We start from the raw sequence: 115,343 nt of genomic DNA on the forward strand, positions 1-115,343 counted from the left end.
CGCACCCTGACCGAGGCCGTCCGGGGGGTGCCCGGCGTCACCGGGGTCTACTCGGCACGTCCGCTCGTGGCCGCCGCCGGGGCGGTCGCGGAGGCCGTCGCACCGGCGCTGACGCTCCCGGAACCGGACGTCCTGGTCGACGTCGACCGCGGTGGCGGACGCGTGCACGTCAGAGCCGGCATCGCCGTCTCCGGCGAGCTCCCGGCCTGCGACACGCTCCGCGTGGTGGGCGAGCGTCTGCGCGACGCGCTGGACGCGGCGGTCCGGCCGTCGGCGGACCTGGTCAGCGTCACCGTCCGGCTCGTCGAGGACCCGGTGCGACCGGCGTCCTGACCGGTCGTCGCACCGGGGAGAGCGGTGACCCGGTGGCGGACGGGAGGCGCGGTGCGGGCCCGCGCCGTGCCTCCCGTCCGGCGGGTGGGGACGCGGTCGTCGTCGGCTTCCTGACCGTCAGCGACGGCACCGGGCCAGGATGGCGTCGTGACGGACTCCGGTACCCCCTCCCCCGACCGCACGGTTCCCCACGACCGTCGTCTCGGTCGGCGCGACCTGACCGAGTGGCGGTCCCGTGCCGGGCAGCGGCTGGCCGCCCGACACCGCGGGCTCGCCCAGCGGGTCGGAGCCCACCGCGCGCTCGTGGTCACGCTCGCGGTCGGCGGTGGGATCGCCCTGGCGGCGACGGCGGGTGCGGCGTGGATCTACGACGGCGTGACCGGGCGCGACGGCATCGCGAGCCTGGACCGTCCGGTGCTCGAGCAGGCGAAGCGGCTCCGCTCCCCCGCCGTCGACGGTACCGCCGCCGTCATCGCGCGCGTGTTCGGTCCGGTCTCGATGCCGGTGCTGGCCGTCGCTTCGGCGGTGGCGTTCGCCGTCCGGGAGCGCCGCGCGAGCCCGGTGACGCTGCTCGTCGCCGCGGGCGCGGGCTCGCTCGCGATGACCCTGCTCGGCAAGGACCGCATCAAGCGGAACCGGCCCCGCCGCCGCGACGCCGTCCCGCCCTACGAGCGCTCCCCGTCCTTCCCGTCCGGCCACACGCTGAACACCACGACGATCGTCGGTGTCATCGCCTACCTGCTGGCGCTTCGGCAGGAACGCACCGGGCCCCAGGTCGCACTGGCCGGGGCCGCCGCCGGGACCGCCGTGACGGTCGGGCTGTCACGGGTCCTGCTCGGGGCGCACTGGTTCACGGACGTCGCCGTCGGTTGGGTCACCGGCAGCGGGTGGTTGTCGCTGCTGATCACGAGCCACCGGCTCTTCCTGAGTGCGCAGGACGACGACACGGTCGGGGACTGACCGGAGACGGGTCCAGCGATCAGTGGACGGCCTCCAGGGCCACCTGGTCGTGCCGCTCGGCTGCGGAGCGGTGCCCCGGGTAGCGGAGGCCGGCGAAGTACGTGTTCGTGTGTGCCACGACCTGCTCGCCGGAGATGACGACACCGTCGTGCGCTGTGTCGGTCGTGGTGTGCGCGTCCGACACGAGGGTGACGTCGTACCCCCCGGACCGCCGCAGACTGGGTGGTGGTCCGGATGCAGTGGTCGCTCTGTGCTCCGGCCACCACGAGACGCTGGACGCCGAGGGCCTGCAGGACCTCCGCGAGGTCGGTCGCCGCGAAGGCGTCGCGGTACTCCTTCCGGACGAGCGGCTCGTCCGCCCGACGAGGTGTGCGGTCCGTCGGAGGACTCCGTCCACGTCGAAGCACCCCCGGACGATTCCGGCCTGCAGATCGATGACGAGGACCGCGCTGATTGCCGACACGGGGACATCCTCGCAGCCGGCCGCATCGTCCGCGCGGGCGTTCGGTCGCTCGGTCGCTCGGTCGCTCGGTCCCGAGGGGTGTGGTGCCGGCTGTCCCGGCACGACCGGAGCGGTCGCGCCGGTCGGGTGCGACACCGGCACCACAGAACCGTCCTACCGGACGACGGACCGGTGCCTCGCCGGTCTACCCGACGACTGGGGTAGACCGGCGCGTTCCTGTGGCGAGCGCCCGCCGTGCCTCGAGCAGCGGGCAGCAGGGTATCCGGCGATGCCATGAGAGGGGTCCTGGCACCCCCTGGATCAGCAGGGCGCTCCCGGAGACAGCGTCCCTCCGGCACGATCGGTGCTGACCCCGACCGCCCGGAGAGAGCAGACCACCATGGACACCACCGCCCGCACCGTCCTCGTCGTCGGAGGGACCTCGGGCATCGGCCTGGGGCTCGCACGCCGCTTCGCCGACGCCGGCTCGACCGTCGTCGTCGGCGGGCGCGACACCACCCGCGTCCTCGACCTCGAGACCGTCGTCGTCGACGTGACCGATCCCGCTTCGGTCGACCGGGCTCGCGACGAGGTCCTCGCGGCGCACCCCGATCTCGACCTCGTCGTGACGATGTCCGGCGTGATGCTGCTCGAGGACCTCCGCGACCCCGCCCACGTCGACGCGGCGGAGGCGACGATCGCGGTGAACGTCCTCGGGACGATCCGCGTCCTCGACGCCTTCACCCCGCACCTCGTCGGCAGGGGGCGCGGCGACTTCATCACCGTCACCTCGGGGATCGCGTTCATGCCGTTCCCCCTGATGGCCACCTACGGCGCGTCGAAGGCCGCGGTCCACTCGTACTCCGTCTCGCTCCGCGCCCAGCTGGCCGGGACCGGCGTCCGTGTCACCGAGCTCGTGCCCCCGGCCGTGGCCACCGCAGGGCAGGAGCAGCTCAACCCGGCGGCGCTGCCGCTCGAGGCGTACCTCGACGAGGTGATGGGCATCCTCGCCGAGGACCCGTCACCGGACGAGGTCGTCGTCGAGCGGGCGCAGGCACTGCGCTGGGCAGAGCGCGACGGCACCTGGGACGAGCTCCTCGAGCAGCGGTCGCAGGCGCTGCGCACCCTGCCCGGCCGCTGACCGTCGGCAGCGGTCACGCGACGGACCAGCCGCCGCTCGCAGCTAGTGGGTCCGCCGCTCGCCGCGGTCCGGACCGGACCCGCGTGACCAGCGGCTGGCCTGCCAGACGGTGTTCCCACCGACGAGCGCGAGCATGACGACCAGGACCAGCACGAACACCGCCGGATGCCACTCGTGGTGCTCGACGAGTTCCCACGTCTCCTTGACCGCGATGAACGTCCCGCCGATCGCGACGACGAACCATCCGGTCGCCTTGCGGATGAACCGCTCGCGGTGCTCTCGCTGCTGCGGCGACAGCACCGCGAGCACCGTGCGGTGGTACGCGATGCTCCGGCGTCGCCGGAGGACGAGCATGACCGGGGGCAGGAACCACCACCACGGCGACGGCGGTGGTGGCGGTGCGACCGGCGAACCGGGGTCGGCGCCGGCCTGGTCGGCGTCCTCCTCGCGCAGTTCGAGCACGCCCTGGTACAGCGGACCGGCGACCAGGAGCCAGGCTCCGAGGAAGCCGCTCCAGGCGATGAACGTCTCCATCAGGACCCCGTCCCCCGGTCCGTGTCCTCACCGGTCGCCGCGCCGCGACGGAGCGCGCCGAGCCCGGTGAGGATGATCTCGATCCCCGCCTCGAACTGCTGCCGGTCGTCGTGATCGACCAGCTGCTGCTCGATCCGGACGAGGAACGGGTACCGTCCGCCGTCGGGCCGGACCAGCGGCGACGCCGAGGACGCGATGACCCCCGACCGACCCCCTCCGGCCGGGTCGAGGCCCTGACCGGCGTCGTACTGGCTCGCGACGCCGAGGACGTGGTGCACGAGCGCGGACGCGGCGTCGAACTGCGCCGGCTCCGGCACGCCGAGCGCCGTGACATCAGAGCCGAGGCGGTCGAAGAGCTGCAGCACGGCCGGCTGCCACGGCGCCGCGACCAACTGCGACCCCAGCCACGGACGGGCGGTGATCGCATCGAAGACGCCGACGGTGACCGAGCGGATGCTCGCGGCGGGATCGGCGCTCCCGGCCGCTGCGAGGACCTCGGTCATCGCCGCTGACGCCGCTGTCGACAGCAGCACGCCCTTGTTCGCGACGTGGTGGTACAGCGCACCGGCACCCGTCGCCAGGTGTGCCGCGAGGGCGCGGAACGTCAGGGCGCCAGCGCCGCCGTCGTCGAGGATCTCGATCGCCGCGTCGACGATCCCGGCCTCGGTCAGCGCATCAGACCTGCGCTGCGGTCGCTGTCCCACGTTCGTCACTGCACCATCTTGACACATCTTGGAACGTCGTTCCATACTTCTGGAACACCGTTCCAACCAACATCGGAGGACCACCGTGGCATTCGCAGATCAGCCCTCGTACATCATCAAGATGCGTGCCAAACCCGGCATGGCGGACCGTCTGTTCCACCTCGCGACGGTCGGGAAGGAGAAGTCCGGATCCTCCGACCGGTTCATCATGCTGCGCGAGGACGACGACCCGGACGTGCTCTGGAACATCGAGGTCTTCCGTTCGGTCGAGGCGAAGGACGGCTACGAGAACAGCCCGATGGCCGACGAGCTCCGCGACGAGATCATCGACCTCCTCGCCGAACCGCCGGTGCGCATCGCGGCACACCCGTACTCGGCGATCCCGTCACTGCCGGGCGACGCCGAGTAGCCCTCGACCACGCGGCAGGACAACTGCAACGTCACGCAGGGCCAGGCCTTGCTCCGGTGGGCCCTGCCGGGATCGAACCGACGACATCCACGGTGTAAACGTGGCGCTCTACCAGCTGAGCTAAAGGCCCCTGCCCTCGATCCTAGAGGGTCCCCCGACCCGCGGCCCCCGGCCTTCCACACCTCACCGGTCCTGTCCTGGGCCGCGTCCGCGATCTGGCTGCGAGCGACCGCGGGCGCCGAGGGCGGCGCGGACTTCGGACCGATGTGGCTCGTCCTGGCCGCCCTGTCCACCGGTGTCCCGGGACTCGCGTTCCTCGCCGTCGCCGCAGCCGCGAGCAGTCGTGACCGCCAACGCGACCGCGGCAGCGACCGCAACCGCGGTAGCGCCCGCGACCGCGCGCACCGGTCACCCGACGGTGCCGGTCGCTGACCCGACCCCTCAGCCGAACCGCTCGACGAGCTCCCGCTTGAGCACCTTCCCGCTCGGCCCCAGCGGCAGCACGTCCACGACGTGCACGATGCGCGGGTACTTGTACACCGCGATCTCGTCCGCGACGAAGCGGACGAGCTCCTCCGGGGTCACGGTGGCGTCGGGACGGAGCACGACCGCTGCGGCGACCTCCTGGCCGTGCACCTCGTGCGGGACACCGAACACGGCCGCCATGGTGACGTCCGGGTGCGTGGCGAGGACCTCCTCGACCTGCCGCGGGTACACGTTGTAGCCGTTGCGGATGATCATGTCCTTCGTGCGGTCGACGATCGTCAGGTAGCCGTCGTCGTCCTTCGTCCCGAGGTCCCCGGTCCGGAACCAGCCGTCCACGATCGCGGCGGCGGTGGCGTCCGGCCGGTTGAGGTAGCCGTTCATCAGGTTGTGCCCCCGGATGACGAGCTCGCCGATCTCCCCGCGCGGCAGCAGCACCACGTGGTCGGCGTCCTCCGGGTCGGCGATCTCGATGTCGACGCCCCAGATCGGGGTGCCGATGGTGCCGGGTCGGGGCGCGGAGCCCACGTGGTTGAACGACGCGACCGGTGAGGTCTCGGTGAGCCCGTACCCCTCGTGTACCGGGGCGTCGAAGACCTCCTGGAAGCGTTCGAGGACGGCGAGGGGCAGCGACGCGCCGCCGGAGATGGCGTAGCGCAGCCGCGGGCGGGCCTCGGTGCGGGTCGCTGCGTCGAGGAGCGCGATGTACATGGTCGGCACGCCCATGAAGATCGCCGTGTCGTGCTCGACCATCGCCGCCAGGGCGGCGTCGCCGTCGAACTTCGGCAGCATGACGATCGTGGCCCCGGCGCGGAAGCCGGTGTTCATCGTGCAGGTCTGCCCGAACGTGTGGAAGAGCGGCAGCGCTCCGAGCAGGACGTCGCCCCGGCGCATGTCGAAGGTGGTGAGCAGGCTCGTGTTCACCTGCTCGAGCAGCGCGAAGTGCGAGCCCTCGGCGCCCTTCGGCTGTCCCGTCGTGCCGCTCGTGTACAGGATCGTCGCGGTGTCGAACGGGTGCCGCGGGACGTAGGTGGTCAGGGGCTCGCTGGTCGCGGCGAGGGCCTCCAGGCGGTCCGGACCGTCGGCGGTGTCGGCCGGCGCGAGCACGCTGAGGAGGTCGACGCCCGCGAGCTCGGCACCGGCACCGCCCTCGCCGAGGAGCGGGGCGGCGCACACCATGAGCGCGGCGCCGCTGTCCCGCAGCACGAACTCGATCTCACGGCGCTTGAGCAGCGCGTGCACCGGCACGACGACGGCTCCGAGCGCGAGCACGGCGTAGTAGACCCGGGCGAAGTCGGTCACGTTCGGCACGAGCATCGCGACGCGGTCGCCCTCGCCGATGCCACGGGCACGCAGCGCCCCGGCGTACGCGAGGGTCTCGCGCCACAGCTCGGCGTAGGTCGTCCGACGGTCGCCGACCACGACGGCGACGTCGTCGGGGAACCGCGCGGCGGACTCGGCGAGGATCGCGGCGACCGAGGCCGTGGCCTGCGTCGTCCGTGTGCCGTCGTCGGCTCCGGTGGCGGGGTGGCTGCTGGTGGTGGTGCTGGTCATGCCGGCCTTCCGTCTCCCGTGACGAGTACTCCTCAGTGAGCCTACGACCCGCGACGGCGAGCGGTCCGGGACGCGCCGGAGCGCCCCTGCGACGGGGGTGGCGGCCCGCCGGACCACACCCGGTCCGGTGCGTCCTGCGGCTGAAGGGGCGCGATGTCGGCGGCATCGTGTTCAATCGGGGTGTCGCGGTACGGGTCAGGTGCCACGGCGCCGGCGGTCGGTCTGTGTTCGGGTCACGGATCGGCCGCCGCCCCGTTCGACGCCTCCGGTGAGCGCGCGTCGCCCACGGGACGGGAGGCACGGGGCGGGGCCCGCCACGCGCCTCCCGTCCGCCGCCCGCGCACCCCCGCGGCCGCGTTCGAGCAATCGTCTGTACCCCGACGCGTGGTCCCCATCGCGAGGCACGCTCGGTACGGTCCGACCCAGACGGGACGAGGACCCGACGGGACGAGGAGGTGTGCGATGACCGAGGACGGCACGCACGGGACGTCGGGGTACTGGTACCCCGACCGGCAGGAGCAGGCCGGGGTCGGACTGCTCTCGCTCATGCGGCGGTACCGCGCGGCCGAGGTGTCCATGCGCGAACGCAAGCGGCGCTCGATGCGGATGAACGCGACCGACATGGAGGCCGTGCGCTTCCTGCTGCGCGCCGGCGAGCAAGGGCGACCGGTGCGGCCCGGCGACCTCACGGCCCACCTCGGCATCACGTCGGCGTCCACGACCGCGGTCGTGAAGCGGCTCGTGGCCTCCGGGCACGCCGAACGCCGTGCCGACCCCGCCGACGGCCGCGGTGCGCTGCTCGTCGCCACGGTCCGCAGCGACGACGAGGTCCGCTCCGAGCTGACCGACGTGCACGCCCGGATGATCGCCGCGGCGGACCGGCTGTCACCGCAGACCGTCGCCGAGATGAGCGCCTTCCTGACCGAGATGATCACCGTCATGGAGGCCGACGCCCCCTCGGTCGAGGCCGACGGCGCCGACCGACCCCGCCCGATGTCCGAGATGCGTACGCATCCACATCAGTAGTTAGACAAACTAGAGAAACCGGAGCAAGCTGGTGCCAGTCGCCGAACGGTGACGACCGACGTCACGGGAAAGGGCCGGCCATGAGCACCATCGACGCAACACACTCGCAGTTCTCCGAGGTCCGGGAGACAGCGCGTGGCCGCCTGCTCGCCGTCGTGGCGACCAGCCTCGGGATCGTCGCCGTCACCGTGGCCACCGCCGCCGTGACCGTCGTGACGCTGGGGGCCTGAGCGCGATGAGCATCCGCGACCTCCACGAGCTCCAGCGCAACCCGCACGAGTGGCACCGCCGCGGTCTGCGGCACCCCGACGAGATCGACGCCCTCGTGCACCACCGCACGCACGGCGACGTCCCGCCCGAGCCGACCTACGGCGACTTCTTCCGCGCCGCCTGAGGCGCCACCGACGCCTGACGGACGACCGCCGGCCGTTCAGCCGCTTCCGGAGCCCGCCCACCGTTCAGTCGGTGTGCGGGCTCCGCTGCGTCGCCCGACGGCCGACGGCGCGGAGCTCGGGGAACTGCTCGTCCCGCCACTCCCCCTCGACCCGGGTGCCGGCGGTCGCCGCCTGCTCCTCGCGCTCGCGGAGCTCGACCCGCCGGATCTTGCCGGAGATCGTCTTGGGCAGGGGGCCGAACTCGACGCGGCGGACGCGGGCGTACGCCGGCAGCGCGGTGCGCGCGTGCTCGAGCACCGCGCGGGCGGTGTCCGCGGTCGGCTCCCACCCGGCCGCGAGCGTCACGTACGCCTTGACGACGTTGAGCCGCGCCTCGTCCGGAGCGGGCACCACGGCGCTCTCCGCCACGGCGTCGTGCCGAAGCAGTGCGCTCTCCACCTCGAACGGCGAGACCTTGTAGTCCGACGACTTGAAGACGTCGTCCGTGCGGCCGATGAACGTGAGCTGGCCGTCGGCGTCCCGGCTCGCGACGTCGCCGGTGCGGAAGAAGCCCTCGCGCATCGCGTCGGCGGTGCGCTCGGGGTCGCCGAGGTAGCCGGCCATCAGGTTCGTCGGCCGCTCGGTGAGGTCGAGGCACACCTCGCCCTCCTCGCCGGCACGTCCGGTCACCGGGTCGAGCAGCGTGACGGTGACGCCGGGGAGCGGCCGACCCATCGCGCCGGGGGTCACCGGAGCGCCGGGCACGTTGCCGACGATCGCGGTCGTCTCCGTCTGCCCGTAGCCGTCGCGGATCGTCAGTCCCCACGCCGCCTGCACGCGTGCGATCACCTCGGGGTTGAGCGGCTCCCCCGCTGACACGACCTCGCGCAGGGCCCGCGGCTTCGGCCCGAGGTCGGCCTGCAGCATCATGCGCCACGCGGTCGGCGGCGCGCAGAACGTGTCCACGCCGGCCTCCTCGAGCTGCGCGAGCAGCCCGGCGGGGTCGAACCGTGGGGTGTCGTACACGAAGACGGTCGCCTCGGCGATCCACGGAGCGAAGAAGCAGCTCCAGGCGTGCTTGCCCCAGCCGGGCGAGCTGATCGCGAGGTGGACGTCGCCGGGCCGGAGGCCGAGCCAGTGCATCGTGCTGAGGTGCCCGACGGGGTAGGAGACCTGGGAGTGGACGACCATCTTCGGCTTCGAGGTCGTGCCGGAGGTGAAGTAGACCAGGCACGGGTCGCCGGTGGAGGTGGTGACCACCGGTCGGGCCTCGCCTTCCGGTGCCGGGTCGCCGAGGTCGTCGGGGTAGGTCGTCCAGCCGTCCGCGGCGCCCCCGACCACGATGCGGGACGGCGCCCCCGTGACACCGTCGAACTTCGGCGTCTCGCCGTGGTTCGTGACGACGTGGGCCACGCCGCCGCGGTCGATCCGGTCCTGCAGGTCGGCGGTGTCGAGCATGGTCGAGGTCGGCAGGATCACGGCGCCGAGCTTCATGACCGCGAGCATCGTCTCCCAGAGCTCGAGCTGGTTGCCGAGCATGAGCAGCACGTGGTCGCCCTTCCGCACCCCGAGCCGGTCGAGGTGCACGGCGAGGCGGTCGGACCGCGCCGCCATCTGGGCGTAGGTCGTCCGGGAGCCGCCGTCCTCGTCGACGATCCACAGCGCCACGCGGTCGTTCCCGCGCGCGATCACGTCGAACCAGTCCGTCGCCCAGTTGAACGTGTCGCCGAGGTCGGGCCACCGGAAGGCGCGGCGGGCCTCCTCGGCGCGGACCGGGTCGCGCTCGTCGAGGACGGCGAGCAGCTCGTCGCGGGCGGCGCGGTAGACCTGGGTCGGGTTCGAGGAGGGCACCGGTCGATCATGCCGGATCGACGGCGGACGTGCAGCGTGCGGTCGTCGGGAGCGCGTAGCGTCGCTCCTCGTGGACAGGGTCGGTGTGGTGGACGAGGCGGGTCGCCTGCGCCTGCTCGGCAGCGCGGTCGCGGGCGCGGCCTTCGGGGTCGTGCTCGCCGTGCTCGTCGCTTCGTCGTGGGCCACGACGACCACGGGCCTCGTCGTCGGGGTCGGCGTCCCCGCGGCCGTGCTCGGCGGCGCCGTGGGCGTCTGGACACAGCTGCGCTCCTGGCGCGCGGCGGGTGGCTACGAGCACGCCGTCGCCGTGCAGCGCTGGGTCGCCGAGGGGCGGGTCCCGCTCGGCGTCCCCGCCGAGGAGTGGGTCCCGGCCCTGCAGGCCCAGGCGGACCGCGAGGGCGCGGGGTGGGGCAAGGTCGTGCTCTGCGTCCTCTGGACCGCGATGACGCTGTCGATGGCCGACCAACACGGACCGGTCCTGACGACGCTGCTCGCCGCGCTCTGGATCGGCATGGGGACCTGGTCGGTCGCGTGGGTCATCCCCCGCGCCCGAGCGGCACGGGCGCTCCTCCAGCGCGCGGGCGCCGCCCTGCCCGGCCCCGTCGAACCCGGGACGGTCGAGCCCGGCTCCGTCGACCGCTGACGGCGGCGGACGGACAGGCCGGGGAAGCGCACCACCCCGGTGACTACGCTCGGTCCCATGCAGAGTCGCACCCTCGGCCGTACCGGCCGCACCGTGTCCGTCGTCGGCCTCGGCACCTGGCAGTTCGGCGGTGACTGGGGCCCCGTCAGCGAGCAGGACGCGAACGCCGTGATGGACGCCGCCGTCGAGGCCGGCACCACGCTCTTCGACACCGCCGACGTGTACGGCGACGGCCGGAGCGAGCAGCTCATCGGGGCGTGGCGGCAGGCGAACCCGGACGTCCCGCTCACGGTCACGACGAAGATGGGCCGCCGAGCCGACCAGGTCCCGTCGAACTACGTCGCCGCGAACTTCCGCGAGTGGGTGGACCGGTCCCGGCGGAACCTGCAGCAGGACACGCTCGACCTCGTCCAGCTGCACTGCCCGCCGACGCCGGTCTTCGAGGACGACGCCGTGTACGACGCGCTCGACGCGCTCGTCGCCGACGGATCGGTCGCCGCCTACGGCGTCTCCGTCGAGACCGCCGACCAGGCGCTCACCGCGATCGCCCGCCCGCACGTCGCGAGCGTGCAGGTCATCCTCAACGCCTTCCGCCTCAAGCCGCTGGACCGCGTGCTGCCGGCCGCACGGGAGGCGGGGGTCGGCATCCTCGCGCGCGTCCCGCTGGCATCGGGGCTGCTCTCCGGCAAGTACACGACCGACACCACGTTCAGCGAGGGCGACCACCGCAACTACAACCGGCACGGCGAGGCCTTCGACCAGGGCGAGACCTTCAGCGGCGTCGACTTCGAGGACGGCGTGCAGGCGGCACAGGCCTTCGCGGCTGCGCTCCCCGAGGGGGTCTCGGTGCCGCAGGCAGCCCTCGCGTGGATCGTCGCGCAGGACGGCGTGACCGCGGCGATCCCGGGCGCCCGCAACCCGGAGCAGGCCCGATCGAACGCCGGGGCCGCCGACCTCGTCGACGGCGGTGCGCTCGACGGCAGCCCACTCGACCTCGGCGCGCTCGACGCCACCGTGCACGAGCTCTACGACCGGTGGTTCCGGGCCACGGTGCACGACAAGTGGTGAGCGCCCGACCGCCGCGCAGCGCGCGCACGACGGCACCACGCGGTGTCGTCGTGACGCTCGTCGCGGCGGTGGCGGTCGTCCTGCTCGCCCTCTGCACGGCGCCCGCGACGGGGACGACCCGCACCGCGCCTCCCTGGCCGGCGCCCACCGACCTCGAGACGCGGGCCGAGGCGGCGGGGCTGCGGAACGTCTGGGGCGAGCCGCTGGCGGAGCACGTGCACACCCACCTGACGGTGCTCGACGGTGCGACCCCGGTCACGGTCCCCGGTGACGTCGGCCACTCGGCACGCGAGCACTTCGCCGCCGAGCTGCACACGCACGACACCTCGGGCATCCTGCACGTCGAGTCGCCCACTCGGCAGACGTTCACCCTCGGGCAGTTCTTCGACGAGTGGGACGTCTCGCTCGGCGCCGGCCACGTCGGTGGGCTGCGAGGCGAGCTGACCGTGTGGGTGGACGGCCACCGGTACCTCGGCAACCCGCGGTCGATCGAGCTGACGGACCGCCGGCAGGTCGTGCTCGCGGTGACGACGGTCGGCGAGGTCGCGCACCGGCCGGCCCCGTTCGACTGGCCGCCGCAGTACCGCTGACGGACTCAGTACCGCTGAACGGCGTCCCCGCCTCCCCGTACGCTGCCTGCATGACGACGATCCGGACCGGCACGGACCTCGCGGCGGTCGACGACGTCGTCGCGGCCGTCGCCGCCCACGGCGAGCGGTACCTGTCCCGCGTGTTCACCCCGCGGGAGCGCGCCGACGTCGGGGACGACCCCGAGCGGCTCGCCGCGCGCTTCGCCGGCAAGGAGGCCGTGCTCAAGCTCCTGCGTCCAGGGCGCGACCAGGCGGTGCCGCTGACCGACGTCGCGGTCGTGCTCGACGTGTCCGGCGCTCCGCTCGTCGAGCTGTCCGGACGGGCCGCCGAGCTGGCCGCGGCGATCGGTTGCGGTCCCGTCGCGGTGTCGTTGTCCCACGAACGGGGGCTGGCGATCGCCACCGCCGTGGCCATGTCCGAGCGCTGAACGCCGCCGCGACGGTTCTTGCGGCCCGCGTGCGGGTTCGCGCACCCGCACGGCGGTTTTCCGGGCCGCCGCGCTCCTTATGGTTGCCCACATGCACCACGAACCGACCTCCGCAGCGACCGCCGTCGCACTCGCCGCCCCGATCGCCGAGCAGGCGGTCCGCCGTGCCCTCGCCGCCCACGGACGCCTCAGCGTCGACGCGTCCACCGTGGCAGCCATCGCCGACCTCTACGCCCTCGGCCTGACCTCGCACGCGTCCGTCACCGTGATGCTCGCGGTCGAGGACGAGCTCGACGTCGAGTTCCCCGAGTCCGCGCTGCACCGCTCGACCTTCGCCACGATCGAGTCCATCACGGCTGCCGCCGAGGCCGCCGCGTGACCGCCCCGGTCACCACCGACGAGGCGGACGCCCGACCCCTCCCCCGAGCCGGAGCCGGAGCCGGAGCCGCACACGCGACCGGATCCGGACACGGCCCCGCCACCGTCGCCGACACCACGGCGAGCGCCGACCGCTTCGCCGCGCCCGCCGCCCTGGTCGCCGAGGTCGCCGCCCGGTTCGCCGAGGAGGTCGACCGCGACGCTCGTCCCCCGCGCGAGGCCATCGCCGCGATGCGGGAGCACGGCCTCCTCGCCGCAGCGGTGCCGGTGGCCCTCGGCGGTGCCGGTGCCTCGCTCGCCGAGCTCTCCGCGATCGCCACCACCCTCGGTCGCGCCTGCGCCGCCACCGGCATGGTGTTCGCGATGCACCACGGCCAGGCCATGGCGCTCTGGCGGCACGGCGGGGTCGGGCTCGGTGTCTCCGAGATGACCGAGGCCGTCCGCGGCGGTGCCCTCGTGGCGTCCTCCACCACGGAGAAGGGCATCGGCGGCGACGCCCGCCGCAGCACCTGCGCGGTCGAGGTGTCGTCCTCGGGTCGGATCCACCTGCGCAAGGACGCGCCGGTGATCTCGTACGCGACCGAGGCGGACGCCGTGTTCGTCACCGCCCGGCGCGACCCCGACGCGGCCCCCTCCGACCAGCGGCTCGTGATCTGCCTGCCCGCCGAGACCACGCTGACGCAGACGTCCACGTGGGACACGCTCGGGCTCCGCGGCACGTGCAGCAACGGCTGGGTGCTCGAGGCCGACACCCACGAGGACCGTGTGCTCCGCGACGACTACGCCACCATCTCGGCGCAGACCGTCCTGCCGGTCTCGCACGTGCTGTGGGCGTCGGTGTGGCTCGGCATCGCCGCCGACGCCGCCGACCGCGCGCGCAGGACGGTTCGCCGGCAGGCACGCGCCGCGGTGGGGACGACCCCGCCCGGCGCACTCCGGCTCGCCGAGCTCCTCGTCGAGCTGCAGACGTTCGGCGATGCCGTCCGGCACGCCGCCGAGCGGTTCGACGCGGTCGCGGACGACCCGTCGGTGCTCGAGTCCACGTCGTACGCCCTGGCGGCGAACGCGCTGAAGATCAACGCGTCCGAGCAGGTCGTCGACATCGTGACCACGGCGATGCGGATCATCGGGATCGCGGGCTTCGCGGCCAGCGGCCCGGCGAGCGTCGCCCGTCACCTCCGGGACGCCCACGGTGCCGCCGTCATGGTGAGCAACGACCGTCTCCTCCAGAACGACGCAGTACTGGCCCTCACGAGCGGAGCGATCCTGTGACCATCACCGACCCCACCACCACGACCACCGAGGGCGACAGCGCCGCCGCCCTCGCCGCCGCGCGCGCCGACCTCCGCGGTCGCCTGCTCGCCGACGGCGTGCTCATCGACCTCGGGTCCCCCGGCCTCTACGGCCGCACCGGCGTCTTCGAGCGCGTGTACGCGGCGGTCGACGCCGCGGCCGTCCGGAGCCAGGCCGACCTCGACGCCGAGGTCCTGCGCTTCCCGCCCGTCGAGCCCCTGGCCGCGTTCGAGCGGACCGACTACATCGCGTCCTTCCCGGACCTCGCCGCGTCGATCTCCGGGTTCACCGGTGACGACCGCACCCACCGCGCCCTGCTCGCGGCCCGGGAGCGCGGCGAGCGCTGGGAGACCTTCCTGCAGCCCGCCGACCTCATGCTCACGCCGGCGGTCTGCCACCCCGTGTACGGCCTGGTCGGCGACACCGTCCCCGAGGGGGGTCGCACCTTCGACATCGTCGGCGACTCCTTCCGCCGCGAGCCCTCCCTCGACCCGATGCGGCTGCAGGCGTTCCACATGCACGAGTTCGTGCACATCGGCACCCCGGCGTCGGCGAAGACGCACCGCGACGGCCGGATCCCGGGCATGCGCGCCCTGCTCGAGTCGTTCGGGCTCGCGATCGAGGTCGTGCCCGCGAACGACCCCTTCTTCGGTCGCGTCGGCCAGATGCTCGCGCGCAACCAGGTCGAGCAGGCGCTCAAGTTCGAGTTCGTCACCCCCGTGTACGGCCCGGACCACGACGCGACGGCGATCTCGTCGGCGAACCTGCACGAGGACCACTTCGGCACCTCCTTCGGACTGCGCACCGCGGACGGCGGGGTCGCCCACAGCGCCTGCATCGCCTTCGGCCTCGAGCGGATCACGATCGCACTCTTCGCGGCGCACGGCACCGACCCCGACCGCTGGACGTCCGACGTCCGTGCGGCGCTGGCGCTGTGAGCACCCACCACGGCTGGTCCGGCGCACCGGCGCTGCGCGTCGCCGTCCAGCTCCCGCGGTCGGCGCGCGCCGGCGTCGTGCTCTGCCCGCCGCTCGGGCAGGAGGGCGTGATCGCCTACCGCACGCTGCGCCTGCTGGCGGACCGCCTGGAGGCCCGTGGCGTGGCCTCGGTGCGCTACGACCCGTCCGGACGTGGGGACGCCGCCGACGACGACGCGCCCGACGCGCAGGTCCGGTCGGCACGGCACGCCGCGGCGCTCCTGCGTCGCTCCGGCGTCGACCGCGTGGCGTTCGTCGGGCTCGCGTCGGCCGCGCTCGTCGCCGCGGCGGCGGCCGACGACGAGGACGCCCTCGTCGTCTGGGACGCCCCGGCGTCGGGCCGCGCGTGGCTGCGCGGCCAGCGGGCGCTCGCCGCGATCACCATCGGCGCGGACCGCGTGGTCGACGGCGTCGAGTCCCTGGTCGGCATCGACCTCCCACCGGCCGAGCTCGCCGTCCTCGGCGCGCTCGGATTCGCGCCGCGGTCGGGTCCCACGGTCGCCGTCGTCCGACCCGGTGCCGCGGCCCCGCGGGCGCTCGGCGCCGCCGAGGTGCTCGAGGTGCCCGGGACCGCCGAGCTCCTCGACGGCACGAGCATCGACGCCCGGATCCCGGAGGCCGCGGTCGACCGGATCGCCGCCCGCCTGGACGAGTGGGCGCCCGTGTCCGCCGCCCCGACGGTGCCGCCGGCGCTCGTCGAGGTCCTCGACGTCGACGAGCGCGTCTCCGAGCGGATGGTCCGCATCGGCCCGAACGGGCTCTTCGCCATCGAGACCGTCTCGTCGGCGCAGGACGAGGACGCGCCCGTGGTGCTGCTGCACAACGGTGCCGCCGAGCACCGCACCGGCGCCGTGGACTACCAGGTCGCCCTCGCGCGCATCCTGGCCCGCGACGGTGCCCGCGTGGTGCGCGTCGACCGTCGGGGCACGGGCGAGAGCTCAGCGGTCCGGGCGGACGAGGACACCTTCCTGTTCGCGCAGGAGTGGGTCGACGACCAGCACACGGTCGTCGCCGAGCTGCGGATCCCGTCCGAACGGCTCGCGATCGTCGGCATGTGCGCCGGGGCGTGGATCGCCGGACGTGCGGTCGACGACAACCCGCGGCTCGTCGTGGAGATCAGCCCGAACGACTACCGCCGCACGCCCGCCGCGCCCGGCTCGTACGCGGAGTCCGCGCAGGCGGTGGCGGACGCCTCCCCGCTGCGCCGGGCGCTCCGCGGTCCGTACAACCGTCTCGTGCCCGCCCGGGTCCGTGATGCGATCGCCCGTCGGGGCTCGCTCGGCGGTGTCGTCGGACACCTGGCCCCGATCGTCGAGCACGGCACCGACGTGGTCGTCGTCGCCGCCCCCGAGGACATCGAGCGGTTCGAGCGCTACGGCGGTCGCCGCGCCGTCCGACGCTGGGGCGTGCGGGTCTCCGTCGTCGAGGTGCCGGACGGTGACCACGCGCTGTTCTCCCCCGCGATGCGCCGTGCCGTCGTGTCCGAGGTGCGCTCGCGGGTGGCCGCGACCTTCCCCACACGGGTGCCGGTGGGCTGAGCGTCGCGGGTGCCCTGGGCGTTGGCTCCAGGCGCAGCGTCGCCGGCGCTCAGTCGGCCGTCGCCGTGAGGAACGCGGCGACGGCCACGGGTCGCTCGACGTGGGCGAAGTGCCCGCAGTCGTCGAGCACCGCGCTGCGCACGCCGGGCAGCAGCCGTCGCAGGTCGTCGAGGTCGGACGTCCGGGCGAACACGTCGTCGCGCCCCAGGACGGCCGCGACGGGACACCGGACGCTCCGCCAGCGGTCGACGTCGTAGCCGGCGGCGGCCCGGGCGGCGGCGGTGAACAGCGCGGGGCGGAACTCGTCGACGAAGGCGGCGAGCACGCTCCGGTCGAGTCGCCGCACGTGCGCGAACACCGGCGCCGCCACGAGCGGCAGCAGGCCGGTGCGTGCGATGCCCCGGAGCAGGCCGTGTGCCGCGCTGCCGGTCACGAGCAGCCCGGCGCGCAGCAGCGTGAACGCCGGGAGCGTCCGGAGCGCGCGCCACGGGTGCCGCGACGCACGGGCGGTCGCGGTGGTGGTGCCCGAGACGAGCCCCAGGGACCGGACGCGCCGCGGGGCGACGACGGCCAGGTGCAGGCCGACGAAGGCACCCATCGAGTGGCCGACGACGTCGACGCTCGGGAGCCCGAGCGCGTCGAGCACGGCGACCAGCACACGTGCGCCGTCGTCGACGGTGAACGGCGTGCCGGGCGCCGGGGACGAGCCCCAGCCCGGCAGGTCGACGAGCACGAGCCCGCGGGCGCCGAGGCCGTCGGTGGCGGCGAGGAACGGCGTCCACGTGGTCCACGAGCCGGCGACGCCGTGCAGCAGGAGGACGGGGTCCGGCCCGGCGCGGTGGTGCACGACGACCCGGCCGACGGCCGTCGCGACCGTGGTCACGGTCAGCGACCACCTGCCGGCATCGTCCGTCACCGGCCAGGGTGCGTACGCACGGGTGGCGACGGTCTGCCGGACGGGTGCGGTGTCGGTACCGTCCACCGGGCCTCCCGTCCGTGCTCGCGGGCGCGGCTGCGCCCACCGCTCCTTCGGAGCCGGCGGCGGCGTGGAGGGGCCCGTCAGCCGACCGGGACGGGCGCGGTGCACGCCGCGAGGCGGTCGAGCGCCTCGCGGTACTCGGCCACGTCGCGCTGCAGGCCGGGCTCGGTGATGATCGAGGCCTTGATGCGGCCCTGCACGTCGATCACGAAGGTCGCGCGGGTGGCGAAGCCCTTCTTGTCGAGGAACACGCCGTACTCCTTCGACACCGCGCCGTGCGGCCAGAAGTCGGCGAGCAGCTCGAAGTCGTACCCGTGGGTGTCGGCGAAGGACCGCAGCGTCGCCTTGGAGTCGACCGAGATGCCGATGAGCTCCACGCGCTGGTCCTGGAACATCGCGATGTTGTCCTGCAGGGTGCAGAGCTCGTTCGTGCACCCCGACGAGAACGCGAGCGGGAAGAAGACGAGGGCGACCGGGCGGACGCCGCGGAAGTCGCTGAGGCGGACGTGCTCACCGAACTGGTTCGGGAGTTCGAAGTCCGGCGCGAGGGAGCCGATCTCCAGTGCCATCGGTGCGTTGCTTCTTCCTCGGGCGTGGGAGGTGCCCGTGTCACGTGCACACCCGCGGGTCACGCGTGCACGATCGGCCATCGTACGCCGCTGCCACCCGAACGCAAGTACCACCGGCGCACGGCACCATCAGCCAGCGGGTCGGTCGTGGGGCCTAAGGTGGTGTGGGCCCCAACCGGTCGTGACCCGACCACCGGTGGCCCCCATGTCCACCACCACGAGAACGAACGAGGTCAAGGGTGACGGTGAACGACCAGGACCCGCGCAGCACCGCAGGGACCGACCAGGACCCGGAGGAGACCGCAGAGTGGCGTGAGTCGCTCGACGGACTCGTCGCGACGCACGGCCACCAGCGGGCGCGCGAGATCATGCAGAGCCTGCTGAAGCGCTCGAACGAGCTGCACCTCGGCGTGCCGATGGTCCCGACGACCGACTACGTCAACACGATCGCGCCCGAGGACGAGCCGGAGTTCCCCGGTGACGAGGAACTCGAGCGCCGCTACCGCCGGTGGATCCGCTGGAACGCCGCGATCACGGTGCACCGCGCCCAGCGCCCCGGTGTCTCGGTCGGCGGCCACATCTCGACCTACGCGTCGAGCGCCGCGATGTACGAGGTCGGCTACAACCACTTCTTCCGCGCGCAGGACCACCCGTCCGGTGGCGACCAGGTGTTCTTCCAGGGCCACGCCTCCCCCGGCATGTACGCCCGCGCCTACATGGAGGGACGCCTCAGCGAGGACCAGCTCGACGGCTTCCGCCAGGAGCAGTCGCATGCCGGCGGCGGGCTGTCGTCGTACCCGCACCCGCGCCTGATGCCGCACTTCTGGCAGTTCCCGACCGTGTCGATGGGCATCGGCCCGATCAACGCGATCTACCAGGCGCAGCAGGCCAAGTACCTGACGAACCGCGGGATCAAGGACGCCGGCGACCAGCAGGTCTGGGCGTTCCTCGGCGACGGCGAGATGGACGAGGTCGAGTCGCGCGGGCAGCTGCAGGTCGCGGCGAACGACGGGCTCGACAACCTGAACTTCGTCATCAACTGCAACCTCCAGCGCCTCGACGGCCCGGTCCGCGGCAACGGCAAGATCATCCAGGAGCTCGAGGCGTTCTTCCGCGGCGCGGGCTGGAACGTCATCAAGGTCGTCTGGGGCCGCGAGTGGGACGACCTGCTCGCCCGCGACACCGACGGCGCGCTCCTCAACCTGATGAACGCCACGCCGGACGGCGACTACCAGACGTACAAGGCCGAGAACGGCGCCTACGTCCGCGAGAACTTCTTCGGGCGCGACCCGAAGGCGCTCCAGCTCGTCGAGGGCTACTCGGACGACCAGATCTGGAACCTCAAGCGCGGTGGCCACGACTACCGCAAGGTCTACGCCGCGTTCAAGGCCGCGACCGAGCACAAGGGCCAGCCGACCGTCATCCTCGCGAAGACGGTCAAGGGCTACGGCCTCGGTCCGAGCTTCGAGGGCCGCAACGCGACCCACCAGATGAAGAAGCTCACGCTCGACAACCTCAAGCAGTTCCGCGACGAGATGCGCATCCCGGTCTCCGACGCCCAGCTCGACGAGAACCCCTACACGCCGCCGTACTACCACCCGGGCAACGACGACGAGGCGATCCAGTACATGCACGAGCGCCGCCGCGCGCTCGGCGGGTACGTGCCGGAACGCCGGACGAAGTACACGCAGTTCACGCTGCCGGACGAGTCCAAGTACCAGGTCGTCAAGAAGGGCTCTGGCAAGCAGGAGGTCGCCACGACGATGGCGTTCGCCCGCCTGCTGAAGGACCTGCTCCGCTCGCCGGACTTCGGCGACCGCGTGGTGCCGATCATCCCGGACGAGGCGCGCACGTTCGGCATGGACGCGTACTTCCCGACCGCGAAGATCTACAACCCGAACGGCCAGCACTACACGTCGGTCGACCGCGAGCTCCTCCTGGCGTACAAGGAGAGCCCGCAGGGCCAGATCGTCCACGTCGGCATCAACGAGGCGGGCGCCCTCGCGGCGTTCACCGCCATCGGCACCTCGTACTCGACGCAGGGCGAGCCGCTCATCCCGGTCTACGTCTTCTACTCGATGTTCGGCTTCCAGCGCACCGGCGACGCCATCTGGGCGGCGGGCGACCAGATGGCCCGTGGCTTCATGATCGGCGCCACGGCCGGCCGCACCACGCTGACCGGCGAGGGCCTGCAGCACGCCGACGGCCACTCGCCGCTCCTCGCGGCGACGAACCCGGCGGTCGTGGCGTACGACCCGGCCTTCGGCTACGAGATCGGGCACATCGTCAAGTCCGGCCTCGACCGCATGTACGGCACGAACGAGGACGGCTCGCCGGCGCACAGCGACCCGAACGTCATGTACTACCTCACGGTCTACAACGAGCCGCTCGTGCAGCCGGCCGAGCCCGAGGGCGTGGACGTCGAGGGCATCGTCAAGGGCATGTACCTGCTCCAGCCGAGCGAGCACGACGGCCCGAAGGCCCAGCTGCTCGCGTCCGGCGTCGCGGTGCCGTGGATCCTCGAGGCGCAGCAGCTCCTCGCCGAGGACTGGGGCGTGTCCGCCGACGTCTGGAGCGTCACGAGCTGGGGTGAGCTGTACCGCGACGGTCTCGACGCGGAGCAGCAGGCGTTCCTCGAGCCCAACGAGCAGCCGCGCACCCCGTACGTCACCGAGCGCCTGCTCGGGACCGAGGGCCCGGTCGTGGCGGTGAGCGACTTCATGCACGCCGTGCAGGAGCAGATCCGCCCGTTCGTGCCGACCGACTACGCCACGCTCGGCGCCGACGGCTTCGGCTTCTCGGACACCCGCCCGGCGGCCCGCCGCTTCTTCCACATCGACGGCCCCTCGGTCGTCGTGCGGACGCTGCAGCAGCTCGCAAAGCAGGGCAAGGTCGACCACGCCGTGGTCCAGCAGGCGATCGACAAGTACCGCCTGCACGACGTCAACGCCGGCACCACCGGCAGCGCGGGCGGCGAGAGCTGATCTGCGCGTGAGCACACCCCGCACCGACCCTGCCGTGGGCCGGGAGAACGACCGCGAACGCGCGCTCTCCTGGCTCCGGCAGGTGTCGGGCGAACTCTCGACCGCCACCATCAAGCGGCTCGAGGACACCCTGCCCTGGTACAGCGAGATGCCGCCGGGGCGCCGCTCCGCCGTCGGGCTCGTCGCCCAGGCGGGCATCACCTCGTTCATCTCGTGGCTCGAGGGCAGCGCCTCCACCCCGTGGATCGCGGCCGCCGACGTCTTCGGCTCGGCGCCCCGTGAACTCCTGCGCTCGGTGAGCCTGCAGCAGACGCTGCAGCTCATCCGGGTCGTCGTGACCGTGGTGGAGGAACGCGCCAAGGACGACGAGATGCTGCAGGAGGCGATCCTCAAGTACTCGCGGGACATCGCCTTCGCCGCGGCCGACGTGTACGCCCGCGCCGCCGAGGCACGCGGGCTGTGGGACGCGCGGCTCGAGGCGCTCGTGGTCGACTCGATCCTCTCGGGCGAGTACGACGACGAGCTGCCCTCCCGCATCGCCGCGCTCGGCTGGCACGGCCACGGCGAGGTCGCGGTGCTCGTGGGGAACGCCCCGCGGCAGCTCGAGGTCGACCAGATCCGCCGGACCGCACGGCACATGGACGCCGACGTGCTCGTCGGCGTGCAGGGCTCCCGACTCGTGGTCGTCATCGGGCGCGCGACGCCGCGTGACGACGTGCCCGAGGGCGAGGAACCCGTCTCGTTCACCGCGATCGCGCAGGCCCTCGAACCGTCCTTCGGCGAGGGCCACCTGGTGCTCGGCAACGAGGTCCCCGGGGTCGTCGACGCCTCCACCAGCGCGAAGGGCGCCCTCGCCGGGTTCGCCGTGGCGCGGGCCTGGCGCGGTGCCCCCCGTCCGGCGCTGGCCGACGACCTGCTGCCGGAACGCGCACTGGCCGGCGACCCGCTCGCCCGGTCGGCCCTCGTGCAGCGCATCTACGTGCCGCTCAAGGACCAGTCGACGGAGCTCCTCCAGACGCTCTGGTGCTACCTCGACACCGGGCGGTCCCTCGAGGCGACCGCACGGGAGCTCTTCGTGCACCCGAACACGGTCCGCTACCGCCTGCGCCGGGTCGCCGACGTGATCGGGTGGGACGCCACGCACGCACGGGACGCCCTGATCGTGCAGTCGGCGCTCATCCTCGGCGCGATGTCGGAGTCGAGCGCCGGACGCCGGCGCCTGCCCAACCGCCGCTGATCGCGCCGTCCGCGCCGCCCCCGCCGATCCGCGCCGGTGGGGATCGCACAACGACTCCGCCGCATCTGTGTGGGATGTCCACACGGGTGCGGAGCGTGTCGACGGGAAGGATTGACCGGTGATCGTCGTCGTCGCGCCCGGACAGGGCTCCCAGACCCCCGGCTTCCTCGCCCCCTGGCTCGAGGACTCCGCCGTCCGTGACCGCGTCGGAGCGTGGTCCGAGGCGATCGGCGTCGACCTCGCGCACCACGGCACCGAGTCGGACGCCGACACCATCAAGGACACGGCGCTCGCACAGCCGCTCATCGTCGCCGCCGGCCTCGTGACCGCGGACGCCCTGCTCGCCGACGGTCGCCGCGACCTCGTCGGCGGTGTCGCCGGCCACTCGGTCGGCGAGTTCACGGCCGCTGGCGTCGCCGGCGTCCTCGAGCCCACCGACGCCGTGTCGCTCGTCGCCGCCCGCGGCCGCGCGATGGCCGACGCCGCGGCGCTCGAGCCGACCTCGATGGCCGCCGTCCTCGGTGGGGACCCCGACGCGGTCGCCGAGGCCCTCGCGCAGCACGGCCTCGTGCCGGCGAACCACAACGGCGGCGGGCAGACCGTCGTCGCCGGCCCCGCCGACGGCATCGCCGCCCTCGCCGCCGAGCCACCCGCGAAGGCGCGGGTGATCCCGCTCGCGGTCGCCGGCGCCTTCCACACGCGCTTCATGGCGCCCGCGGTCGACCGGGTCGCCCCCGTCGCCGCCGCCACCGCCGCGCAGGACCCCACGCTGCCGATCTGGACCAACGCCGACGGCTCTCGCGTGGACGACGGCCGCCGCTTCGTCGACCTCATGGTCCGTCAGATCGCCAACCCCGTGCACTGGGACGCCGTGATGAAGTCGTTCGCGGCCGCCGGCGTCACCGGCATCATCGAGCTCGCGCCGGCCGGCGCCCTCGTCGGCCTCGCCAAGCGCGGCCTGCGCGGGACGCCCTCCGTCGCCATCAAGACCCCCGACGACCTGCCCGCAGCGATCGAGCTGCTGCAGCGCGACGGCGAGACCGCAGGCCAGGAAGCAGACGCACCCGCATGACCGACAGCACCACCCCGACCACCGCAGCCGACGGGGCGGCGACGAGCCGCGCCTCCCGGCCGATGCTCCAGCAGCGTCGCGGCCACGAGTTCACCCGCATCCTGGCGTTCGGCGCCGCCCGCGGCGAGAACGTCGTGCCGAACGACGACCTCGTCGGGCCGATCGACTCGTCCGACGAGTGGATCCGGCAGCGGACCGGCATCGTCACGCGCAAGCGCGCCGGTGCCGACGTCGAAGCCGTCGACCTCGCCGAGGCCGCCGCGCTCGAGGCGATCGAGAAGGCCGGCATCACGCCCGACCAGATCGGCGTCGTCCTCGTCAGCACCGTGACCCACACCGTCGCGACCCCGTCGATGGCCTCGCTCCTGGCCGAGCGGATCGGCGCGACGCCTGCCGCCGCGTACGACGTCAGCGCCGCGTGCGCCGGCTACGCCTACGGCATCGCCCAGGCCGACTCGTTCATCAAGTCCGGGCTCGCCGACCACGTGCTGGTCGTCGGCGCCGAGAAGCTGAGCGACGTCGTCGACCCGACCGACCGGTCGATCTCGTTCCTGCTCGGCGACGGTGCGGGTGCCGCGGTGGTCGGCCCGAGCGACTTCCCGGGCATCGCCCCGACGATCTGGGGCTCGGACGGCTCGAAGTGGGACGCGATCGGCATGACCGCGACCTACAACGAGTGGGCGGCCGGCGCCCCGCGCCCCACCATGCGTCAGGCCGGGCAGACGGTCTTCCGCTGGGCAGTGTGGGAGATGGTGAAGGTCGCCCGGGAGGCCCTGGAGACCGCGGGCGTCCGTCCGGAGGACCTCGCCGCCTTCGTGCCGCACCAGGCGAACATCCGCATCATCGACGAGTTCGCCAAGCAACTCGGCCTCCCCGACACGGTGACGATCGCCCGCGACATCACCACGACGGGCAACACGTCCGCCGCGAGCATCCCGCTCGCCACGCACCGGCTGCTCGAGGAGCACCCGGAGCTGTCCGGCGGCCTCGCGCTGCAGATCGGCTTCGGCGCCGGTCTCGTGTTCGGCGCGCAGGTCGTCGTCCTCCCCTAGTCCCCCGCGCCTTCCGGGCGCGGGCGGTGCCCGTGCCCTAGGCTGGTCCACGGTCAAACGACACCCCCCTCAAGGAGAACACCCATGGCCCTGTCCAACGAAGAAGTCCTCGCCGGCCTGGCCGAGCTGATCAACGACGAGACCGGCATCGCGACCGACACCGTCGCCGCCGACAAGTCGTTCACCGACGACCTCGACATCGACTCCATCTCGATGATGACCATCGTCGTGAACGCCGAGGAGAAGTTCGACGTGAAGATCCCGGACGAAGAGGTCAAGAACCTCAAGACCGTGGGCGACGCCGTCGACTACATCACCAAGGCCCAGGCCTGACGCGAGCTTCCTGAGCGCCGCGGCCGCGGACACCCCGCGGTCCGCGGCGCTCGTCTCGTTCACCCCAGCGGTCGCGCGCCGACCCGCGCTCGACCGAACGGACGGGCGTCCACCGGCGCCCGGCCAGTCCACACGAAAGAACACGTCGTTCCATGACCAACAAGACCGTCGTCGTCACCGGGATCGGTGCGATCACACCCCTCGCCGCGACCGCCCCGGAGACGTGGGAGGCGCTGCTCGCCGGGAAGTCCGGCATCACCCGCATCGGGGACGAGCGCTACGCCGACCTCGAGATCCCCGTCGAGTTCGCCGGCCAGGCGCGCCGCTTCCTCACCGACCAGCTGACGCGCCCCGAGTCGAAGCGCCTCGACCCCTCGTCGCAGCTCTCGCTCGTGGCCGCGCGTGAGGCATGGGCCGACGCGGGCATCGACCCCGAGACCGTCGTCCCCGAGCGCCTCATCGTCGACTGGGCGACCGGCATCGGCGGCGTCAACACACTGCTCGACGCCTGGGACACCCTCCGCGAGAAGGGCCCGCGCCGCGTCCTGCCGATGACGGTCCCGATGCTCATGGCGAACGGCCCCGCCGCCGCCATCGAGATGGAGTTCGGCGCCCGTGGCGGTGCCCGCACGTACCTCTCCGCCTGCGCCTCGTCCACCGAGTCGCTGGCCGAGGCCTACCGCCACGTCGCGAACGGCGAGGCGGACATCGTCATCGCCGGTGGTGCGGAGGCCGCGCTGCACCCGCTGCCCCTCGCCGCGTTCGCGTCCATGCAGGCGCTCTCGCGTCGCAACGACTCCCCCGAGACCGCCTCGCGCCCGTACGACGTGACGCGTGACGGCTTCGTCCTCGGAGACGGCGCCGCGGCGCTCATCCTCGAGTCGAAGGAGCACGCCGAGGCGCGCGGCGCGAAGATCTACGCCGAGGTCGCCGGGTCCGGCATCACCTCGGACGCGTTCCACATCACCGCGCCGGACCCGGAGGGCAGCGCCGCCGCCCGTGCGGTCATCACGGCCCTCGAGCACGCCGGTGCCGCCCGCGAGGACGTCATCCACGTCAACGCGCACGCCACGTCGACCCCGGTCGGTGACGTCGCGGAGTACCACGCGATGCGCCGGGTCTTCGGCGATCACCTCGACGACATCGTCGTGTCCGCCACGAAGGCGTCGACCGGGCACCTGCTCGGTGGCGCCGGCGCGATCGAGGCCGTGTTCACCGTCCTCGCCCTGCACGAGCGCGTCGCCCCGCCGACGATCAACCTCACCCAGCAGGACCCGGAGATCGTCATGGACGTCGCGACCGCGCCGCGCGAGCTGCCCGCGGGCGACCTGCTCGCCGTGAGCAACTCGTTCGGCTTCGGCGGACACAACGCCGTGGTGGCGTTCCGCACGGCCTGATCACGTCCGCGGTCCGTCCGCGACGGCCGGGAGGCCCGTCCTGCGTCCGCAGGGCGGGCCTCGGTCGTCGCGTGGCCGGCTCGGGCGCTGGAGGGGACGCCCGAGTCTCGCCGTGTGCGACACCGCTCGTGCTGCTGCGCCCGAGGAGTGTCGCGCAGACCGAGTCTCGCGGCGGCACCGCGGACCGCGGTCGGCAGACGGCGCGTCAGCCGACGCGGTGGAGCCAGACGACGGGGTTGCCCTCGGCCGCGTGACGGAACGGCTCGAGCTCGTCGTCCCACGCCTGGCCGAGCGCCAGCCGGAGTTCACGGTGCAGCTCGAGGGCGTTGCTGCCCGCGACCTCCATCGCGTAGCGGACCCGGTCCTCGGGCACGACCATGTTGCCGGACACGTCCGTCTGCGCGAAGAACACGCCGAGGTCCGGCGTGTGCATCCAGCGACCACCGTCGGATCCCTCGGTGGGTTCCTCGGTCACCTCGTACCGGAGGTGCTCCCACCCGCGCAGGGCAGAGGCGATCGCCGCACCGGTGCCGACCTGCCCCGTCCAGGTGAACTCGGTCCGACGGGAACCGTCGAGCGCGGGCTGGTCGAGCCACGAGAAGTTCACGGCACGGCTCATCGCGCGACCGGCCGCCCATTCGACGTGCGGGCAGAGCGCGCGTGGTGAGGAGTGCACGTAGAGCACTCCTGTCGTCGTTCCGTTCACGATTCCTCCGCTTCGTCAGGTGCGACTTCCCCATCGACCTGTGGTGCGGAGTCCCGGTACGGAACTTCGGTATCTGATTGTGATGTCCTCGCGGACACGCCCATTATGCAGCGTCCGGGCTGGGAGCGCCACACCCGGGCGACGAGCGGGATCCGGCTCAGTGCGGGACCGGTCAGTGCAGGACGGACCCCGACGCGTCGACGGGGTGCCGCTCCCCCGCGGTGAGTGCCACCGGCAGGCGGTTCTCCTCGGGCGGGACGGGGCAGGCGTACTGGTACGAGAAGGCGCAGGGCGGCAGGACCAGGCGCTCCCAGTCGAGCGTCACGTCGTACCGACCGGAGTCGGCGGACCGGTCGGGCTGCTCGGGCCGGTCGGGCTGCGCAGACCGATCGTGCTGCGCAGACCGATCGGGCTGCTCGGGGTCGTCGAGGTACAGGAAGCGTCCCATCGAGTACGAGCTCCCGGCGTCGTCCTCGGGCAGCGTGCTCGTCGTGTCCTGCACGATGAGCTGCAGCCGGCGTCGGCCGTGGAACGGCGCAGACCGGACCGCCGTCATGCGCACCGTCGTCCCGTCGATGGTGGTCTCGATCGTGCCCGCGACCGGCAGCGGGTCGCCGGCGGCGTCGGTGAGGTGACCGGGTGCCTCCCGGCCGGACCAGGGTTCGTACCGCCCGCGCGTGACCCAGCCGCCCGGCCGGGCCGCGAAGCGGTCGATGCGGGCGAAGCGGGCGACCGCGTCGGAGGCTGGGTCCCAGACCCGCAGGGTGGTGCCGTGCACCGTCCCGGCGAGGCCGTCGCGGAACACGACCGTCGACGGCACCACCGCGGTGTCACCGGCGACGAGGACCGTCCCGTCCACCGGGTCCCCGTCGACGACGACGCCGTCGCCGATCGCGGCCGTCACGGCGAGGCCACCGACCGCCGGGGCCCACGTCCCGGCGACCGGCCACACCGGCTGCGGTCGGTCGACCGCCTGCGCGTTGACGAGCGCGAGGGGTCCGCGAGCGCTGCGGGCCCAGGCGTCCCGGGCGGCGACGTGCTCGCCGAGGGTCTCGGTCACGCCTGCTCCTGTCGGGGGTAGATGACCTTCTGCACGATGATGATCGCCGAGGCGGCTGCCGGCACCGCGACGAGGGCGCCGAGCACGCCGCCGATCGTCCCGCCCGCGACGGCCGCGATCACCACGAGGGCTCCGGGCACCTGCACGGCGCGCGACATGATGCGCGGGGAGATGACGTACGCCTCGACCTGCATGTACACGAGGTAGTAGATCGCTGCGGCCAGGGCCGTCGCCGGCGAGGCGAACAGGCAGAGCAGCGAGATCACGGCCGCTGCGGCCACCGTGCCGACGAGCGGGATGAGCGAGCCGAGGAACGCGAAGGTCGCCAGCAGCACCGGCAACGGCGCGCCGATGACGAGCAGGAAGACCAGGCTGAGGATGCCGTTGATGAGCGCCTGGCTGATCTGCCCGACGACGTAGCGGCCCACGGCCTGGGTGATCTGCTCGCTGACGTCGACGAAGTTCTGCCGGCGCGACGCCGGGACGAAGCGGTAGGTCATCGACTTCAGGCCTCGCATCGACGCCAGGAAGTACAGCATCAGGATGATGACGATGACGGCGCCGGTCAGGCCGGACAGGATGCCGCTGCCCACCGCCAGGATGCCGCCACCGAGGCTGAGCAGGTTGCCCGGGTCCTCGACGAAGGACTGCAGCGACTCCAGGGAGTGGTTGATGTCGAACGACCCGGCGAACTGTCGCGACAGGTCCTGCACCCAGTCCTGCCGCGAGATGTCCTGCACGATCTCGGGGAAGTTCTGGATCAGGTTCGTCGCCTGCTGGATGAGGATCGGCACCACCGCGAACACCACGCCCACGAACGCCGCCAGGACGCCGACGACGACGATCGTGATCGCCGACCAGCGTGGGATGAAGCGCTCGAGGAACGAGACGAGCGGGTCGATGCCGAGCGACAGGAACAGTGCGACGCCGATGTAGACCAGCACCGTGCTGAGCTGGTGCACGATCGAGCCCGCGACCAGGGCGATGAGCACGCCGAGGGCGCCCATGAAGCCGATCCGGAAGGCGTTGACGCGCACGCCGGTGCCCGCGGACGTCGTCTCGAACACCACGTTCGGTGTCGGGCTGTGGTCGTCCGGGGCCGGGCCTTGCGCGGCCGGGGCGTTCCGTTTCCTGGGCAGGTGCACGTAGGGCGGGCGGGACTTGAACCCGCGATCGTTCGGTTATGAGCCGAGTGCCTTGACCAGCTTGGCTACCGCCCCTCGCCGGCGACCCTCAGGCCACCGGCTCCCCACGATACAGCGCCTCGAACGTCGCGAGCGTGCGGTTGATGTCGTGCGCCTCGATCATCGTCAGGCTGCGCGCGCGCATCGCCTCGTACTCCTCGTCCGGAGCGGTCAGCACCTGCGTCAGCTTCGCGGCGAGGTCGTGCACGTCGCCCGGACGGAACAGGTACCCGTTGCCGTCGATCAGGTGCGGCAGCGCCATCGAGTCCGCGGCGACGACGGGGAGCCCCGACGCCATCGCCTCGAGCGACGAGATGCTCTGCAGCTCGGCCGTCGACGGCATCGCGAAGACGGTGCCGTTCGTCAGGGCCCGACGCTTCTCCTCGTCGGAGACGAACCCGGCGAACCGCACGCGGTCCTCCAGCCCGAGCTCGCGCACCAGGGCGGTCAGCTTCGGGATCATCTCGCCGCCGCCGACGATCGTCACCGTCGCGTGCAGCTCGGCCGGCAGCAACGGCAGCGCCCGGATCAGCACGTCGAGGTTCTTCTCCGGGGCCACCCGGCCGACGAAGACGATGTCGTTGCCCGCAGGACGCCCGCTCCGCGCGGTGTACCGGGAGGCGTCGATGCCGCACGAGATCGCGAGGACCTGCTGCCCGGCGATCGCGTCGCGGAGGTAGTCGGCCGCGAGCACCGTCGGCGCGGTGACCGCGTCGGCGAGCCGGTAGGTCTTCGCGGCGTCCCGCCAGGCGAGCTTCAGGGCGACGGGCAGCGTGCGCGGCCCGAACGGCATGTAGTCGAGCAGGTTCTCCGGCATGAAGTGGTTCGTGCCGATGATCCGGATGCCCCGGGCGTGCGCCTCCTGCACGATGCCGCGACCGACGAGGAGGTGCGACTGGATGTGGACGACGTCGGGCCGCACCGCGTCCAGGATCGGTGCGGTCCGGGGGCGGATCGTCCACGGCCACACGAAGCGGAACCAGGCGTGCCACGGCCACTTGTGCGACTTCAGCCGGTGCACGGTGAGCGTGACGCCGCGGTGCTCCTCGTCGAAGCTGCCGTGGTGCGCGGTCGGCGCCGGGGCGACGACGTGCACCTCGTGCCCGCGTTCGGCGAGACCGACGGCCAGCTGCTCGGCGAAGGTCGCCGCGCCGTTCACGTCGGGCGGGAAGGTGTCCGCCGCGATGAGGACGCGGAGCGGTCGGGTTCCGCCGGTCGCACCCGTCGCGTGGGCGGTGGCGGTGGTGGCGTCCTCTGACACGGCTGGCATCGTCCTCTCGTGGGCGGTTGCTGGTCGGTCCTCGACGGTACCGCACGGTCCCGGCAGGCCGCGTCCGCCCCGCGGCGGGTCCCGCGGCCGCTCAGCTCCGGGTCTGCGGGTGGTGCTTGGCGAGCAGGAAGACGCCCGTGATGGCGATCACCGCGGCGACGAGGAACCCGAGGACGGCGATCCACGGCGCCCCTGCGGCCTCGCCGAGCACGATCACGCCGATGCCGACCGCGACGATCGGGTCGATCACCGTCAGCCCCGCGATGACCAGGTCCGCGGAGCCGCTCGAGTACGCGTTCTGCACGAAGTACCCGCCGAGTGCCGCGGCACCGATCACCCCGACGACCGCGATCGCGGTCAGCCAGTCGAAGGTCCCGCTGAGGAAGCGGTTGAGCACGACCTTGGCGAGCGTGGCGACGAAGCCGTAGAGCACACCGGCGCCGACGATGTAGTACAGCGCGCTGGCACGCTTCGCCGCGAAGCGGAAGGAGACCAGGACGACGACGAGGACCACCGCCAGGACCACCAGGATCGTGACGAGCTGCTGGCGGCTGATCGCGCTCTCGCGGCCGACGACCGCGGCGATGGCGACGAAGATGCCGACACCGACGATGCAGGTCCACACCGCGCGACGAGCCTGCTGCCCGAGGGGGACGCCCGTCGACCGCGACGAGAACCACGTCGTGATGACGAGCGCGACCGCGCCGAGGGGCTGCACGACGATGAGCGGCGCGTTCGTGATGCTGATGAGCTGCAGGACGACCGCGAGGCCGAGCATGAGCGTGCCGAGCACCCACCAGCCGCTCGTCAGCAGCCCGACGACGTGCCGGACCGAGAGCCCCTTCGACTGGCGACCGAGCCGCGCCTCGACCCGCTGCACCCCGCGGCTCTGGTACTGCGCACCGAGGGAGAGGAAGACGGCGCCGACGAGCGCGACCGGGATCATCAGGGCCTGGAACGGGGTCAGGTTGACCGCTTCCGGGATCGGCAGGTCCGTCGTCACGCGACGAGGCTACCGGTGCTGCCCGGATAACCTGGGTGAATGCCCGTCCTCCCCATCCGCATCACCGGTGAACCCGTCCTCCACGAGCGTGCCGCCGAGGTCACCGAGTTCGACGACGACCTGCGCTCGCTGGTCGACGACATGTTCGCGACCATGGACCTCGCGCCCGGCGTGGGACTGGCCGGGCCGCAGGTCGGCGTGGGCAAGCGGCTCTTCGTGTACTCGTGGACCGACGACGACGAGGTCCTGCACCGCGGCGTCGCGGTGAACCCGGTCCTCTGGACCAGCCCCCTCGTGCCCGAGTCGGTCGAGGAGCTCGACGAGGACGACGAGTCCGAGGGCTGCCTCTCGATCCCCGGGGAGCGCTTCCCGCTCCGCCGCGCCGAGGGCGTCCTCCTCCGCGCGGTCGACGCCGAGGGCACCCCGTTCGAGGTCGAGGCGCACGGGTGGCTCGCGCGCATCTTCCAGCACGAGTACGACCACCTCGACGGTGTCCTCTACGCCGACCGCCTGGTGCACCCGTACGCCAAGCAGGCGGTCAAGGCGGTCCGGAAGAGCAGCTGGGGCACGCCCGGCAAGTCCTGGCTCCCCGGGCGCGACCACCCCGAGGGCTGACGGCGCGCAGCCGCCGGACGGGAGGCGCGGCTCAGCCCCGGTAGGTCGCCAGCGCCCGGCGCAGGTGGTCGTGTTCCGGGTGTCCGGGGCAGTACTCGAGGAGCCCGGCCGCCAGGTGTGCCTGCTCGTCCGTGGTGACCGCCGTGTCCCACGGCGCGACACCGCGCTCCGCGCAGGTCGCCGCGAGCTCCCGCAGGTCGACGTGGTCGTCGGTGGCCCGGACGGCAGCCTGCTGCTGCGCCGACATCGAGGACCCCGTGATGGGCTTGGCGGTGCAGTCGGCCCGCTCCGCCTCCCACGCCGCGGCGTACGTCGTGAAGGTCTCCGTCACCTCACCGGCATCGGTCGAGCAGACGAACGCGAAGACGATCGGTGCGCTGCCGGAGGCCGAGACCTCGGCCTGGGTCGTGCCGTCGAGCGACTCCTCGGGCTCGGTCTGCCCCGTCGTGCACGCGCTCAGGCCCAGGGCGCCGAGGACGACGAGTCCCGCTGCGAGGGCTCGACGGGCGGTGATCACCTGTGAACGCTAACAGCTTCCGGCCGCGTCGCACCTGCGAAGGCCGGAAGCCGAGCCTCGGCTCCGCGGACGCCGCCGCAACGACCGAGGCCCCCACCGTGATCGGTGAGGGCCTCGTCTCCTGCTCCCCGAGTTGGACTCGAACCAACAACCTGCCGGTTAACAGCCGGCTGCTCTGCCAATTGAGCTATCGAGGATCACTGTCCGCTGGCGAATGTCGTGCGAACAACGGGTAACAGCATAGCAGCACCCCGAGCCCGGTCCGTGCATCCACCACGCATCCCGGGCGCGCCGTGTCCACCGCGGCCCGCACGGGGTCCGTCAGTAGCCGGCGCCCGGGTCCACGACCCCGACGAAGCCGTCGCCCGTCCCGGACAGGAACGCCCCGGTGTTCGTCCGCACCCGCTCGGCGAGGAGCGGCGCCACCATGTCCGGCGTGTCCGCCTGGTGCGGCGTGATGATCGCTCCGGGCTCGCTCCAGAGCGGGTGCCCGTCCGGCAGCGGCTCGGGGTCGGTCACGTCGAGTCCCGCTGCGGCGATCTGCCCCTCGCGGAGCGCGGTCACGAGCGCGTCGGTGTCGACCAGGCCGCCGCGCGCGATGTTCACGAGCCGTGCGGAGGACTTCATGATGCGGAACTGCTCCGCCCCGAACAGCTTCGACGTCCCCGCGGTCATCGCCGCGGCGACCACGACGACGTCGGCGTCCGGCAGCACGTCGTCGAGCGCGTCGGTCGTCACCGTGCGGTCGGCGCCCGGCACCGGGTCCGACGACCGGCGCACCACCGTCACGGACACCTCGAACGGCGCCACCAGTCGGATGTACTCGAGCGCGATGCCGCCCGCGCCGACCACGACGACGTTCCGCCCGTAGAGCGAGACCCCCTCGGGCTCGGTGGCCCACGACGTCGCCCGGGCCCGCTGCTGCAGCACCCGGAGGGTCCCGAGCGTCAGCGCGAGCGCGTGCTCGGCGACGGGTTCCGCGTAGGCGCCCTTCGCCGAGGTGAACAGCACCCGGTCACCGTGCTCCGCGATGAGGTGCGCGAAGGCGTCGACGCCGGCGAAGGGCAGCTGCACCCAGCCGACCCCGGGAGCGCGGGACAGTGCTGCCGCGAGCCCGTCGGGGTCGCGCGCGTCGAGCCACACGATGCCGCGTGTGTCGTCTCCGAGCTCCCCCACCGTGCCGCCCGCCGACCGGACCGCCTCGACGTGCAGGTCGGCCGACCGCGGCAGGATCGCCACCGGCCCGGCCGTCGGCGGGTCGACCGGCAGCGGTGCCCCGGCGTCGGTGACGACCGCACGGTGGCCGCGGGTGCCGGACGGGGCGGTGGGGCTCATGCGTTCTCCTGACGGTCGGAGCGGGGACCGGTGCCCGCGGCGACCGGTCGACGTGGAGCGGACGAGCGGCGCGGTGCAGCCGGCGCGGCGGGCCGACGCTTCACCGGTCGCGCGGCGGTCGCGGCGAGGGTCTTGACGTAGGGGTCGACGGGGTTGTCGAGGACCTCGTCGAAGGTGCCGAGACCGACCAGGCGACTCTCGGCCATGATGCCGACGCGGTCGGCGAGGGCACGGGCCTCGCGGAGGTCGCTCGACACCACCACCGCCGAGAACTGTCGCCCGACCTGCAGGTTCGCGAGCGCCTCGAGCACGGACTGGCGGACGAGGACGTCGACGCCGCGCGCCGGTTCGTCGGCGACGAGGAGCTGGGGCTCGAGGACGAGCGCACGGGCCAGGGCGACGCGCTGCCGCTGTCCGCTCGAGAGCTCCCAGGTGTTGAGGCGCATGACACCGAGCGGCAGGTGCACGGCGTCGACCAGGCGCGCCACCATGAGGCCGGCCTGCTTGCGATCGAAGCGGCGGTCCCGCACGTAGATGGGCTCCGCGATGGCCTCGCCGACGGTCAGGTCGGGGCTGAGCCGGTCGGCGGCGTCCTGCGGCAGGTACCCGATGCGGCCGGTCAGGCGCTGCGCCTTGCGTGACGCCGGCCGGAGCCCGCGGACCTTCTGCCCGAGGACGGTGAGCTCACCGCCGACGACCTGGCGACGGTGTGCACCCTCGCCCTCGCCGGTGGCACCGAGCTGCCCCGCGACGGCGGCCGCGAACGTGGACTTCCCGGACCCGGACTCCCCGAGGAGCGCCAGGATCTCGCCCTGCCGGACGGTGAGGCTGACGCCGTCCACCGCCCGGATCGGTGCCGAGCCGCGCACGCCCCGGTACTCGATCGACACGTCGTCTGCGACGACCGCCGGGCCGTTCACCGCGATCATGGGTCCCCTTCCGCGCCGCCCCTGGCGACGGTGTGCGACGGACCGGGATCAGCGGACACGTCCTGTGTGGTGCGGTGGAGGCGACGGACGGGAGGCGCGACGCGCGTCGACGACGCGGGTCGCGCCTCCCGTCCGGTCACGTCGGGTCAGGACCCGGCGTTCTCCAGTTCGACCAGCGTACGCCGTCGCTCCGCCTGTTCCGCCGGGTCCGGCACGGGCAGCGACGCCAGGAGCCGCTGCGTGTAGGGGTGCTGCGGGGCGCCGAGGACCTCGGCCGTCGTGCCGGTCTCGACCAGGTCGCCGCGGTAGAGCACCGCGATCCGGTCGGACAGGGCGCCGACGACGGCGAGGTCGTGGCTGATGAACAGCGATGCGAACCCGAGGTCCTGCTGGAGCTCCAGGAAGAGCTCGAGCACCCGCGCCTGCACCGACACGTCGAGCGCGCTCGTCGGCTCGTCCGCCACGAGCAGCTTCGGCCGGAGGGCGATCGACCGCGCGAGCGAAGCGCGCTGCCGCTGTCCGCCGGACAGCTCGTGCGGGTACCGGTCGCCGTAGGACGCCGGCAGCTGCACCATCTCGAGCAGTTCCCCGACCCGCTTGCGGGCGGCACGCGGGTTCCGCACCTCGCCGTGCACGACGAGCGGTTCGGCGACGCACTCGGCGATGGTGAGGAGCGGGTTGAACGAGGTCGCCGGGTCCTGGAAGACGAACCCGATGTCCTTGCGGTGCCGCTTGAAGTCCCGCTCGCGGTACCCGAGCATCTCCGTGCCGAGGACGTCGAGCGACCCGCCGGTGATCCGGGTCAGGCCCGCGATGGCCCGGCCGATCGTGGTCTTGCCGGAACCGGACTCCCCCACCAGGCCGAGCACCTCGCCGGGCCGGATGTCGAGGTCGACGCCCTTCACGGCCCGGAAGGCCGGCGCACCCAGGCGGCCCGGGTAGTCGATCTCGAGGCCCTTCGCGCTGACGAGCGGCGCGACCTCGGACGCGATCGCGGCACGGCGGGCGGTGCCCGTCGACGCCTCGAGCCGGGGCACGGCGGCGAGCAGGCGCTTCGTGTAGTCCGCCTGCGGCGACGCGAACAGCTGCGCGACGGGCGCCTCCTCGACGACCTCGCCCTGGTACATGACCGCGACACGGTCGGCGAGGTCGGCGACGACGCCCATGTTGTGCGTGATGATCACGATCGCCGCGCCGAACTCGTCGCGGCAGCGCCGGAGCAGGTCGAGGATCTCGGCCTGCACGGTGACGTCGAGTGCCGTGGTCGGCTCGTCGGCGATGATGACGCTCGGCTCGAGGGCGAGCGCACTCGCGATCACGACGCGCTGCTTCTGCCCGCCCGAGAACTGGTGCGGGTAGTGGTCGACCCGCTTCTCCGGGTCCGGGATGCCGACGCGGCGCAGGTAGTCGATCGCCTTCGCGCGCGCCTCCTTCTTCCCGACGCCGCCGTGGGCGCGGAGCCCCTCGGCGATCTGCCACCCGACCGTGAACACCGGGTTGAGGGCGGTCGACGGCTCCTGGAAGACCATCGCGCCGGCGGTCCCGCGGAGCTCGCGGAGCTTCGCGGCCCCGACCGACACGACATCGGTGCCGTCGAGGTACACCGCACCGCCGAGCGTCGCGGTCTCGGGCATGAGCCGCAGCATGCTGCGGGCCGTGACCGACTTGCCGGACCCCGACTCGCCGACGAGGGCGAGGACCTCGCCCGGGCGGACGTCGAGGCTGACGCCCTTCACCGCGTCGACGGCACCGTTGTCGGTCGCGAAGGTGACGGTCAGGTCGTCGACGACGGCGACGGGACCGCCCTGCTGGTCGTGCGTCGCGTCGGTCATGCCGCCGCTCCTTCCGTGCCGGTGCCCCGCTGCTTCGTCGACACCAGCTGCTTCAGGCGACGACGTGCGCGGAGGCGCGGGTCCGAGATGTCGTTGAGGCTCTCGCCGATGAAGGTCACGCCGAGCACGAGCACGACGATCGCGACGCCCGGGAAGACACCAGTCCACCAGACACCCGACGCCACGTCGGACAGGGCGCGGCTGAGGTCGTAGCCCCACTCCGCGCCGGCGGTCGGTCCGATGCCGAAGCCCAGGAAGCCGAGGCCCGCCAGGGTCAGGATCGCGTCGCTCGCGTTGAGCGTGAGGATGAGCGGCAGCGACCGCGTGGAGTTCCGGAGCACGTGCCGGGTCATGATGCGCCACGGGTTCGTGCCGATCACCCGCGCCGACTCGACGAACGCCTCGTTCTTCAGGCGCACCGCCTCGGCCCGGACGACCCGGAAGTACTGCGGCACGTAGACGACGGTGATCGAGATCGCCGCCGCGACGATGCCGCCGGTGTAGCTCGAGTTGCCGCCGGAGATGACGATCGAGACGACGATCGCGAGCAGCAGCGACGGGAACGCGTAGATGGCGTCCGCCACGACCACGAGGACGCGGTCGAGCCAGCCGCCGATGTAGCCGGAGACCATGCCGAGGACCACGCCGACGCTGATCGAGACGACCACCGCGACGATGACGACGAGGACCGCGGTCCGCGCGCCGAACACGACACGGCTGAACACGTCGAACCCGCCGACCGTGGTGCCCCAGAGGTGCTCGGCGCTCGGGGCGCCGGTGCGGGGGAAGCTCTGGCCGTCGGCGCCCTGCAGCTGGCCGAAGCCGTACGGGGCGATGAGCGGCGCGGCGATCGCGATGACGAGGTACAGGGCGCAGATCACCACACCGGTGACGAGCATGCCGCGCTGCCAGCCGGTGCTCCTGCGGAGCTGGACCACCACGGGGAGACGCTTCCAGAGCGGCTCGTGGCGGTCGACGAGCGAGGTGTCGGCCATCGCTAGAACCTCACTCTCGGGTCGATGAGCGCCGCGACGACGTCGACGACGAAGTTCGTCACCGCGACGATCACCGCGAGCATCGCGACGATGCCCTGCACGGCGACGAAGTCGCGGGCCGACAGGTACTGGTTCAGCTCGAAGCCGAGCCCCCGCCAGCCGAAGGTCGTCTCGGTGAGGACCGAGCCGCCGAGCAGCATGGCGATCTGCAGCCCCATCACGGTGATGATCGGGACCAGCGCCGGACGGAAGGCGTGCGTGCGGACGAGCCGCGCCTCCCGGACGCCGCGCGAACGAGCCGCGTCGACGTACTCGGACCCGAGCGAGCCGATCATGTTGGCGCGCACGAGCCGGAGGAAGATCCCGGCGGTGAGCAGACCGAGGGTCAGTGCCGGCAGGACGGCGTGCGACAGCACGTCGCCGATCACCTGCGCGTTGCCGGTTCGGAGCGCGTCGATGATGTAGATGCCGGTCGCGCCCGGGATGTTGTCGAGGATCAGCGACACCCGCGTCGAGGCGCGGTCGCCCAGCGGCAGCCAGCCGAGCCACACCGAGAAGACGAGCTTGAGCAGCAGGCCACCGAAGAACACCGGGGTCGCGTAGGTGAGGATCGCGAGGGCGCGGAAGAGCACGTCCGGCCACTTGTCGCGGACGTACGCCGCGAGCATCCCGAGCGGGATGCCGAGCACGAGGGCCACGATGAGCGCCCAGAACACGAGCTCGGCGGTCGCCCCGCCGTACGTGACGATGATCTCGGTGATCGGCCGGTTGTCGGTGGACGTCGTGCCGAAGTCACCGCGGACGATGTTGCCGAGGTACTCGAGGTACTGCACGAACACCGGGCGGTCGTACCCGGCGGCATGCAGGCGTTCCTGCAGCTGCGACGGGGTGAGCCGACCACCGACCGAGGCCGTGATCGGGTTGCCGATGACGCGCATCAGGAAGAAGACGAGTGTCACCAGGATGAACACCGTCGGGAAGATGAGGAGGAAGCGGACCAGGATGTACCGGCCGAGTCCGCCGCCCTGCCCACGGGCACGTCGCTGTGCCTGGGGCTTGGTGGGGTCGGTGGCCAGCTCCGGTGTCGCCTCGGGGGTGCTGAGGGTCACGGGGACGGGTGCCTTTCGGTGCCGTTCGGGACGCGGCCACGGGGGCGTTCCTCGTGGGAACGCCCCCGTGGGCCGACGCCGGTGTTACTTGGAGAGGGTTGCGTAGCGGAACTTGTAGGACGAGTCGAGGGTCAGGCCCTTGACGTCCTTCGCGGCCACCGCGACGGACTTGCCCTGCAGGAGCGGCAGCGTCGAGATCTGCGTGGCCTCACGCTGCTGTGCCTGCTCGATGAGGTCGGCGCGCTTCGACGCGTCCGACTCCTGCTGCTCCTCGGAGATGAGCTTCTGGATCTCCGCGTCGTCGTAGTGGTTCTGGACGAAGTTGTCCTTCGAGAAGAACGGCGACAGGTAGTTGTCGGCGTCGGAGAAGTCCGGGAACCACCCGAGCTGGTACACCGGGTAGGCGTCCTTCACGCGCTCCTGGGAGTACGTCGTCCAGACGGTGGACTGCAGGTTGACGGTGAAGAGGCCGGAGTTCTCGAGCTGCGTCTTGATCGCCGCGTACTCGTCGTCCGAGGTCGAACCGTAGTGGTCCGGCGAGTACTGCAGGTCGATCTGGACCTTGCCGGTGACGCCCGCCTTCGACAGGGTCTCCTTCGCCTTGTCGACGTCCGCGCCGCCGTTGCCGTCGCCGTAGAGCTCCTCGAACGGCTTGGCCGCACCCGTCAGGCCGTCCGGCACCATCGAGTAGAGGGGCGAGTAGGTGTCGTTGTAGACCTCCTTGGCGATCGACGCACGGTCGACCACGTCGGCGACGGCCTGGCGCACCGCGAGGGCCTTGGCCTCGTCGGCGTCGGACTGCTTCGCGCCGAACGGCTGCGTGTCGAGGTTGAAGACCATGTAGCGGATCTCGCCGCCGGGGCCGTCGGTGACCGTCAGCTTGTCGTCCTTGCGGAGGTCGGCGATGTCGGTCGGCGTCAGGGAGCGGTACGCCACGTCGACGTCGCCCTTCTGCACGGCGAGCTTGAGGTCGGTCTCCTTGGTGTAGTAGCTGGCGGTGACCTGGTCGGACTTCGCCTTGCCGAGGAGCCCGTCGTAGTTCGGGTTCGCCTTGTACTGGATGGTGTCGTTCTCCTTGTACGAGGTGATCTCGTACTGCCCGGCGAACGCCTTGCCCTTGACGATGTCCGCCGCCGGCGTCAGCTCGTCAGCGGAGAAGACCTGCTCGTCCACGATCGGACCGGCGGGGCTCGAGAGCACCTGCGGCCAGGTCTGGTCGGCGTGGTCGAGGGTGAACACCACGGTCGTGTCGTCCGGGGTGTCGATGCTCTTGAGGTTGGCGAGCAGGGACTGCGGGCCGTTCTCGTTGTTGATCTTGAGCTCACGGTCGAACGAGAACTTCACGTCGCTCGACGTGAGCTCGTTGCCGTTGGCGAACTTCAGCCCGCTCTTGAGCTTCACCGTGTAGGTCGTGGGGTTCGTGAACTCGGCGCTCTGGGCGATGTCCGGCTCGACGTCGGGGCTGCCGACGGGGGTGTTCATCAGGAACGGGAACACCTGGTTCTGCACGGCGAAGGAGCCGTTGTCGTACGAGCCGGCCGGGTCGAGGGACGTGATCTTGTCCGTCGTGCCGATGCTCATGCCGTTCAGTTCGGTGTCGGAGACGCTGCTGCTCGCGCAGCCGGTCAGCACCAGCGCCGTCGCTGCTGCACCGGCGCCGAGCGCGATGCCGCGCTTGCCCCACTTGGTCACGGATGCCATGTCCGCTCTCTCTCTCGGTGATGGTTCGCAAGGGGTCCTCGGCGGGCGGTGGTTCGACTGTGAGGCCCGACGAGAACGCTCATTGCTACCACCCTGACACGGAATGCCACGATTCGAGGGACATTTGTTTACACCCTTGTAATGCGCGGAGCCGCTCCTTGACGCATGATGCGCGCGCCGCACCCCGGCGTGTCGCGCAGCATTGTTGCGTGCTGCAACGGCGGCGTCCGGTGGGTGTCGGCTCGGCGGACGGGCCAGATCCGTCACGCTCGACGCCGTCACCCGACGACTCCCGCCCGACCGGCGCCTCGCACGCGGCATGTCCTGCTCGCTCGGCGCCGCGGTCCGCCCCGTCCGGCGGACCCGCCGCACCTCCCGGCCGGGAGGCGCGCCCCACCTCCGCCCCGCCCAGCCCACCCAGCCCGCCCGACCGGCACACCCAGCGGGCACCCTCCGTCACCCTCGGTGTCGTCGGCCGACGACTTCCGCCCGCCCGGCGTCACGCACGCGGCGTGTCCTGCTCGCTCGGCGAGCAGGACGCCGGCTCCGCCGTCGCCGTCGCCGTCGGTTCCGCCGCCGACCCGGCGAGGACGGGTCAGCCCTGCGCTGCCGCCTCCGCGTCGGCGCGGAGCCGCATGCGCTGCGCGTCGATGTCGACGAGCTGGCGCTGGATCTCGGCGCGTCGGTCGGCCTGCTCGTGCGGGTCCGCACGCTGCAACTGCCCGAGCAGCGAAGCCTTGCGGGCGAGCAGGTCCCGCTCCACGAGTGCGACGACGATGCTCCGGGCGTAGAGCGCGAGGTCCTCGTCGGTCCGGGCGGGGATCGGTGCGAGCGCGAGCTCCTGCACGAGCCCGCGGAACGGCGCCGGCACGTCCTGCAGGAGCCGGTCGAGCCAGTCCCCCGCGCCGATCGACTGGACGTTCGCCACGACGGCGTCGCGCACGACGGCGAGCATCGGTGCCGAGAAGGTCGCGCCGGCGGCGAGCCAGATGAGCGGCTCGCTGACGTAGGTCGGCTGCTGCACCATCGCCATCACCGCGTCGCGTTCCATGCGGGTGATCGGGTCGTTCGGCAGCAGGCGCAGCCCGGCCACGGGCTCCTCGGGCGGGGCGACCAGCTCGCCGCCGGGACCGGCCTGACCGACCGGCACCGAGCCTCCCGTCCGGTCCTGGCGCGCAGCGCCCGCTCGCTGCCGTGCCGCGTCGACGGCACGGCGGACGTCGGGCATGTCCATGCCGAGCCACCCGGCGAGCTCCCGCACGTACCCCTGCGTGAGGGAGCGGTCGCGGATGCCCGCGAGCACCGGTGCGGCGGCGCGCAGGGCGTTCACCCGGCCCTCCACGGTCTCGAGGTCGTGCCCGTCGAGGTTCCGGCGGATCATGAACTCGAACATCGGGCGCTTGGCGGTCACGAGGCGGCGGATGGCGTCGTCGCCCCTGGCCAGCCGGAGGTCGCACGGGTCGAGTCCGCCGGGCGCGACCGCGACGTACGTCTGCGCCGCGAAGCGCTGCTCCTCCGCGAAGGCCCGCGAGGCCGCACGCTGCCCGGCCTCGTCCGGGTCGAAGGTGAACACGACCTCGCCGTTGGCGTTCGGGTCCGCCCCGCTGACGTCGCCGAGCATCGGTCGCAGCACCTTGATGTGGTCGACCCCGAACGAGGTGCCGCACGTCGCGACCGCGGTGGTCACGCCGGCGAGGTGGCACGCCATCACGTCGGTGTAGCCCTCGACGATGACGACCTGCTTCTGCTTCGAGATGTCCCGCCGTGCGAGGTCGAGCCCGTAGAGCACCTGGCTCTTGTGGTAGATCGGTGTCTCGGGGGTGTTGAGGTACTTCGGCCCCTTGTCGTCCTCGAGCAGCCGGCGCGCGCCGAACCCGATCGTCGCGCCGGTGACGTCGCGGATCGGCCACGTCAGTCGTCCCCGGAAGCGGTCGTACGGCGAGCGGTCGCCCTGACCGGCCAGCCCCGCGGCCAGGATCTCGTCCATCGAGAAGCCCCGGCTGCGCAGGTGCTCCCGCGTCGCGTCGTACGACTGCGGCGCGAAGCCGACGCCGAAGTGCTGCGCGGCCGCCGGGTCGAACCCGCGCTCCCCGAGGAACCGACGGGCGGGCTCGGCAGCGGCGGTGGTGAGCTGCGACTGGTAGAACTCCAGCGCCGCCTCGTTCGCCGCGATCAGCCGGGCGCGCTGGTTGTAGTCGGTGCGGGGTCCGTCGCCCTCCTCGTAGTGGAGGGTGAACCCGATCTTCGCCGCCATCCGCTCGACGGCTTCCTGGAAGGTCGTGTGGTCCATCTTGATGATGAACTCGAAGACGTCGCCGTCCTCGCCGCAGCCGAAGCAGTGGTACCGCCCGACCTGGGGCCGGACGTGGAAGGACGGGGAGCGCTCGTCGTGGAACGGGCAGAGTCCCTTGAGGGAGCCGACGCCCGCCGACTTCAGCGTGACGTGGTCGCCGACGACGTCGGCGATGTTGACACGCGAGCGGACCTCGTCGATGTCGTTCCGCGCGATCCTGCCAGCCACCCCATGATCCTAGTTCGTGCGAGTGGCACCGACGGACGGATCGCGTCCGCCCGTGGAGAGCACGCCGGACGGGAGGCGCGGTGCCGGACCGGCACGTCGGCGCGCCTCCCCGACGGGGCGCGGGTCAGACGGGGACGTGCACCGGCTCGCGGTCCCCCACCACGAGCCGCTTGTGCCACGCCAGGGCCCCCTGGTCGGTCAGGCTCGCGACCTGGTCGACCACGGCCCGCAGCCGCCCGGCGTCGTCGGACGCCGCGCGCCAGTCGGCCGCGAACCCCGGCTCGAGGTCCGCGCTCCCGGTGGCGGCCAGGGCGTCGAGCAGCTCGGTGAGGATCCGACGCTGGTCCTCGTACACCGGCTGCCGGTTGCCCTGCGTCATCACGAACGCCGCGACGATGCCCTTGAGCACGGCGATCTCCCCGATGATCTCCGGCGGGGTGACGACCGATGCCGCGAACCGCACGAGGGACCCGGACGCGTAGGACTCGCGCGTCGCCGCCGTCGCCGTCCGCGCGAACCGCCCGATGAGCTGCGAGGTGAGGTTCTTGAGCCGCGCCATGTCCCGCCGCGACCCGTCGTACGACGTCATCCACAGCGGCAGCGACCGCAGCCGGTCGAAGGCCTCGAGCAGTTCGTCGCGGCTGAGGTCGGACCCGACCCAGGCGTGCATCGCCGTCACGATGTCGTTCTCGCCGACCCGGTCGCCGAGTGCGGCGACGTCGATGAACCCCGCGACGACGGCGTCCTCGAAGTCGTGCACCGAGTACGCGATGTCGTCGGACAGGTCCATCACCTGCGCCTCGATGCACCGCTGCCGGCGGGGAGCGCCGGCCCGGAGCCACGCGAAGGCGTCGTGGTCGTCGTCGTAGAACCCGAACTTGGTGCGTCCGGACGAGGCCTCGGCCACGCCCTGCGCCGCCGGCCACGGGTACTTGCAGCTCGCGTCGAGCGACGCACGCGTCAGGTTGAGCCCGTAGGGGCGGTCGTCGTCGGGGCCGTCCCCGTACACCTTCGGCTCGAGCCGGGTGAGCAGCCGGAGTGTCTGCGCGTTCCCCTCGAACCCGCCGATGCCCGCGGCCCAGGCGTTCACGGCGGTCTCGCCGTTGTGCCCGAACGGCGGGTGGCCGATGTCGTGCGCCAGACACGCGGTGTCCACCACGTCGGGGTCGAGCCCGAGCGAGTCGGCGAGCTCCCGGCCGACCTGCGCGACCTCGAGCGAGTGCGTCAGGCGGTTCCGGGCGAAGTCGAGCCCGGTGGTCGGGCTGAGCACCTGCGTCTTCGCGGCGAGCCGGCGGAGGGCACTCGAGTGCAGCAGCCGCGCGCGGTCACGGGCGAAGTCCGACCGACGGTTGCCGTGGGTCTCGGGCAGCCAGCGCTCGGCGTCGGCGGGCCCGTACGAGGCGGTGGCGCTCATCCGCCGCTGTGGTGCAGCTCGGCGGCGGCGAGCACCTTGCGGAACTCGGCGTCGACGTCGCGCGACTCGAGCCAGCGGTCCGGCAGCGCCGTGCGCTTGGGGTGTCCGGCACGGCCGCGCGGGCCCTCGACGTCGGCGCCCGGGTACGGTGCCGACCAGTCGATCTGCCCGAGCAGGTCGTCGATCTCCTGCAGGCTCGACGCCATCGAGAGGGCCGACCGGACGTCGCCGCCGATCGGGTACCCCTTGAAGTACCACGAGACGTGCTTCCGGGCGTCGCGGCAGCCGTGCTCCTCGGACCCGAAGAACTCGACGAGCAGTTCGGTGTGCCGGCGGAAGGCGGTGGCGACGTCGCCGAGGGACGGCATCGCACGGACGTCCTCGCCACGGAACGCCGCCGCCAGGTCGCCGAACAGCCAGGGCCGGCCGAGGCACCCGCGCCCGACGACGACGCCGTCGCAGCCGGTCTCGTCGACCATGCGCAGGGCGTCGGCGGCGGACCAGATGTCGCCGTTGCCGAGCACGGGGATGTCGGTGATGGCTTCCTTCAGCGTCGCGATCGCCGACCAGTCCGCGTGGCCGGAGTAGTGCTCGTTCGCCGTGCGGGCGTGCAGCGAGACCGCGGCGACACCGGCGTCACGGGCGATGCGCGCCGCGTCGAGGTAGGTCAGGTGGTCGGCGTCGATGCCCTTGCGCATCTTCACCGTCACGGGGACGTCGCCGGCGGCCTTGACGGTCTTCTCGACGAGGTCCTTGAAGAGGTCGGTCTTCCACGGCAGCGCAGCTCCGCCGCCCTTCCGCGTGACCTTGGGCACCGGGCACCCGAAGTTCAGGTCGATGTGGTCGGCGCGGTCCTCGGCCACGAGGATCGTCGCCGCCTCGGCCACGGTGTTCGGCTCGACGCCGTAGAGCTGGATCGACCGCGGGGTCTCCGACTCGTGGTGCTGGATGAGCTGCATCGACACCGGGGTGCGCTCGACCAACGCGCGCGAGGTGATCATCTCGCAGACGTAGAGACCGGCGCCGTACTCACGGCAGAGCCGGCGGTAGGCCATGTTCGTGATGCCCGCCATCGGGGCGAGCACGACCGGCGCCTCGACCTCGATGGGGCCGATGCGCAGTGGCTTCGGGAGTGTCTGCGTGATCGTCATACCGGTTCCATCCTCCCACGTCGACGCGCGACGGTAGCGTTCTCCACATGTCCGACACCGCGATCGCCCGCTTCGACGCCGACGCCGCCGCCCGCGGCCTGCAGGTCGAGGTGGTCGAACGCCCCACGGCGGGCTCGCTCGACGAGGCCGCGGCGCTCCTCGGCATCGGACCCGGCGACGTCGTCAAGACCCTCGTCGTCAAGCGGCACGACGGCGGCTTCCTCCTCGCACTGGTCCCCGGGGGCCGCAGCATCGCGTGGAAGAAGCTCCGCACGGTCGTCGGGGTCAACAAGCTGTCGATGCCCGACGCCGCGACGGCCCTCGAGGCGTCCGGCTACGAGCGCGGCACGATCACCCCCATCGGTGCGACCGGCGACCTGCCCGTGTTCGCCGACGAGCGGGTGCTCGGCCGCCGGATCGCCCTCGGCGCCGGACGCCACGGCGCGAGCGCCTTCGTCGACGGCGACGCACTGGTCGCCGCGTACGGCGCGACCGTCGCCGACATCACCGACGAGGAACCCGTCCGCTAGCACCGGGTCAGTCGGGGACCTCGGTCCAGTCGCCCTCTGCGCCGGGCACGGAGCACGAGTCGCCCTCGCAGACCGGCGCCCCGCCGGGCGTGACGAGCGTGAGCAGGGCGGGGCGCGCCTCCAGACCGTCGGCCGGGAGGCGCGGCTCGGCCGGGCCGCCGAGGCGGACGTCCGTCACCGGGTCACCGCCGCGTCCGCTGCCGCGTCGTCCGCGGCGCGCTGCCGCTGCTCGGCGAGATCCTCGGGCGTGCTGTCCCGCAGCGCGACCACCTGGCGGAGCACCTGCTCGAACGCCGCCGGGTCCTGCGCCCCGGAGACGCCGTACTTGCCGTCGATGACGAAGAACGGGACCCCGTTGATGCCGAACGCCTGCGCCTGCGCCTGGTCGGCACGGACCGCGGCGAGCTGCGTGTCGTCACGGAGCGTCGCGAGGACCTCGTCGCGGTCCAGCCCGATCTCCTCGGCGAGCGACGCCAGGGACTCGTCCTGCCCGACGTGCTCGCCGCGCTCGAAGTACGCGGTGAAGAGCCGCTCGACCATCTCGAGCTGCTTGCCGTGCTGCTTGGCCAGGTGGATCACCTGGTGCGCCTTCACGGTGTTGGTGTGGCGGAGGGCGTCGTAGTCGTAGTGCAGGTCCACCGACGCCGCGATGCCGGCGACCTGGTCGATCATCTGTTGGGCCTGCTCGACGGGGAGCCCCTTGTGCTGCGAGAGGAACTCGGCCTCGGTGCCCTCGAAGTCGACGGGGGTGTCCGGGCTCAGCTCGAAGGAGTGGTACTCGACCTCGACCGGCTGCGCCTCGGGCGACGCGGCGAAGGCGGCGACGCCGGCCTCGAACTTCCGCTTGCCGATGTAGCACCAGGGGCACGCGATGTCGGACCAGACATCGACCTTGACAGAGTCGTTCATGCCCGGTGCAACGCGTCGCCCTCGGCGGTATTCCGGCGCCCGGCGCGCCGAGCCTGCGATGCGCGACTCCTCCGACCCGCGACACCCGGCAACGCGCGACGCGCACTGCCAGCCGCGCCCATTGGGGCGCCCGCGTGCACCCCGCACGACCAGAAGCACCCCGAACCAGGCGTTCCCGTGGTTCGGAGTGCTTCCGGTTGTGCATCGGCAGATCGCGCCGTCGCGCCTCCGCGCAGGCGCGGGCGGGCGGGCGGGGGGCCGACGCCCTACGCGCCGAGCAGCCGCTGCGCCAGGTAGCCCTGCAGCTGGTCGAGCGAGACGCGCTCCTGCGACATCGTGTCGCGCTCCCGCACGGTCACGGCCTTGTCCTCGAGCGTGTCGAAGTCCACCGTGATGCAGAACGGCGTGCCGATCTCGTCGTGGCGACGGTAGCGACGGCCGATCGCACCGGCGTCGTCGAAGTCGACGTTCCAGTACCGGCGCAGGTCGTCGGCGAGCCCGCGGGCCACCGGCGAGAGCTGCTCGTTGCGGGACAGCGGCAGGACCGCGGCCTTGACCGGCGAGAGGCGGGGGTCGAGCCGGAGGACCGTGCGCTTGTCGACGCCGCCCTTCGCGTTCGGGGCCTCGTCCTCGTGGTAGGCGTCGAGCAGGAAGGCCATGAGCGCACGCGTGAGCCCGAACGACGGCTCGATGACGTACGGCACGTACTTCTCGTTCGCGGCCTGGTCGAAGAACCGGAGGTCCTTGCCGGACGCCTCGATGTGGTTGTTCAGGTCGAAGTCGGTGCGGTTCGCGACGCCCATGAGCTCGCCCCACTCCGAGCCCTGGAAGCCGAAGCGGTACTCGATGTCGGCGGTCGCGTCGGAGTAGTGCGCCCGCTCGCCGTCCGGCACGTCGAAGCGGCGGAGGTTCTCCGGGTCGATCCCGAGGTCGGTGAAGAACGCGACCGAGTCGGCGATCCACTGCTCGTAGTGCTCCCCCACCGACGCCGGCGGCACGAAGTACTCGATCTCCATCTGCTCGAACTCGCGCGTGCGGAAGATGAAGTTGCCGGGCGTGATCTCGTTGCGGAACGCCTTGCCGACCTGGCCGATGCCGAACGGCGGCTTCATGCGGCTGGTGGTGACGACCTGCGCGAAGTCGACGAAGATGCCCTGCGCCGTCTCGGGGCGGAGGAAGTTCAGCCCCTCCTCCGACTCGACCGGGCCGAGGTAGGTCTTGAGCATGCCGGAGAACTCCCGGGGCTCGGTCCACTCGCCGCGGGTGCCGCAGTTCGAGCAGGCGATCTCGGCCATGCCGCCCTCGGGCGCGCGGCCCTTCTTCGCCTCGAACGCCTCGATGAGGTGGTCCTCGCGGAACCGGTGGTGGCAGTGCAGGCACTCGACGAGCGGGTCGGTGAAGGTCGCGACGTGCCCGGACGCCTCCCACACCTTGCGGGGCAGGATGACGGCAGAGTCGAGGCCGACCATGTCGCCGCGGCCGCGGACGAACCGCTGCCACCACTGGCGCTTGATGTTCTCCTTGAGCTCCACGCCGAGGGGCCCGTAGTCCCACGCCGAGCGCGATCCGCCGTAGATCTCCCCCGACTGGAAGACGAAGCCGCGGCCCTTGGCCAGGGCGATGACGCTGTCGAGACGGGAGGACGGTGCCAAGAGGGACTCCTGTGGTCGCCGGACTGGGTGCCCGGTGCGGGAACGGTACCGGGCAAGCGTACCGGCCTCACGGCGGCCGCCGGTCGGGAGGCGCGGCACCCGTGGACACGTGGCTCACTCCACAGGTCTGAAGCCGCCCACTGCCCGCAGCACGTCCGCGACGCGCGTGACGTCGTCCTCGTCGTTCCACAGGTGGAAGGCGAGCCGCAGGCGGCCGGCCCGCCCGCTCGCGGTCACGCCCGCGGCGCCGAGCGCGGCGAGCGCCGTACCGTCCGGGTCCGGGAAGGTCGTGATCGCCTGCCCGCTCCGGACCGTGCCGAGCGCGTCGGCGAGCCGGTCGGCGAGACCGGTGGCGTGCCTCCAGGCCGCGGCGCGGTCCACGGACGCGAGGTGCCGCAGGGCGGCGACCGCACCGGGCCATGCCGGCCACGCCGGGGAGACGTCGAAGCGCCGTGCGTCGGCGGCCAGCCGCATGTCCGGGCCGTAGCAGGACGACCAGACGTCCTCGCCGGCGTACCAGCCGGCCTGCACGGGGCGGAGCTCCGCGAGCGCCCGGTCCGAGAACGTGGCGAAGGCCACCCCGCGCGGAGCGCAGAGCCACTTGTACGCGTGCGTGACCGTGACGTCGAACGGGGCGGCCGACACCGGCAGCACACCGGCCGCCTGGGTGAGGTCGCACAGCGTCAGGGCGCCGACCGACCCCGCCGCGGCGAGCACCGGCAACGGGTCGGTGACCACCCCGGTCGCGGACTGCACCGCCGACCACGCGACCAGCGCGGTCCCCGTGCGGACGGCGTCGGCGAGGCGCTCGAGCGGGACGCTCCGCACCGTCACCCCGCGGTGCGCCTGTGCGAGGAAGGGGAACACGACCGAGCTGAAGTCGCCGTCGGGGACGACGACCTCGGCGCCGTCCGGCAGCGACGCGGCGACGACCGCGACCATCGCCGACGTCTGCGACCCGGTGGCGACCCGGGCCGGAGCGACGCCCACGACGTCGGCGAAGAGCGCGCGGCCCTCCTCGACCAGGGCGCCGTACGTCGTCGGCGAGGTCCCGGCACGTGCCCATGCGTCGAGGTCCGCGCGCTGTGCGGCCAGCGTGCCGTGCGTGGGGAGTCCGGCGGTGCACGCCGCGAGGTAGCCCGAGCCGTCGACGAAGGAGTCCATGCCCTCCAGGCTCGGCGACCGGTCGGCATCACACCAGGGCAGGTTCCTTCGCGGGCCCATAACATCGTGTTGTGGAGACGATCGACCCGCAGCTGCTCCGGGTCCTGCTCGCCGTGCGCGACGCGGGGTCCATCAGTCGTGCCGCCGCGACGCTCGGCTACAGCCAGCCCGCCGTCAGCCAGCTCCTCGTCCGGGCCGAGCAGCGGCTCGGGCACGACCTGGTCCTGCGGGGCGGTCGTGGCGCGACCCTCACCGAGTCCGGGCGCGTGCTCGCCGACCACGCGCTGCACGTCGAGGCCGCCCTGGCTGCCGCCCGGGAGGACCTGGACGCCGTCGGCGGGCTCGCCCGTGGTCGGGTGCGCTTCGCCGGGTTCCCGAGCGCGTCCTCGACCCTCGTCCCGCCCGTGCTCGCCGCGATGGCGGCGTCGAGTCCCGGGGTCGCGACCTCGTACGTCGAGGCCGAACCGCCCGAGGCGATCGAACTGGTCCGCCGCGGCGAGGTCGACGTCGCGCTGACGTTCTCGCACGCCCTGCAGGACGACCCCGGCGCGGACCCGACGCTCACCACCGAGGGCATCGGGCGCGACCCGCTCGCCCTCGTGACGCCCACCGTGGTCGCCGCGGACGGGGACAGGGCCGGGGCCGTCGCCGACCTGTCGGCCTTCCGCGACGCGCGGTGGATCGGCGGGTGCCCGCGCTGCCGAGGGCACCTGCTCGCCTCGTGCGCCGCCTCGGGGTTCACCCCGGACATCGTCCTCGAGACCGACAACGCCGCGGCGGTCGTCGGCCTCGTCGCGGCCGGCCTCGGCGTCGCGCTCCTCCCCCGGCTCGCGCTGACCACGACGGTCGTGCCGCCCGGCGTCCACGCGACCCCGGTCGGCGACGAGCTCGCCCGCCGGGTCGAGGTCGTCGTCGCACGTGGTGCGGATCGGGTGCCGAGCGTCCGCGCGGCGCTCGACGCCGTCCGCGGCGCGGCGCACCTGCTGGGCTGAGCACGCAGGCGGGCAGCGGCAGGCAGCGGCGGGCAGCGTTCGGCCGGGAGGCGCGTGGCAGCTCCGCCCCGTACCCCGCCTCAGGCGGTGGGCGCGTCCACGGCCCCGCCGTAGCGACGGTCGCGGCTCGCGTACTCCTCGATCGCTCCCCACAGGTCGGTGCGCCGGAAGTCCGGCCAGAGCCGGTCGAGGAACACCATCTCGGCGTACGCCGACTGCCACAGCATGAAGTTCGACGTCCGCTGCTCCCCGGAGCTCCGGAGGAACAGGTCGACGTCGGGCAGCTCCGGCACGTAGAGCCGCTTCGCCAGGGCCTTCTCCGTCACCTGGCTCGGCTGCATGCGTCCGGCAGCGACGTCCTCGGCCATCCCGCGCACGGCGTCGACGATCTCGTTCCGGCCGCCGTAGTTGACGCACATCGTCAGGGTGCACACGTCGTTGTCCGCGGTCATCCGCTCCGCCGTCTGCAGCTCGTCGATCACCGACCGCCACAGCCGGGGTCGACGACCGGCCCAGCGCACGCGCACGCCCCACTCGTGCAGCTGGTCGCGACGGCGGCGGATCACGTCACGGTTGAACCCCATGAGGAAGCGGACCTCCTCCGGCGAGCGCTTCCAGTTCTCGGTCGAGAAGGCGTACGCCGACACGTGTCGGACGCCGATCTGGATCGCCCCGGCGACGACGTCGAGGAGGGACGCCTCGCCGGCCTTGTGCCCCTCGACGCGCGTGAGCCCGCGCTGGTTCGCCCACCGGCCGTTGCCGTCCATCACGATGGCGACGTGCTGCGGGACGAACTGCGCCGGGATCGCGGGCGGCTGCTCCCCCGTCCAGTCGACGGGCAGGAACGGTTCGGCGGCGGCGGACCGGCGTGGGCTCATGCAGGGCTTCCTTCGGGGTCGGACGGGACGGGCACGGCGGGCGCCGGGGTGGCGGCGACCGCTGCCGGCACCCCGCCCGGTGCGGGTGCGACCGGCGCCGGGTGCTCGCTGCGGTCGACGTGCGGCAGCGACCGGAGCGATCGTTCCAGGTGCCACTGGGCGTAGGCCGCCACCACGCCGGACGCCCGGGAGCGGGTGCGCTCGTCCGAGGCGTCGACGGTCGCCCAGTCGCCGGCGAGCAGGGCAGCGAGCAGCCCGAGCGTGCCGGTGTCGAGGCGCGGGGTGCCGGGCGGTGCCGCCCGGTCGGCGACGACCCCGCCGAGCTGCACGACGAACGCCGTGTGCGGTCCGGGCTCGCCCGTCACCGCGCAGTCGCCGAACGAGGGTGCCCACCCGGCGATGCTCATCGCCCGCAGCAGGTAGGAGTCGAGGGTGGCGCTCACGACGTGCTCCCGGCGCGACAGCGACCGGAGCGCACCGACGAGCAGCAGGTACTGCTGGAGCCCGGCGTCCGCCTCGCTCAGCCGGTCGGCGGTCTCGACCATGGCACTCGCGGCCGTGTAGGCGCCGTAGTCCGTGACGATCTGCGCGCCGTACGACCCGAGGCTCTCGGCCTGGGTGACGATGTCGAGCGACCGGCCCTCGTAGAACTGGGCGTCGACGACCATGAACGGCTCGAGGCGCGACCCGAACTTCGACGCCGTCCGCCGCACGCCCTTCGCGACGGCGCGGATCTTGCCGTGCTGCCGGGAGAGCATCGTCACGATGCGGTCCGCCTCACCGAGCTTGTGGGTGCGCAGCACGACGCACTCGTCCCGGTACAGCGGCATGTCCCCAGTATCCCCCGCGCCGCCGACAGCTCGGGCCCGCGCCCGCGCCGCGTCGCTGCCCGCCCCCGTTCCTCCGGTCCCGCCCCGCCCGCTGCACCGTCCCGTGCACCGGCCTGCGCACCGAGCGGGCAGGACACGCCGCCGCGTGACGCCGAGCGGGCAGGACCCGTCGCAGACGGGTGCTGAGCGTGCCGGACAGGGCCCGCTCGAGGCGGCGGCCGGGCCGGGCTGGTTGACCGGGGCGGTCGGGCGCTCGCACGGACGGGAGGCGCGGTGCGGGTCGGACCCGCACCGCGCCTCCCGTCCGTGGTACGGACTAGGCCGTGACCAGCTCCGGCGCACCGGTCGCGGCACCGGCGCGCACCGCGCGGTTCACCGCGGACACGATCGCCTTGAGCGACGCCGTCGCGATGTCCGCGTCGATGCCGACGCCCCACAGGCGCGTGCCGTCCACGTCGAGCTCGACGTACGAGGCGGCCTTCGCGTCCCCCGAGGCGCTCATCGTGTGCTCCGAGTAGTCGTACAGCGTGACGTCGACGCCCTGGTCGCGCATGACCGACAGGAACGCGTCGATCGGCCCCGTCCCGACGGCGTCGGCGTCCACCGAACCGTCGTCGACCCGCAGCGCGACCGCGAGCTTCGTCGTGCCGTCGAAGTCGCTCGACGTGGCCGTCTTCGTGATCTCGTAGCGGCCCCACTTGTCGGACTCGTCGTCCGCGGGCAGGTACTCGTCGCGGAACAGGTCCCAGATCCGCTCGGACGAGAACTCTCCGCCCTCGGTGTCCGTGCGCTGCTGGACGACCCCGGAGAACTCGATCTGGAGCTTCCGCGGCAGGTCGATGGCGTGGTCGGTCTTGAGCAGGTAGGCGACGCCGCCCTTGCCGGACTGCGAGTTGACCCGGATGACCGCCTCGTACGAGCGGCCGATGTCCTTCGGGTCGACCGGCAGGTACGGCACGGCCCACGCGATCTCGTCGATCGAGGTGCCCGCGGCCTCGGCCTTCGCCCGCATCGCGTCGAAGCCCTTGTTGATGGCGTCCTGGTGCGACCCGCTGAACGCCGTGTAGACGAGGTCGCCCGCCCACGGCTGGCGCTCGGGCACCGGCAGCTGGTTGCAGTACTCGACCGTGCGCTTGACCTGGTCGATGTCCGAGAAGTCGATCTGCGGGTCGATGCCCTGCGTGAACAGGTTCATGCCGAGGGCGACCAGGTCGACGTTGCCGGTGCGCTCACCGTTGCCGAACAGGCAGCCCTCGATGCGGTCGGCACCCGCCATGTACCCCAGCTCGGCGGCTGCGACCGCGGTGCCGCGGTCGTTGTGCGGGTGCAGGGACAGGATGACGTCCTCGCGGTGGTCGAGGTTCCGCGACATCCACTCGATCGAGTCGGCGTAGACGTTCGGCGTCGCCATCTCGACCGTGGCGGGCAGGTTGATGATCACCTGGCGCTCGGGGGTGGGCTCGAAGACCTCGAGCACCGCGTTGCAGATGCGCGCCGCGACCTCGAGCTCGGTGCCCGTGTACGACTCGGGCGAGTACTCGTAGAACACGGTCGTGTCGTGCTGCAGCCGGGCCTCGGCCGCCTTGCACATGCGCGCTCCGGCGACCGCGATGTCGACGACGCCCTGCTCGTCCGTCCGGAAGACGACCTCGCGCTGGACGATGGACGTCGAGTTGTACAGGTGCACGATGGCCTGCTTCGCCCCGTCGATCGCCTCGTACGTGCGGTCGATGAGGTGCTCGCGTGCCTGGGTCAGCACCTGGATGGTGACGTCGTCCGGGATCGCGCCCTCGTCGATGAGCGAGCGGACGAAGTCGAAGTCGGTCTGCGAGGCGCTCGGGAACCCGACCTCGATCTCCTTGTAGCCCATCCGCACGAGCAGGTCGAACATGGCGCGCTTGCGCTCGGAGTCCATCGGGTCGATGAGGGCCTGGTTGCCGTCGCGCAGGTCGACCGCGCACCACCGCGGCGCACGGTCGATGCGCTTCGTCGGCCAGGTGCGGTCCGGCAGGTCCACACGGATCTGCTCGTGGAAGGGGACGTACTTGTGGATCGGCATCCCGGAGGGGCGCTGCGTGTTCTGCATGGTCGTCGCTTTCGTCGTCTCGCCGGCATCGGCGCTGGTGGGGGCCACGACGGACTCCGCGACGAGGTGGGCCGTGTGTCAGGCCTCGTCGCGGCAGCGAAGGAGGAGGAGCGCCGAGTACATCACGGCCACCGTAGCACCGGTACACCAGCGTCGGCGAGCACGTGACGCCGGCGCCCCTCCCGATCCGAGCCCGCTCAGTCGACCGCGAGCGCCGCCGTCGGGGACACCCGCACCGCGCGCCGCACCGGTACCACCGTCGCGACGACGGCGAGCACGAGCGCCCCGACCACCACGACGACGACCGTCGACAGCGGCAGCACCGGGGTCACGACCGAGCCGAGCGACCCGAGGAGCGTCTGGCCGCCGACCCAGCCGTAGACCGTCCCGAGCGCGAGCCCGGTGACGACGGCCGCGACCACCATCTGCACGGCCTCGGTCACGATCATCCGGCGGACCTGGGCGCCGGTCAGCCCGAGGACCCGGAGCAGCCCGAGCTCACGCCGACGCTGCAGCACGCCGAGCGCCAGCGCGTTCACCACGCCGACCGCGGCGATCACGGCGGAGAAGCCGACGATCACGCTCACCACGGCGTTCACCTGCACGAAGAAGTCCCGCTGCGCGCTGATCAGGTCGGGCGTCTCCGCGCCGTCGGTCGTTGCCAGCAGCTCGGTCTCGAGCACGTGCTGCATGATCCCGAAGGCCACCGCGAAGGTGACGAGCAGGGTCACGCCGATGACGAGCCCGATCGTCGCCCGCGAGGTCCGGGCCGGTGCCCGCAGCGCGTTCCGCCCGGCGAGCAGGACGACCGGGTCACGGGACCCGATGCGACCGATGAGCGCCAGGACGGGCGGCATCACGATCGTCGCGCCGACGGCGACACCGGTGAACGAGACGAAGCCGCCGAGTGCCGCTGGCAGCACCGCCAGCACCGACACCGGACTGACCACCAGCCCGAGCAGCATGAGGAGGACCCCGCCGACGATGAGCAGCACGGCCCACACCCGTCGCCCGGTCCCCGCCCGGAGGTCGTCGTGGCTCGGCTCGACGGTCGCGGACAGCGCCTGGAGCGGGGTCACGGCGAGGACCCGGCGCGACCCGGACGCGAACGCACCCCAGGTCGCCAGGACCACGGCGACGAGCGGCAGGGCGAGCTCCCACGGCACGAGCGTGTAGCGGGTGTCGGGCAGGAACCCGGATCCCCGGAGCACGGCGACGAAGAGCGCCGTGAGGCCGGTGCCGAGGAGCGTTCCGAGGAGGCCGCCGAGGAGGCCGACCAGCAGCCCGGTGCGGGTGATGCGGGACCGGAGACCCGCACCGGTGGCACCGACGAGCCGCTGGAGCGCGATCACCCGGGTCTGCCCGGCGATGAGCGTGGCGCAGGTGTTCGCCGTGACGATCGCCCCGACGTAGAGGGCGATGCCGAGGAAGAGCCAGCCGATCACGGAGAGGATCGCCCGGACCGTGGCGACGCCGTCGAGTCCGGACGTCGCGAGCGCCTCGGCCACGATGCCCGGCGCGATGACGAGCGCGGAGCCGAAGGTGGTGCCGAGCGCGGCGACGAGGATCGTCGGCGCGAAGGCGCGCAGCCCGTTCACGCCGCCGCCTCCATCCCGAGCATCGTCGCCGAGATGTCGGCAGCGTCCATCGCGGGCCGGTCGTCGACGATCCGGCCGTCGGCGAGGAACAGGATGCGGTCGGCGTTCGCGGCGGCCGTCGGGTCGTGGGTCACCATGACGACGCTCTGGCCCCACTCCCGCACGGCGCCGCGCAGGATCGCGAGCACGTCGCGGCCGGTCCGGGAGTCCAGGGCACCCGTGGGCTCGTCCGCGACGACGACGGCGGGGCGCGAGGCGAGGGCGCGGGCGATGGCGACGCGCTGCTGCTGCCCGCCCGACAGCTGGTGCGGCCGGTGGGTGAGGCGGTCGCCGAGCCCGAGCTGGTCGACGAGCCGGTCGATCCACGCCGACTCCTCGCGCGACGGCCGCTTCCCGCCGAGCAGGAACGGCAGCCGGATGTTCTCGCGCACGTCGAGCGTGGGCACGAGGTTGAACGACTGGAAGACGAAGCCGATCCGCCGACGACGCAGCTCGGTCAGCTCGCGGTCCCCGAGCCCGGTGATCTCCACCCCGTCGATGGCGACGCTGCCGGCGCTCACGGCGTCGAGACCGGCGGCGACGTGCATGAGGGTCGACTTGCCGGAGCCGGACGGTCCCATCACGGCGGTGAACTCCCCCGCGCCGATGTCGACGCTGACATCGTCGAGCGCGGTGACGCGACGCGCTGCGTCGCCGTGGTGCTTGGACACGTGGTCGAGCCGGATGATCGGCGCCTGCTTCGTGGTCATGCACCCACGATGACGGCCGGGAGGCACGTCCCGCGTCGGTCGCGCGGCTCCTGTGGATGGTCCGCTCGGCTCGGTTCCCCGTGGAGGGCTCATCCTGTCGGATGACGTCGGCTCAGTCGGCCTTCGTCACCAGACCGTGCTCGTGCGCGAAGACGACCAGGCGCACCCGGTCGCGCAGGTCGAGCTTCGTGAGCACCCGCGAGATGTGGGTCTTCACGGTCGCCTCGCTGACGTACTCGTGCTGGGCGATCTCGCTGTTGCTGAACCCGCGCGCCGCCAGGTCGAAGATCTCGCGCTCCCGGGGCGTCAGCTCCGCGAAGGCCGCCGGCACCGGGACGGCCCGCCCCGCGGTGTCGTCGTACCGGCGGAGGAGCTCCCGCGTGGCCGACGCGGCGAAGACGGCGGTCCCGGCGTGCACCGTGCGGACGGCGGCGAGGAGGAACTCGGGGTCGGCGTCCTTCAGCACGAACCCGCTCGCACCCGCGCGGATCGCCTTCGCCGCGGCCTCGTCGAAGTCGAACGTGGTCAGCACGAGGACCTTGGCGGCGGCGTCACCGCCCTGTTCCACGATCCGCTCGGTCGCCGTGATGCCGTCCATCACCGGCATCCGGACGTCCATGAGCACGACGTCCACGCCGACTCGCCGGACGAGGTCGACGCCCTCGGCACCGTTGCCGGCCTCACCGACGAAGCGCAGGTCCGGCTGGGAGTCGATGAGCATCCTGATGCCGGTGCGGAACAGGGCCTGGTCGTCGACGAGCGCGACCCGGATCGGGGCGGAGGTGGTCGGCGTGGTGGTCATCGGGCGGTGCGCTCCTGCTCGGTGTGGGGGGTGCGGCCGCGGGGCATCTGCCCGCTCGCCGGCACGGCGGGCATGCGGACCGCCACGCTGAAGTCGTCGCCGCGCGGTCCCGCGGTCATGGTGCCGCCGGTCATCGCCACGCGTTCGCGCATGCCGATGAGCCCGTGCCCCGTGCCGGGCCCCGGCGAGCCGTCGTCCGCGCAGCGGTTCACGACGGCGATCTCGACCGTGTCCGGCCGGTACACGAGCGAGGCGTGCACCGGGGTGCCGGGCTCGCCGTGCTTCCACGCGTTCGTCAGGCTCTCCTGCACGATGCGGTAGACCGCGAGCTGCGTCGTGGTCGGCAGCCCGCTCGGGTCGCCCTCGCGCTCGACGCGCACGTCCAGCCCGACGTCGCGCATGTCGTCGACGAGCGTCTCGATGTCGTCGACCTCGGGTGTGGGGGTCGTGCCCTGCTCGTGCCGGAGCGCACCGAGCAGCTCCCGGACGTCGCCCAGTGCTGCGCGCGCGGTGGAGGAGATCGTGCCGAGCGCCTGGTCCGCGATCGCGGGGTCGGCCTTCAGGGCGTACCGCGCGCCGTCCGCCTGCGCGATGACGACCGCGAGCGAGTGGGCGACGATGTCGTGCATGTCCCGGGCGATCCGGACCCGCTCCTGCTCCACGGCCACCGCGCGGTCAGCCCGCGCCGCGTCGCGTTCGGCGACGAGCTGGGCCTCGCGGCTCAGGCTCGCGGAGCGGCGGGTCCGGACGACCAGACCGGCGAGCCAGGGCAGCAGCAGGACCAGGAGCACGATCGCGAAGAACGACGCCGTCAGCTGGGCGGACTCCTGCAGCGGCGTGCTGGCGGTTGCGATGCCGACGCGTTGCCGGTAGTCCGACACCCCCATGTAGAGCGCGGCCACGACCGATCCGCCGATCGCGGAGACCAGGCCGGCCGCGCGGACCCGACCGGACCCGTAGGCGCTGGTCGTGTACATGATCGGCGCGATGAAGGCGTCCGCCACGGTCGGCACCTGACCGGTGGCCATCTGGAAGACGGCCACGACCCAGGCGATGCCGAGTGCGAGGCCTGGCGACAGCCGTCGGAACGCCAGGGCCGTCGCGAAGCCGAGGACGGCGAGCCACCAGAGGGGCCCGTCGAGCCCGCGCGCGGCGACCACGACCACCAGCAGGCCCAGCGCCGCCGCCGTGACGACGTCGGTGACGACCTGCGATCGCAGCATGGGGCGGAACACCACTCCACGGTACGACCCCGGGACCCGTCGCGCGTCCGTCCCGGGGATGACGCGCGTCAGAAGCCGAGCCGCCCGAGCTGCTTCGGGTCGCGCTGCCACTCCTTGGCGACCTTGACCCGGATGTTCAGGTAGACATGACGGCCGCCGAGCAGCGACTCGATCTCTGCCCGGGCACGGGATCCGACGTCCCGGAGCCGCTCGCCGCCCCGGCCGATGACGATCGCCTTCTGGCTGTCCCGCTCGACGAACAGGTTGGCGAAGATGCGCAGCGGCCCGTCGGGGTCGTCCTCCTCGTCGGGCTCCACGACGTCCTCGACCACCACGGCGAGGGAGTGCGGCAGTTCGTCGCGGACGCCCTCGAGCGCTGCCTCGCGGATGAGCTCGGCGATGCGGTCCTCGTCGGTCTCCTCGGTGACGGTGGAAGCGTCGTACAGCTGCGGCGACTCGGGCAGCAGCTTCGTGATCTCGGCGAGCAGCACCTCGAGCTGCAGGCCCTTCGTCCCCGACGTCGGGATGATCGTGTCCCACTCCCGCAGCTGCGACACCGCGAGGAGCTGCTCGCCGACCCGGTCCTTGGGGGTGCGGTCGATCTTCGTGACGATCGCGACCTTCCTGGCGCGCGGGTACTGGTCGAGCGAGTCGTTGATGAACCGGTCGCCGGGACCGATCGGCTCGTCGGCCGGCACGCAGAAGCCGATGACGTCGACGTCGCCGAGGGTCGACTGCACGAGGTCGTTCAGCCGCTCGCCGAGCAGGGTCCGCGGACGGTGCACGCCCGGGGTGTCAACGATGATGACCTGCCCGTCGGGCCGGTGCACGACACCGCGGATCGCCCGACGCGTCGTCTGCGGCTTCGACGAGGTGATCGCGACCTTCTCGCCGACCAGGGCGTTCGTCAGCGTCGACTTCCCGACGTTCGGGCGGCCGACGAACGAGACGAAGCCCGCGCGGTAGGGGTGCTCCGGGGCGGTCGGCTCGGTGTCGTGCTCGGTCATGCGCTGGCGCTCCCGGTCGTGGTGGGTGTCGTCTCGCCGAGGGCGTCCTCGGCGTCCTGCAGGGCGGCGGTCCGCTCGGCGAGGACGGTGATCAGGTGGCGGCGCTTGCCCTCGACCCGGTCCGCGGTCAGGGCGACCCCGGAGACCGTGACCTGCTCGCCGTGCACCGGCAGCCGGCCGAGCTCCTTCGTGAGCAGCCCGCCGGCGGTGTCGACGTCGTCGTCCTCGAGCTCGATGCCGAACAGGTCGCCCAGCTCGTCGATCGGCAGCCGCGCCGAGATCCGCCACACGCCCGGGGACACCTCGGTCCGGTCGACGACGGTGCGGTCGTACTCGTCGGAGATGTCGCCGACGAGCTCCTCGATGAGGTCCTCCATCGTCACGAGCCCGGCGACCCCGCCGTACTCGTCGACCACGAGCACCAGGTGGTTCTTCGCGACCTGCATGTGCCGCAGGGTGTCGTCGGCGGGCTTGGACTCGGGCACGAACTCGGCCGGACGCAGCAGCGTCGTCACGGGCTCCTGCTCGCTGCCGGGCCGCTCGTAGAGCGCACGGGAGACGTCACGCAGGTACAGCACCCCGAGCACGTCGTCGCTGTCCTTGCCGGTCACCGGCATGCGCGACACCCCGGCGACCAGGAAACGCTCCATGCCGGCCGCGAGCGTGGCGTCACCGTCGACGGCGAGCATGTCGGTGCGGGGCACCATGACCTCGCGCACGAGGGTGTCGCTGAACTCGAACACCGAGTGGATGAGCTCGCGGTCGTCCTGCTCGAGGACGTTGCTCTCGGTCGCCTCGTCGACGAGCGAGAGCAGCTGCTCCTCGCTCGAGACGGTCGACGCGCTGCGGCCACGGCCCGGCGTCACGCGGTCACCGATGGCGACGAGGAGTCCCGCGAGCGGGCCGAGCACGATGCGCACCGCGCGGACGAGGCCGCCGGTGGCGCCGATCAGCCGTTCGGCGTGCGCACGTCCGACGCTCCGCGGGCTCGAGCCGACGAGCACGAACGACACCGCCGTCATGATCGCCGCGGAGACGATCAACGCGACCCACCAGGTGTCGAACACGGTGACGAGGGCGATGGTGACGAGCACGGCCGCCGCCGTCTCGGCGAGCACCCGGACGAAGTTGAGGGCGTTCACGTGCGCACCGACGTCGTCGGCCACGGCCTCGATCGCCCGACGGCGTCCGCTGGTGCGGGCGATCTCGTCGAGGTCGGCGCGGGAGAGCACGGTCAGCGCGGCGTCCGACGCCGCGAGCAGCCCGCCGACGACGACGAGCACGAACGCCGCCAGGAGCAGGACGACGACGAGCACCATCAGCTCACCGCCCGCGACGCTGGGCGGCGAAGGCGGAGAGGATCTCGCCCTGCAGCCCGAACATCTCGGCCTTCTCCTCCGGTTCGGCGTGGTCGAACCCGAGCAGGTGCAGGATGCCGTGGCACGTGAGCAGCAGCATCTCGTCGGTGCTCGTGTGGCCGGCGGTCCGGGCCTGCTCGGCGGCGACCTGGGGGCACACGACGATGTCGCCGAGGAGCCCGGCGGGGGTCGGCTCGTCCTCGGTGCCCGGACGGAGCTCGTCCATCGGGAAGCTCAGGACGTCGGTCGGGCCCGGCTCGTCCATCCACCGCACGTGGAGCTGCTCCATCGCGCCCTCGTCGACCAGGACGATCGCGAGCTCCGCGTCCGCGTGGACGTGCAGCGCGTCGAGCGCGAAGGCTGCGAGGCGCTGGATGGCCTGCTCGTCGACCTCGACACCGGACTCGTTGTTGAGCTCGATGCTCACCGGGTGCCTCCTCGGGCGTCGTCCTGCGGGTACGGGGACTGCTGGCGGTCCTGCGGCGGCCGACCGCGGCGCTCGGCGCGGTTCGCACCGGCCGGGTCGCCGATCGGTGCCGTGCCGCGACCGCCGGGGCGGTGCCCGGCCTGCTCCGCGAGGCGCTCCTCGTCGTAGACGGTGTAGGCGTCGACGATCCGGCCGACCAGGGTGTGCCGCACGACGTCCTCGCTGCCGAGCCGGGCGAAGTGGATGTCCTCGACGTCGCCGAGGATGCGCGTGACGAGCCGCAGACCGGACAGGTTGCCCGGCAGGTCCACCTGGGTGATGTCACCGGTGACGACCATCTTCGAGCCGAAGCCCAGGCGCGTCAGGAACATCTTCATCTGCTCGGGCGTGGTGTTCTGCGCCTCGTCGAGGATGACGAACGAGTCGTTGAGCGTCCGCCCACGCATGTACGCCAGCGGCGCGACCTCGACCGTGCCGGCCGCGAGCAGCTTCGGCACGAGCTCGGGGTCCATCATCTCGTTGAGCGCGTCGTAGAGCGGCCGCAGGTACGGGTCGATCTTGTCGGTGAGCGTGCCGGGCAGGAAGCCGAGCCGCTCGCCCGCCTCGACCGCCGGCCGCGTGAGGATGATGCGGGTGACCTCGCGCCGCTGCAGGGCCTGCACGGCCTTCGCCATCGCCAGGTAGGTCTTGCCGGTACCTGCCGGGCCGATGCCGAACGTGATCGTGTGGTGGTCGATGGCGTCGACGTAGGCGCGCTGCCCGTCGGTCTTCGGCCGCACCGACTTGCCGCGGCTCGCCACGATCGGGGTGCCGAACGTGTCCGAGGGCTTGCGGTCCTCGTCGAGGATCCGCGCCGAGGTCGGGATGTCGGCCGGACCGATGTCCTGCCCGCGCTTCACCATGCCCACGAGCTCGTCGACGAGCGCGTGGGCACGGGCGACGTCGCGCTCGGGCCCGGTGAGCGAGACCTCGTTGCCGCGGACGAGCACCCGGACGCCCGGGTACTGCCGCTCGACCGTCTTGAGCAGACGGTCCTGCGGGCCGAGGAGCTGGACCATCGCGATGCCGTCGACCCGGATGTCGACGACGACGTCGGACGGGTCGGACACGGGTCGGGTCGTGGGTCGGTCCGGTGCGGGTGCGTCGGACGCGGGGTGGACGGAGTCGTCAACCGGCAAGGAGATTCCCTTCGTGCAGATCACCTGCGAGGACGTGCGCGTGCACGTGGAACACGGTCTGACCGGCGGCTTCGCCGGTGTTGAAGACGAGTCGGAACTGGCCGTCCGCCCGCTCGTCGGCGATGCGACGGGCGGTGGCGACCACGTGGGCGAGCAGGTCCGGGTCGCCGGCGGCGAGCTCGGTCACGTCGCGGTACTGCTCGGTCTTGGGGATCACGAGCACGTGCACCGGGGCCTTCGGCGCGATGTCCTCGATCGCGATCACCCGGTCGTCCTCCGCGACGATCGTCGCGGGGATCGCACGGGCGATGATCTTCGAGAAGACGCTCGGCTCGCTGCTGCTCATGACTCCATCGTAGAACCCACGACCGACGTGGACCCTTCCCGGTCCGGCTACCAGCGGCCCAGCCGCGTCTGCAGGACGGCCAGCGCCGCCGGTCCGGCGGTCGAGGTGCGCAGCACGGTGTCACCGAGACGGACCCGCACGGCGCCCGCGGCCTCGAGCCGGTCGAACTCCGAGCCGTCGATCCCGCCCTCCGGGCCGACCACCAGGACGATCTCCTCGACGTCGGCCGGCGGTTCCCACGCGGAGAGCCGCACCGCACCCACCGGGTCCAGCACGACCAGCGCACGCCGCGCCTCCCGGCCGACCGCCGCGAGCTGCGCCGTCGTCACCGGCGCCGACACGGTGGGCACGCGCGACCGGACCGCCTGCTTGGCAGCCTCCTGCGCGATGGCCGCCCAGCGGGCGCGCCCCTTCTCGACCTTCGCGCCGTCCCACCGCGACACGCTGCGGGCGGCGGACCACGGGACGATCCGGTCGACGCCGATCTCGGTCCCCGCCTGCACCGCCATCTCGTCGCGGCCGCCCTTCGCGAGTGCCTGGACGAGCACGAGCGCCGGACGCGGCTGCGGCTCGACCGTCACGTCGTCGACGGTGAGCGTCAGCTCGTCGCGACCCGTCGCCGTGACCGCGCCGGAGACGACCGTGCCCTGCCCGTCGGCGATCCGCAGGACCTCGCCGACCCGGACGCGCGCGACCGAGACCGCGTGCCGCCCCTCGGCACCGTCGAGCCGGACCGGGTCGCCGACCCCGACGCCGTCGAGCGCGCCGGGACCGACCAGGTGGAGCGAGGCCATCAGAAGTTGAAGAACCGGTCGCGGAGCTTGCCGAACATGCCCTGCTGGAACCGGGCGAGCTGCGGCTTCGCGGCCTTGTGCGACTTCGCGAGCTGCTCGACGAGCTGGCGCTCCTTGTGCGAGAGCTTCGTCGGCGTCACGACCTGCACGCCGACCCGCAGGTCTCCGCGCCCGGCACCGCGCAGCTTCGTCACGCCGCGGTCCTTGATCACGAGGACGTCGGCGCTCTGCACGCCGGGCCGGACCTCGAGCTCGACCGGGCCGTCGAGGCCGTCGATCGTGGTGTTGGTGCCGAGGATCGCGTCGGTCATCTGGACCTCGAGCGTCGCGAGCAGGTCGTCGCCCTCGCGGCTGTAGACGTCGTGGTGCCGCACCTTCACCTCGAGGTACAGGTCACCCGACGGGCCGCCGGCGGGACCGACCTCGCCCTGGCCGGGCATCTGCAGGCGCAGACCGGTCTCGACGCCCGCGGGGACGTCGACCGGGACGGTCCGGCGCGCACGGACGCGGCCCTGCCCCTGGCACGTCGGGCACGGGCTGGGGATGACGGTGCCGTAGCCGCGGCAGGTGCCGCAGGGCGCGCTCGTCACGACGTTGCCGAGCAGCGAGCGGACCTGGCGCTGGATGTGGCCGGAGCCGCCGCAGATGTCGCACGTGCGCGGGCTCGTGCCGGGCGCACAGCACGAGCCGTGGCAGGTCTCGCACAGCACGGCCGTGTCGACCTCGACGTCCTTGTGGGTGCCGAAGACGACCTCGTCGAGGTCGACCTCGATCCGGAGCAGGGCGTCCTGTCCGCGCTCGGCGCGGCTCCGCGGACCGTTCCCCCGGCCGCCGCCACCGCCGCCGCCGAAGAAGGCGTCGAAGATGTCGCTGAAGCCGCCGGCCGCGCCGCCGCCGAAGGGGCTGTCTGCCTGCGGGCCGGCGTCGTAGCGCCGCCGCTGCTCGGGGTCGCTCAGCACGTCGTACGCGTGCGTCACGTCCTTGAAGCGCTCGGCGGCGTCCGGGCTCGGGTTGACGTCCGGGTGCAGCTCGCGCGCCAGCCGTCGGTAGGCCTTCTTGATGTCGGCATCGGAGGCGTCCGGCTGGACGCCGAGGACGTCGTAGTGGTCTGCCACGGTTCCCTCAGTCGGTTTCGGTTCGGTCGGTGGGTCGCGGCTCGCGCCGCGGTTCGGTCTGGAGGCGCGGAGCGGGTCCGCAGGGCACCGTGCGTCGGGCTCGGTGACCGGTCAATGTTCGCCCAGCAGCTTGGACAGGTACCGTGCGACCGCGCGGACCGCGGCCATGTTCGTGCCGTAGTCCATGCGGGTCGGGCCGAGGACGCCCAGACGGGCGACCGCTCCCCCGCCGGCGAGGTACCCGCCGGCGACGATGCTGGTGGCGTCGAGGCCGTACTCGGCGTTCTCGGCGCCGATGCTGGCGGCCACCGCGACGTCGTCGACCTGCATCTCGCCGAACAACCGGAGCAGGGTCACCTGTTCCTCGATCGCCTCGAGCACGGGGAACAGGCCGCCGGTGAAGTCCCGCTCGCTCTTGGCGAGGTTCGCGGCGCCCGCCATCACCAGGCGGTCCTGCCGGTTCGCGGCGACCTGCTCGATGAGCGTCGCGACGACCACCCCACCGAGGGTCTGCGCGTCGGCACGGAGCTGCCGCGGGACCTCGCGGAGGGCCCGGGGGACGTCCTGCAGGAGCAGGCCGACCGAGGCGCCGTTCACGACGGTGCGGAGCTCGGTGAGGGCGGTCTCGTCGAGCGCGACGTCGGTCTCCACGACCCGCTGCTCGACCCGGGCGGTGTCCGTGATGAGGACGACCATGAGCCGGGTGTCGCCCAGGCGCACGAGCTCGACGTGCTGCACGCGGGCCCGCACCATCGACGGGTACTGCACGAGGGCGACCTGGTTCGTGAGCTGGCTGAGGAGCCGGACCGTGCGGCCGAGGACCTCGTCGAGGTCGTTGGGGGTGCCGAGGAACGTCTCGATCGCGTGCCGCTGCGCGCTCGAGAGCGGGCGGGCGGCGGCCAGGTGGTCGACGAAGACCCGGTAGCCCTTGTCGGTCGGGACCCGCCCGGACGAGGTGTGCGGGGCGACGATGAGCTGCTCGTCCTCGAGCTGGGCCATGTCGTTGCGGATCGTGGCGGCGCTGACGCCGAAGGCGTGGCGGTCGACGATCGTCTTCGAACCGACCGGTTCGCGCGACGCGACGTAGTCCCGCACGATGGCCTTGAGGACCTCGAGGGAGCGTTCGCTGACCATCCGGACCCCTTCCGTTCGATGCTGGCACTCGGACGTGTCGACTGCTGATCCTACGCCCGACCGCCGACGCACCGGGACCGGGGCGGTCCCTCCCGGTACGCTCGCCGCATGAGCTACGGACAGCAGCCCGGTGGGCCCTACGGACAGCAGCAGCCGGGCGGACCCGGCAACCCGCAGGGGCCGCAGTACCCGGCGGGGTACACGCAGCCCCAGCCGATGTCGCCCGAGGACCAGCGCCTCTGGGCGACCCTGACGCACGTCGGCGGCATCTTCTCCAGCCTCGTCGTGCCGGTCATCGCCTACCTGGTGCTGCGCGACCGCGGCCAGTTCATCCGCGAGCACACCCGCCAGGCGCTGAACTTCCACATCACGATGGCGATCGCCGGAGTCGTCTGCAGCGTGCTGACGATCGTGCTCATCGGCTTCGTGCTGCTGCCGGTCCTCGGCGTGCTCGTGATCGTCTTCGCCGTCATCGCGGCGATCGCGGCCAACCGCGGGGACTTCTACCACTACCCGCTCACGATCGAGTTCATCAAGCAGTAGCAGCGGTCGCCAGCGCTCAGTCGAGCAGCTCGCGGACCACGGCGTCCGCGAGCAGGCGACCCTGCAGGGTCAGCTCGATGCGTCCCCGCACCGCGGCCGACCCGTCCACGAGACCGCGTGCGATGAGTCCCGCGACCCGGCCACGCGCCTCCCGGCCGAGTTCCGACGTCGCGAGCTCACCCCGCACCCGGGCGGCGAGGAGCACGCGCTCGACGTACCGGGTCTCGTCGTCGAGGGTCTCGCGCCCCGCGGCGGGCGACGTCCCGCCGAGCACCCGGTTCGCGTACGCGGCCGGGTGCTTGACGTTCCACCAGCGCGTGCCGGCCACCGCCGAGTGCGCGCCGGGACCGACGCCCCACCAGTCGTGGCCCTTCCAGTAGGACAGGTTGTGGCGGCTGGCGTGCTGCGCGGTGCCGCCCTGCGCGTCGAGGCGCGCCCAGTTGGAGACCTCGTACCAGCCGTAGCCCGCGTCGGACAGGGTCCGGTCGGCGAGCTCGTACATGTCGGCGGCGAGGTCGTCGTCCGGTGCCGGCAGCTCGCCGCGGGCGACCATGCGGCCCATCGCCGTGCCCTCCTCGACGATCAGCGAGTAGGCCGACACGTGGTCCGGCGCGCACGCCAGGGCCGCGTCGAGCGAGCGACGCCAGTCGTCGAGCGACTCCCCCGGGGTCGAGTAGATGAGGTCGAGGCTGACGTCGAGCCCCTCCCGCTCCGCCAGGTCGACCACGAGCGGGACGCGCTCGGGGTCGTGCGTGCGGTCGAGGGTCGCGAGCACGTGCGGGACCGCCGACTGCATGCCGTAGCTCATCCGGGTGAACCCACCGCGGCGCAGGGTGGCGACGGACTCGGCGTCCACCGAGTCGGGGTTCGCCTCGGTCGTGACCTCGGCGCCGGGCAGGATGCCCCACGTGTCGTCGATCGCGCGGAGGATCATCACGAGGTCGTCCGCGGGCAGCATGGTGGGCGTCCCACCGCCGAAGAAGACCGTGGAGACCGGTCGCCGCGGGACCCCGGAGCGGTCGAGGACCTCGGCCGCCCAGCGGATCTCCTGCACGGCGTGGCCGGCGTAGTCGTCACGACGCACGCCGCGCAGCTCGGACGCCGTGTAGGTGTTGAAGTCGCAGTAGCCGCAGCGCACCCGGCAGAACGGGACGTGCACGTAGACGCCGAAGGGGACGTCGCCGGCGCCGGGACCGGGGGTGACCAGGCCGTCCGCGGGAGCGGGATCGGCGATCGGGAGAGCACTCGGCATGGACTCCATTGTCGGCCATGATGGAGCCATGGAGCACCACACCGTCCCCACCACGGTGCTGTGGGACATCGACGGCACCCTCGTGCTGAACGCCGCCTCGCCGGGGAACCTGTACCACCTGGCACTCGAACGCGCCGTCGGTCGCGACCTGGTGCTGCGCGTCGGACACCAGCACGGCCGCACCGACGCCGGGCTCATCGCCGAGCACGTGCGCGCGCACGACCTCGACGACGCCCTCATCCCCACCGTCAGCCGGCACCTGCGCGACCTGACCGACGAGCGGTTCCACCGGGGCGAACGACGCGCGCCCGCTCCGGGAGCCGTCGCGCTGGTCCACCGCTTCGCCCGGCTCGGGTGGCGGAACGGCCTGCTCACCGGCAACTCGGCGCACCGGGCCCGGGTGAAGCTCGCCGGTGCCGGGTTCGACGTCGGCGCCTTCGACTGGGACCACTCGTACTTCGGGGACGAGGAGGTCGAGCGGACCGGAGTGACCACCCTCGCCGCAGCGGCCCTCGCCGGCACACGGGCCGTGATCGTCGGCGACACCCCGCGGGACGGGGAGGCAGCGGACGCCGTGGGGATCCCGTTCGTGGCGGTGGCGACCGGGGTCTACGACGTCGAGGCGCTCCGGGCGACGAGCGCGGTGGCCGTCGCACGGGACTGCGTGCAGGACGCGCAGCTGCTCGAGGACGCGATCGCCGCGGTGCCGCCGCTGGGCTGAGGGCTGGTCGGCGGTTTCGGGGATGGTCGGCGCTGCGGGCCGTGCGGCGCTGCGGGCCGTGCGGCGCTGCGGGGCTAGTCGCCGCGCAGGGCCGCCAGGTACTTCGCCGCCATCGTGCGCTGCTGCCGACGGAGGAACGGCGCGACGAGGGCCCACTTCCGGCTGGCCGGCTGCGAGAACTGCCGCACCTGCAACCACACCGAGCCGTCGCTCGTGCGCTCGACGACGAAGGACTCCTCGCCGGAGAGCGGGTGCCCCTCGAGCGTGCCGTAGGCGAACCCCTTGCGGTCCGTCTCGTCGATGATCGACACCACGCGCACGGGCGCGTGCACGGTCTGCCCGAAGGCGTGCATCTCGAGGGTCGCGGTCGTGCCGGCGGTGACGAGCGGGGTGCCGTCCGCGGCGAACCGCTCGACCCGGGGCGTGCCGATCGAGGCGGGTGCGACCGGCACGCCGTGCTCGTCGAAGGTCACAGGGTTGTACCGGACCTCGTCGTCGTCGGGCTGGTCGCCGACGACGACGCGGATGCCGCTGCGCTCCTGGATCTGCCAGGTCAGCGCCTGGGTCACCGCGGTCTCGAAGCGCTGGTCACCGTGGCCGATGCGCGCACGGGACTCCGCCGGGGTGAAGCCCTCCGGCGGGTAGGTCATGAGGTCCGCCGCCTGGGTGGCACCGACGGCACCGTAGGTCAGGGCGGTCCGGTACGTGCCGCGGGAACTCATGGAGCCATCGTACCGGCGCAGCCGTGGAGGCCGTCGCGCCGGTGCGGGACACGCACGAGGTCAGCGGGGCGTGACCGCGATGTTCCGCCACTGCGCCTCGAGCCCCTGCTCGCGGATGCCGACCGCACCGGTGGTCAGCGAGCAGCTGCCGAAGTCCGCCTTCCCCTGCACCGGTGTCCCGCCGGCCGAGGGCGAGGCGGTCGCCGTGATCGTGCAGCCCACGGCCTCGACGGTGAGGTGCCACCACTCCTCGGCCTGCACCGTGCGGCCGAACGACACGAAGGTCCCGGTGAACCCCGGGTTCTTGTGCTCACCGATGACCATGCCCGATGCGCTGAGGCCCACGTAGTAGGCGCGGAGGGAGTCCGGGCCGGTGGACGGGTCGTTCACTCGGACGTTGAAGCCCGCGTCGGTCCCACCGGTCGGCTTCCGCATCAGCCGGACGTCGCCGGTCAGCGTCATGTCGCCCCAGACCCGGTTGAGGACCTGCTTGTCGCCGTCCTGGCCGGAGTACGCGACGCTGCGGATCCGCTCCTCGGGTTGGTCGATCGCCCAGGTGCCGCCGTAGACCCGCGCGGGTGCGCCGTCCTCGAAGCGGCCGGTCGTCAGGGTCGAGTTGTACGGGGCCGACGCCACGGAGGCCGACAGTGCGCCGGCGGTCACGGTGACGAACCGGAAGCCGGCCGCGCTCGCGTTGCCGCGCAGGCCGACCGCGCCCTTCGTCAGGCAGTCGGTCGACGACTCCGACGCGTTGACCTTCGTCCAGTCGTTCGCGCCGACGGTCGACGACCACGCGGTGATGCCGCACCCGGCCGCCTGGACGACGACGTGGTAGTACTGCCCGGCGCGGAGGTTGCCCGCGATGGTCGACCGCGCCAGCGGAGTGGTCGTGCCGTTGTTCGTCCGGCTGATCGCCAGCGTGTTGTCCGTCAGCGAGAGACCGACCGAGTAGCCGGTGAAGGCGTTCGTGCCCGTCGCGGGCTGCGTGACGCGGACCAGGAGCCCGGCGTCCGTTCCGGAGTTCACCTGCACGTCGGCCTGCATGGTGTAGTCGGTCCACCCGGGGTCGCCGGTCACGGCCTTCGGCCCGTCGGACGAGCCGGACGTCTCGGTGAAGGTGCCGTACCCGTTCACGGTCTGCGTCGTCCACGTGCCGTTGTACGTCCGCCACGCCCCCTGACCGCCGGCGAAGGAGTCGCGGAACGGCAGGTTCGTCCGGGAGTAGTCCGACGCCGTGCTCGCGGCGCTCCGGTTCGACAGCGCCGCGGTGTACGCGGCCTGCGTCGAGCCGGACGTCGTGGTGACGCCGGTCACCAGGGCCAGCACGGCGACGGCGAGCACGCCGAGCAGGGTCGCGGGCCGGAGGGTCACGGGCGGGAGGCTCACGAGGCCACCGCCGGCTCGACGTCCTCGTCCCGGGTCCCCGCCGGTCGCCCGCCACGGTACCGCGGCCGCGCGAGGAGGACGCCGACGACGAGCGGCACGCCGCAGAGCACCACGAGGGCCACCCACCCGGCGGGGGTCAGGTCGAGCCGCGCCGCGATCGCCACCGCCCCGTCGGTCCCGGGCGGCAGGGGCACCTGCCCGACCGCCCCGCTGACGAGCCGCTCGGACGCGCCGGCCGGTCCGACGGCGCGGACCGGCAGCAGCCCCGTGGACACGACGTCCGCGACCGGTCGGGCCCCCGCCTCGACCCCGGTGACCACGAGCGCGACGAAGGGGCGGAAGACCGCGACCACGACGGCCAGGACGACGCTCACGCCGACGAGCCGGGCGGCGGTGCGACCGGCGCGACCGGGGAGGAACCCGGTGAGGAGCCAGACGACGCCGACGCCGCCGACCGCCCAGGGCAGCATCCGGAGCACCCAGCCCGCTCCCGGCAGCACCGCGACGACCCGGCCGACGACGTCGCCGCGGGTGATGGTCCAGGCGTCCGCCGCGCCGTTCGCGTCGCCCTTGGTCGTGATCGCGCCGTCCGCGACCGCGGTGATGCGGTGCGTGTAGGGCAACCGCGCCGCCGTGCCCCCGCCCGCCGCGACCGGCGGCACGAAGGTGACGACGTCGCCGACGGCCAGACGGTGCTGTCCCGGCGGCACCGTCACGACGAGCGACCCCACGGGCGCCGTGCGGCCCATCGACGGCGTCCGGACGTCGAAGGTGCGGACGCCGGCGGCCATCGCGGCGCCGACGACGAGCAGCACGAGCAGGACCGCGGCGATCGTGACGACGACCCGGACCGGCACCGCCCGACCCGGGGCACGCCGGCGACGGGGCACCGCCGTGCCGCCGACACCGGCCACGAGTCCGCCGGTCATGCGGTGAACGTCCACACGAGGGACTGGTTCATGGTCTGCGCCTGCGAGTCGTTCGGCGCCGCGGGGTCGAGGGAGACCGTCACGGTCGCCGTCCCGCCCTGGCCGGCAGCCGGAGCGGGGCTGATGGCGAAGCTCTTGCCGCCGATCGCGCCCGCGTTCTGCTTGGAGATGACGGTCGTCGTCCCCGACGGCGTCGTCCACGTCACGGTGACGAGCAGCCAGTAGCAGATGCTGTTCGAGGTCGAGACGGTGCCGTTGCAGACCCCGGGAGCGAGGGAGAACGCCGACGCTGCGACCCCGCCGGTGTTCTTGATCACCGTCGAGGTGCCGCGCGTGGTGTCCCCCGGCCGGAGGTTCGTGCCGGCGTACAGGTCGGTCGAGCACGTCGTGGTGCCCGTGGCGGTGCTCCGGCACGCCACGGTCGACGCGTCCGGACCCTGCGTCATCTCGATCGAGACGGTGTTCGCCGTGTTCGTGGTGTTCGAGATCGATGCCGTGTACGCCGACATCGTGCCGGTCGTCGTCAGCGCGAGGGCGACCGAGGCGACGAGTCCCGCCGCCGCGATGAACCAGCCCGTGCGCACCGGGGTGCGGCGGACGACCGTCGAGTGCCTGCCCACGACGGCACCGTCAGGCGGAGAAGGTGAAGGTGAGGGCCTGGGAGAGGGTCACGCCGGACGTCGGCGCGGTGGCGTTCTGCGGCAGCGAGACCTGGACGGTGAGCGGGATGCGCTCGTTCGCCGCAGGCGGGTTCGGCAGCGTGATCGCGTTGGCCGCCAGGTACGCGGGCGTCGTGGAGGCGGGCAGCACGTCCGCACCACGCCACGTCATCTTCACGACGAGCTGGTTGCAGAGGTCCGAGCCGCTCGCGGGCGAGGTGGCGCAGGGGCCGCCCGTGAGTCGGAACCCGGTGGGCGTCGCCGTCCCGGTGTTCGCGAAGTAGATCGTCTGGGTGGTCGAGGAGTCCCCGGGACGCAGCGACTCCCCGCCGTAGAGGTTCGGGTCGGTGCAGCTCGCCGTGCCGTCGGAACCGGTCGTGCAGGCTCCGGGCGACCCGTCGGCGGTGGTCTCCGCGATCCGGATCGTGGAGGTGGACACCGTGTTGGTGCCGTGCAGGAAAGCCTGCGTGAAGACGGACAGCGTGCCGCTGAAGGTCAATGCGAGCACCACCGCGGCGGCGAGGCCGGCGGCGATGACGGCGAGGTTGAGACGCTGCCGCTGTGCGCGGCTGACAGGTGTTGCATGACGTGACATCGGGTTCGCACCTCCGTGTGCACCCGGGTCGGGAACGATCGCCGCGCAGGGTCGCGCGCGATCGCAGCGGCCGGGTCCGCTGAACTGAGTGGTGTTCACCACCACACGGTCACATGCGACTGTATAGACCTGCAGCCGTTCTGGGTCCCCCAAAGTACGGGCAGACAGAACGGTCCGCCCTGTTCGGGAGCGTGTCAGCGCGTCGGACGGCGCCTCGACCGGTGCGCCGTCCTGCGGGAAGCGGATGGCCGGGGCGGACCTGGGGAGGGTCCCGCCCCTACTTCTTCTTCTCTTCGACGTCCCCGGAGAGCGCCGCGATGAAGGCTTCCTGCGGCACCTCGACGCGACCCACCATCTTCATGCGCTTCTTGCCCTCCTTCTGCTTCTCGAGGAGCTTGCGCTTGCGGGTGATGTCACCGCCGTAGCACTTCGCGAGGACGTCCTTGCGCATCGCCCGGATGCTCTCGCGGGCGATGATCCGGGCGCCGATCGCAGCCTGGATCGGGACCTCGAACTGCTGCCGCGGGATGAGCTTGCGGAGCCGCTCGGTCATGAGCGTGCCGTACGCGTAGGCCTTGTCGCGGTGCACGATCGCGCTGAAGGCGTCGACCTGTTCGCCCTGCAGCAGGATGTCGACCTTGACGAGGTCGGCTGCCTGATCGCCGGTCGGCTCGTAGTCGAGCGAGGCGTAGCCCTGCGTCTTGCTCTTCAGCTGGTCGAAGAAGTCGAAGACGATCTCGCCGAGGGGCATCTCGTACCGGATCTCGACGCGGTCCTCGCCGAGGTACTCCATGCCGAGCAGGGAGCCACGGCGCGACTGGCACAGCTCCATGATCGCGCCGACGTAGTCCTTCGGCGCGAGGATCGCGGCGCGGACCATGGGCTCGCGGACCTCGACGATGCGACCGCCCGGGAACTCGGACGGGTTCGTGACCTCGGTCACGGTCGTGTCCTCGTTCGTGACCTCGTAGATCACGCTCGGGGCCGTCGTGATGAGGTCGAGGCCGAACTCACGCGAGAGGCGCTCGGTGATGATCTCGAGGTGCAACAGGCCGAGGAAGCCGCAGCGGAAGCCGAAGCCGAGCGCCACGGAGGTCTCCGGCTCGTACACGAGCGCCGCGTCCGAGAGCTTGAGCTTGTCGAGGGCCTCGCGCAGGTCGGGGTAGTCGGAGCCGTCGATCGGGTACAGCCCCGAGAACACCATCGGCTTCGGGTCCGTGTAGCCCGGCAGGGCCTCGGTCGCCGGCTTCTGCGCCGTCGTGACCGTGTCACCCACCTTCGACTGCCGGACGTCCTTCACGCCGGTGATGAGGTAGCCGACCTCGCCGACCGAGAGCCCCTTCGTGGGCTTCGGCTCGGGCGACGACACACCGATCTCGAGGATCTCGTGCGTCGACCTGGTCGACATCATCTGGACCTTCTCGCGCGGGTGGATCGTGCCGTCGATCATCCGGACGTAGGTCACCACACCGCGGTAGCTGTCGTAGACCGAGTCGAAGATCATCGCGCGGGGTGCCGCCTCGACGTCGCCGACGGGGGCCGGCACGGTGCGGACCACGCGGTCGAGGAGCTCGGCGACACCGACACCGGTCTTGCCCGAGACGCGGAGGACGTCCTCCGGCTTGCCGCCGATGAGCTGCGCGAGCTCGGCGGCGTACTTGTCCGGGTCGGCGGCGGGCAGGTCGATCTTGTTGAGCACCGGGATGATCTCGAGGTCGTTCTCGAGCGCCAGGTAGAGGTTGGCCAGCGTCTGTGCCTCGATGCCCTGCGCGGCGTCGACGAGCAGGATCGCGCCCTCGCACGCGGCGAGCGAGCGGGAGACCTCGTACGAGAAGTCGACGTGCCCCGGCGTGTCGATCATGTTCAGCGCGAAGGTCTCGCCGTCGAGCTCCCACGGCATGCGCACGGCCTGCGACTTGATCGTGATGCCGCGTTCGCGCTCGATGTCCATCCGGTCGAGGTACTGCGCACGCATCGCGCGGTCCTCGACGATGCCGGTGATCTGCAGCATGCGGTCGGCCAGCGTGGACTTGCCGTGGTCGATGTGCGCGATGATGCAGAAGTTGCGGATCGCCTCGGCCGGGGTCGCGGCGGGCTCGAGCGGCGCGGATGCTTGTGGGCTCACGGTTCCTCAGGGGTCGGTGCGGTCGGACGATTGTCCCACGGTTGTGCGCGCGCAGCGCGCATCCGGTGCTGCCCTGTGGGAACCGGGCGCGACGCCACGACTGTGCAGGACGGACGGGAGGCGCGCGGCGGGGCCGGCGCGGGCCTCCCGTCCGTCAGGCGGTCACCGTGGCGGGCGTCGGCAGTGCGCCCAGGCCGCGGCGCAGGTCCTCCGGGGTGGCCGCGAGGCACACGCGGACCCAGCCCTCGCCGGACCGGCCGAAGGCGCTGCCGGGCGCGACCGCGACGTGCTCGCGGTGCAGGAGCGCCAGCGCCCACTCGGCGACGTCGCCTCCGGAGGCGTGCGAGACGTCGATCCACAGGTAGAAGGCCCCGCGGGGGTCGAGGTAGCGGATGCCGCCGGCGTCGAGGACCTCCTTCGCCACCGCCAGGTTGGCGCGGTAGTGCTCGCGGGCGTCCTGCACGGCCTGGTGGTCGCCGACGATCGCCGCGAGCGCGGCCCACTGGTCGGGCTCGGCGACGCAGCTGATCATCGCCTCCTGCGTCGTGCGCATGGTCGGCCCGAGTCCCTTCGGCGTCACGAGGTACCCGACGCGGACGCCGGTCATGGCGTAGGTCTTGCTCAGCGAGAACGCCGTGAAGACCCGGTCGTCCTCGTCGAGCGCGGCGATGCTCACGTGGCGCGTGCCGTGGGTGAAGTACTCGTAGACCTCGTCGCTGATCACCCACAGGTCGTGCCGCTTCGCCAGGGCGAGCAGCGCGCGGAGGGTCTCCTCGCCGAACACCGAGCCGAGGGGGTTCGACGGGGAGTTCACCACGATCGCCCGGGTGTGCTCGGTGATGCTCGCCTCGAGCGCCTCGAGGTCGGGCTCGAAGTCGTGCTGCGGTTCGAGCCGGTACGGCACCGGGGTCGCGCCGATGATGTGCGCGTTCATCGTGAAGGTCGTGTAGCCCGGGTCCGGCACGAGGACCTCGTCACCCGGGCTCAGCACGAGCGTCATCGCCTGGAACAGCGCCTGCGTCGCGCCGATCGTCAACCAGACCTGCTCCGGGTCGACGTCGATGCGGTTCTCGCGGCGGAGCTTGTCGCGGATCGCCGCCCGGAGGGGTGCGATGCCGCCGTTCGGCGTGTAGTCGGTGCGGTCCTCGGACCACGCGCGACGGGCGGCCTCGCCGATGTGCGGTGCGACGGCGACGTCCGGCTCGCCGATGACGAGCATCGCGACGTCGGTGCCGTCGGCCTGCAGCAGGGCGGCCTGCTCGTAGACGCGGCGGATGCCGGATGCGGGCACGGTCTCGATCCTGGGGGCGAGGGAGGGCACGTCGACACGGTAGCCGCTCGCGTGTTGCGGCCGCGTTTCGTCAGCGACGCGCGCGCGTCCGGTCCTTTGGCGCCAGCCCGTCCTGCTGGTAGTGTTGGTGGCTGGCTTCCGCGTTCCCCGCCCACGGGTGGAACGCGATGCGACCAAGGGCCCCTCTACCCAGCGGTCGCGACCACCCGTAGAGACGATCAAGGAGCAACACGCATGGCGAACATCAAGTCGCAGATGAAGCGCATCAAGACCAACCTGAAGGCCCAGGAGCGCAACAAGGCCTACCGCTCGGAGCTCAAGACGGTCATCCGTCACACGAACGAGGCCGTCGCCTCGGGCGACAAGGACAAGGCCGCTGCGGCGCTGGTCCTCGCCTCGAAGAAGCTCGACAAGGCCGTGAGCAAGGGCGTCATCCACAAGAACCAGGCGGCGAACCGCAAGTCGGCCATCGCCAAGAAGGTCTCGGCGCTCTGAGTCGCTGATCCTCGGGACGGTCCCTGACCGTCCTGCCGAGAGCCCCGCACCGGTGGTGCGGGGCTCTCGTCGTTCGCGGGTGGTGCGGGAGTGGCGGCGCGGCGACGTCTCTCATGGTGTCGAACCACGGTTGCGACGTCGAACCAGCGCGCACGGCTGGTTCGACGTCGCTTCCGTGGTTCGGAGCGGCGGCCGGCACAACCGGGAGCACGACGTGCGCAGCCGGCCGGGAGGCCCGGGTCGCCTCAGCGGTCCTCGCCGCGTCGGGCGATGGTGCGGACCATCACCTCGAGTGCGTAGTGCGCGTCGCGCGAACCACCCTTCACCGCGGTGTCCGCCGCAGCGATGCTCGTGATCGCGTTCGCCAGCCCGGCCTCGCTCCACCCCGCCACGTCACGCTGTGCGCGCTGGACCTGCCACGGCGCCATGCCGAGCGCGGACGCCGCCTGGCTGCTCGGGCCGCGGAAGGCGCTGACCTTCGCCATCGTGCGGATCTTGCTCGCGAACGCCGCGACGATCGGCACCGGGGCCTCCCCCGTCGCCAGCGCGTGCCGGAGCTCGACGATCGCCGGAGCCGACCGGCCCGCGAGCGCGATGTCGGCGACCTTGAACGCGTTCGTCTCGACGCGGCCGCCGTAGTACTTGTCGACGACGCGGTCGGTGATCTCCTCGGCCTCGTCGGCGAGCAGCTGCCGGCACGCGGCGGCGAGCTCGGCCAGGTCGTCGGCGAAGGCCGCGACGAGCGTCCGCACCGCCGAGGGCGCGATCCGGCGTCGGGCCGCCCGGAACTCCGCGTTCACGAAGTCCGCCTTGTCGGTGTCGCGCTTGAGCTCGTCGCACTGCACCTCGACGCCGCCGCCGACACCGCTGCGGATGGTGTCGAGGAGCTTCTTCCCGCGCACACCGCCGCCGTGCCGCAGCACCAGGGTGACGTCGTCGGCCGGTGCCTGCAGGTAGCTGATCGTCTCGGTGATGAAGGCGTCGGTGCACTTCTCGACGTTGGTGACGCGCACGAGCCGGGGTTCGCCGAAGAGCGACGGGCTCGCCAGCGTCGCGAGGAGGCCGGGGGCGTACTGGTCCGCTTCGAGGTCGTGCACCTCGAGCGCCGGGTCCTCGCCCAGGAGCAGGTCACGGAGGACGCTGCTCGCACGCTCCGCCAGGAACTGCTCGGGTCCGGTGACGAGCACGACCGGTGCCGGGCGGACGCCCGACCACGGTACCTGGTCGATCTTCGCCGCGGCGCGCGCGGGCTTCTTGGCGGGCATGCGTTCCTTCCGTCGGCGCCGGGTCGAGCGGGTCCGGGCCTGCGTCGATCCTACGGGCCACCGGGGACGCTCCGCCGCCTGCCCCACGGCGTGCGGCGCTGCCGTGGGGTCCGCCGGTGGGCCGTCGTCCGCGGCACGCTCCGTCCAGACACGGAGCGCGCCTCCGGCGTCCCGTGACACGACGATCGTGCCCTGGCGGTCGGTCCGGAACGCGGTGGTCCCGGCCGCCCGGAGCGCGTCGAGTGCCGTCCGGGTCGGGTGTCCGTACGTGTTGTCCGCCCCGACGCCGATGAGCCCGACGGGTGCCGCGAGCTGCCGGTAGAGCGCGGGGTCCTGGTCGGACGACCCGTGGTGCGCGACCTTCACGACGTCCGGCCGGGTCTCGACGAGGGGCCGGAGCCGGCGCTGGGCGCGCTCCCCGAGGTCCCCGAGGAACACGCCGGAGACGCAGTGGTCGCACCCCGGTCCGGCGGCGGTCTCGAGGACCAGGCTCGCGTCGTTGCCCGACGCCGCCGCCCCCGCCGGTGGCCACACCAGCCGCCAGCGGAGCCGTCCGAGGGTGCCCGCCGTGCCGTCGTCGCCGGTGCGCAGGTCGACCCCGGCGTCCTCGAGCACGCGGAGCACCCGGTCGTCCTCGGCCCTGCCCACCGGACCGACCAGCGCACGGTCGGTCCGGTCCGCGACGGCCCCGACCGCGCCGACGTGGTCGCGGTCGAAGTGCGTGAGCACGAGCAGGTCGATCCGCTCGACCCCGAGCAGGTCGAGGCACCGGCGGAGCGCCGGCTCGTCGTCGCCGGTGTCGACGAGCGCCACCGGACCCCTGCCGTCGCGCACCAGCACGGCGTCGCCCTGCCCGACGTCGCAGGCGACGACCGACCAGTCCCCCGGCACGGTCCCCTGGACGACGAGCCGCGGCACGGCAACGACCCCGACACCGAGGACGACGACCGCTGCGGCGGCGACGAGCAGCCGTGCCCGCGTCCGCCCCCGTGCGAGCACGGCCGCGGCGACCGCCAGGCTGACCAGGCCCGCGGCGGCGATCCCCGTGACGCCGACGGGCCAGTCGAGCTCGGCCGCCGGCAGCCCGGCGGTCGTCGTGGCGACGACCCCGATGCAGGCCGCGGGCACCCACGCGACGTGTGCCGTCACCGCCGCTCCCCACGGCCAGACCGGCGCGAGCAGGCACGCGAGGAGCCCCGTCACCGTGACCACCGGCGCGAGCGGTTCGGTCAGCAGGTTCGCCGGCACCGCGAAGGTCGGCAGCGTCGGGGACAGGACGACGGTGACCGGCCAGCACGCGACCTGCGCGGCGACGGGCACCGACAGGGCCGCCGCGACCGGTGTCCAGAGCCGTCGGGCCAGCAGCGCGGTGAGCGGCGGCGCGAGGACGACGATCCCCGCGGTCGCCAGGACGGAGAGGGCGAACGCGACCGAGCGGGCGTACCAGGGGTCCACGACGAGCATGCCGAGCACCGCGAGGGCGAGCAGCGGGACACCGCGGACCGGTCGCCCGGACAGTCGGACACCGAGGACCACCACCGCCATCACCGCGGCCCGGACGATCGAGGGGTCCGGGCGGACGAGCACCACGAACGCGACGAGGAAGCCGCCCGCGAGGGCGGCGCGGACCGGCCGCGGGAGTCCGACGCCACGCCCCACGGCCACGACGAGCGCGACGACGACCGCGCAGTTCGACCCGGAGACGGCGGTGAGGTGGGTGAGCGCCGCGGTCTCCATGGCGGACTCGGTGCCGGGGTCGAGCCCGCTCCGGTCGCCGATCGCCAGACCGCGGAGCAGCGCGCCGCCCGGTTCCGGCAGGCCGTCGGTGACCCGCACGAACGCCTGCCGCACCCGGTCGGTCGCGGCGAGCACACCCGCCGGCGGGTCGACCGCCGGCGCCCTTCGGAGGAACACCACCGCCGCCTCGGGCCCGCCGCCGTCGTCCGACTCCACCGAGGCGCGCCCCGTGAGCACCGCTCCGGTGGGCGCTCGGGTCGGCACGGCCGGCACGATCCGGACCGGCACGTCCAGGCCCCCGGTCCCGCCGAGGCGCCGGAGCGTGCCGGTCGTCGACCGATCGGCGTCGCCGAGGTCGCGCGTGAGCACGACCTCGACCTCCGTCGTCCGTCCTGCGGTCGCGGCGAGCACCACGGGCGACCGTGCCGGGTACCCGACGCCGACCGCGACGCCCACGAGCGTGCAGCACGCCGCCGTGGTCGCGAGGAGGGCGAGCACCGGCGGCAGTGCCCGGACGCCGCTCCCGGTCCGCAGCACGAGCAGCGTGAGGACGACCACGCCGACCGCCCCCGTCGCGCCCACCGTCCACCACGCCGCTCCGGGACGGCCGACGAGCAGTGCCGCGGTCACCCACGCCAGGGCGACCGGGCCGCCGAGTCGCAGGTCGGCGGGGTGCGGTGCCGGGTCCACGTGCCCGACCCCTCAGACCCGGACCCGGTCGCGCAGGTCGTCGAGGCGCGCCTGACCGATGCCGCTGACGTCGAGCAGGTCGTCGACCGACGAGAACCCGCCGTGCTCCTCGCGCCACGCGATGATCCGCCCGGCGAGTGCCGGTCCGATGCCCGGGAGGGTCTCGAGCGTCGCCTGGTCCGCCGTGTTCAGGTCGACGACCGCGTCCGGCCCGCCGGCGGCGCTGCCCACCCCGCCGCCCACCCCGCTGCCCGCCCCGCTGCCCACCACGCCGCTGCCGCCCGCGACGTCCGGACCGAGCGCCTCGGGGACCGACGTCTCGCCCACCCGCGGCACGTAGAGCCGTTCGCCGTCGACGACCGCCCGGGCGAGGTTCAGCCGCGCGAGGTCCGCATCCGCCGCCGCTCCCCCGGCACGCTCCAGCACGGCGTCCACGCGGGTCCCGACGGGGACCTCGACGACCCCCGCGTGCCGGACGGCACCGAGCACGTACACCGCGGCGACGGCCGCGGACGCGGACGGCGCGACGCTCCCGACCGCGGCGGGACCGCTCGGGACCGGACCCCCGCCGGACGGCGACGGGACCGTCGGAGCCGGCTGCGAGCCTCCCGTCACGGTCACCTCGCCCGACGACCGCCCGCGCAGGGTCCCGACCGCCACGACCACGAGGGCGACGACGACCACCACCGCGGCGAGCACCAGTGCCGCCCGCGGGCTCAGCGTGCACCGCTCCCACCACCGCGCTCCGGTCGACGCGGAGCCGGACGAGGGCGACGTGACGGGCGGGTCGTGGGACATGACCGGCACGCTAGGGCGCACCCGCACACAAGGACGGCCCGGCGACTCCGCACTGTGGAGGAGGCCGCCGGGCCGGTCGACTGGGGAGGAGTGGTGTCAGCCCTTGATGGCGATGTTCACGAGCTTCGGCGCCCGGACGATCACCTTCACGATCTCCCGGTCGCCGATGTACCGCTGGACGTTCGCCGACGACCGTGCGAGCTGCTCGAGCTCGTCGGCCTCGATCGACTTCGACACCTCGAACGAGTCGCGCACCTTGCCGTTGACCTGCACGACCGCGGTCAGCGTGTCCTGCACGAGCAGCGTCGGGTCGGCCTTCCGCCAGCCGTGGGTGGCGACGGTGGCCTCGTGTCCCAGCTTCTCCCACATCTCCTCGCCGGTGTACGGCGCGAAGACGCTCAGGGCGAGCGCGACGGTCTCGACGGCCTCGCGGACGGCGGGGTCGCCCGCGCCGGGGCCGCTGTCGATCGCCTTGCGGGTGACGTTGACCAGGTCCATGAGCCGCGCGATGACGACGTTGAACTTGAACGCCTCCATGAGCCCGGGGGCGTCGGCGAGGAACCGGTGCGTGACCTGCCGGAGCGCCCGGTCGCCGTCCGCCCAGACCGCGTCACGGGACGATGTGACGTCGAGCGCCAGGCGGTACGCGCGGGCCAGGAAGCGCGCGGACGCCGACGGCGACACGTCCTCCCAGTTGATGTCGTCCTCCGGCGGTCCGGCGAAGCCCATCACGAGACGGATCGCGTCGACGCCGTTCGCGTCGAGCTCGTCGCCGAGCGAGACGCCGCCCTTCGACTTCGACATCTTCGAGCCGCCCGACAGCACCATGCCCTGGTTGAGCAGCGCCGAGAACGGCTCGGTGAAGTCGAGGTACCCGAGGTCGAACAGGACCTTCGTCACGAAGCGCGCGTACAGCAGGTGCAGGATCGCGTGCTCGATGCCGCCGATGTACTGGTCGACCGGCGCCCACTTGCGCGCGGCCGACGGGTCGAACGCCTGCGTGTCGTCCTGCGCGGACAGGAAGCGCAGGAAGTACCACGACGAGTCGACGAACGTGTCCATCGTGTCCGTGTCCCGCAGCGCCGGCGTCCCGTCGACCGGGTTCGGCACGTTCACCCAGTCGGTCGCACCGCCGAGCGGCGAGGTGCCCTTCGGCTTGAGGTCGAGGCCCTCGGTCGACGGCAGGCGCACCGGCAGCTGGTCCATCGGGACCGGGTGCTCGGTGCCGTCGGCGCCGTGGATGATCGGGATCGGGGTCCCCCAGAAGCGCTGGCGCGAGATGAGCCAGTCGCGCAGGCGGTACGTCTTGGCGGCACGGCCGGTACCGCGCTCCTCGAGCAGCGAGATCGCGGCGGTGATCGCGTGCTGCTTCGACATCCCGTCGAGCGGGCCGGAGTTGATCATCCGCCCCTGGCCGGTCAGGGCCTCGCCGGTCGAAGCCGGGTCGAGCGCGGGCAGGTCCTCGAGCGCCGCGCCCTCGGGGATGACCGGGATCGCACCGGTGACGGGCTGGTTCGTGTCGACGACGACCTTGACGGGCAGGCCGAAGGCCCGCGCGAAGTCGAGGTCGCGCTGGTCGTGCGCGGGCACGGCCATGACCGCGCCGTGGCCGTAGTCTGCGAGCACGTAGTCGGCGGCCCAGATCGGCAGGCGCTCCCCCGTGAGCGGGTGGATCGCCGAGCGGCCGAGCGGCACACCGGTCTTCGGGCGGTCGGCGTTCTGCCGGTCGATCTCGGAGGTCTTCTGGGTCGCCGTCAAGTACGCGTCGAAGTCGGCCCGCACATCGTCAGGAGCAGCGGAGACCAGCTCCGCCGCCAGGTCGGAGTCCGGCGCCACGACCAGGAACGTCACCCCGTGGATGGTGTCCGGCCGCGTGGTGAACACGGTGACGGGCTCGTCGCGCCCCTCGATGACGAAGTCGACGTCCGCACCGACCGAGCGACCGATCCAGTTGCGCTGCTGCGCGATGACCTTCGCCGGCCACCGTCCCTCGAGCTGGTTGAGGTCGTCGAGCAGCCGGTCGGCGTACTTCGTGATCGCGAAGTACCACTGCGTCAGCTTCTTCTTGACGACGACGGCACCCGAGCGGTCGGACGTGCCGTCCGGCAGGACCTGCTCGTTCGCGAGCACGGTCTGGTCCACCGGGTCCCAGTTGACCCAGCTGTCCTTCCGGTAGGCCAGGCCCTTCTCGTACATCTTCAGGAACAGCCACTGGTTCCACTTGTAGTACTCGGGGTCCGAGGTGTGGATCTCGGTCGTCCAGTCGAACGAGGGCGCGTACCGCTTGAACGAGGCCTTCTGCTGCTCGATGTTCGCGTAGGTCCACTCCTTCGGGTCGACCCCCCGCTTGATCGCCGCGTTCTCGGCCGGCAGACCGAAGGAGTCCCAGCCGATGGGGTGCAGCACGTTGAACCCCTGCTGCCGCCAGTACCGCGCCACGAAGTCACCGAGCGCCCAGTTCTCGGCGTGCCCCATGTGCAGGTCGCCGGACGGGTACGGGAACATCTCGAGGATGTACTTCCGGGGGCGGGTGTCGTCGAGGTCCGTCGTGAAGAGCCCGAGTTCCTCCCAGCGGGGCTGCCACTTCTCCTGGATGCGGCGGAAGTCGTACGCGTCGGGGTCGACGGCTGCGTGCTCGGTGGAGTGTGCAGTGGGGTGCTCGGTGGTCACGATCACCTAGGGTACAAGGCCTGGAGGCCCGGCCGTCGCCCGCCCCGGACGGCCCGTCCCACGGGTGGTCACCCCGCGACGAGCCGCCCGTCCCGCATCCGCAGGGTGCGGTCCACCAGGTCCGTCGGCACGGGCACGTGCGACACCACGACGACCGTGCGACCGGCCTGCCGCGCGGCACCGACCAGGTCGCGGAGCACGGCGTCGCCGAGGTCGGGGTCGACGTCCGCGGTCGGCTCGTCGAGCACGAGCACGGGGAACGCGTGCAGCAGCGCCCGGGCGAGCGCGAGCCGGTGCGCCTGCCCGCCCGACACGAGCACCCCGCGCTCCCCCACGCGGGCGTCCAGACCGCCGCGTCGCGCCACCCACTCGCCGAGTCCGACCCGGTCGAGCACGTCGGTCAGGTCGGCGTCGGTGGCGGTGTCCCGGGCGAACAGCAGGTTCTGCCGCACGGTCTGGTCGAACACGAACGGGTCCTGTTCGACGAGCCCGACGCGCGCCCGGACGGCGTCCGGGTGCATGGTCCGCGCCTCGACGCCGTCGAGCGTGTAGGACCCCTCGTGGTCGACGAACCGCACCAGGGCGTCGACGAGGGTGGACTTGCCCGCGCCGCTCGGACCCTCGAGCACGACGACCTCGCCCGGCAGCAGGTCGAGCGACACCCGGTCGACGGCCGGGTCCGCGGCTCCGGGCCACCGCACGGTCAGGTCGCGGAGCGCCACCGTCACCGTCACCGTCAACGGATCGTCGACGACGAGGTCCCGCGGGTCGGCGGGGTCGTCCGGTTCGGGCACGATGCCGGCCGGCACGACGGCCGGGACGACCCGCTCCACCCGCTCCGCCGCGGCCCGGACCCGGCGCAGGGTGAGCACGGCCAGCGGCACACCGCCGACGACCTCGAAGAGCGCGAGCGGCACGAAGACGGCGAGCGCCCAGAGCGGCCCGTCGAGCGCACCCGACACCACCGCCGGCGCCCCGACCGAGAGGGTCCCGACCACGGCCCCGCCACCGACCAGCGCGACGAGCGCACCGACGAGGGACTCGACCCGCGCGCGGCGGCGCACGGCCCGGGTCACCCGGGCGTCGAGCGCGGCGATACGGGCGAGGCGGTCGGGCAGGGTGCCGTAGGCCGCGAAGACGTCGAGCGTCCGGACCGTGTCGAGCACGAGGTCGGCGACGTGGCCCCGGTCGGCCGCGGTCTCCCGGTCCGAGCGCCGTGCGACGGACAGCGTCGTGACGGTGCCGAGCAGCGCGGCGACGGCGAGGGCGGCGACCAGCACGAGGGCGGCCGGCCACCACACCAGGGCGACCGCGACGACGGACAGCACGGCCACGACGCCCGCCGAGACCAGCGGTCCGACGACGCGGATCGGCAGGTCCTGCAGCCGGTCGGTGTCGGTGACGAGCCGGGTGAGCAGGTCGCCACGACCCGTGGAGCCCAGCCCGGCCGGCGCCACCGACGACAGTCGCCGGTACATCTCGGTCCGGACGACCGCGAGCTGCCGGAAGGACGCGTCGTGCCCGGCGAGGCGGTCGACGTACCGCAGCGCCGCGCGGCCGAGCGCGAACGCGCGGACCCCGACCATCACGAGCGTCAGGTAGAGGATCGGCGGCTGCTCGGCGGCGCGCGTGATGAGGTAGCCGCTCGCCGCGAGCAGCGCCACGGCGCACACCGCACTCAGCGTGCCTGCGGCGACCGCCTTCGCCCAGGCGGCCCCGTGCGGCAGGGCGAGCCGGAGGACGCTCGTGCCACGCGCCTCCCGGCTCATGCCCGGACCCCCTGCCGGGTGGTGACCGTCACCGCGCCGCCCGGGAGCACGTCGACGCGGACGTCGGCCGCGGCGAGCACCGCGGGCCGGTGGCTCGCCACCACGACGACGGACCCGTCGTCGGCGAGGGCCCGCACGGCGCGGACGACGGTCCGCTCGGCCTCGGCGTCGAGCGCCGACGTCGGCTCGTCGAGCAGCACGAGCGGCGTCCGGACGCGACGCGCCCGGTACAGCGCACGGGCGACCGCGACCCGCTGGGCCTGACCACCCGAGAGACCGGCTCCGTCCGACCCGACCGGGAGGCCCGGCTCGACTCCCAGCCCCGCCTCGCGCAGCGCACGGCGCACGGCTGCATCGTCGGGTCCCGCGTGCATCGCGACGTTCTCGGCGACCGTGCCGCGGACGAGCCGCGGTCGCTGGTCGGCCCACGTGGTGCGCTCGGCGCGGGACGCCCCCGCCGGACCGGGCACCACGACGCTGCCGTCGTGGTCGAGGACGCCGCGCATCGCGGCGATCAGGCTCGACTTGCCCGACCCGCTCGGGCCGGCGAGCGCGACGACGGCGCCCGGGGCCGCCCGGAGGTCGAGCGGCCCGATGACGAGGTCGGGGCGACGGACCGTCAGTCCGTCGAGCACCAGCTCCGCGGCGGCGGGGGCCGGTACAGCGTCGGGGCGGGCCGTCGCGACGGCGGTGCGGTCGTCGAGGACGTCGAGGACCGCGCTCGAGGCCTCGACCCCGTCCTGCGCGGCGTGGAAGTCGGCGCCGACCTGCCGGATCGGTGCGAAGGCCTCCGGAGCGAGGACGAGGACGAACATCGCCGCGCCGAGTCCCATGGAGCCGTCGACGAGCCGCACACCGATCGAGACGGCGACGAGGGCGACGGACAGGCTCGCCGCGAGCTCGAGGGCGAAGCCGCTGACGAACGACAGGCGGAGGACCCCGATCGTCCCCCGGCGGTACTCGTCGGTGACGCTGCCGATGCGGCCGACCTGGCGACGCGCGCGACCGAAGACCTTCAACGTCGCCAGGCCCTCGACCGCCTCGGTGAAGGCGCTGCCGAGCCGGGCGAGCGCGTCCGCCTGCTTCCGCTGGAGCGCCTGCGTGGCGAGTCCGATCAGCACCATGAACACCGGGATGACGGGCATGGCGAGCACGATGACCAGCGCGCTCGTCAGGTCGGCGGAACCGATCGCGACGAGGAGGACCGGCGTCGCCACGGCCGTGAGGGCCAGCTGCGGGACGTAGCGGCCGAAGTAGGCGTCGAGCGCGTCCAGCCCGGGACCGAGCGTCGTGGCGAAGCCGGCGCTGGAGCGGGCGGCGAGCCAGGACGGTCCGCGTTCCGCCGCGCGCGCCAGCACCGTCGCCCGGAGCTCGCTCTTCACCGTCGCCCCGGCGCGGGCCGCCAGGTCGTCCGTGGCCCAGGCGGCGACCGCGCGGACGACGAACGCGGCGGCGAGGAGCGCGAGCGTCGGGGACATCGCCGCGGGGACGCGGCCGTCGCGCACCGCGTCGACCCCGAGGGTGACGGCGGTGGCGATCCCCCAGGCGATGCCGATCGTCGCGAGCGTCCGCACCAGGCCGGTCGCCGCCGAGGCGACGACCGACCCGCGGGCGGTGCGCGAGAGCCGGAGCAGGCGCGGATCGAGGGGCTTCATCACCGGGCCCTAGTGCGCGGCCCGGGCGATCTGCGCCCGCGACACACGCTTGCGGAACACCCAGTAGGTCCACGCCTGGTAGGCGAACACGAGCGGGAGGAACACCAGGGCCACCCAGCTCATCACCGTCAGCGTGTAGTCGCTGCTCGAGGCGTTGGCGACGGTCAGGCTGTTCGCCGGGTCGTTCGACGCGGGCATGACGTCCGGGAAGATCGCCGTGAACATCGCCACGACCACCGCGGCGATCGTGACGGCCATCAGGGTGAAGGCTCGGCCCTCCCTGCCCCAGGCGTTGCAGAGCACGGCGAGGACGAGCGCGAGCGCGGCGACGACCGAGAGCACGAGGCTGGCCGGGGTCGCGCGGACGAACGCCATCGACACGAGGAAGGCGGCAGCGACGACGATCGTCAGCACGCCCGCCCGGGTCGCCAGCCGCTTGGCGCGCTCGCGGATCTCGCCCTCGGTCTTGAGCGCCACGAAGACCACGCCGTGCGTGAAGAACACGAGCAGGGTCGTCAGCCCGGTCAGCAGGGCGAAGGGGTTGAGCAGGTCGAACACCGTCCCGGTGAAGTCGTGCCCGGCGTCCATCGGGATGCCCCGGACGACGTTGCCGAACGCGACGCCCCAGAGGAAGGACGGCACCGCGCTGCCGACGACGATCATCAGGTCGAAGCGGCGCTTCCACTCCGGGTGCTTCCGCTGGTGGCGGTACTCGAACGACACCCCGCGGGCGATGAGCGCCGCGAGGATGAGCAGCAGGGCCAGGTAGAAGCCGGAGAACATCGTGGCGTACCACTCCGGGAACGCCGCGAACAGGAGCGCGCCGGCGACGATGACCCAGGTCTCGTTGAGGTCCCAGACCGGGCCGATGGTGTTGATGAGGACCCGGCGGTCGGTGTCGTCCTTGCCGAGGAACGGCAGGGACATGCCGACGCCGAAGTCGAACCCGTCGAGGACGAAGTACCCGACGAAGAAGAGTCCGACGATCGCGAACCAGACAACGGGGAGATCCACTAGTACACCGTCACTTCGTGCTCGACCTCGCCGGTGACCTCGTCGACCTCCGCAGGAGCGGCGGGGCCCTCCTGCGCGACCTTCTTGATGAGCCCGAACTCCACGACCGCCAGCGCGCCGTAGATGAGCGTGAACACGACCAGCGAGATGAGGACCTCGACCCCGGTGACGTTCGGCGAGACGCCGTCCGCGGTGCGGAGCAGGCCGAAGACCAGCCACGGCTGGCGACCCATCTCGGTGAAGACCCAGCCCATGATCATCGCGGCCATCGGCAGCGGGACGGACCAGGTGGCCACACGCCACACCCAGCGCTGCGTCGGGAAGCGGCCCTTCCGGGTGAGCCAGAGCCCGGCCAGCGAGACGAGGACCGCGCCGACGCCCAGGGCGATCATCCAGCGGAACGACCAGTAGGTCACCCAGATGATGGGCTTGTAGTCACCCGGGCCGTACACCTGCGTGTACTGCGCCTGCAGGTCGTTGATGCCCTCGACCGTGCCGGTGAAGGTGTGGGTCGACAGGAACGAGAGCAGGTACGGGATGCGGATCGAGAACAGCTCGTGCACACCGTCCGGGGTCCCGAGCGTGAAGACCGAGAACGAGGCGTCCTTGCCCGTCGACGTGTTGTAGAGCGCCTCGGCCGCGGCCATCTTCATCGGCTGGGTGTCGACCATCGTCAGGCCGAGCTGGTCGCCGGAGAGCACGGTCAGTGCCCCGGAGGCGAGCATCGTCCACATGCCGAACTTCAGCGCCGGCATCATCGTCTCGAGGTTCTGGTTGCGGGCCAGGTGCCACGCGGCGACCGCGACGATGACCGAGGCGGCCACCATGAACGCGCCGAACAGGGTGTGCGGGAACGCGGCGAGGGCGACCTTGTTCGTCAGGACGGCCCAGATGTCGGTGAGCTCGGCGCGGCCCTTGGCCTCGTTGATCGCGAAGCCGACGGGGTGCTGCATGAAGGCGTTGGCCGCCAGGATGAAGTACGCCGACATCATGGTGCCGACGCTCACGCACCAGATGCTCGCGAGGTGCAGGGCCCGCGGCAGCCGGTCCCACCCGAAGATCCAGATGCCGATGAACGCGGCCTCGAAGAAGAACGCGAGGATGCCCTCGAGCGCGAGCGGAGCGCCGAAGACGTCTCCGACGAAGCGCGAGTAGTTCGACCAGTTCATGCCGAACTGGAACTCCTGCACGATCCCGGTGACGACGCCCATCGCGAAGTTGATGAGGAAGATCCGGCCGAAGAAGCGCGTCAGCTGCAGGTAGTGCGCCCGACCGGTCCGCACCCACGCCGACTGGAAGACCGCCACGACGAGGGCCATGCCGATCGTCAGCGGGACGAAGAGGAAGTGGTAGATCGTCGTGAGCCCGAACTGCCACCGCGACAGGACGAGCGGATCGAGGAGGTCGTTCATGCGGCGTGTCCGAGCCGGGTCGCCGCGCGCTGTTCGTGCACGTTGGTTGCTTCCTACGGGAGGTGGGACTTCAGGTTCGTCACGCCGTCGGGACACCTCCACGCTACCGGCCGGACACCTGGCTCGACAAGTTGTAGAGGCCGTCTCTGCACGAACGTGCAGCGGCTGTGATCGGCACAACCGTGCGGAACATCGGTGCTGCGGACCCACCCCGCAGAACGACGACAGGTGCCGGGCCGAAGCCCGACACCTGTCGTCGATCGTTCAGCGCGCGGGGCGCCGGGTCAGAGCAGACCCTCCTCGGTGAGGAAGTCCTTCGCGATCTCCGACGCCTTCTCCTTGTCGGTGACGCTCTTCTGGTTGAGCTCGATGAGCTTCTCCGTGGTCAGCTTCTCGTTCACCCCGTCGATGGCGTCCGCGGCCTTCTCGTCGACCTTGTCGGACACGACCGGGATGACGTTCTGCGGGAGGATGAGGTTCTCCGGGTCCTTCAGCGAGACGAAGTCGTTCGCCTTGATGCTCGGGTCCGCGCTGTAGATGTCGGCGAGCTGGACGGTGCCGTCCTTGAGCGCCTTGACGGTCAGCGCGCCGCCGGAGTCCTCGACCGCCTTGAAGTCGACGTCGACGCCGTAGACCGACTTCAGACCGTCCGGGCCGTACGGGCGGGTCTGGAACTCGGAGTTCGCACCGACGGTGAGCTTCTCCTTGACGTTCTTCAGGTCGGCCAGGCTCGTGACGTCGTTCTCCTCGGAGAACTGCTTCGTCACGGTGTAGCTGTCCTGGTCCGTGGCGTCGGCCTCGTCGAGGACGCGCAGGCCCTTCGGCAGCGCCTTCTCGAGGCCCTCGTCGATCTGGTCGGCGGTCTTGGCCGTCGACGACTTGTCGAAGTACTGCAGCAGGTTGCCGCTGTACTCCGGCATGACGTCGATCGCGCCCTTCTCGAGCTGCGGGATGTAGACCTCGCGCTGCCCGATGTTGAAGTTGCGCTGGACGGTGAAGCCGTCCTTCTCGAGGACCTGCGCGTAGAGCTCGGCGATGATCTCGTTCGAGTAGTACTGCTGCGAGCCGATGACGATGGTCTTCGAGTCCGAGGAGGCGCTCGAGCCGCTGCTGAGCGGGTCGCTCGAGGCGCAGCCGGTGAGGGCTGCTGCGACGCCGAGTGCCGTTGCGGCGGCGAGGGCGACGCGGATCCGTGCTGTGATCACGATGGGTTTCCTTCCGGGATGGGATTGCGGGCTCGCTCGCGCGATCCCTGGCGCTGCCGCGCGGACGGGTCGGCGGTGCCCTTCGGCACCGCCGCCCGCTGCAGCGCGGCGAACACGATCTCGAACGCGATCGCGAGTGCGATCACGAGGATGGAGGCGCCGAGCATCTCGGCGTAGTCCTGGGTCTTGAGGCCGAGGAAGAAGTAGCCGCCGAGGCCACCGGCGCCGACGTACGCGGCGAGCGTGGCGGTCGCGACGACCTGCAGGACGGCGGCGCGCACGCCACCGATGAGCAGCGGGAGCCCGAGCGGGATCTCCACCTTCCAGAGCACCTGCCAGCCGGTCATCCCCTGCGCCTTCGCGGCGTCGACCGTGACGGGGTCGACCGACTCGATGCCCGCGTAGGCACCGGCGAGCACGGACGGGACGGCGAGGATCACGAGGGCGAGCAACGGCGCCTGGAGGCCGATGCCGAGCATGAGCCCGAAGAGCGACAGCACGCCGAGGGTCGGCAGGGCGCGGATGCCGCCGGACAGCGCGATCGCGAGGCCGCGGGCCCGACCGGTGTGCCCGATCGCGTACCCGATCGGGATCGCGATGACCGAGGCGATGACCACCGCGAGGAGCGTGATCCACACGTGCTCCCAGAGCCGGGCCGGGATCGCGTTGAAGCCGGTGTAGTTCGCCGGGTCGAACACCCAGCCGAAGGCCTGACCGATGATCACGAGACCACCTCCGCACGCTGGAGCACGCGACGTGCGGCCCGTCGGCTCCGTGGCGCGCGTCGCGTCCACGGCATGACGACCCGACCGAGCAGGACGAGCAGACCGTCGAGGGCGAAGGCGAGCACGAGCACCATGACGATGCCGGAGATGATCTCCTCGAAGATGCCGCGGGCGAGACCGTCCGTGAACAGCGACCCGAGGCTCTGGATCCCGAGCACCGCGCCGACGGTCGTCAGCGAGATGGTGGAGACCGCGACCACGCGGAGCCCCGCGAGGAGGACCGGCCCGGCCAGCGGGAGCTCGACGCGGAAGAACCGCTGCACGCCCGAGTAGCCCATCGCCGTCGACGCGGCCTTGGTGCCGGCGTCCACCGAGGTCAGCCCGTCCACCGTCGACCGGACCATGAGCGCCAGGCCGTAGATCGTCAGGCTGATGATGACGTTGACCGGGCTCTGCAGGCTCGTGCCGATGATGCTCGGCAGCGCGACGAACAGGGCGAGCGACGGGATCGCGTAGAGCAGTCCCGCGAACGTCACGATGCCGCTGCCGAGGCCGGCCGCGAAGCGGGAGCCGCCGGGCCGCTGCAGCCGGACGACGAGCCACCCGATCGGGATCGACAGCAGGAAGGCGATGATGATCGGCGGGATCGCGATCGCGAGGTGCGAGGCCGTGTCCTCCCCGATCGTGTCGAGGTTGGACAGCACCCACTTCACCGCGGACTCCCACCCTGCGCCGCAGCACCCGGGGCGCCGGTGGGCGCCTCGGCCTCGGAGCGGACAGCGGCAGCGGCGTCGACGACACCGACGGGGCCGGTGAGCACACCGGCGGCTCGGCCGTCCCCGTCGACGACGATCGGCCCGGTCGGGGTCTGCTCGACCCGCAGGGCACGACGGCCGCGACCGGCGCCGATGAAGTTCGCGACGAAGTCGTCCGCCGGCGCGGCCAGGATCTCGGCGGGCGTGCCGAGCTGGGCGATCTCGCCGCCCTTCTTGAGGATGACGACCTGGTCGCCGAGCTTGAACGCCTCGTCGATGTCGTGCGTGACGAACACCACGGTCTTGCCGAGTTCGCGCTGCAGCCGGATGAGCTCGTCCTGCAGGTCGGTGCGCACGAGCGGGTCGACCGCACCGAAGGGCTCGTCCATGAGGAGCACGTTCGGGTCGACCGCGAGGCCGCGGGCCACGCCGACACGCTGCTGCTGGCCGCCGGAGAGCTGCGACGGGTACCGGTCCGCGAAGGCCCGGTCCAGCCCGACGGTGTCCATGAGCTCGAGGGCCCGCGCGCGGGCCTCGCCCTTCGACACCCCCGTCAGCAGCGGCACCGTGGCGATGTTGTCCACGACCCTCCGGTGCGGGAGCAGACCGGCGTTCTGCATCACGTAGCCGATCCGGCGACGGAGCTGGACGGGGTCGACACCGGCGACGTCCTCTCCGTCGATCGACACCGTACCGGCCGACGGGTCGACCATCCGGTTGATCATGCGGAGCAGGGTGGTCTTGCCGCAGCCGCTCGACCCGACGAAGACCGTGGTGGTCCGCGAGGGGATGACGAGGCTGAAGTCGTCGACCGCGTTGGTGCCGTCCGGGTACGTCTTGCGCACCGAGCGGAACTCGATCATGTGGGTGCCCTTCTGTTCGGAGGTAGCCCGACTCCGGATGAGCGTACCCGTGTGGTCCGCCGACGGTTCCGTTGCGACCCACCATGACGGAACGCGGACAACGGACAAGCCGTGAACGCGCCCAGCGAGTGCTCCGAGGGACGCCGCACAGCGCACGACGCCCGCGCTCCGGGAGCGGAGCGCGGGCGTCGTGGTGTCCCGGCGACGGTTCGGTCCGTCCCCGCGGGCGTCAGGAGGCGGCGACCACCGCTTCGAGGTGTGCGCGGCTCATCGTGCGGTACTCCTCGATGAGCGCGGTGTCGGGTGCGGACCGGTCGCGCATCGCACGCGCGATGACGGCGTGCGCGGACTCGGCGAGCACGACCCAGGTGCGCGCCACCCGCTCCCCGGCCGGGAAGCCGAAGCGGTCGTGCAGGACCTGTGACACGGCCGCCCCCAGCGCGGCCATGCGGTCCTCGGCGTCACGGGAACCGGTGTCGGCAGCGTCCCCGAACCGGATGGCCCGGAAGCCGGGCTCCGTCCGGTACATCTCGACGGTCGCGTCGATGAGCGCGTCGCAGGCCTCCTGCCAGGAGCCCGCCTCGCTCTCGTCGAGTGCCGACAGGAAGCGCTCGGCGAGCCGCTGGGTGCTCCTGATGGCGAGCGCCTCGACGACGGCGATGCGGTCCGGGAAGTACCGGTAGACCGTGCCGATCGACGCCCCCGCGCGCTCGGCCACCATGGCCGTGGTCAGTCGCTCGAACCCGATCTCGTCGATCACCGCGGCGGCGGCGTCCAGGAGTCCCGCGAGGCGCGCCGAACTGCGGGCTTGGACCGGCTCGTTCCTGAGCAGTGATGATCCCCCCGGCAGTGCGTTCGATACCTCGGTGACGAGCACGTGTTCTCCTCTTGCACTCCGTCCGGAGCGCGGTCATGTGGGAAGTGACGGAGGCAACTCTCGCAGAGACCGGCTGGGTCGTGGCTGCGACTCACAGGCCGAGCGCACCGGGATCCGCCCTCCCGAGCCGCCTCGTGGAAGGATGGGGCCATGCCCGCCCCGACGCCCCACGAGCCGTCGCTGGCCGCACCGATCCTCCACCGAGCCGCCCGCATCGAGGACGCCGTGCAGGAGTTCCGGGAGCACCGCGCACGTCGGCACGGGCTCGTCCCGACGGTCGTGCCGTACACCGGGTACGGCGCTCCGGGCTGGATCCGCGTCCTCTGCCGCGTCCTGCTCACCCGCCGCGGCCTGGCGTCGGACGTCTCCTTCGCCGGCGTCCGCGGCTGGCGGAGCTTCACGAGCGTCGCGGTCGACGACGCCGAGGTGACCGTGACCGCCGGCGGCACGACCCACGTGGTGCAGTCCGACCGCGGCGGCGTGGTCGACGTGAAGATCCCGATCGACCTCGAACCGGGGTGGCAGACCGTGCGCCTTTCGGCCGGTGGGATGCGGGACGTGGAGGCCGACGTGTTCATCGTGGACCCGTCGACGCGCTTCGGACTGCTCTCCGACATCGACGACACCGTCATGGTGACCTCGCTCCCCCGTCCGATGCTGGCCGCCTGGAACTCCTTCGTGCTCACCGAGCACGCACGGCGTCCGGTGCCGGGGATGTCGGTGCTCTACGAGCGCGTCCTCGCGCAGCACCCCGGTGCGCCGACCGTGTACCTGTCGACCGGCGCCTGGAACGTGGCGCCGACCCTGCAGCGGTTCCTGACCCGCAACATGTACCCGTCCGGCACCCTGCTGCTCACCGACTGGGGTCCCACCCACGACCGCTTCTTCCGGAGCGGGCAGCTCCACAAGCAGGAGAACCTGCGGCGCCTCGCCGAGGACTTCCCCGACGTCCAGTGGCTGCTCGTCGGCGACGACGGACAGCACGACGAGGCCCTCTACGGTGCGTTCGCGCAGGAGCACCCCGAGAACGTCGCCGGCGTCGCGATCCGCCAGCTGTCCACGAGCGAGGCGGTCCTGGCCGGTGGTCGCTCGCGCGCACAGGAACGGACCCGCGACACGTCGGCCCCCTGGGTCTACGCCCCGGACGGTGCGGGCCTGTGGTCGGAGCTCGCCCGGGTCGGTCTCGCCGACGCCGACCCCGCGACCCCGCTCTGACCGGGGCCGACTCCTCCTCCGCCCTGCCGGGCGACCGCTCGGAGGCGACCCCCGACGACCGCTGAGCAGACCTTCAGCGCCGACCGTCGCCCGGCGACCCGGTGGTTGGATCGGCGCATGAGCACCGGAACCCCGCCGAACCGCATCGAGGACCACGCCCTCATCGGCGACACCGACACCGCCGCCCTGGTCGGACGGGACGGCACGATCGACTGGGCGTGCCTGCCCCGGTTCGACAGCCCGTCCACGTTCGCCTCGCTGCTCGGCACCGAGGACCACGGACACTGGTCGCTCCGTCCCACCGACCCGGCCGCCACGAGCACCCGACACCACCACCCGGACACCCTCGTGCTCGCCACCGTGTGGACGACGCCGACCGGCACCGTCGAGGTCACCGACCTCATGCCCGTCGGTGCACACCGTGCCGCGATCATCCGTCGCGTCCGTGGTCTGCAGGGCACGGTCGAGATCGAGCAGACGCTGCGCATCCGCTTCGACTACGCCCGCGCGCTCCCCTGGGTCCGCCAGATCGGCGGCGACGACGACCCGGCCCTGCTGGCGACCGCAGGACCGGGCTCCGTGATCGTGCGCGGGGTCCGCTTCCGCGCCGACGACCACCGCCACACGAGCACCGTGACCGTGCACGACGGCGACGTCGTCGACACGGTGCTCACCTGGTACCCGTCGCACCAGGAGCCGCCGGAGCCGCTCGACGTCGACGCGGCGCTCGAGCACACCGAGCGGTGGTGGCGCGACTGGATGGCGACCGCGCACACCGAGGGCCCGTACGCAGAGGCGAGCCGACGCTCCCTGCTGATCCTGCGTGCGATGACCCACGGCGAGACCGGCGGCGTCGTGGCGGCCGCGACCACGAGCCTCCCGGAGGACCCCGGCGGGGAGCGCAACTGGGACTACCGCTACGTCTGGCTCCGCGACGCCTCCCTCGCCCTGGCCTCGCTGATCGCGCACGGCTACCGCGACGAGGCGACCCACTGGCGCGGCTGGCTGCTCCGCGCGATCGCCGGCGATCCCGCCGACGTGCAGATCATGTACGGCATCGCCGGCGAACGGGAGCTCCCGGAACGCTCGATCGACGAGCTGCCCGGGTACCTCGGGTCGCGGCCCGTGCGCGTCGGCAACGGTGCGTCGACCCAGTACCAGGGGGACGTGTTCGGCGAGGTCCTGGCCGCCCTGCACGACGCCCGCGAGCTCGGCGTCGAGGAGAACGCGGACTCGTGGGCGCTGCAACGTGCGCTGCTCGGCTACGTCGAGGAGCACTGGCAGCAGCCCGACAACGGGATCTGGGAGATGCGCGGCCCGCGACGGCACTTCACGCACTCACGGGCGATGATCTGGGCGGCGCTGGACCGCGGCGTCGCAGCCGTCGAGGAGTTCGGCCTCGAGGGGCCGGTGGACCGCTGGCGGACCCTCCGCGACCAGGTGCGTGCCGAGATCGAGGAGCACGGCTGGAACGCCGAACGGGGCAGCTACCGCCAGCACTACGACACCGACGAGGTGGACGCGAGCCTGCTCGTGCTGCCGCAGATCGGCTACGTGCGCGCCGACGACCCGCGCATGACCGGCACCGTCGCCGCCATCGAGCAGGACCTGCGCGTCGGGGAGCACGGCCTCGTGCTGCGCTACCGGACGACGTCGGGCTTCGACGGGCTGTCCGGCAGCGAGCACCCGTTCCTGGCGTGCTCGTTCTGGTTGGTCGAGCAGTACGCGGCGTCGGGACGTGTCGACGACGCCGAGCGGGTGATGGACGTGCTCGTCGGCTACGCCAACGACGTCGGCATGCTGTCCGAGGAGATCGACGTCGCCACCGGGCACCACATCGGCAACACGCCGCAGGTGCTGTCGCACCTGACCCTCGTGTCCGCGGCGGACGCCATCGCCCGGGCTCGCGGTACGGCGTCCGGGCACCGGACGCGACTGGCCGTGCACGACGGCGGGACCCGGTCCTCGACCGGCAGGGGGACGCGCGCCGGCTCCGCGACCTGACGGGGCCCGCAGGCGGACGGGAGGCGCGGTGCCAGCCGGCACCGCGCCTCCCGTCCGTCAGGTGGGGACGTCCGTCAGGACGACGACTCCCAGTCCGCCGGGCCGCGCGAGCCCGCGCGGTACTCCTCGAGCGGGACCTCGCCCGACTTCCAGGCGTTCACGACCGGCTCGACGATCTCCCAGCAGCGCTCAGCGACGTCGCCGCGGATCGACAGCAGCGGGTCGTCGTGGAAGATGCCGTTCAGGACCTCGCCGTACGGGGTGAGTTCACCGTCGTCGAACGTCGACGACAGGGTGACCTGGCCCATCTCGAAGGGGTTGCCGCCGCCGTTCGCGGAGACCGACAGCTCGATCTCGTCCGGGTTGAGGACGATCCGGAGGGTGTCCGCCTTCGGGCGACCGGACAGGCCGGAGGGCAGGCGCGTCACGGGCTTGAAGGTGATGAGCACCTCCTTGCGGCTGGCGCCGAGCGCCTTGCCGGAGCGGAGCGTGAAGGGGACGCCCTTCCAGCGCGCGGTGTCGACCTCGACGGAGATCTCGGCGAGCGTCTCGGTCTCGCGCGACTTGTCGACGCCGTCCTCGTCCTGGTACGACGGCAGCTCCTTGCCGTCGATGGTGCCGGCCGTGTAGACCGCACGGCGCGAGGCGATCTTCGGGTCGCCGCCCTTGAGCTCGGTGGACCGGAGCACCCGGGCGAGCGAGGAGCGGAACTCGACCGCGTCGATGTCCGCCGGGGCGTCCATCGTGACGATGCCGAGGATCTGCAGCAGGTGCGACTGGATCATGTCCACCATCGCGCCGGCCTCGTCGTAGTACTGGGCGCGGTTCTCGAGACCGAGGGTCTCGTCGTAGAAGATGTCGACCTTCTCGATGTTGTCGGCGTTCCAGATCGGCTCGAACAGGCGGTTCGCGAAGCGCAGCCCGATGATGTTGAGGACCGTGGTGCGACCGAGGAAGTGGTCGGTGCGGTGCACGCGCTCCTCGGGGACGAGCTCGAGGACGGTCTTGTTGAGGGCCTGGGCGCTCGCGACGTCGGTGCCGAACGGCTTCTCGAACGCCAGGGTCGTGCCCTCGGGCAGCTCGACGTCCTGCAGTGCCTCGCAGATGTCGGAGGCGATCTGCGGCGGGAGCGCGAAGTAGAGGATCGGCTCGGCCTCGGCGGCGTCGAGCAGCGCCTTCAGGTGCGCGGGGTCGGTCGGGTCGCCCTGGATGAACTGCGTCGACTCGATGGTCGCGTCGACCTCCGGGCCCTTGACGTCCTGCGACGCGAAGGACTTCGTCACGACGTCCTTCCACTGCTCCTCGCTGCGGGCGCTGCGGCCCGTACCGATCAGCTGGACGGGGACCGCTCGACCGCTCTGCAGGAACGTGCCGAGGCCCGGGAGCAGGAGGCGGGAGGCCAGGTCGCCCGTCGCGCCGAAGATGATGAGGGTGCGCTTGTCGGTCACCGGAGGTGAGTCCTTTCGCTGTCGTTACGAGGTCCGCACGGGTCAAGCCGCGGGCGGGCCGGTTGATTCCCTGCGAGGTCCGGCGTACCCGCTCGGCGCCGAGAGCTCGGTCCGTGGCGGGGTACGGGTCCAGGACACACGTCGGGCGGCACCGGATGTGGTGCCGCCCGAGGTGTCAGGTGGGGATCGGGATCAGTGCCCGAAGTTGCCGCGGTAGTACTCGTAGACCCAGCCCACGAGCGTCACGGTCACGAGCGCCAGCCCGATCGGGACGATCCAGAGACCCGCCGCGAGACCGAGGAAGCACACGGCCGTCGAGCCCGCGAGCAGGATCGGCCACCACGACCACGGGCTGAAGTGCCCGAGCTCGGCGTCGCCGTCCTCGATGTTGGCGTCCGGACGGTCCTCGGGCAGCACGCCGCCCTGCGAGGACATGACCTTGCCGAGGTAGAAGGCGATGAACGCCGACATGATCCCGGTGAGGCCGATCGCCACGGTCCCGACGTACTCGGGCTGCCCGTAGTAGATGAGCGCCCAGATCGTGTACGCCGCGTCCGCGAGGATGAAGAAGACGAACAGGATCCAGAACAGGTTGGTGTTGGCGCGCATGGCGTTACTTCACCTCGCCCTTCGCGGCGTCGTAGGTCGGGGCGTCCGGGGCGTCCTTCGCCGGACCCACACCGATCGGCACACCGGCCTCGGGGTGGTTCAGGTCGAACGCCGGGGACTCGGAACGGATCCGCGGGATCGACGTGAAGTTGTGGCGCGGCGGCGGGCAGCTCGTCGCCCACTCGAGCGAGCGGCCGTAGCCCCACGGGTCGTTCACGGCGACCTTCGGCGCGTTCCGCGCGGTCACGTAGACGTTGAAGATAAACGGCAGGAACGAGATCGCGAGGATCATCGAGCCGATCGTCGACAGCTGGTTCATCCACGTGAAGCCGTCGTTCGGCAGGTACGTCGCGTAGCGACGCGGCATGCCGATGACGCCCAGCCAGTGCTGGATGAGGAACGTCGTGTGGAAGCCGATGAACAGGAGCCAGAAGTGGATCTTGCCGAGGCGCTCGTTGAGCATGCGGCCCGTCCACTTCGGCCACCAGAAGTAGAAGCCGGAGAACATGGCGAACACGACGGTGCCGAAGACCACGTAGTGGAAGTGCGCGACGACGAAGTACGAGTCGGACACGTGGAAGTCGAGCGGCGGCGACGCCAGGATCACGCCGGTGAGGCCACCGAAGGTGAACGTGATGAGGAAGCCGACGGCCCAGAGCAGCGGGGTCTCGAACGTGACCGAGCCACGCCACATCGTGCCGACCCAGTTGAAGATCTTCACGCCGGTCGGGACCGCGATGAGCATCGTCATGAGCGAGAACCACGGGAGCAGGACGCCACCGGTGACGTACATGTGGTGCGCCCACACCGTGACCGACAGGGCCGCGATGGAGATGGTCGCGTAGACGAGCGTCTTGTAGCCGAAGATCGGCTTGCGGCTGAACACCGGGAAGACCTCGGACACGATGCCGAAGAACGGCAGCGCGATGATGTACACCTCGGGGTGACCGAAGAACCAGAACAGGTGCTGCCAGAGCAGGGCACCGCCGTTGGCCGGGTTGTAGATCTGGGCGTCGAACACGCGGTCGAGGCCGAGGCCGAACAGCGCGGCGGCGAGGACCGGGAAGGCCATCAGGACGAGCAGCGACGTCACGAGCGTGTTCCACGTGAAGATCGACATGCGGAACATGGTCATGCCCGGGGCACGCATCGTGATGATCGTCGTGATGAAGTTCACCGCGCCGAGGATCGTCGAGAAGCCGGTCATGCCGAGGCCGAACACCCAGAGCGTCCCACCGAGACCCGGCGTGAACGTCGTGTCACTCAGTGGCGCGTAGGCGAACCAGCCGAACGACGCCGCACCCTGCGGGGTGAGGAAGCCGCCGACGGCGATGAGCGAGCCGAAGAGGTAGAGCCAGAAGGCGAACCCGTTCAGACGCGGGAAGGCGACGTCCGGCGCACCGATCTGGAGCGGCATGATCGCGTTCGCGAAGCCCGAGAAGAGCGGCGTCGCGAACATCAGCAGCATGATCGTGCCGTGCATCGTGAAGAGCTGGTTGTACTGCTCCTTCGTCGCGACCACCTGCAGGCCGGGCTCGAAGAGCTGGGCACGGATGACCAGCGCCATGATGCCGGCGAGCAGGAAGAAGACGAACGAGGCGATCAGGTACATGTACCCGATGGTCTTGTGGTCGGTGGAGGTGATCCACCGGACGATGATGTTGCCCTTCCGCCCGACCTTCGACGCCTGGAAGTCCGGCGTCGAGGGCCTGGTCGGCTGGCCGACGAGTGACGTTGTCATCTGACGAGCCCCTACTTGTTCTCGCTCGACGCCTCGACCGGCGCCTGGTTGTTCGGTTCGTTCGTGTTGGTGTCGTACTCGTTGCCGAGCAGACCGACCTTGCCCTGCTCGCGCAGGGTGTCGAGGTACTGCTGGTACTCGGAGTCGGACACGACCTTGACCTGGAAGAGCATCAGGGAGTGGTACTCACCGCAGAGCTCGGCACACTTGCCCTGGTACGTGCCCTCCTTCTGCGGGATGAAGTACTCGTAGTTGGTCTTGCCCGGGAGCATGTCCTTCTTGTAGAGGAAGTCGATGACCCAGAAGGAGTGGTCGACGTCGCGCGAGGAGAGCTCGATCTCGACCTTCTTGCCGACCGGCAGGTAGAGCGTCGGCAGCTGCGACTCGTCGATCGCGCCGGACCCGTTCTCCTCTTCCTGGGCCTGGATGCCCTGGTAGTAGACGCTGTCCTGCGGGTTGTCCTTGTCGATGTAGTTGAAGTCCCACGCCCAGCGCTTGCCGTACACGTGGATCGTCGCGTCGGGGTCGTCGAACGGCTTCTCGATCGCCGACTGGTCCTTCGCGGTGAAGGCGAAGAAGCCGAGCACCAGGATGAGCGGCACGATCGTGTAGAAGATCTCGAGCGGCATGTTGTAGCGCATCTGCACCGGCAGGCCGGTCTGGCCCTTGCGACGGCGGTAGACGATCGCGGCCCAGATGATCAGGCCCCACACGATGAGGCCGACGGCGAGGAGCACGATCCAGCTCGTCGTCCACAGGCCGACGACGCGACTCGTGTGGTTCGTGACGTCCTTGGTCTCCTCGGTGCCCGGGAGCCACCCGTTCATCTGCTGCTGCGTGCAGCCGGCCAGTGCGATGACCAGACCGACGGCCACCGGGACGGCCGCCCAACGTATACGGCGATTCGAACGCACTGTTACCTCTCGGAGTACATGGCACGGGAGCCGGTGGTGGAGGTGCTGTCAGCACGGAGGCCACGCATTGCTCGCTCCCAGCTTGGTTGGAACACTCCTAGCTTACTCGCAGCCGGCGACAGCTCGCGCACGCCCGACACGCTCCGAGCCCCGGAACGACAGCTACCCGGGCGGTTTTCCCCCGGTCCTGCCGCACGTGCACGCCTCCGCGGACGACGAGCGGGGAGCGACCAGATCGGTCGCTCCCCGCTCGCGTGTCGGTTCGGTCGGCGGACAGTGGTCCGCCGGAGCCTCAGTGGAAGCTGTCGCCGCAGGCGCAGCTGCCCTGCGCGTTGGGGTTGTCGATGGTGAAGCCCTGCTTCTGGATCGTGTCCTCGAAGTCGACCGTCGCACCGTCGAGGTACGGGACGCTCATCTTGTCGACGACGACCTCGACCCCGCTGCCGAACTCGACCGTGGCGTCACCGTCGAGCAGGCGCTCGTCGAAGTAGAGCTGGTAGATCAGGCCCGAGCAGCCACCGGGCTGGACGGCCAGGCGCAGACGGAGGTCGTCGCGGCCCTCCTGCTCGAGCAGGCTCGCCACCTTCGCCGCCGCCGCGTCGCTGAGCCCGACGCCGTGTGCGCGTGCGTCCGTCGCCGGTGCGTTGTCGATGATGGTGTCGCTCATCCGCGCGTCTCCCTCCGGGCGGTGTCGGTCACCGCGCCTGGGGTCGATTGTAAGCACGGGAGCCGACAGGGCGGCGCATCCGTCCACAGGTCGTCCCGGGAGACGGACTGGAGGCCCGTGGCGGCGTCGCCACGGGCCTCCAGTCCGTCTCGTCTCCCCCGGATGGGACCCGGAGGTCGCGCCTCAGGCGCGCGTCGCGAGCCGCGCCAGCAGGATCGTCTCGGACGTGATGGCCCGGTGCAGCACGCCGAGGTGCTGCGACTCGTTCGGGCTGTGCGCGCGGGTGTCGGGGTCCTCGACGCCGGTCACCAGGATCTGCGCCTCCGGGAACTCCGCCGCCAGGTCGGACACGAACGGGATCGACCCGCCGATGCCCTGCTCGACCGCGGCGTTGCCCCAGCCCTCGTGCATGGCGGTGCGGGCCTCCTGCACGGCCCAGCCCGCGGTGTCGACGAGGAAGCCGTCACCGGTGTCGACCTCGGTGATCTCGAGCCGCGCGCCGAAGGGGACGTGGGCGCGCAGGTGCCGCTCGACCGCGGCGTACGCGTCCGTCGCCGCCTGGCCGGGCGCGATCCGGACGGACACCCGAGCGGAGACCGTCGGCAGCAGCGTGTTCGAGGCGTTCGCCACGCTCGGGACGTCCATGCCGGTGACGGTGATGGACGGCTGGAACCACATGCGCGACAGGACCGGGCCGGTCCCGACGGGGCGGACCCCCTCGACGAGGGCGGCGTCGGCGACGAGCTCGGCGTCGCTGCGCTCCGGGACGTCCGCCTCGTACGACGTGAGCCCCTCGACCGCGACCGAGCCGTCGTCGTCGTGGAGCGAGGCGAGCAGGCGCGCCATCGGGATCATCGCGTCGGGGGCCGCGCCGCCGAACATGCCGCTGTGGCTCGCGTGCTCGAGCGTGGTGAGGGTCAGCCGGAAGGTGACGTTGCCACGGAGCGACACCGTGATCGAGGGCACGTCGACCGACCAGTTGTCGCTGTCCGCCACGACGATGACGTCGGCGGACAGGTGCTCCTTCTGCTCGCGGAGGAAGGTGCGGAACGAGCGCGACCCGAACTCCTCCTCGCCCTCCACGAAGAGCACGACACCGAGGTCGAGGTCGTCGCCGAACTGCGCGTGCAGCGCGCGGAGCGACGCGACGTGCGTCATGACGCCGGCCTTGTCGTCCGAGGCACCCCGGCCGTACAGGCGGTCGCCGCGCAGGGTCGGTTCGAACGGCGGCGTCTCCCAGAGGGCGTCGTCGCCCTGCGGCTGCACGTCGTGGTGCGCGTAGAGCATCACCGTGGGCCGACCGTTGCGGGCCGGCCGGACCGCGAGCACGGCGGGCTGGCCGAGCTCGACCCCGGCGTGCTCGTCGGCCGTCCCGTCGGCTCCGGTCGGCGTCTCCCCCTCGACCGCGGAGCGGACGATCCGGACCGCGTCGTCGGCGAAGACCCCGGTGGAGCGGGCGAGGTCCGCGACGGCCTCGGCGCTCGCCCGGACGTTGGCCGGGTCGAACGCCGACCACGACACCGACGGCAGCCGGACCAGCGCGGAGAGGTCCGCGACGGTGGTCGGCAGGGCCCCGTGCACGTGTTCGCGCAGGGCGTCGAGGAGTGCGGGGTCGGTCGCGGAGCTGTGCTGGTCGGTGTCGGTCATGTCCCGTAATCTAGAGGAGATCCAGCACGCAACCGCAGTCAGGAACGCACCGTGGCGAAGGCAGCCCCCAAGACCAACACGACCGTCAACCCGCCGGAGGAAGAACTCCTCGGGTCCGGCAAGGGTCGCCCGACGCCGTCCCGTCGCGAGCGCGAGGCCGCCAACCGTCGTCCCCTCGTCGGCAACAGCCCGGAGGACAAGAAGGCGGCGCGGGCGCGACTCAACTCCGAGCGCGAGAAGGCCCGCGTCGGCATGGCGAACGGCGAGGAGCGCTACCTCCCCGCGAAGGACCGCGGCGAGCAGCGGAGGTTCGTGCGCGACTGGATCGACGCCCGCTGGAACGTCGGCGAGGTCATGATGCCCGTCCTCGTGCTGTTCCTCGTCGTCGGGTTCGCCGCCGCGCGGACCGCGCTGGCGTCGTACTCGCTCCTGCTCGTGTGGGCGTTCGTGGCGCTGTTCGTGCTCGACTGCATCGTCCTCTGGCTGTCGCTCCGCAAGAAGCTCACCGCACGCTTCGGAGAGATGCAGCGCGGGACGTTCCTCTACATCCTGACGCGGGCGTGGCAGCTGCGCTTCCTGCGCCTGCCGAAGCCGCAGGTGCGTCGCGGGCAGTACCCGACCCTCTAGCGCGGTCCCGTCGAGCGCCGTCCGGCTGAGCCGGGCGGCGCTCCGTCGTTCCCGTGCGAGGTCGCGGTGCGCGCCGTCGTTCTCGGAGCGTGGACCCGGCGCAATGCGGTCTTGTCCGCTCGACCCGCCGTCCGCACGGCAACGAGGTTCCACGACTCGCCGCTCGCCGCACGCCGGGGTCCCGAGGATCTCCCTGTCTGCCTTCGAGAGCACGGCATTCTGGAACCTCGCCGGCCCGAGGTCGGGAGCGCCGCAGTGCCGCAGTGCCGCAGTGCCGCAGCACGTCAGCGCCCCGCGCGCTCCTCGCGCCGCAGACGCCGGCGCCGCAGCCGGTTGATGCGCGTCGCCCACGTCGGACCCTCGTAGAGGAACGCCGTGTAGCCCTGCACGAGGGTCGCCCCCGCGTCGATGCGGTCCTGTACGTCCTGCTCGCTCGTCACGCCACCGACCGCGATCACGCAGAAGTCGGACGGCACCGCGGCGCGCACCCGGCGCAGGACCTCGAGCGACCGGGCGGCGACCGGTGCCCCGGAGAGGCCACCCGCCCCCATCGCCTCGACCTCGGCGGCCGGCGTGACGAGGCCCGTCCGGGCGATCGTCGTGTTGTTCGCGATGACGCCCGCGAGACCGAGGTCGACCGCGAGTCCGGCGATGGCGTCGATCTGCTCGTCGGTCAGGTCCGGCGCGATCTTGACGAGCACCGGGGTGTTCCCGGCGGCGTCGCGGACGGCGGAGAGCAGCGGTCGGAGCTGGTCGAGCTCCTGCAGACCGCGCAGCCCAGGGGTGTTCGGCGAGCTGACGTTGACGGCGAGGTAGTCGGCGAAGGGGGCGAGCAGCCGCGTCGACTCGAGGTAGTCGTCGACGGCGTCCTCGACCGCCACCACGCGGCTCTTGCCGATGTTGACCCCGATGACCGGACGTCCGGGGTTGCGGCGCGCCCGCTCGAGCCGTCGAGCCGCGCGCGCAGCACCGTGGTTGTTGAAGCCCATCCGGTTGACGAGTGCCCGGTCGGCGATGAGCCGGAAGAGTCGCGGCTTCTCGTTGCCCGGCTGCGGCTTCGCGGTGATCGTGCCGACCTCGACGTGCCCGAACCCGAGCAGCCCGAGCCCGGCGATCCCCCGCGCGTCCTTGTCGAACCCGGCCGCCAGCCCGAAGCGCGAGGGGAAGTGGATCCCCATCGTCGTGACGCCGTCGGCGGCGGAGGGCCGCGAGTACCGCTCGACGACCCCGGCCAGGAACGGCACCGCCGGCAGCGCCCGGATCACCGCGAACGCGATGTGGTGCGCCCGCTCCGGGTCCATGTTCGCGAACACCGACCGGAAGACCACGGCGTAGCCGTTGCGCACGGCCTGCTCGGCGAGACCGCTCATGCGCTGTTGCCCGCTCCGCTGCCGGTCTGCGTCGTCGCGTGGTGGTCGAGCCGGAGCTGCCCGATCGCCTCCTCGAAGTCCTCGAGCGTGTCGAACGCCTGGTACACGCTCGCGAAGCGGAGGAACGCGACCTCGTCGAGTTCACGGAGCGGTGCGAGGATCGCGAGACCGATGTCGTTCGCGTCGATCTGGCTCGACCCCGACGCCCGGACGGTCTCCTCGACGCGCTGCGCGAGCACGGCCAGGTCCCCGTCGGTCACCGGGCGGCCCTGGCACGCCTTGCGGACTCCGGAGACGATCTTGTCGCGGCTGAACGGCTCGGTGACGCCGTTCCGCTTCACGACGTTGAGCGAGGCGGTCTCGGTGGTCGAGAACCGGCGTCCGCAGTTCGGGCACTGGCGGCGTCGACGGATCGAGGTGCCGTCGTCGCTCGTGCGGGAGTCGACGACGCGGGAGTCCGGGTGGCGGCAGAAGGGGCAGAACATGTCGCTGCCCAGGCTATCGGCTCGGCGGCCGCACCAGGGGCGCGACGACGGACCGGTGGACGATCAGGCCCTGCCGGTCCGCTCCGTGACGGCCGCACCGTGGCCGGGCAGCTGCTCCTCGGACGACAGCGCGACGATGTGCGGAGCGACCTCGGCCAGCGCCGCTGCCGTGTAGCGGATGACCTGCTGCGGCCGCAGGAACGTCGACGCGGACAGGCCCGAGCCGAACCGCGCCTGGCCTCCGGTCGGCAGCACGTGGTTCGACCCGGCGAGGTAGTCCCCGAGGCTCACGGGCGTGCTCGGCCCGACGAACACGGCACCCGCCGCGTCGATGTCGGCCAGCACGGCGTCGTCGTCCGCGGTCTGGATCTCCAGGTGCTCCGGTCCGTAGGCGTTGCTCACCGTCGCAGCATCGGCGAGCGAGTCCACCAGCACCACGGCCGACTGCGGACCGTCGAGTGCGGTCTGGAGGCGCGCTGCCGTCCCGAGCGCCGCCACCCGTTCCGGGATCGCCGCCTCCACCGCGTCGGCGAACGTCGCCGACGTGGTCACCAGCACGCTGCCGGCCTGCTCGTCGTGCTCCGCCTGGCTGACGAGGTCGGCGGCGACGTAGCCGGGGTCCGCGGAGTCGTCGGCGATCACGAGGATCTCCGTCGCCCCGGCCTCGGAGTCGATGCCGACCACGCCGCGCACCAGGCGCTTCGCGGCGGCGACGAAGTTGTTGCCCGGCCCGGTCACGAGGTCGACCGGTTCGAGGCCGATCTCGGCGACGCCGTACGCCAGGGCACCGACCGCGCCGGCACCGCCCATCGCGTACACCTCGTCGATGCCGAGGAGCCCCGCCGCGGCGAGGATCGTCGGGTGCACCCGCCCGCCGTGCGCACGCTGCGGCGGCGACACGAGGGCGATCGAGCCGACCCCGGCGACCTGCGCGGGCACGACGTTCATGACGACGCTCGACGGGTAGACGGCCTTGCCGCCGGGCACGTACAGGCCGACGCGGCGCATGGGCTGCCAGCGCTGGTGCACCTCGGCGCCGTCCGCGAGCGTGGTGACGGAGCCGGCGGGCACCTGTGCAGCACTCGCCGCACGGACGCGGCGGATGGCCTCGTCGAGGGCCTCGCGGAGTGCCGGGGCGAGCCCGGCCACGGCGGCGGCGATCTCGGCGGCGGGCACGCGGACGTGCTCGGGCGCTCCCCCGTCGAACCGCTCGGCCTGCTCGCGCAGCGCCGACGCCCCGTGGTGTCGGACCGCGTCCACGAGCTCGCGCGCCGCGTCGACGGCGTGGGAGACGTCGCCGACGGCGCGCGGCATGAGGCGGAGGAGGTCGGCACGGGCGGGCAGTCCGCCGCGGAGGTCGATTCGCTGCATCATCAGACCGCCAAGCCTACCGACGCGGGACGGGAGACCACGGTGCCCGACCCTCGGGGTGCCGCGGCCGGCCCGCAGACGGACGAGACGCCGACAGGAGGACCGGACCCGTGCCTCCCGGCCGTCAGGTGAGTGCGTCGACGACGGGTCGGTGTCGCCGGATCGCAGCGTCGTCCCACGCGCCGAGCAGGTGGAGCGTCGCGATGCGGAACGCGAGGGCGCGCACGAGCAGTTGCCGCCAGTCGGCGGTCCCGACACCGAGTGCGTCGACCCTGTCGACCGGCAGGCCGTGCCAGCAGACGGCGTCCGTCACCGCGATGGCGGCGGCGTAGCCGGGGGCTCGCCAGTAGGGCGCCCAGTCGATGACGACGGGGGCAGCGCCCGGACCGCTGAACAGGACGTTGCCGAGTAGGTCGCCGTGCACCAGCTGCTCCGGTGCGCTCACCGGGCGGAACGCGGCGGCGAGTCGGGCGAGCGTGCGCCCCGGTGGCAACGCCGCCTCGCCCCAGGCCGCTCGGTCGGCGCGGCTCCACGCGTCGTCCTTGCGGTCGAGGAAACTAGGCCGATCGAGGTGGGCAACCGCCCGGTGGAACGCCGCTCCCGCGCGGAGGACGTCCTCGACACGGCGCTCGTCCGCGTGGCCGGGCACCCACTCCCAGGCCTCCCAGTCGCCGGACCGCCACCCTCCGTCCGCGGTCGCGATCGGACGCGGGGTGCGGAAGTCGTCGTGGTGGTGCAGCGCTGCGAGGACGTCGGCGCGCCAGTCCGTCTCGGCGGCGCCGTCGTGCGGACGGAGCACCACGTGGCCCGCCCGGTACGTGCGGCCGCGACCACCGGCGAGCCGTCCCACCGGTTCCACGGCTCCGAACGCCCGCACGACCGCGGGGTCCGGAGCACGCGTGTCCGGCGTCACACCAGGCAGCGCGGGCCGAGCAGGCTCTTCAGCTCGCCGAACAGGTCCGGCGTCAGGTTCACCGGGAACGGCAGCTCGAAGGTGCGCGCGACGGAGTCCTTCAGCAGCCGGAGCCGCACCTCGGTCTCCCCCGTGTGCCGGCCGAGCACCGCCGCGAGCTCGGTGACGATCTCGGTCGTCGCCTGCCGCTCGGGCACGGACAGCGTGAGCGGGCCGGAGCCCATCGCGTCGCCGACGTTCGGCTGGAACATGCTCACGGCGTGCAGGGCCTTGCCGTCGTCGCGCACGTTGACGCGACCGCGGAGCACCACGATCGAGTCGGCGACGAGCGACGGACCGAACTCCTGGTACGTCTTGCCGAGGAACATGACGCCGATCTCGCCGCCGAAGTCCTCGATCTGGACGATCCCGTACGGGTTGCCGCTCGACTTCGCGACGCGGTGCTGCACGCTCGTCAGCAGCCCGGCGACGGTGACGGTCTCGCCCTCGATGCCGTCGTCGGCCGCGATGACGTCCGCGATGGTGATCGACTGGTGCTTCGCGAGCTCGATCTCGAGCCCCGCCAGCGGGTGGTCGGACACGTAGAGCCCGAGCATGTCGCGCTCGAACGCGAGCTTGTCGCGCTTGGCCCACTCAGGACGCTCCGGCACCTGCGACACGGGGGCCGCCGCGGGCTGCTCCTCGGCGACCTCGGCGAACAGCGAGTCGAAGTCGAAGCCGACGTTGCCGTGGGCTTCGTCACGCTTCACCTTGACCGCGCTCTCGACCGCCCCCTCGTGGATCTCCACGAGTGCGCGACGCGAGTCGCCGAACTCGTCGAAGGCGCCCGCCTTGATGAGCGACTCGACGGTCCGCTTGTTCGCGGACGAGATCGGGATCTTCCGGAGGAAGTCGTGGAACGACTCGAACGCGCCCTTCTCGGTCCGCGCCTGCACGATGTCGTCGACGACGTTGAAGCCGACGTTGCGGATCGCACCCATGCCGAAGCGGATGTCGTCGCCGACGGCGGCGAAGAAGCCGATCGACTCGTTGACGTCCGGCGGCATGACCCGGATCCCCATGCGGCGGCACTCGTTGAGGTACAGCGCGAGCTTGTCGCGCGCGTCGCCGACGCTCGTGAGCAGTGCCGCCATGTACTCGGCCGGGTAGTGCGCCTTGAGGTACGCCGTCCAGAACGACACCACGCCGTACGCCGCCGAGTGCGCCTTGTTGAACGCGTAGTCGGAGAACGGCAGCAGGATGTCCCACAGCGTCTTGATGGCAGCGGCCGAGTAGCCGTTGTCCTGCATGCCCTTCTCGAAGCCGGCGTACTGCTTGTCCAGCTCGGACTTCTTCTTCTTGCCCATCGCGCGACGGAGGATGTCCGCCTGGCCGAGGGAGAACCCGGCGACCTTCTGCGCGATGGCCATGACCTGCTCCTGGTAGATGATCAGGCCGTAGGTCGTGCCGATGATGTCCTGGAGCGGTTCCTCGAGCTCCGGGTGGATCGGGGTGATCGGCTGCTCGCCGTTCTTGCGGAGCGCGTAGTTCGTGTGCGAGTTCGCACCCATCGGCCCCGGGCGGTACAGGGCGATGAGCGCGGAGATGTCCTCGAAGTTGTCCGGCTTCATGAGCCGGAGCAGCCCGCGCATCGGACCGCCGTCGAGCTGGAACACCCCGAGGGTGTCACCGCGCTGCAGCAGCTGGTAGGCCGCCTCGTCCTCGAGCCCCATGGTCTCGAGGTCGAGGTCGATCCCCCGGTTCGTCTTGATGTTGTCGAGGGCGTCACTGATGATCGTGAGGTTCCGGAGCCCCAGGAAGTCCATCTTGATCAGGCCGAGCGACTCCGCAGCCGGGTAGTCGAACTGCGTGACGATCTGGCCGTCCTGCTCACGCTTCATCACCGGGATGATGTCGATGAGCGGCTCGCTCGACATGATGACGCCGGCGGCGTGCACGCCCCACTGACGCTTCAGGCCCTCGAGTCCGAGGGCGGTGTCGAAGACGGTCTTCGCCTCGGGGTCGGTCTCGACGACCGTCCGGACGTCGACCGCCTCCTTGTACCGGGGGTGGTCCTTGTCGAAGATCCCGGTCAGCGGGATGTCCTTGCCCATCACGGGCGGCGGCATCGCCTTCGTGAGCTTCTCGCCCATGCCGAACGGGAAGCCGAGCACGCGGGACGAGTCCTTCAGCGCCTGCTTGGCCTTGATGGTCCCGTACGTGACGATCTGCGCGACGCGCTCCGACCCGTACTTCTCGGTGACGTACTTGATCGCCTCACCGCGGCGCCGGTCGTCGAAGTCGACGTCGAAGTCGGGCATCGAGACGCGGTCCGGGTTGAGGAACCGCTCGAAGATGAGGCCGTGCCGGATCGGGTCGAGGTCGGTGATGCGCATCGCGTACGCCACCATCGAGCCGGCGCCGGAACCACGGCCCGGACCGACCCGGATGCCGTTGTTCTTCGACCAGTTGATGAAGTCCGCGACCACCAGGAAGTAGCCCGGGAAGCCCATCTGGTTGATGATCCCGACCTCGTAGTCGGCGCGGTCCTGGACCTCCTTCGAGATGCCGCCCGGGTACCGGTACTCGAGCCCCTTCGCCACCTCCTTCTCGAACCAGGAGTGCTCGGTCTCGCCCGCGGGGACGGGGAACTTCGGCATGTAGTTGGCGGCGGTGTCGAACTCGACGTCGCACCGCTCCGCGATGAGCAACGTGTTGTCGCACGCCTCGGGGTGGTCGCGGAAGACGTGCCGCATCTGCTGTGGGGTCTTGAGGTAGAACTCGTCGGCGTCGAACTTGAACCGGTTCGGGTCGTTCAGCGTCGAGCCGGACTGCACGCAGAGCAGCGCCGCGTGCGACTTCGCGTCGTGCGAGTGCGTGTAGTGCAGGTCGTTCGTGCCGACGAGCGGGATGCCGAGGTCCTTCGAGATGCGCACGACGTCCTCGATGACACGGCGTTCGATCTCGAGGCCGTGGTCCATGATCTCGGCGAAGTAGTTGTCCTTGCCGAAGATGTCGCGGTAGTCGGCGGCCGCCTTGAGCGCCTCGTCGTACTGCCCGAGGCGCAGGCGCGTCTGGATCTCGCCGGACGGGCAGCCCGTCGTCGCGATGATGCCCTCGTGGTACTGGTCGAGGAGCTCGATGTCCATGCGGGGCTTGAAGTAGTACCCCTCGATCGACGCGCGGCTCGAGAGCCGGAACAGGTTGTGCATGCCCGTCGTGTTCTCGGCGAACATCGTCATGTGCGTGTACGCGCCGGACCCCGAGACGTCGTCGCCGCCGCCGTCGCCCCAGCGCACGCGCGTCTTGTCCGAGCGGTGCGTGCGGGGCGTGATGTACGCCTCGGTGCCGATGATCGGCTTCACGCCGCCGGCCTTCGCGGCCTTCCAGAACTCGAACGCCCCGAACATGTTGCCGTGGTCGGTGACCGCGACGGCGGGCATGCCCTGCGCGGCGGTCTCGGCGACGAGGTCGCTCAACCGCGCCGCACCGTCGAGCATCGAGTACTCGCTGTGCACGTGCAGGTGGACGAAGGAGTCGGATTCCGACACGGGACCTCCGGTTTCGACGGGGACTGCTGCGGGGCGGGACAACTCTAACCGCCGGCACCGACCTCCCCGGCGTGTCCGCCGGGCCGGCCGGCCGGCCGCGCCCGCGAGCGGGCAGGACACGCCGCAGGCGTCTCGTCGGGCGGGCGGAACTCGTCGCTGGTGCCGCCGAGCGTGACAGATGCTGCCCGCTCGACGGACGGCGACGGACGCGACCCGGTGACGGACGGGAGGCGCGTGGCGGCGCCGCGACGCGCCTCCCGTCCGTCCCCGGTGCACCCGCGGTACGCCACCTGGAGCAGGACACGCGACGCTCCGGCCGCGGCGGTCCCACGACTCGCCGCGTGCGGGCTGTCCAGGTTCGGCAGGTTGCTCAGATGCGCGCCGACATGCCGGAATTGCGGAACCTCGGCGACCGGCACGCGGCGCGGCGCGACGCGACGCGACGAGTCGCGACGCCTACGCCGACGCGGCGCGGATGCGCTCGAGCGCCTGCTGCAGGTCGTCCGGGTAGTCCGCCTGGAACTCCACCCACTCGCCCGATCGCGGGTGCTCGAACCCGAGCCGGACCGCGTCGAGCCACTGCCGCGTGAGCCCGAGCTCGGCGGCGAGCACCGGGTCCGCCCCGTAGGTGGTGTCACCGACGAGGGGGTGCCGCGTCGCCGCCATGTGCACGCGGATCTGGTGCGTGCGCCCCGTCTCCAGGTGCACCTCGAGCAGGGTGGCCGCCCGGAAGGCCTCGAGCGTGGCGTAGTGCGTCACGCTCGGCTTGCCGTCGGCCGTCACCGCGAACTTCCAGTCGCTCGACGGGTGCCGGCCGATCGGCGCGTCGATCGTGCCCGAGGTCGGGTCGGGATGCCCCTGCGCGAGCGCGTGGTACACCTTCTCGACGGTGCGCTCCTTGAACGCCCGCTTCAGGTGCGTGTAGGCGAGCTCGGTCTTGGCGACGACCATCAGACCGGAGGTCCCGACGTCGAGCCGGTGCACGATGCCCGCGCGTTCGGCGGCGCCGGAGGTGGCGATGGTGAAGCCCGCGGCGGCCAGGCCGCCCGGCACCGTCGGCCCGTCCCACCCGGGCGACGGGTGCGCGGCGACGCCGACGGGCTTGTCGACCACGACGATGTCGTCGTCGTCGTGCACGATCGTCATGCCCGGCACCGCAGCCGGCACGATGCGGGGCGGTTCCTTCGGAGCCCACTCGACCTCGAGCCACGAGTCGGCGTGAAGGCGGTCGGACTTGCCGACCTCGACGCCGTCGACCCGGACCCCGCCGGCCGCGACGACGTCGGCCGCGAAGGACCGCGAGAACCCGAGGAGCTTGGCGATGGCGGCGTCGACGCGCTCGCCCGCGAGCCCGTCCGGCACCGGGAGGGAACGGTGCTCGCTCACGTCGCGTCGTGCCCGAGGACGTCGTGGCCGTCGCGCGGCGCACGCGGGTCCGGTTCCGGACGGGCGGCACGGCTCGCGCCGGCGACATCGGCGCGCGTCGACGGGGTGGTCGTGTCCTCGTCGGCGCGTGCCGCCGCGGCGTCGGCCGCGCGCTGCTGCTTCGCCGAGAGCGCCCGGGTGCCGTCGAGGTTGACCCCGAGGACCACGAGGAGCACGAAGACCACCATGCTGACGCAGATGAACGAGTCCGCGATGTTGTAGATCGCCGGCATCATCCACGGCGTCGAGATGAAGTCGACCACGTGGCCCCGGCCGAACCCGGGCTCGCGGAAGAGCCGGTCGAGCAGGTTGCCGAGCGCGCCGCCGAGCAGCATGCCGAGCACGATCGCCCACCACATCGAGCGGATGCGCCGGGCGTAGACGACGATGGCGATGACGACCGCCGTCGAGACGATCGAGAAGACCCAGGTCATGTTCACCGCGAACGAGAACGCGGCCCCCGGGTTGCGGACGTACAGGAGCTGGAGTGCGTCACCGAGGACGGGCACCACCTGGCCGTAGGGCAGGTTCGCGACCACGAGCGCCTTGACGCCCTGGTCGAGTGCCACCACGACGACAGCGGCGAAGGCCAGTGCCGCGATCGCGCGGACACTGACCTTCGCTCGTGGTGCTGGTCGGGACAACGTCAGTTGCCGAAGCCCTGCGCCGACGCCGGCGCGGGGGTGAGACCGGACTGCTCGGAGCCCGAACCGCCCAGCTCGTCGAGCTGCCCCTGGATGTAGCTCTTGAGCTGCGCACGG

The 115,343-nt window shown here is 72.2% G+C and carries 105 protein-coding genes, 3 tRNA genes and 2 pseudogenes (2 of these 110 running past the window's edge); 30 read left to right on the forward strand and 80 right to left on the reverse strand.

Annotated elements, in window-relative coordinates; genetic code table 11:
* On the forward strand, window positions 1–333 hold the 3' portion of the coding sequence (locus AB0N84_RS05390; protein WP_289458537.1) for a hypothetical protein. 21 nt of this gene lie to the left of the window's left edge; 333 of the gene's 354 nt are visible here — the last part of the coding sequence; its start codon lies beyond the left edge, outside the window; the stop codon is at window positions 331–333.
* 147 nt (window positions 334–480) lie between these two features.
* Window positions 481–1,293: a phosphatase PAP2 family protein gene (locus AB0N84_RS05395; protein WP_182047236.1), complete on the forward strand. Its 813-nt coding sequence runs from the start codon at window positions 481–483 to the stop codon at window positions 1,291–1,293.
* A 19-nt stretch (window positions 1,294–1,312) separates the two neighbouring features.
* Here AB0N84_RS05395 and AB0N84_RS05400 read toward each other — a convergent pair whose 3' ends face one another.
* Window positions 1,313–1,477 (reverse strand): hypothetical protein, encoded by a 165-nt coding sequence (locus AB0N84_RS05400; RefSeq protein ID WP_363544245.1) that lies wholly within the window; start codon window positions 1,475–1,477, stop codon window positions 1,313–1,315.
* A gap of 70 nt (window positions 1,478–1,547) precedes the next feature.
* Window positions 1,548–1,700, reverse strand: a pseudogene (locus AB0N84_RS05405) (isochorismatase family protein); the annotation flags it as partial.
* A 435-nt stretch (window positions 1,701–2,135) separates the two neighbouring features.
* On the opposite strand from AB0N84_RS05405, the gene AB0N84_RS05410 reads away from it, so the two are divergent.
* Window positions 2,136–2,876, forward strand: coding sequence for an SDR family NAD(P)-dependent oxidoreductase (locus AB0N84_RS05410; RefSeq protein WP_289458541.1), 741 nt, complete (start codon window positions 2,136–2,138; stop codon window positions 2,874–2,876).
* Window positions 2,877–2,918: 42 nt separating this feature from the next.
* Here AB0N84_RS05410 and AB0N84_RS05415 read toward each other — a convergent pair whose 3' ends face one another.
* Window positions 2,919–3,410 carry a hypothetical protein gene (locus tag AB0N84_RS05415; RefSeq protein WP_363544247.1) on the reverse strand — a complete coding sequence of 164 codons (492 nt, stop codon included), beginning with the start codon at window positions 3,408–3,410 and terminating at the stop codon, window positions 2,919–2,921.
* A complete protein-coding gene (locus tag AB0N84_RS05420) occupies window positions 3,410–4,123 on the reverse strand; it encodes a helix-turn-helix domain-containing protein (protein WP_363544249.1) in 714 nt (237 codons plus the stop codon). Before AB0N84_RS05420 ends, AB0N84_RS05415 begins: the two co-directional genes overlap by 1 nt.
* Window positions 4,124–4,199: 76 nt before the next feature.
* Between AB0N84_RS05420 and AB0N84_RS05425 the strand changes: the two genes are divergently transcribed.
* Window positions 4,200–4,523, forward strand: coding sequence for a hypothetical protein (locus AB0N84_RS05425; protein ID WP_363544251.1), 324 nt, complete (start codon window positions 4,200–4,202; stop codon window positions 4,521–4,523).
* A gap of 57 nt (window positions 4,524–4,580) precedes the next feature.
* On the opposite strand, the gene AB0N84_RS05430 is transcribed toward AB0N84_RS05425, so the two are convergent.
* Window positions 4,581–4,653 (reverse strand) — tRNA-Val (locus AB0N84_RS05430).
* Window positions 4,654–4,964: 311 nt separating this feature from the next.
* Window positions 4,965–6,560 (reverse strand): long-chain fatty acid--CoA ligase, encoded by a 1,596-nt coding sequence (locus AB0N84_RS05435; protein WP_363544253.1) that lies wholly within the window; start codon window positions 6,558–6,560, stop codon window positions 4,965–4,967.
* A gap of 462 nt (window positions 6,561–7,022) precedes the next feature.
* Between AB0N84_RS05435 and AB0N84_RS05440 the strand changes: the two genes are divergently transcribed.
* From AB0N84_RS05440 to AB0N84_RS05450, 3 genes are all read left to right on the forward strand, one after another.
* Window positions 7,023–7,586: a MarR family transcriptional regulator gene (locus tag AB0N84_RS05440; RefSeq protein WP_289458553.1), complete on the forward strand. Its 564-nt coding sequence runs from the start codon at window positions 7,023–7,025 to the stop codon at window positions 7,584–7,586.
* Window positions 7,587–7,666: 80 nt separating this feature from the next.
* Window positions 7,667–7,816 carry a hypothetical protein gene (locus AB0N84_RS05445; protein WP_182047243.1) on the forward strand — a complete coding sequence of 50 codons (150 nt, stop codon included), beginning with the start codon at window positions 7,667–7,669 and terminating at the stop codon, window positions 7,814–7,816.
* Window positions 7,817–7,821: 5 nt separating this feature from the next.
* Window positions 7,822–7,980, forward strand: a complete 159-nt coding sequence (locus AB0N84_RS05450) for a hypothetical protein (RefSeq protein WP_182047244.1) — start codon at window positions 7,822–7,824, stop codon at window positions 7,978–7,980.
* Window positions 7,981–8,044: 64 nt separating this feature from the next.
* Here the strand turns inward: AB0N84_RS05450 and AB0N84_RS05455 are convergent, their stop codons facing one another.
* A complete protein-coding gene (locus AB0N84_RS05455) occupies window positions 8,045–9,811 on the reverse strand; it encodes an AMP-binding protein (protein WP_363544256.1) in 1,767 nt (588 codons plus the stop codon).
* Between the two features lie 70 nt (window positions 9,812–9,881).
* Between AB0N84_RS05455 and AB0N84_RS05460 the strand changes: the two genes are divergently transcribed.
* From AB0N84_RS05460 to AB0N84_RS05495, 8 genes are all read left to right on the forward strand, one after another.
* A complete protein-coding gene (locus AB0N84_RS05460) occupies window positions 9,882–10,454 on the forward strand; it encodes a hypothetical protein (RefSeq protein WP_363544258.1) in 573 nt (190 codons plus the stop codon).
* A gap of 57 nt (window positions 10,455–10,511) precedes the next feature.
* Window positions 10,512–11,522, forward strand: a complete 1,011-nt coding sequence (locus AB0N84_RS05465; protein WP_182047247.1) for an aldo/keto reductase — start codon at window positions 10,512–10,514, stop codon at window positions 11,520–11,522.
* Window positions 11,519–12,112: a hypothetical protein gene (locus AB0N84_RS05470; RefSeq protein ID WP_182047248.1), complete on the forward strand. Its 594-nt coding sequence runs from the start codon at window positions 11,519–11,521 to the stop codon at window positions 12,110–12,112. The genes AB0N84_RS05465 and AB0N84_RS05470 overlap by 4 nt, the downstream gene beginning before the upstream one ends.
* 50 nt (window positions 12,113–12,162) lie before the next feature.
* Window positions 12,163–12,540, forward strand: coding sequence for a holo-ACP synthase (locus AB0N84_RS05475; protein ID WP_182047249.1), 378 nt, complete (start codon window positions 12,163–12,165; stop codon window positions 12,538–12,540).
* Window positions 12,541–12,631: 91 nt separating this feature from the next.
* Window positions 12,632–12,919, forward strand: coding sequence for an acyl carrier protein (locus tag AB0N84_RS05480; RefSeq protein ID WP_220456241.1), 288 nt, complete (start codon window positions 12,632–12,634; stop codon window positions 12,917–12,919).
* Entirely contained in the window at window positions 12,916–14,190 is a 1,275-nt protein-coding gene (locus tag AB0N84_RS05485) for an acyl-CoA dehydrogenase family protein (RefSeq protein ID WP_289458565.1), read from the forward strand. Before AB0N84_RS05480 ends, AB0N84_RS05485 begins: the two co-directional genes overlap by 4 nt.
* A complete protein-coding gene (locus AB0N84_RS05490) occupies window positions 14,187–15,149 on the forward strand; it encodes an amino acid--[acyl-carrier-protein] ligase (protein WP_363544262.1) in 963 nt (320 codons plus the stop codon). The genes AB0N84_RS05485 and AB0N84_RS05490 overlap by 4 nt, the downstream gene beginning before the upstream one ends.
* The gene (locus tag AB0N84_RS05495) at window positions 15,146–16,726 is read left to right on the forward strand and encodes an alpha/beta fold hydrolase (RefSeq protein WP_363544264.1); all 1,581 of its coding nucleotides are present in this window, start codon (window positions 15,146–15,148) and stop codon (window positions 16,724–16,726) included. The genes AB0N84_RS05490 and AB0N84_RS05495 overlap by 4 nt, the downstream gene beginning before the upstream one ends.
* A 49-nt stretch (window positions 16,727–16,775) precedes the next feature.
* On the opposite strand, the gene AB0N84_RS05500 is transcribed toward AB0N84_RS05495, so the two are convergent.
* Together AB0N84_RS05500 and AB0N84_RS05505 are read right to left on the reverse strand one after the other, a co-directional pair.
* Window positions 16,776–17,708, reverse strand: a complete 933-nt coding sequence (locus AB0N84_RS05500) for an alpha/beta hydrolase (protein ID WP_289458570.1) — start codon at window positions 17,706–17,708, stop codon at window positions 16,776–16,778.
* Window positions 17,709–17,785: 77 nt separating this feature from the next.
* On the reverse strand, window positions 17,786–18,274 hold the full coding sequence (locus AB0N84_RS05505) for a peroxiredoxin (RefSeq protein ID WP_069711086.1): 489 nt from the start codon (window positions 18,272–18,274) through the stop codon (window positions 17,786–17,788).
* Between the two features lie 239 nt (window positions 18,275–18,513).
* Here AB0N84_RS05505 and aceE point away from each other — a divergent pair, with 239 nt between their 5' ends.
* The 6 genes from aceE (at window position 18,514) to AB0N84_RS05535 (ending at window position 26,349) form a co-directional block, all read left to right on the forward strand.
* Window positions 18,514–21,258, forward strand: coding sequence for a pyruvate dehydrogenase (acetyl-transferring), homodimeric type (gene aceE / locus AB0N84_RS05510; RefSeq protein WP_363544266.1), 2,745 nt, complete (start codon window positions 18,514–18,516; stop codon window positions 21,256–21,258).
* A 7-nt stretch (window positions 21,259–21,265) separates the two neighbouring features.
* Window positions 21,266–22,495, forward strand: coding sequence for a helix-turn-helix domain-containing protein (locus AB0N84_RS05515; RefSeq protein ID WP_363544268.1), 1,230 nt, complete (start codon window positions 21,266–21,268; stop codon window positions 22,493–22,495).
* Window positions 22,496–22,613: 118 nt separating this feature from the next.
* Window positions 22,614–23,567: an ACP S-malonyltransferase gene (locus AB0N84_RS05520; RefSeq protein WP_363544270.1), complete on the forward strand. Its 954-nt coding sequence runs from the start codon at window positions 22,614–22,616 to the stop codon at window positions 23,565–23,567.
* Between the two features lie 62 nt (window positions 23,568–23,629).
* The gene (locus AB0N84_RS05525; protein WP_363544551.1) at window positions 23,630–24,619 is read left to right on the forward strand and encodes a beta-ketoacyl-ACP synthase III; all 990 of its coding nucleotides are present in this window, start codon (window positions 23,630–23,632) and stop codon (window positions 24,617–24,619) included.
* An 84-nt stretch (window positions 24,620–24,703) separates the two neighbouring features.
* Complete coding sequence (locus AB0N84_RS05530) at window positions 24,704–24,952, forward strand: acyl carrier protein (RefSeq protein ID WP_058729431.1); 249 nt, start codon at window positions 24,704–24,706, stop codon at window positions 24,950–24,952.
* 152 nt (window positions 24,953–25,104) lie between these two features.
* Complete coding sequence (locus AB0N84_RS05535; RefSeq protein WP_363544273.1) at window positions 25,105–26,349, forward strand: beta-ketoacyl-ACP synthase II; 1,245 nt, start codon at window positions 25,105–25,107, stop codon at window positions 26,347–26,349.
* A 205-nt stretch (window positions 26,350–26,554) separates the two neighbouring features.
* Here the strand turns inward: AB0N84_RS05535 and AB0N84_RS05540 are convergent, their stop codons facing one another.
* From AB0N84_RS05540 to AB0N84_RS05565, 6 genes are all read right to left on the reverse strand, one after another.
* Entirely contained in the window at window positions 26,555–27,034 is a 480-nt protein-coding gene (locus tag AB0N84_RS05540) for a DUF3145 domain-containing protein (protein WP_182047710.1), read from the reverse strand.
* 193 nt (window positions 27,035–27,227) lie between these two features.
* Window positions 27,228–28,115, reverse strand: a complete 888-nt coding sequence (locus tag AB0N84_RS05545; RefSeq protein WP_363544275.1) for a DUF1684 domain-containing protein — start codon at window positions 28,113–28,115, stop codon at window positions 27,228–27,230.
* Entirely contained in the window at window positions 28,112–29,182 is a 1,071-nt protein-coding gene (locus tag AB0N84_RS05550) for an AI-2E family transporter (RefSeq protein WP_363544277.1), read from the reverse strand. The genes AB0N84_RS05545 and AB0N84_RS05550 overlap by 4 nt, the downstream gene beginning before the upstream one ends.
* Before the next feature lie 79 nt (window positions 29,183–29,261).
* Window positions 29,262–29,335, reverse strand: a tRNA-Ile gene (locus AB0N84_RS05555).
* Between the two features lie 13 nt (window positions 29,336–29,348).
* Window positions 29,349–30,560 carry a glycosyltransferase gene (locus tag AB0N84_RS05560; RefSeq protein ID WP_363544279.1) on the reverse strand — a complete coding sequence of 404 codons (1,212 nt, stop codon included), beginning with the start codon at window positions 30,558–30,560 and terminating at the stop codon, window positions 29,349–29,351.
* A 100-nt stretch (window positions 30,561–30,660) separates the two neighbouring features.
* Window positions 30,661–31,572 carry a multidrug DMT transporter permease gene (locus AB0N84_RS05565; protein WP_182047703.1) on the reverse strand — a complete coding sequence of 304 codons (912 nt, stop codon included), beginning with the start codon at window positions 31,570–31,572 and terminating at the stop codon, window positions 30,661–30,663.
* Window positions 31,573–31,611: 39 nt separating this feature from the next.
* Here AB0N84_RS05565 and def point away from each other — a divergent pair, with 39 nt between their 5' ends.
* Window positions 31,612–32,187 (forward strand): peptide deformylase, encoded by a 576-nt coding sequence (def, locus tag AB0N84_RS05570; RefSeq protein ID WP_363544281.1) that lies wholly within the window; start codon window positions 31,612–31,614, stop codon window positions 32,185–32,187.
* 31 nt (window positions 32,188–32,218) lie between these two features.
* Here def and AB0N84_RS05575 read toward each other — a convergent pair whose 3' ends face one another.
* From AB0N84_RS05575 to dusB, 11 genes are all read right to left on the reverse strand, one after another.
* Complete coding sequence (locus AB0N84_RS05575) at window positions 32,219–32,704, reverse strand: hypothetical protein (RefSeq protein WP_182047699.1); 486 nt, start codon at window positions 32,702–32,704, stop codon at window positions 32,219–32,221.
* A gap of 124 nt (window positions 32,705–32,828) precedes the next feature.
* Window positions 32,829–32,901 (reverse strand) — tRNA-Asn (locus AB0N84_RS05580).
* A gap of 124 nt (window positions 32,902–33,025) precedes the next feature.
* Window positions 33,026–34,039 carry a D-isomer specific 2-hydroxyacid dehydrogenase family protein gene (locus tag AB0N84_RS05585; protein WP_182047697.1) on the reverse strand — a complete coding sequence of 338 codons (1,014 nt, stop codon included), beginning with the start codon at window positions 34,037–34,039 and terminating at the stop codon, window positions 33,026–33,028.
* A complete protein-coding gene (locus AB0N84_RS05590; RefSeq protein ID WP_069711098.1) occupies window positions 34,036–34,968 on the reverse strand; it encodes an ATP-binding cassette domain-containing protein in 933 nt (310 codons plus the stop codon). The genes AB0N84_RS05585 and AB0N84_RS05590 overlap by 4 nt, the downstream gene beginning before the upstream one ends.
* Before the next feature lie 146 nt (window positions 34,969–35,114).
* Window positions 35,115–36,800 carry an ABC transporter ATP-binding protein gene (locus tag AB0N84_RS05595; protein ID WP_363544284.1) on the reverse strand — a complete coding sequence of 562 codons (1,686 nt, stop codon included), beginning with the start codon at window positions 36,798–36,800 and terminating at the stop codon, window positions 35,115–35,117.
* Window positions 36,797–37,795 carry an ABC transporter permease gene (locus AB0N84_RS05600; protein ID WP_182047693.1) on the reverse strand — a complete coding sequence of 333 codons (999 nt, stop codon included), beginning with the start codon at window positions 37,793–37,795 and terminating at the stop codon, window positions 36,797–36,799. Before AB0N84_RS05600 ends, AB0N84_RS05595 begins: the two co-directional genes overlap by 4 nt.
* 2 nt (window positions 37,796–37,797) lie before the next feature.
* Window positions 37,798–38,904 carry an ABC transporter permease gene (locus AB0N84_RS05605; RefSeq protein WP_182047691.1) on the reverse strand — a complete coding sequence of 369 codons (1,107 nt, stop codon included), beginning with the start codon at window positions 38,902–38,904 and terminating at the stop codon, window positions 37,798–37,800.
* Between the two features lie 84 nt (window positions 38,905–38,988).
* Complete coding sequence (locus AB0N84_RS05610; RefSeq protein ID WP_182047690.1) at window positions 38,989–40,605, reverse strand: ABC transporter substrate-binding protein; 1,617 nt, start codon at window positions 40,603–40,605, stop codon at window positions 38,989–38,991.
* A 595-nt stretch (window positions 40,606–41,200) separates the two neighbouring features.
* Window positions 41,201–43,126 carry a DNA primase gene (gene dnaG, locus AB0N84_RS05615; RefSeq protein WP_069711103.1) on the reverse strand — a complete coding sequence of 642 codons (1,926 nt, stop codon included), beginning with the start codon at window positions 43,124–43,126 and terminating at the stop codon, window positions 41,201–41,203.
* 124 nt (window positions 43,127–43,250) lie between these two features.
* Window positions 43,251–44,540: a deoxyguanosinetriphosphate triphosphohydrolase gene (locus AB0N84_RS05620; RefSeq protein ID WP_182047978.1), complete on the reverse strand. Its 1,290-nt coding sequence runs from the start codon at window positions 44,538–44,540 to the stop codon at window positions 43,251–43,253.
* A complete protein-coding gene (gene dusB / locus AB0N84_RS05625) occupies window positions 44,537–45,691 on the reverse strand; it encodes a tRNA dihydrouridine synthase DusB (protein ID WP_182047979.1) in 1,155 nt (384 codons plus the stop codon). Before dusB ends, AB0N84_RS05620 begins: the two co-directional genes overlap by 4 nt.
* A 47-nt stretch (window positions 45,692–45,738) precedes the next feature.
* On the opposite strand from dusB, the gene AB0N84_RS05630 reads away from it, so the two are divergent.
* Window positions 45,739–46,221, forward strand: coding sequence for a YbaK/EbsC family protein (locus tag AB0N84_RS05630; protein ID WP_182047980.1), 483 nt, complete (start codon window positions 45,739–45,741; stop codon window positions 46,219–46,221).
* Window positions 46,222–46,228: 7 nt separating this feature from the next.
* On the opposite strand, the gene AB0N84_RS05635 is transcribed toward AB0N84_RS05630, so the two are convergent.
* The 4 genes from AB0N84_RS05635 to AB0N84_RS05650 form a co-directional block, all read right to left on the reverse strand.
* Window positions 46,229–46,399, reverse strand: coding sequence for a hypothetical protein (locus tag AB0N84_RS05635; protein WP_182047981.1), 171 nt, complete (start codon window positions 46,397–46,399; stop codon window positions 46,229–46,231).
* Window positions 46,396–47,130, reverse strand: a complete 735-nt coding sequence (locus AB0N84_RS05640; RefSeq protein WP_289458602.1) for a DsbA family oxidoreductase — start codon at window positions 47,128–47,130, stop codon at window positions 46,396–46,398. The genes AB0N84_RS05635 and AB0N84_RS05640 overlap by 4 nt, the downstream gene beginning before the upstream one ends.
* Before the next feature lie 266 nt (window positions 47,131–47,396).
* The gene (locus tag AB0N84_RS05645) at window positions 47,397–48,782 is read right to left on the reverse strand and encodes a glycine--tRNA ligase (RefSeq protein WP_069711108.1); all 1,386 of its coding nucleotides are present in this window, start codon (window positions 48,780–48,782) and stop codon (window positions 47,397–47,399) included.
* 114 nt (window positions 48,783–48,896) lie between these two features.
* Window positions 48,897–49,946 (reverse strand): aminotransferase class V-fold PLP-dependent enzyme, encoded by a 1,050-nt coding sequence (locus tag AB0N84_RS05650; RefSeq protein WP_363544289.1) that lies wholly within the window; start codon window positions 49,944–49,946, stop codon window positions 48,897–48,899.
* 71 nt (window positions 49,947–50,017) lie between these two features.
* Between AB0N84_RS05650 and AB0N84_RS05655 the strand changes: the two genes are divergently transcribed.
* Complete coding sequence (locus tag AB0N84_RS05655) at window positions 50,018–50,938, forward strand: LysR family transcriptional regulator (protein ID WP_363544291.1); 921 nt, start codon at window positions 50,018–50,020, stop codon at window positions 50,936–50,938.
* An 80-nt stretch (window positions 50,939–51,018) separates the two neighbouring features.
* Here AB0N84_RS05655 and AB0N84_RS05660 read toward each other — a convergent pair whose 3' ends face one another.
* The 15 genes from AB0N84_RS05660 to hrcA form a co-directional block, all read right to left on the reverse strand.
* Window positions 51,019–51,816 (reverse strand): isoprenyl transferase, encoded by a 798-nt coding sequence (locus tag AB0N84_RS05660; RefSeq protein ID WP_182047984.1) that lies wholly within the window; start codon window positions 51,814–51,816, stop codon window positions 51,019–51,021.
* Window positions 51,813–52,646, reverse strand: coding sequence for a DNA repair protein RecO (gene recO, locus AB0N84_RS05665; protein WP_363544294.1), 834 nt, complete (start codon window positions 52,644–52,646; stop codon window positions 51,813–51,815). Before recO ends, AB0N84_RS05660 begins: the two co-directional genes overlap by 4 nt.
* A 316-nt stretch (window positions 52,647–52,962) precedes the next feature.
* On the reverse strand, window positions 52,963–54,732 hold the full coding sequence (leuA, locus tag AB0N84_RS05670; RefSeq protein ID WP_182046554.1) for a 2-isopropylmalate synthase: 1,770 nt from the start codon (window positions 54,730–54,732) through the stop codon (window positions 52,963–52,965).
* Window positions 54,733–54,929: 197 nt separating this feature from the next.
* Window positions 54,930–56,330 carry an ABC transporter permease gene (locus AB0N84_RS05675; RefSeq protein ID WP_363544296.1) on the reverse strand — a complete coding sequence of 467 codons (1,401 nt, stop codon included), beginning with the start codon at window positions 56,328–56,330 and terminating at the stop codon, window positions 54,930–54,932.
* Window positions 56,327–57,079 carry an ABC transporter ATP-binding protein gene (locus AB0N84_RS05680; protein ID WP_363544298.1) on the reverse strand — a complete coding sequence of 251 codons (753 nt, stop codon included), beginning with the start codon at window positions 57,077–57,079 and terminating at the stop codon, window positions 56,327–56,329. The genes AB0N84_RS05675 and AB0N84_RS05680 overlap by 4 nt, the downstream gene beginning before the upstream one ends.
* A 112-nt stretch (window positions 57,080–57,191) precedes the next feature.
* Window positions 57,192–57,881: a response regulator transcription factor gene (locus AB0N84_RS05685; protein WP_289458615.1), complete on the reverse strand. Its 690-nt coding sequence runs from the start codon at window positions 57,879–57,881 to the stop codon at window positions 57,192–57,194.
* Window positions 57,878–59,116, reverse strand: a complete 1,239-nt coding sequence (locus AB0N84_RS05690) for a histidine kinase (RefSeq protein ID WP_363544301.1) — start codon at window positions 59,114–59,116, stop codon at window positions 57,878–57,880. The genes AB0N84_RS05685 and AB0N84_RS05690 overlap by 4 nt, the downstream gene beginning before the upstream one ends.
* Before the next feature lie 56 nt (window positions 59,117–59,172).
* Entirely contained in the window at window positions 59,173–60,111 is a 939-nt protein-coding gene (gene era, locus AB0N84_RS05695; RefSeq protein ID WP_289458618.1) for a GTPase Era, read from the reverse strand.
* Complete coding sequence (locus AB0N84_RS05700) at window positions 60,108–61,430, reverse strand: hemolysin family protein (protein ID WP_363544303.1); 1,323 nt, start codon at window positions 61,428–61,430, stop codon at window positions 60,108–60,110. Before AB0N84_RS05700 ends, era begins: the two co-directional genes overlap by 4 nt.
* Before the next feature lie 4 nt (window positions 61,431–61,434).
* Window positions 61,435–61,896: an rRNA maturation RNase YbeY gene (gene ybeY / locus AB0N84_RS05705; protein ID WP_069711120.1), complete on the reverse strand. Its 462-nt coding sequence runs from the start codon at window positions 61,894–61,896 to the stop codon at window positions 61,435–61,437.
* Window positions 61,893–62,954 (reverse strand): PhoH family protein, encoded by a 1,062-nt coding sequence (locus tag AB0N84_RS05710; RefSeq protein ID WP_223246521.1) that lies wholly within the window; start codon window positions 62,952–62,954, stop codon window positions 61,893–61,895. The genes ybeY and AB0N84_RS05710 overlap by 4 nt, the downstream gene beginning before the upstream one ends.
* 109 nt (window positions 62,955–63,063) lie before the next feature.
* Window positions 63,064–63,420, reverse strand: coding sequence for a histidine triad nucleotide-binding protein (locus tag AB0N84_RS05715; RefSeq protein WP_069711121.1), 357 nt, complete (start codon window positions 63,418–63,420; stop codon window positions 63,064–63,066).
* Between the two features lie 47 nt (window positions 63,421–63,467).
* A complete protein-coding gene (locus AB0N84_RS05720) occupies window positions 63,468–64,214 on the reverse strand; it encodes a 16S rRNA (uracil(1498)-N(3))-methyltransferase (RefSeq protein WP_182046545.1) in 747 nt (248 codons plus the stop codon).
* Window positions 64,214–65,329, reverse strand: a complete 1,116-nt coding sequence (dnaJ, locus tag AB0N84_RS05725) for a molecular chaperone DnaJ (protein ID WP_069711123.1) — start codon at window positions 65,327–65,329, stop codon at window positions 64,214–64,216. The genes AB0N84_RS05720 and dnaJ overlap by 1 nt, the downstream gene beginning before the upstream one ends.
* 111 nt (window positions 65,330–65,440) lie before the next feature.
* Entirely contained in the window at window positions 65,441–66,463 is a 1,023-nt protein-coding gene (gene hrcA / locus AB0N84_RS05730) for a heat-inducible transcriptional repressor HrcA (protein WP_182046544.1), read from the reverse strand.
* A gap of 108 nt (window positions 66,464–66,571) precedes the next feature.
* On the opposite strand from hrcA, the gene AB0N84_RS05735 reads away from it, so the two are divergent.
* On the forward strand, window positions 66,572–67,006 hold the full coding sequence (locus AB0N84_RS05735; protein WP_289458624.1) for a DUF4870 domain-containing protein: 435 nt from the start codon (window positions 66,572–66,574) through the stop codon (window positions 67,004–67,006).
* Between the two features lie 16 nt (window positions 67,007–67,022).
* Here the strand turns inward: AB0N84_RS05735 and hemW are convergent, their stop codons facing one another.
* Complete coding sequence (hemW, locus tag AB0N84_RS05740) at window positions 67,023–68,258, reverse strand: radical SAM family heme chaperone HemW (protein ID WP_182046543.1); 1,236 nt, start codon at window positions 68,256–68,258, stop codon at window positions 67,023–67,025.
* Between the two features lie 28 nt (window positions 68,259–68,286).
* Here hemW and AB0N84_RS05745 point away from each other — a divergent pair, with 28 nt between their 5' ends.
* Window positions 68,287–68,979 carry an HAD family hydrolase gene (locus tag AB0N84_RS05745; protein ID WP_363544307.1) on the forward strand — a complete coding sequence of 231 codons (693 nt, stop codon included), beginning with the start codon at window positions 68,287–68,289 and terminating at the stop codon, window positions 68,977–68,979.
* A 74-nt stretch (window positions 68,980–69,053) separates the two neighbouring features.
* Here AB0N84_RS05745 and AB0N84_RS05750 read toward each other — a convergent pair whose 3' ends face one another.
* From AB0N84_RS05750 to AB0N84_RS05780, 7 genes are all read right to left on the reverse strand, one after another.
* Window positions 69,054–69,701: a DUF1990 domain-containing protein gene (locus AB0N84_RS05750; RefSeq protein WP_182046541.1), complete on the reverse strand. Its 648-nt coding sequence runs from the start codon at window positions 69,699–69,701 to the stop codon at window positions 69,054–69,056.
* A 60-nt stretch (window positions 69,702–69,761) separates the two neighbouring features.
* Window positions 69,762–71,072 carry a family 16 glycoside hydrolase gene (locus tag AB0N84_RS05755; RefSeq protein WP_363544310.1) on the reverse strand — a complete coding sequence of 437 codons (1,311 nt, stop codon included), beginning with the start codon at window positions 71,070–71,072 and terminating at the stop codon, window positions 69,762–69,764.
* Between the two features lie 11 nt (window positions 71,073–71,083).
* Complete coding sequence (locus tag AB0N84_RS05760) at window positions 71,084–72,016, reverse strand: S26 family signal peptidase (RefSeq protein WP_289458633.1); 933 nt, start codon at window positions 72,014–72,016, stop codon at window positions 71,084–71,086.
* A complete protein-coding gene (locus tag AB0N84_RS05765) occupies window positions 72,013–72,636 on the reverse strand; it encodes a hypothetical protein (protein ID WP_289458635.1) in 624 nt (207 codons plus the stop codon). Before AB0N84_RS05765 ends, AB0N84_RS05760 begins: the two co-directional genes overlap by 4 nt.
* A 10-nt stretch (window positions 72,637–72,646) precedes the next feature.
* A complete protein-coding gene (locus AB0N84_RS05770) occupies window positions 72,647–73,270 on the reverse strand; it encodes a hypothetical protein (RefSeq protein WP_182046537.1) in 624 nt (207 codons plus the stop codon).
* A gap of 277 nt (window positions 73,271–73,547) precedes the next feature.
* On the reverse strand, window positions 73,548–75,395 hold the full coding sequence (gene lepA / locus AB0N84_RS05775) for a translation elongation factor 4 (protein ID WP_069711131.1): 1,848 nt from the start codon (window positions 75,393–75,395) through the stop codon (window positions 73,548–73,550).
* Window positions 75,396–75,549: 154 nt separating this feature from the next.
* Complete coding sequence (locus AB0N84_RS05780; RefSeq protein ID WP_289458637.1) at window positions 75,550–76,716, reverse strand: aminotransferase class I/II-fold pyridoxal phosphate-dependent enzyme; 1,167 nt, start codon at window positions 76,714–76,716, stop codon at window positions 75,550–75,552.
* 204 nt (window positions 76,717–76,920) lie between these two features.
* On the opposite strand from AB0N84_RS05780, the gene rpsT reads away from it, so the two are divergent.
* A complete protein-coding gene (gene rpsT / locus AB0N84_RS05785) occupies window positions 76,921–77,181 on the forward strand; it encodes a 30S ribosomal protein S20 (protein ID WP_069711133.1) in 261 nt (86 codons plus the stop codon).
* A 245-nt stretch (window positions 77,182–77,426) separates the two neighbouring features.
* Here the strand turns inward: rpsT and holA are convergent, their stop codons facing one another.
* The 13 genes and pseudogenes from holA to AB0N84_RS05850 form a co-directional block, all read right to left on the reverse strand.
* A complete protein-coding gene (holA, locus tag AB0N84_RS05790; protein WP_259346138.1) occupies window positions 77,427–78,446 on the reverse strand; it encodes a DNA polymerase III subunit delta in 1,020 nt (339 codons plus the stop codon).
* Window positions 78,447–78,884: 438 nt separating this feature from the next.
* Window positions 78,885–80,873: pseudogene (locus AB0N84_RS05795) on the reverse strand (ComEC/Rec2 family competence protein); the annotation flags it as partial.
* Between the two features lie 12 nt (window positions 80,874–80,885).
* Window positions 80,886–81,671 (reverse strand): ComEA family DNA-binding protein, encoded by a 786-nt coding sequence (locus tag AB0N84_RS05800; protein ID WP_363544314.1) that lies wholly within the window; start codon window positions 81,669–81,671, stop codon window positions 80,886–80,888.
* A 96-nt stretch (window positions 81,672–81,767) separates the two neighbouring features.
* Window positions 81,768–84,341 (reverse strand): leucine--tRNA ligase, encoded by a 2,574-nt coding sequence (gene leuS, locus AB0N84_RS05805; protein WP_363544316.1) that lies wholly within the window; start codon window positions 84,339–84,341, stop codon window positions 81,768–81,770.
* A gap of 68 nt (window positions 84,342–84,409) precedes the next feature.
* A complete protein-coding gene (gene cydC / locus AB0N84_RS05810; protein ID WP_363544318.1) occupies window positions 84,410–86,110 on the reverse strand; it encodes a thiol reductant ABC exporter subunit CydC in 1,701 nt (566 codons plus the stop codon).
* Window positions 86,107–87,765 (reverse strand): thiol reductant ABC exporter subunit CydD, encoded by a 1,659-nt coding sequence (gene cydD / locus AB0N84_RS05815; RefSeq protein ID WP_363544320.1) that lies wholly within the window; start codon window positions 87,763–87,765, stop codon window positions 86,107–86,109. The genes cydC and cydD overlap by 4 nt, the downstream gene beginning before the upstream one ends.
* Before the next feature lie 9 nt (window positions 87,766–87,774).
* The gene (gene cydB, locus AB0N84_RS05820) at window positions 87,775–88,779 is read right to left on the reverse strand and encodes a cytochrome d ubiquinol oxidase subunit II (RefSeq protein WP_363544322.1); all 1,005 of its coding nucleotides are present in this window, start codon (window positions 88,777–88,779) and stop codon (window positions 87,775–87,777) included.
* Window positions 88,779–90,191, reverse strand: coding sequence for a cytochrome ubiquinol oxidase subunit I (locus tag AB0N84_RS05825; protein ID WP_363544324.1), 1,413 nt, complete (start codon window positions 90,189–90,191; stop codon window positions 88,779–88,781). Before AB0N84_RS05825 ends, cydB begins: the two co-directional genes overlap by 1 nt.
* Before the next feature lie 284 nt (window positions 90,192–90,475).
* Window positions 90,476–91,396: an ABC transporter substrate-binding protein gene (locus AB0N84_RS05830; protein ID WP_083263648.1), complete on the reverse strand. Its 921-nt coding sequence runs from the start codon at window positions 91,394–91,396 to the stop codon at window positions 90,476–90,478.
* Window positions 91,393–92,121 carry an ABC transporter permease gene (locus tag AB0N84_RS05835; protein WP_069711139.1) on the reverse strand — a complete coding sequence of 243 codons (729 nt, stop codon included), beginning with the start codon at window positions 92,119–92,121 and terminating at the stop codon, window positions 91,393–91,395. The genes AB0N84_RS05830 and AB0N84_RS05835 overlap by 4 nt, the downstream gene beginning before the upstream one ends.
* Window positions 92,118–92,834 (reverse strand): ABC transporter permease subunit, encoded by a 717-nt coding sequence (locus AB0N84_RS05840; RefSeq protein ID WP_069711140.1) that lies wholly within the window; start codon window positions 92,832–92,834, stop codon window positions 92,118–92,120. Before AB0N84_RS05840 ends, AB0N84_RS05835 begins: the two co-directional genes overlap by 4 nt.
* The gene (locus tag AB0N84_RS05845; protein ID WP_069711141.1) at window positions 92,831–93,739 is read right to left on the reverse strand and encodes an ATP-binding cassette domain-containing protein; all 909 of its coding nucleotides are present in this window, start codon (window positions 93,737–93,739) and stop codon (window positions 92,831–92,833) included. Before AB0N84_RS05845 ends, AB0N84_RS05840 begins: the two co-directional genes overlap by 4 nt.
* A 229-nt stretch (window positions 93,740–93,968) precedes the next feature.
* Entirely contained in the window at window positions 93,969–94,616 is a 648-nt protein-coding gene (locus AB0N84_RS05850; protein WP_363544327.1) for a TetR/AcrR family transcriptional regulator, read from the reverse strand.
* A 150-nt stretch (window positions 94,617–94,766) separates the two neighbouring features.
* On the opposite strand from AB0N84_RS05850, the gene AB0N84_RS05855 reads away from it, so the two are divergent.
* On the forward strand, window positions 94,767–95,831 hold the full coding sequence (locus AB0N84_RS05855; RefSeq protein WP_289458650.1) for a phosphatase domain-containing protein: 1,065 nt from the start codon (window positions 94,767–94,769) through the stop codon (window positions 95,829–95,831).
* Between the two features lie 117 nt (window positions 95,832–95,948).
* Window positions 95,949–97,835 carry a glycoside hydrolase family 15 protein gene (locus AB0N84_RS05860; protein ID WP_363544330.1) on the forward strand — a complete coding sequence of 629 codons (1,887 nt, stop codon included), beginning with the start codon at window positions 95,949–95,951 and terminating at the stop codon, window positions 97,833–97,835.
* A 74-nt stretch (window positions 97,836–97,909) separates the two neighbouring features.
* On the opposite strand, the gene AB0N84_RS05865 is transcribed toward AB0N84_RS05860, so the two are convergent.
* The 6 genes from AB0N84_RS05865 to AB0N84_RS05890 form a co-directional block, all read right to left on the reverse strand.
* Entirely contained in the window at window positions 97,910–99,283 is a 1,374-nt protein-coding gene (locus tag AB0N84_RS05865; RefSeq protein WP_289458652.1) for a glucose-6-phosphate dehydrogenase, read from the reverse strand.
* Window positions 99,284–99,475: 192 nt separating this feature from the next.
* Window positions 99,476–99,892 carry a cytochrome c oxidase subunit 4 gene (locus AB0N84_RS05870; RefSeq protein ID WP_363544332.1) on the reverse strand — a complete coding sequence of 139 codons (417 nt, stop codon included), beginning with the start codon at window positions 99,890–99,892 and terminating at the stop codon, window positions 99,476–99,478.
* 4 nt (window positions 99,893–99,896) lie between these two features.
* The gene (gene ctaD / locus AB0N84_RS05875) at window positions 99,897–101,633 is read right to left on the reverse strand and encodes a cytochrome c oxidase subunit I (protein WP_069711147.1); all 1,737 of its coding nucleotides are present in this window, start codon (window positions 101,631–101,633) and stop codon (window positions 99,897–99,899) included.
* Between the two features lie 11 nt (window positions 101,634–101,644).
* Complete coding sequence (gene coxB, locus AB0N84_RS05880) at window positions 101,645–102,547, reverse strand: cytochrome c oxidase subunit II (protein ID WP_182046522.1); 903 nt, start codon at window positions 102,545–102,547, stop codon at window positions 101,645–101,647.
* A 292-nt stretch (window positions 102,548–102,839) separates the two neighbouring features.
* Window positions 102,840–103,214: an iron-sulfur cluster assembly accessory protein gene (locus tag AB0N84_RS05885; RefSeq protein WP_069711149.1), complete on the reverse strand. Its 375-nt coding sequence runs from the start codon at window positions 103,212–103,214 to the stop codon at window positions 102,840–102,842.
* Between the two features lie 183 nt (window positions 103,215–103,397).
* Complete coding sequence (locus tag AB0N84_RS05890; protein ID WP_289458653.1) at window positions 103,398–104,861, reverse strand: dipeptidase; 1,464 nt, start codon at window positions 104,859–104,861, stop codon at window positions 103,398–103,400.
* A gap of 51 nt (window positions 104,862–104,912) precedes the next feature.
* Here AB0N84_RS05890 and AB0N84_RS05895 point away from each other — a divergent pair, with 51 nt between their 5' ends.
* Entirely contained in the window at window positions 104,913–105,488 is a 576-nt protein-coding gene (locus AB0N84_RS05895) for a DUF3043 domain-containing protein (protein ID WP_069711151.1), read from the forward strand.
* Window positions 105,489–105,772: 284 nt separating this feature from the next.
* On the opposite strand, the gene AB0N84_RS05900 is transcribed toward AB0N84_RS05895, so the two are convergent.
* The 8 genes from AB0N84_RS05900 to AB0N84_RS05935 all read right to left on the reverse strand — a co-directional run.
* Window positions 105,773–106,858, reverse strand: coding sequence for a quinone-dependent dihydroorotate dehydrogenase (locus AB0N84_RS05900; protein WP_182046520.1), 1,086 nt, complete (start codon window positions 106,856–106,858; stop codon window positions 105,773–105,775).
* Window positions 106,855–107,343: a transcriptional regulator NrdR gene (nrdR, locus tag AB0N84_RS05905; RefSeq protein ID WP_363544336.1), complete on the reverse strand. Its 489-nt coding sequence runs from the start codon at window positions 107,341–107,343 to the stop codon at window positions 106,855–106,857. The genes AB0N84_RS05900 and nrdR overlap by 4 nt, the downstream gene beginning before the upstream one ends.
* Before the next feature lie 63 nt (window positions 107,344–107,406).
* Window positions 107,407–108,717, reverse strand: coding sequence for a histidinol dehydrogenase (gene hisD, locus AB0N84_RS05910; RefSeq protein ID WP_182046518.1), 1,311 nt, complete (start codon window positions 108,715–108,717; stop codon window positions 107,407–107,409).
* A 121-nt stretch (window positions 108,718–108,838) separates the two neighbouring features.
* The gene (locus AB0N84_RS05915) at window positions 108,839–109,591 is read right to left on the reverse strand and encodes an aminoglycoside phosphotransferase family protein (protein ID WP_363544338.1); all 753 of its coding nucleotides are present in this window, start codon (window positions 109,589–109,591) and stop codon (window positions 108,839–108,841) included.
* A 32-nt stretch (window positions 109,592–109,623) separates the two neighbouring features.
* Window positions 109,624–113,157, reverse strand: a complete 3,534-nt coding sequence (gene dnaE, locus AB0N84_RS05920; protein ID WP_182046516.1) for a DNA polymerase III subunit alpha — start codon at window positions 113,155–113,157, stop codon at window positions 109,624–109,626.
* Window positions 113,158–113,613: 456 nt separating this feature from the next.
* Window positions 113,614–114,543, reverse strand: a complete 930-nt coding sequence (locus AB0N84_RS05925; protein ID WP_069711155.1) for an RluA family pseudouridine synthase — start codon at window positions 114,541–114,543, stop codon at window positions 113,614–113,616.
* Window positions 114,540–115,226 carry a signal peptidase II gene (gene lspA / locus AB0N84_RS05930; RefSeq protein WP_363544341.1) on the reverse strand — a complete coding sequence of 229 codons (687 nt, stop codon included), beginning with the start codon at window positions 115,224–115,226 and terminating at the stop codon, window positions 114,540–114,542. The genes AB0N84_RS05925 and lspA overlap by 4 nt, the downstream gene beginning before the upstream one ends.
* A gap of 2 nt (window positions 115,227–115,228) precedes the next feature.
* Window positions 115,229–115,343, reverse strand: partial view of a DivIVA domain-containing protein gene (locus tag AB0N84_RS05935; RefSeq protein WP_069711157.1) — the final stretch only. Its footprint extends 605 nt past the window's final position; the window shows 115 of its 720 coding nt (coding positions 606–720); its start codon lies beyond the right edge, outside the window — the gene reads right to left on this strand; its stop codon occupies window positions 115,229–115,231.

The organism is Curtobacterium sp. NPDC089185, assembly GCF_040685235.1.
GTDB classification, from domain to species: Bacteria; Actinomycetota; Actinomycetes; order Actinomycetales; family Microbacteriaceae; genus Curtobacterium; species Curtobacterium citri.

Bases quoted from the DNA above. Each gene is read 5' to 3' on its own strand.
- AB0N84_RS05680 (WP_363544298.1), bottom strand. From the start codon at position 57,079: ATGACCACGAAGCAGGCGCCGATCATCCGGCTCGACCACGTGTCCAAG.
- dusB (WP_182047979.1), bottom strand. From the start codon at position 45,691: ATGACGATCACGCAGACACTCCCGAAGCCACTGCGCATCGGCCCCATC.
- AB0N84_RS05650 (WP_363544289.1), bottom strand. From the start codon at position 49,946: ATGGACTCCTTCGTCGACGGCTCGGGCTACCTCGCGGCGTGCACCGCC.
- AB0N84_RS05410 (WP_289458541.1), top strand. From the start codon at position 2,136: ATGGACACCACCGCCCGCACCGTCCTCGTCGTCGGAGGGACCTCGGGC.
- AB0N84_RS05600 (WP_182047693.1), bottom strand. From the start codon at position 37,795: ATGGCCGACACCTCGCTCGTCGACCGCCACGAGCCGCTCTGGAAGCGT.
- AB0N84_RS05415 (WP_363544247.1), bottom strand. From the start codon at position 3,410: ATGGAGACGTTCATCGCCTGGAGCGGCTTCCTCGGAGCCTGGCTCCTG.
- AB0N84_RS05885 (WP_069711149.1), bottom strand. From the start codon at position 103,214: ATGAGCGACACCATCATCGACAACGCACCGGCGACGGACGCACGCGCA.
- AB0N84_RS05735 (WP_289458624.1), top strand. From the start codon at position 66,572: ATGAGCTACGGACAGCAGCCCGGTGGGCCCTACGGACAGCAGCAGCCG.
- cydC (WP_363544318.1), bottom strand. From the start codon at position 86,110: ATGAGCCGGGAGGCGCGTGGCACGAGCGTCCTCCGGCTCGCCCTGCCG.
- hemW (WP_182046543.1), bottom strand. From the start codon at position 68,258: ATGCCGAGTGCTCTCCCGATCGCCGATCCCGCTCCCGCGGACGGCCTG.
- AB0N84_RS05640 (WP_289458602.1), bottom strand. From the start codon at position 47,130: ATGAACGACTCTGTCAAGGTCGATGTCTGGTCCGACATCGCGTGCCCC.
- AB0N84_RS05745 (WP_363544307.1), top strand. From the start codon at position 68,287: ATGGAGCACCACACCGTCCCCACCACGGTGCTGTGGGACATCGACGGC.
- AB0N84_RS05825 (WP_363544324.1), bottom strand. From the start codon at position 90,191: ATGAACGACCTCCTCGATCCGCTCGTCCTGTCGCGGTGGCAGTTCGGG.
- AB0N84_RS05445 (WP_182047243.1), top strand. From the start codon at position 7,667: ATGAGCACCATCGACGCAACACACTCGCAGTTCTCCGAGGTCCGGGAG.
- AB0N84_RS05720 (WP_182046545.1), bottom strand. From the start codon at position 64,214: ATGGCCTCGCTCCACCTGGTCGGTCCCGGCGCGCTCGACGGCGTCGGG.
- hisD (WP_182046518.1), bottom strand. From the start codon at position 108,717: ATGATGCAGCGAATCGACCTCCGCGGCGGACTGCCCGCCCGTGCCGAC.
- AB0N84_RS05870 (WP_363544332.1), bottom strand. From the start codon at position 99,892: ATGCGCGCCAACACCAACCTGTTCTGGATCCTGTTCGTCTTCTTCATC.
- AB0N84_RS05440 (WP_289458553.1), top strand. From the start codon at position 7,023: ATGACCGAGGACGGCACGCACGGGACGTCGGGGTACTGGTACCCCGAC.
- AB0N84_RS05900 (WP_182046520.1), bottom strand. From the start codon at position 106,858: ATGAGCGGTCTCGCCGAGCAGGCCGTGCGCAACGGCTACGCCGTGGTC.
- AB0N84_RS05845 (WP_069711141.1), bottom strand. From the start codon at position 93,739: ATGATCGAGTTCCGCTCGGTGCGCAAGACGTACCCGGACGGCACCAAC.
- AB0N84_RS05630 (WP_182047980.1), top strand. From the start codon at position 45,739: ATGTCCGACACCGCGATCGCCCGCTTCGACGCCGACGCCGCCGCCCGC.
- AB0N84_RS05660 (WP_182047984.1), bottom strand. From the start codon at position 51,816: ATGAGCCCACGCCGGTCCGCCGCCGCCGAACCGTTCCTGCCCGTCGAC.
- AB0N84_RS05465 (WP_182047247.1), top strand. From the start codon at position 10,512: ATGCAGAGTCGCACCCTCGGCCGTACCGGCCGCACCGTGTCCGTCGTC.
- cydD (WP_363544320.1), bottom strand. From the start codon at position 87,765: ATGAAGCCCCTCGATCCGCGCCTGCTCCGGCTCTCGCGCACCGCCCGC.
- def (WP_363544281.1), top strand. From the start codon at position 31,612: ATGCCCGTCCTCCCCATCCGCATCACCGGTGAACCCGTCCTCCACGAG.
- AB0N84_RS05535 (WP_363544273.1), top strand. From the start codon at position 25,105: ATGACCAACAAGACCGTCGTCGTCACCGGGATCGGTGCGATCACACCC.
- AB0N84_RS05860 (WP_363544330.1), top strand. From the start codon at position 95,949: ATGAGCACCGGAACCCCGCCGAACCGCATCGAGGACCACGCCCTCATC.
- ctaD (WP_069711147.1), bottom strand. From the start codon at position 101,633: ATGACAACGTCACTCGTCGGCCAGCCGACCAGGCCCTCGACGCCGGAC.
- AB0N84_RS05890 (WP_289458653.1), bottom strand. From the start codon at position 104,861: ATGACCGACACCGACCAGCACAGCTCCGCGACCGACCCCGCACTCCTC.
- AB0N84_RS05590 (WP_069711098.1), bottom strand. From the start codon at position 34,968: ATGATCGCGGTGAACGGCCCGGCGGTCGTCGCAGACGACGTGTCGATC.
- hrcA (WP_182046544.1), bottom strand. From the start codon at position 66,463: ATGGTCAGCGAACGCTCCCTCGAGGTCCTCAAGGCCATCGTGCGGGAC.
- AB0N84_RS05855 (WP_289458650.1), top strand. From the start codon at position 94,767: ATGCCCGCCCCGACGCCCCACGAGCCGTCGCTGGCCGCACCGATCCTC.
- nrdR (WP_363544336.1), bottom strand. From the start codon at position 107,343: ATGTTCTGCCCCTTCTGCCGCCACCCGGACTCCCGCGTCGTCGACTCC.
- era (WP_289458618.1), bottom strand. From the start codon at position 60,111: ATGACCGAGCACGACACCGAGCCGACCGCCCCGGAGCACCCCTACCGC.
- AB0N84_RS05710 (WP_223246521.1), bottom strand. From the start codon at position 62,954: ATGGTCCAGCTCCTCGGCCCGCAGGACCGTCTGCTCAAGACGGTCGAG.
- rpsT (WP_069711133.1), top strand. From the start codon at position 76,921: ATGGCGAACATCAAGTCGCAGATGAAGCGCATCAAGACCAACCTGAAG.
- AB0N84_RS05770 (WP_182046537.1), bottom strand. From the start codon at position 73,270: ATGTCACGTCATGCAACACCTGTCAGCCGCGCACAGCGGCAGCGTCTC.
- AB0N84_RS05595 (WP_363544284.1), bottom strand. From the start codon at position 36,800: ATGACCGACGCGACGCACGACCAGCAGGGCGGTCCCGTCGCCGTCGTC.
- AB0N84_RS05530 (WP_058729431.1), top strand. From the start codon at position 24,704: ATGGCCCTGTCCAACGAAGAAGTCCTCGCCGGCCTGGCCGAGCTGATC.
- leuA (WP_182046554.1), bottom strand. From the start codon at position 54,732: ATGCAGAACACGCAGCGCCCCTCCGGGATGCCGATCCACAAGTACGTC.
- AB0N84_RS05435 (WP_363544253.1), bottom strand. From the start codon at position 6,560: ATGACCAGCACCACCACCAGCAGCCACCCCGCCACCGGAGCCGACGAC.
- AB0N84_RS05700 (WP_363544303.1), bottom strand. From the start codon at position 61,430: ATGGTGCTCGTCGTCGTCCTGCTCCTGGCGGCGTTCGTGCTCGTCGTC.
- AB0N84_RS05610 (WP_182047690.1), bottom strand. From the start codon at position 40,605: ATGGCATCCGTGACCAAGTGGGGCAAGCGCGGCATCGCGCTCGGCGCC.
- recO (WP_363544294.1), bottom strand. From the start codon at position 52,646: ATGCCGCTGTACCGGGACGAGTGCGTCGTGCTGCGCACCCACAAGCTC.
- AB0N84_RS05525 (WP_363544551.1), top strand. From the start codon at position 23,630: ATGCTCCAGCAGCGTCGCGGCCACGAGTTCACCCGCATCCTGGCGTTC.
- AB0N84_RS05800 (WP_363544314.1), bottom strand. From the start codon at position 81,671: ATGTCCCACGACCCGCCCGTCACGTCGCCCTCGTCCGGCTCCGCGTCG.
- AB0N84_RS05585 (WP_182047697.1), bottom strand. From the start codon at position 34,039: ATGAGCCCCACCGCCCCGTCCGGCACCCGCGGCCACCGTGCGGTCGTC.
- holA (WP_259346138.1), bottom strand. From the start codon at position 78,446: ATGCCCGCCAAGAAGCCCGCGCGCGCCGCGGCGAAGATCGACCAGGTA.
- AB0N84_RS05760 (WP_289458633.1), bottom strand. From the start codon at position 72,016: ATGACCGGCGGACTCGTGGCCGGTGTCGGCGGCACGGCGGTGCCCCGT.
- AB0N84_RS05480 (WP_220456241.1), top strand. From the start codon at position 12,632: ATGCACCACGAACCGACCTCCGCAGCGACCGCCGTCGCACTCGCCGCC.
- AB0N84_RS05450 (WP_182047244.1), top strand. From the start codon at position 7,822: ATGAGCATCCGCGACCTCCACGAGCTCCAGCGCAACCCGCACGAGTGG.
- AB0N84_RS05685 (WP_289458615.1), bottom strand. From the start codon at position 57,881: ATGACCACCACGCCGACCACCTCCGCCCCGATCCGGGTCGCGCTCGTC.
- AB0N84_RS05475 (WP_182047249.1), top strand. From the start codon at position 12,163: ATGACGACGATCCGGACCGGCACGGACCTCGCGGCGGTCGACGACGTC.
- AB0N84_RS05505 (WP_069711086.1), bottom strand. From the start codon at position 18,274: ATGGCACTGGAGATCGGCTCCCTCGCGCCGGACTTCGAACTCCCGAAC.
- AB0N84_RS05750 (WP_182046541.1), bottom strand. From the start codon at position 69,701: ATGAGTTCCCGCGGCACGTACCGGACCGCCCTGACCTACGGTGCCGTC.
- AB0N84_RS05620 (WP_182047978.1), bottom strand. From the start codon at position 44,540: ATGAGCGCCACCGCCTCGTACGGGCCCGCCGACGCCGAGCGCTGGCTG.
- AB0N84_RS05715 (WP_069711121.1), bottom strand. From the start codon at position 63,420: ATGAGCAGCAGCGAGCCGAGCGTCTTCTCGAAGATCATCGCCCGTGCG.